We start from the raw sequence: 110,780 nt of genomic DNA, 5'->3' as shown, positions 1-110,780 counted from the left end.
GGCCCCGCCGCAACTGCGCTCAAAAGCGCTCGAGCAGCAGCTCGATCAAGGGAAGCTGGCTCGCCAGGATTTTAGTGCGCGCCTCGGCGATCGTGAACCACGCGGCCCGGTCGATCTCGGGATAGGATTGGAAGCGCCCGCTCTTCGGCGGCCATTCCAGCGTGAAGGCATTGCTGCGGATCGCCGCGGGATCGAGATCGCCTTCGAGTGCGAACGCCTCGACCCACTTGCCGCCCTTTTGGCGAATCCGGCCGAGCGGAACGAGCGTGCCCTCGGGGACGAATCCGAGCTCTTCCTCGAACTCGCGCCGGGCGCAGCTTTGCGCATCCTCGCCTTCCTCGATCAGGCCCTTGGGGATCGCCCAGGCCCCCGCGTCGCGCTTCGCCCACAGCGGGCCGCCGAAATGGCCGAGCAGCACTTCGAGGCCGCGGGCGCCCCGCCGCCACATCAGGATCCCCGCGCTCGACATTGCCATGGGCTTGAAATCGCTGCCCGAGCGATCTTCGTCAATGGAAGCCCGCGACGGGCTTGATTACCGGTCCGAAATGACGGACCTTCTTTTTCTCGCAGGAAGAGGGGGAAGCCGATGGAATATATGTTCATGCCGCTTAAGCGCTATTTCGATTTTTCGGGCCGCTCGCGCCGGAAGGAATATTGGATGTACGTGCTGCTGCTCGTCATTCTGATAATCGTCACCATCACGCTGGACTCGCAGCTTGGACTGGGCGGCAAGACCGAGAGCTATTCGGACTTTTCCGACGGCAACGCATCGGTCGGCTTCAACTCGACGGGCGGAATCCTCACGATGCTGCTTTGGCTGGCGACGTTCATCCCGAGCCTCGCTCTGTCGGTGCGGCGCGCCCACGACAACGACAAATCGGGCTGGTGGATACTGGTGCCGATCTACGGCTTCATCCTCACGGCCATCCTCCCTGGAACGGCAGGCCCGAACCGCTTCGGCCCCGATCCCAAGGGCGGCGCGGCCGACGCCGAGGTCTTCACCTGATCGCACGACGGCCGGCGGGCAGGCATTGCGGCCCGCCCGCCGCCGCACTAGAGAACCGCCTCCGATCCGTGCCCCTGTGGCGGAATTGGTAGACGCGCTCGACTCAAAATCGAGTTCCGCAAGGAGTGCCCGTTCGACTCGGGCCAGGGGCACCATTCCAGTTGTTATCGCTCTTCTCAGCGGGCTTCGGCTCGGGCATTGTCGCAGGCATGAGCGACAAGGACGTCACCGCCCAGGATATCGAAGAGCTCGAAATCGAAGTCGAGGCCGCGGCGTTCCGCAGGGACCGGCTGCTGGCGTCGGTCGCCCTGATGATCGGCGCCGCCCTGCTGCTCGCCTTGCCCTTCGCCTTGAGGGCGGGGGCTGAGTTCTTCCTGCCGGTGACCGCGGCGCTGGTCATCGCCATCGCGCTGGTGCCCGCGCTTGAATGGCTGGAACGCAGGCGAGTGCCTTCGCCGCTCGCCGCGTTCCTGTGCGTCGTCCTGTTCCTCGGGGTGGCCAATGCGGCGGTCGCCGCGATCCTCTTTCCCGCGAGCGAATGGGTCCGCCTGCTTCCCGAGCGGATCGGCCGGATCCGCGATACGCTGGGCCCGCTGTTCGACATCTATGCCGATCTCGAGGCGTTCATCGACGATGTCGCCCGCCAGCTCGGGCCCACGCCCGGCCTCGCCCACCGGACGGTGACCGTCGAGACTCCCAATTCGCTGCTTCAGATCATCGCCACGTCGGCGCCGTTCGCTGCGATCCAGATGTTCTTCGCGGTGCTGGTGATCTATTTCTTCCTCGCCGGCTGGACGCGAATGCGCAAGCGAACGATCGTCGGCCGGACCAGCTTCGACGGCGCGATGACCACGGCGCGCGTGATCCAGCAGGTGGTCGACGCGACCTCGCTCTACCTCGGAACGATCACAGTCGTGAATCTCGGCCTCGGCGCGGTGGTGGCGCTGATCCTCTATCTGATGGGGATGGAATCGCCGCTCATGTGGGGCGGCATCGTCGCGGTGCTCAACTATATCCCCTATCTCGGCCCGATCGCCTCGGCGCTGCTGCTCGCGGTCGGCGGGCTGATGCTGTTTCCCGATCCCTGGTACGCGATGCTTCCCTCGCTCGCCTTCGTCGGAGTCCACCTCGTCGAGGCGAACATCGTGACCCCGACGGTGGTCGGCCGCCGGCTTACGATCAACCCGCTGATGATCCTGCTCGCGCTCAGCTTCTGGGCCTGGGTGTGGGGCACGACAGGCGCCTTGCTCGCGGTGCCGCTGCTGATCATCTTCCGCACCGTCCTCGACGCCGCCGGCAAGCCCGACGTGGCCGGATTCCTGTTCGAGGAAGGGACCTTGATCCACGATCATCCGGACGAGCCTAAAGCGGCCGCGGCGAGCGGCTGACTGCCGATTCGAGGGGTCAAAAGCTGCGCGTCCCGCCTTGCTTGACAGCCCCCGGCCGCGCCACTAACTCGCCGCCTTCACCAATACGCGGGTGTAGCTCAGTTGGTTAGAGCGCCGGCCTGTCACGCCGGAGGTCGCGGGTTCGAGCCCCGTCACTCGCGCCATTTCCGAAGCGAGGCGCGCAGCGAGGCAGCGCGGCGATCCGGCGAAGCCGGACGCGAACGGCCGGCCAGCGCCGCCGGGCTGCCGCGACTGACGTCACGGGATTCACTCCCGCGACGCCCCCCGGAATCGCCCCGTTTCCATCCAGCGCAAGAGCGGCCGCAGCGGCAGGATCCAGGCGATTCCCGCGACGAGGTAGTAGAGCGCGTGGAGCCAGCCCGGGAGGCCGCCCAGCAGCGGCGCCGCGCTGACCACGAGCACCGCCCAGCCGGCGATCAGAAGCACGATCAGCGCCATCCCCGCGCCCTGACGCCAGCTCGGCTCTACGCGCATGAAATCCACTCCTTCGGGGTTGCGATCGCGTCGAGCCGCATGTCCCACGGATCGGCGGGGAGCGGCCCTTCGATCACCTGGTCCTGCCAGGCGAGGCCGATGGTGAAGACGGGCTGGCCGCCTTCGCGCAGGTGCGCCAGAGCGCGGTCGTAATGGCCCTTGCCGTGGCCGATCCTGACGCCCGTCCGGTCGGCCAGGACGATCGGCACCAGCACCACGTCCGGCGCGAGCGCTTCGGCCGAGGAAGGCGGCTGCAGCACGCCCCAGGGACTCGCCTCGCTCGCCGGCCCCTCGCGCCACAGGAAGCGGGAGTCGCGATCGGCGAACCACGGGATGCCGTGCCGCTGGCCCCGGCCGAGACCGTCAACGATCGCCAGGGGGCTGATCTCGTCCTTCAGGGGATGATAGGCTCCGACGATCCGCGCGCCGGCAAGGTGCGGCAGGACCAGCCGGGCGAGCGCGGCTTCGAGCTCCGCGCGCAATTCGGGGCTGAGGCTTTGCGCGAATTCGCGCCGCCGCCGCAGCCCTTCGGCGCGAAGCTCCGGCTTGGTAAGGGAAGTGGAGGGTGACGGGACCGCCATAGCCGTTTGCCTGGAATATCCTCTGACGCCTCAACGTCAGGTGGGGACCATATACGTCGGGCCAAGACCCGGGCAGGGACAGTCCCCTAGGATGCTTATGGCTCAGGGATGTTCGCTGAGGCTCGTACAGGGCAGTACCCGTCTCCCCTCATGTAGGCCCTCTATGCGATCCGCTCAAGGCTGTCGGCGAGCGATTCGACCCGCGAAGCGAGTCGCTCCAGCGCCTGGGCGACCGCTGGATCGGGCGGCAGCGGCGCCGGATCGGGAATGCCGCGGCCCGCGCGGATGTCCCTGATGTCGTCGGCGATCAGCAAGGCCGCGTACAGCAGCTGGCGAGTCTCGGTGAGGCCGCCCAGCGCCGCGGCCGCATCGCGCGCGCGCCGGTCGACCTCGGCCGCGACCGAGCGGAGATGATCCTCGTCGCCGTCGCGGCAGGCGACGTTGTAGCGCCGGCCGGCGACCTCGACGTCGATATTCGCCATCAGCCCGCCTCCGTTTCGAGCAGCCGGTCGATCTGGCCGATCGCGCTCTCCACCTTGGCGCGAAGCGAATGGTGGACGTCGCGCAGCTGGCGCAAATCCTGGGTATCGGCGGTCGATCCCCGGCTTCGGGTCGCGGCCGCCTCGATTCGCGCAAGCGCAGCCTCGATGCGATGAATGGCGGCAAGGGCGCGTTCGTCGGACATCGGCCAAAGGCATAGCATGACTGCCGGGCGCGGCAAGCCGCCAAGGTTGACGGGCGGCCCCCTGCCGATAAAGGAACCGCAGCGCCGCCGCGCGCGTCCGCCCCAACGGATTCACCGCAGGAGCCCCATGGCCACCGAGACCCGAACGCTCGCGAACGCGATCCGCGCCCTTGCGATGGACGCGGTCGAGGCCGCGAACAGCGGCCACCCGGGCATGCCGATGGGCATGGCAGACGCGGCCACCGTGCTGTGGACCGAATATCTGAGGCACGACCCCGCCGACCCGAGCTGGCCGGATCGCGACCGCTTCGTGCTTTCGGCCGGCCACGGCTCGATGCTGCTCTACGCGCTGCTTCACCTGACCGGCTACGAGCGGCCGACGATCGACGACATCAAGGGCTTCCGCAAGCTAGGCAGCCCTTGCGCCGGACATCCCGAGAATTTCCTGCTCGACGGAGTCGAGGCGACCACCGGGCCGCTGGGGCAGGGGCTGGCGATGGCGGTGGGCATGGCAATCGCCGAGCGGCACCTGAACGCCGAATATGGCGATGGCCTGGTCGATCACCGCACCTGGGCGATCGCCGGCGACGGCTGCCTGATGGAGGGCGTCAACCACGAGGCGGCCGGGCTCGCCGGGCATCTCGGCCTCGGGCGGCTGATCGTCCTGTGGGACGACAACCGGATCACCATCGACGGCGCGACCGGTCTTTCGACTTCCGAGGACGTCGAGGGGCGCTACGGCGCTTATGGCTGGCACGTCGTGCGCTGCGACGGCCTCGACGCGGCGGACGTGCGCCGGGCGATCGACGAGGCGCTGGCCGATCCGCGGCCCTCGCTGATCGCCTGCCGGACGATCATCGGCTTCGGCGCGCCCAACAAGCAGGGGACGGCCGCGACCCACGGCGCCGCCCTCGGTGCGGACGAGGTGGCCGCGGTCCGCACGACCCTCGGCTGGGATTCTCCGGCGTTTGAAATTCCCGCCGACATTCTGGCGTCATGGCGGCAGGCGGGGAGGGAAAGGCAGGCCGCCCACGCGGATTGGCGGGCGCGGCTCGACGCCAGCGAAAAGAAGGCGGAGTTCTCCCGGCGCATGGCCGGCGACTTGCCCGGGGATTTTTCGCTCGACGACTACGTCCAAAGCCTGATCGCCGACCCGCAAAAGGTCGCGACCCGCAAGGCGTCGGAGATGGCGCTCGGGGCGATCAACGCGCTTCTGCCCGAGACGATCGGAGGATCGGCCGACCTCACCGGTTCGAACAACACCAAAACAAAGGACCAGAAACCTCTGACGAAAGAGGATTATTCCGGCCGCTATCTCTATTACGGGATCCGCGAGTTCGGAATGGCCGCGGCGATGAACGGAATGGCGCTGCACGGCGGCGTGATCCCCTATGGCGGCACCTTCCTGGTCTTCGCGGATTATGCCCGCCCCGCGATCCGGCTCTCGGCGCTTCAGCAGGTCCGGGTGATCTACGTCATGACCCACGATTCGATCGGGCTCGGCGAGGACGGCCCGACCCACCAGCCGATCGAGCATCTGACGAGCCTTCGCGCGATGCCCAACCTCGCGGTGTTCCGCCCGGCCGACGCCGTGGAGACCGCCGAATGCTGGGCGCTTGCGCTGGGCCGCAAGGATCGCCCGTCAGTGCTCGCGCTCACCCGCCAGAACCTGCCCCAGCTTCGCTCGGACGGGGCGAACCGTTGCGCGAGAGGCGCCTACCGCCTACGCGCCGCCGTGGAGCCGCGAAAGGTCGTTCTGATCGCCACCGGATCCGAGGTCGAGGTGGCCGTCTCGGTGGCCGAAAGGCTCGAGGGGCGGGGAATCGGCGCGGACGTCGTCTCGATGCCCTGCTGGGAGCTGTTCGACGAGCAGGACGCCGCCTGGCGCGCCGACATTCTTCCGGACGATGCGCTGCTGGTTTCGATCGAGGCCGGCGCGACGCTCGGCTGGGAACGCTACACGGGCCGCTCCGGCCTCAATATCGGGCTCGACCGGTTCGGCGCCTCGGCCCCGGCGGGCGACCTTTTCACCCATTTCGGCTTCACCGCCGAGGCGATCGTGCCGCGCATCGTCGCGGCGCTCGAACATTAAGGAGATCAACGACATGGCGACCAGAGTTGCGATCAACGGTTTCGGGCGGATTGGCCGGCTCGTGGCCCGCGCGATCCTCGAAAACCCCGATTGCGGCCTCGAACTGGTGGCGATCAACGACCTCGCCGACGCCGAATCCAACGCTTTGCTGTTCAAGCGCGATTCGGTTCACGGCGCCTATCCGGGCGAGGTCCGCGCCGACGGCAACGACCTGATCGTCGACGGCAGGAGGATCAAGGTCACCGCCGAGCGCGACCCGGTCAAGCTGCCCCACGGCGAAGACGGAGTCGCGCTCGCGCTCGAATGCACCGGCTTCTTCACGGATCGCGACAAGGCCGGCGCGCATCTTGCTGCGGGCGCTAAGAAAGTCCTGATCTCGGCGCCCGCCAAGGGCGTCGATCTGACGGTCGTCTACGGCGTCAATCACGACAAGCTGACGGCCGAGCACAATATCGTCTCCAACGCCTCGTGCACGACCAACTGCCTGGCGCCGGTCGCCAAGGTGATGAACGACAGCGTCGGTATCGCCCGCGGCCTCATGACGACCGTCCACGCTTACACCAACGACCAGAAGATCCTCGACCAGATCCACTCCGACAAGCGCCGCGCGCGCGCCGCCGGCATGTCGATGATCCCGACCACCACCGGCGCCGCCCGAGCGGTCGGCGAGGTGCTTCCCGAGCTCAAGGGCAAGCTCGACGGCTCGGCGATCCGGGTTCCGACGCCCAACGTCAGCCTGATCGACCTGACCTTCACGCCGAACCGCGACACCAGCCTCGAAGAGGTGAACGGCCTGCTGAAGGCCGCCGCGGAGGGGCCGCTCAAGGGCATCCTCGCCTACAGCGAGGAGCCTTTGGTCTCGATCGACTACAACCACAATCCGGCCAGCTCGACGGTCGACAGCCTCGAGACCGCGGTGCTGGAGGGCAAGCTGGTGCGCGTGCTCTCCTGGTACGACAACGAATGGGGCTTCTCGAACCGGATGGTCGATACCGCGGCGGCGATGGCCCGGCTGATCTGAGGGCGGACCTGACGTCATGACGCCCGCCAAAGTGAGAGAAACCGTTCGTGTCGAGCGAAGTCGAGACACCCCTTCGAGCGCAGCCGAGAAAACCCTGCCTCGGCTTCGCTCGGCTGGGTCCCTCGACTTCGCTCGGGACGAACGGGATCAGATCGAGGTCGGATGATGCCTGACTTCCGCACCCTCGACGATCTCGGCGACGTGGCCGGCAAGCGGGTGCTGGTCCGCGAGGACCTCAACGCACCGATGGCCGGCGGTGAGGTCACCGACGACACGCGGCTCCGAGCCGCGGTTCCGACAATAGCCGAGCTCGCCGACAAGGGCGCGATCGTCCTCGTCCTGGCTCATATCGGCCGGCCGAAGGTGCCGGCGCCCGAATATTCGACGGCGCTGGTGACCCGGGCCTTCCAGGAGGTGCTCGGCCGGCCGGTCCGCTACATCGACTGGGAAGGCGCTGCGGCAGCGGTGGCGATGCTTCAGCCGGGCGACGTCGCCCTGCTGGAAAATACGCGCTTCTTCGGCGGCGAGGAGAGGAACGACCCGGCGGTCGTGCAGCGTTTCGCGGCGCTCGGCGATCTCTATGTCAACGATGCCTTCTCGGCGGCCCACCGCGCCCACGCCTCCACGGAAGGGCTGGCGCATGCGCTCCCGGCTTATGCCGGCCGCTCCATGGAGAAGGAGCTGAAAGCGCTGGAGAAGGCGCTGGGCAACCCCGAGCGGCCGGTTGCGGCGGTGGTCGGCGGGGCGAAAGTCTCGACCAAGCTCGACGTGCTGAGGCATCTCGTCGCCAGGGTCGATCATCTGATCATCGGCGGCGGCATGGCCAACACCTTCCTCGCCGCGCGCGGCGTGGCCGTCGGCAAGAGCCTGTGCGAGCACGATTTGACCGGAACGGCCGAGGAGATTTTCGAGGCCGCGGAACGGGCGAGCTGCACCGTCCATCTTCCCTATGACGTCGTCGTCGCCACCGAATTCGCCGCCAATCCGCCGAGCCTGCGCACCTGCAACGTGCACGAGGTCGCCGCGGACGAGATGATCCTCGATATCGGCCCCGCCGCGGTCGAGGCGCTGGCGGACGCGCTCAAGACCTGCCGCACTCTGGTCTGGAACGGCCCCCTCGGCGCGTTCGAGACTCCGCCCTTCGATGCCGCGACCGTCGCGCTCGCCCGAACCGCCGCGGCGCTGACGCAGGAGGGCAGCCTCGTATCGGTCGCCGGGGGCGGCGACACCGTCGCGGCGCTCAACCAGGCCGGCGTGGCCGACGACTTCACCTTCGTCTCCACCGCCGGCGGCGCTTTCCTCGAATGGATGGAAGGAAAGGAGCTGCCGGGAGTCGCCGCCCTGATGCGTTAGGGCGCGGGTTCGTTGAGCAACGGGATCAGCACCTGGTTGAGCTGATCGAGATTGAACGCGCCCGAGCTGGCGTAGCGAACGCGCCCCGAGCGATCGATGACGAAGTTGGTCGGCAGCCCCTCCAGCGTGCCGTAGGGCCCGCGGATCGTGCGCACCGAGGGAATGGCCATCGCCGCGAACAATGCGTGCAGGCGGTAGCGCGGAACCGACCCCTCGGTGGTCACCGCGAACACGCGAAGCCCCGCGTCGCGGCGTGCCCGGTAGTAGCGGTCGAGCAGCGGCAACTCCGTGCGGCAGGGCACGCACCACGTCGCCCAGAAATTGAGCACGACGACCTGGCCGCGCAGATCGGAAAGGCGGACCCGGCTTCCGTCCATCAAAGTCATCTGGAAATCCGGCGCCTCGCGGCCGACCGCCGGCGTGCTTCCCGGGGTCGCGGCAGCGAGAAGCAGTGCGCACAGCATCGATCCGAGCAGTCTTTTCATGAGCCTGGCCCCCTTCCCGGCAATGTCCGGTTGGTCGCGGAGGGCTCCGGCCAAGTCAAGCATTTGTGCCGCGCGCGGCGCTGCGATAGGAGGCGCGCCGAACCGCAACAGCCAGGACTAAGGACTCACAGATGCACGACCCCAAGGCGCAGATGGAAAACGGCAAGGGCTTCATCGCCGCGCTCGACCAGAGCGGCGGCTCGACGCCGAAGGCGCTGAAGGGCTACGGCATCGAGGAAGACGCTTACGCGAACGACGAGGAGATGTTCGGCCTGATCCACGAGATGCGCGCGCGGATCATCACCTCGCCCGCCTTCACCGGCGACAAGGTGATCGGCGCGATCCTGTTCGAGCGGACGATGGACGGGCAAATCGACGGGAAGCCGGTTCCGGAGGTCCTGAACGAGCGCGGAGTCGTGCCCTTCATCAAGATCGACAAGGGCCTCGAGGCCGAGGAGAACGGCGTCCAGCTGATGAAGCCGATGCCCGAGTTGGGCGCGCTGCTCGCCCGCGCGAAGGGGCTCGGCGTGTTCGGTACCAAGGAGCGCTCGGTCATCAACCTCGGCGACCGTGAAGGCATCGCCGCGATCGTCGCGCAGCAGTTCGAAGTCGCCCGGCAGGTGCTGGACGCGGGGCTCGTCCCGATCATCGAGCCCGAGGTCAACATCAAGAGCCCCGAGCGCGCCGAGGCGGACCGGATCCTGCTCGACGAGCTGACCAGGGCGCTCGATGCCATGCCCGGCGACGAGCGCGTGATGCTTAAGCTCTCGCTGCCGGTCGAGCCGGGCCTGTTCGGCCCGCTCGTCGATCATCCGCGCGTGCTTCGCGTGGTCGCGCTTTCGGGGGGCTACAGCCGCGGTGACGCCTGCGCCGAGCTGGCGAAGAATCGCGGCATGATCGCCAGCTTCAGCCGCGCCCTGCTCGAGGATCTGCGCCACGCAATGAGCGACGAGGAATTCGATCGCGCGCTCGGGACAGCGATCGACGAAATTTATCGCGCCTCGACCGAGAAGGTGAACCGGTAGGCGGCGGGATCGGCCTCGCGGCCGGCGATGCGATTCGGCTCCGCGGCCGCGAGGGTGAGGCGGCCGGCCTCCACATCGATCGGAACGCCGAGGGTCAGGTCGCGAGTCTCGCTTCGCCCGCGGCTTTGGACCTCGGCGCGAAGGACAAGCCGCCCCGCCCAGACGCAGTTCGCGTTGGCCGGACAGCGGCTGTCCTCGATCACCCGTAGCGGGCGGATTCGAATTCCCTCGACGCTGGCCACCTGGCCCAGGCCGGCGACGGGACCCGCCGCGGCGGGCGGTACGGTCGCGCAGGCGGCGAGCAAGGCAGCGGCGAGAAAGATCGGGCGTCTCATTGGCCCACGCCTGCCGCTCCGCTAATGAGCCGCCCATGAACGACGAACCGGACGACAAGCCGCTTTTCCAGCCGCCCGAGCGGCGCAATCCCTGCCAGCTCTATCTGGTCTCGCCGCTCGACGTGGGCGGCGCGTTTCCGGATCGGCTTGCAGGGGCGCTCGACGCCGGTGCGCTCGCCGCTTTCCAGTTTCGGGTGAAGGGAGTCGACCAGCACGAGGCGGCGCGGCTCGCCGAGCCGCTCCAGCGCCTGTGCGCCGAGCGCGACGTCGCCTTCATCGTCAACGACGACATGGGGCTGGCGAAGCGGCTGGGGGCGGACGGCGTTCATCTCGGCCGGGGCGACGGCGATCCGCGCGAGGCACGCGCCCTGCTCGGTCCGTCGGCGCAGATCGGAGTCACCTGCCACGACAGCCGCCACCTGGCGATGGAGGCGGGCGAGGCGGGCGCCGACTATGTCGCCTTCGGCGCCTTCTTCCCCACCGGGACCAAGGAAACGCGCCACCGGCCCGATCCCTCGATCCTCTCTTGGTGGTCGGCGATCTTCGAAATCCCTTGCGTCGCCATCGGCGGGATCACGCCGGCCAATGGCGGCGGGCTGGTCGCCGCCGGCGCCGACTTCCTCGCCGTGTGCAGCGCCGTGTGGGACCACTCTGAGGGTCCGGCCGCGGCCGTGAAGGCGTTCGAGAGCGTTTTGCGGTCCTAGCGCATCGCCTGGGCCACCATAGCCTTCAGCGTCTGCGCATCGTGGATGGCGTCTGCGCCGATGTCGTTGTTGAAATAGCACCAGACCGGCCGCCCAGCGCGCGCCTCGGCGACGATCCAGTCGGTCCATGAGAGCAAGGCCTCGTCGGAATAGCGGCCCCAATATTTCCCCGCGCCGCCGTGGAAGCGGACATAGGCGATGGGCCCCACGGCCGCGCGCTCGCAAGCCGATCCGGCCATGTCGTGGACGCAGAAAGAGGCGCCGTGGCGCTCCAGCAGCTCGAGCGTCTCGGAGACGTACCAGCTCCTGTCGCGAAACTCGAAGACGTTGGTCACGTCCCTGGGAGCGATCCTAAGGAAGCTTTCCAGGCGCTCGAGGTTGATCCTGAGGCTCGGCGGGAGCTGATAGAGGATCGGGCCGAGCCGGTCGCCCAGCGCCCGGAAGGGCGGCATCATCCGCTTCAGCGGCTCCTCGCAATCCTTGAGCTTCTTGGCCTGGGTGAGGAAGCGGTTGGCCTTGACCGCGTAGCAGAAGCCCGGCGGCGCCTGGTCCCGCCATTTCGCGAACGTCTCCGCGGTCGGCAGCCGGTAGAAGCTGTTGTTGATCTCCACCGTGTCGAAATGCTCGGCATAGAAGGCGAACCAGCGCTTTTGCGGCAGGCCCTTCGGGTAGAAGAGCGCGCGCCAGTGCCGGTAATTCCAGCCCGAGCAGCCGATCCGGATCCGCGCCGTCGTCATGAAGCGGGAACGATGCGGGGGCGAAACAGGTTTCCTGATCCATGCAAAGACTGGTGCTCGGCCTGCTTGTCCTTATCACTGCCGGAATGATCCTGTTCTTCGGCAGCATGATCTTCCTCTCCGCGCCGGTGCCGGAGGCGCCACGCGAGGCGGTCGTCCCTTTGCCGGTTGCGGCAGCGCAGGCGCCGGTCATCGCCCCCTCGGGCCTCGCCATCCCCGTAACCGGAGTGCGCGCAATCCAGCTCACGGACACCTATACTCAGGCCCGCGCGGGCGGCGCCCGGATCCACGACGCGATCGACATCATGGCCCCGCGCGGCACGCCGGTCGTCGCGGCGGCCGTCGCGGCGGCCGACGGCGTCGTGGAGAAACTGTTCTTCAGTCGCGGCGGCGGCGGGATCACCGTCTACGTCCGCTCGGCCGATCGGCAGTGGAGCTATTATTACGCCCATCTCGACGCCTATGCGCCGGGCCTCCACGAGGGCCAGGCTGTGCGCCGCGGCGATCCGGTCGGAACGGTCGGGAGCACCGGCAACGCGGATCCCGCGGGCCCGCACCTCCATTTCGCGGTCAACCGCATGGGGCCGGCCGACCGCTGGTGGCAGGGGACTGCGGTCAATCCCTACCCATTGCTTGCCGGGCGCGGCTCCCCCCGCTAAGGCGCCCGCTAAATCCTGACAGAGCAGCGAGCACCCCATGAAGATCAGCGGCGTGGACATTCGTCCCGGCAACATCATCGAATATGAAGGCGGCATCTGGCGCGCGGTGAAGATCCAGCACACCCAGCCCGGCAAGGGCGGCGCCTATATGCAGGTCGAGATGAAGAACCTCATCGACGGCCGCAAGAACAACGTCCGCTTCCGCTCGGCGGAGACGGTGGAGCGCGTCCGGCTCGACACCAAGGACTTCCAGTTCCTGTTCAAGGATGGCGACGCGCTGACCTTCATGGACAAGGACAATTACGAGCAGGTGACGCTCGATGCCGGCATCCTGGGCGACGCCGCCGCCTTCCTGCAGGACGGGATGGACGTGGTCATGGAGCTCTACAACGAGCGCCCGATCAGCGTTCAGCTTCCCGACACGATCGAGGCAGTGATCGTCGAGGCCGACGCCGTGGTGAAGGGCCAGACGGCCTCATCCAGCTACAAGCCCGCCGTCCTGGACAACGGCGTTCGCGTGATGGTGCCGCCGCACATTTCGAGCGGCACGCGGATCGTGGTGGACGTGTACGAGCAGACCTACGTCCGTAGGGCCGACTAAACCCCTCTCCCGTTCAGGGAGAGGGACAGGCGCGAAGCGCCAGGGTGAGGGCAGGGCTCTTGCCCTCACCCTCCCAAAGCTGACGCTTTGGGCCCCGCCCTCTCCCTGAACGGGAGAGGGGAGAAGGAGCGTTGAATTGGTATCCCATTCAGGCCTCATCACCGTCATGACCCGCGCCGCGCGCAAGGCGGCGCCGCGGCTCAGGCGCGACTTCAACGAGGTCGAGCAGCTGCAGGTCAGCCGCAAGGGGCCGGCCGACTTCGTTTCGATGGCCGACAAGCAGGCGGAAACGACGGTGGTCGAGGAGCTTCGCCACGCGCGCCCCGATTGGGGGCTACTGCTCGAGGAGGGCGGAGCGCGCGAGGGCGATCCGACGAAGCCGCGCTTCATCGTCGATCCCATCGACGGCACGTCCAACTTCCTCCACTCCATCCCCCATTTCGCCATCTCGATCGCGGTGCAGGAGCCGAAGCCCGGCGGGAAGGGCTGGGGCGAGATCACCCAGGGGCTGGTCTACAATCCGCTGACCGACGAGAGCTTCTGGGCCGAGAAGGGAAGGGGCGCCTGGCTCAACGAGCGGCGCCTGCGCGTTTCCGCGCGGCGTGACCTCAGCGAAAGCCTGATCGCCACCGGCATCCCCTACAAGGCGCATGGCGATCTGCCGCGCTTCGACCGGATCCTGAACGCCGTCTCGCCCGAGGTCGCCGGAATCCGCCGCTTCGGCTCGGCGGCGCTGGATCTCGCCTGGGTCGCCGCGGGGCGCTTCGACGGCTTCTGGGAGGAAGACCTCCAGCTCTGGGATATCGCCGCGGGAATCGTCCTGGTGCGCGAGGCGGGCGGCTTCGTCACCGATTTCCGCGGCGGCGAGGCGGGCGTGGCCAACGGCCAGATCCTGGCCGCCAACGACCAGCTCCACTCCAAGCTGCACAAGCTCGTCGCAACGGCGCTGCGCTGATCGCTTCCCTCGTCATTGCGAGGAGCGAAGCGACGAAGCAATCCAGCCGGCCTCGGAGACCGAACTGGATTGCTTCGCTACGCTCGCAATGACGGCGTTCCAAAGCCTTGCCACTAGAGTGGAGCGGTCCTAAAGCCGCGGCAATTCCTGGGTTTCCGGAGTCTCGCAATGGCGTCCGTCGCCGCCGATTATCTGCCGATCCTCATGTTCCTCGGAGTCGCGCTGGGCCTCAGCCTGGCCTTCGTCGTGCTGCCGATGATCGTCGCGAAGCTGACCGGCGCCAGCAATCCCTATCCGGACAAGCTGACCGAATATGAATGCGGCTTCCCCGCGTTCGAGGACAGCCGCGCTCAGTTCGACGTGCGCTTCTACCTCGTCGCGATCCTGTTCATCGTGTTCGACATCGAAGCCGCGTTCCTCTTTCCCTGGGCGGTCAGCGTGTTCACCGCCGGCTGGGCCGCCTGGTTCGCGATGATGATCTTCCTGGTCGAGCTTGCCCTCGGCTTCGCCTACGCCTGGAAGAAGGGAGCGCTCGAATGGGAGTGATCCTCGATCCCCGCGACGAGAATCCGCGCCCCGCCGATCTCCAGCAGCCCGATCCCTACATTTTCGGCCAGATCCAGTCCGAAGTCAGCGACAAGGGCTTCCTCGTCACCTCGACCGAGGACCTGTTCACATGGGCGCGGACCGGTAGCTTATGGTGGATGACCTTCGGCCTCGCCTGCTGCGCAGTCGAGATGATCCACGTGAACATGCCGCGCTACGACCTTGAAAGGTTCGGCGCCGCGCCGCGCGCCTCCCCGCGCCAGAGCGACGTGATGATCGTCGCCGGCACCTTGTGCAACAAGATGGCCCCGGCGTTGAGGCGGGTCTACGACCAGATGTCCGAGCCGCGCTACGTCATCTCGATGGGCAGCTGCGCCAATGGCGGCGGCTATTACCATTACAGCTATTCGGTGGTGCGCGGCTGCGACCGGATCGTTCCGGTCGACATCTACGTCCCCGGCTGCCCGCCGACCGCCGAGGCCCTGCTGTATGGCATCATGCAGCTCCAGCGGAAGATCCGCCGCGAAGGGACGATCGAGCGCTAGCATGGCGATGGACAAAACTCCGTTCGTCCCGAGCGAAGTCGAGGGACCCGGCCGAGCGAAGCCGAGGCTGATTTACTCGGCTGCGCTCGAAGGGGTGTCTCGACTTAGTTCATCCAGAGCGCCGCCGCAGGCGGCGTCGAAGGGCTCGACACGAACGGGCTGGGGAGCGGCAATTCGTGCCTAGCCCCGCACCTTTGGGTCAGCCCCGCCCCGGCATCATCGAGGCGGTGAAGGCCGCGATCGGCTCCGCCTTCCTGTCCGCCAAGGACGAGGTGGGCGAGGTGTCGATCGACGTCGCGCGCGAGAGCATCGCGGACGTGCTGCGGATGCTGCGCGACGCGCTCGACTACCAGCAGCTGATGGAGATCGCCGGCGTCGATTATCCCGAGCGCGCGGAGCGGTTCGAGGTCGTCTATCATCTGCTCTCCGTCACCAAGAACCACCGCATCCGAATCCGCGTCTCGACCGACGAGGAGCAGCCGGTGCCGACCGTGACCGACATCTTTCCCGTCGCCGGCTGGCTCGAGCGCGAGGTGTTCGACATGTACGGCGTGATCTTCGCCGGCAATCGGGACCTCAGGCGGATCCTCACCGATTACGGCTTCCGCGGCCATCCGCAGCGCAAGGATTTCCCGCTGACCGGCTTCGTCGAGCTTCGCTATTCCGAAGAGGCCAAGCGGGTCGTCTACGAGCCCGTCAGCCTCAGCCAGGACTTCCGCAATTTCGATTTCATGAGCCCCTGGGAAGGCGCGGAGTATATCATTCCGGGCGACGAGAAGGCGCAGGGCGAGGCGCCCGGCGCGCCGACTCCGCTGACCTCCGCCGAGATCAACAAGGCCGCGGCGCCCAAGGCCGAGCCTCCGGCGCCGACGCCGAAGACGACCGACGCCAAGGCCGAGACTGGCGCGGGCGAGCCCGCCGACAAGCAGGCGGCGAAGCACTCGCCGCGCAAGAAGGCCCCGCCGGCGCCGACCGAGCCTTCGGGAAAGACGCGATGAGCACGGCTCCATGCCGCTCCCCGGCGAAGGCCGGGGCCCAGGCCGGCGAAAGCCGGAGCCGCCCGTCGATTGTGTCTGACAGCGCCTTGCGGCGCTCCTGGACCCCGGCCTTCGCCGGGGAACGAGGCGCCCGATGAGCACGATTCCCGATCTGGACCGGACGGAGGAAGAAGTCGCCCGCACCGGCGCGACCGAATCCGACATCGCCAACTACACGATCAATTTCGGCCCGCAGCATCCCGCCGCTCACGGCGTGCTCCGGCTGATTCTCGAGCTCGATGGCGAGATCATCGAGCGCGTCGATCCGCATATCGGCCTGCTCCACCGCGGCACCGAGAAGCTGTGCGAGCACAAGACCTACCTCCAGGCTTTGCCCTATTTCGACCGGCTCGATTATTGCTCGCCGCTGTGCATGGAGCACAGCTACGTGCTGGCGATCGAGAAGCTGCTCGGCCTCGAAGTGCCGCTGCGCGCGCAATACCTCCGGGTCTTCTTCGCCGAGCTGACCCGAATCTCGAACCACATGCTGAACCTGGGGTCGCACGTCATGGACGTCGGCGCGATGACTCCGAACCTGTGGCTGTTCGAGATCCGCGAGGATTGCATGAATTTCTACGAGCGGGCCTCGGGCGCTCGGATGCACGCCGCCTGGTTCCGCCCGGGCGGAGTCCACCAGGACGTGCCGCTGAAACTCCTCACCGACATCGCCGACTGGCTCGACACCCGCGTCCCTCGCCTGTTCGAGGATTCGATCAGCCTCGTCGCCGACAACCGCATCTTCAAGCAGCGCAACGTCGATATCGCCACGGTCTCCAGGGAGGACGCGCTGGCCTGGGGCTTCTCCGGCCCGATGATCCGCGCCGCCGGAATGCCCTGGGACTTGCGCAAGTCCCAGCCCTACGACGTCTACGACCGGATGGAGTTCGACGTCCCCGTCGGCACGCGCGGCGATTGCTACGACCGCTTCATGGTCCGGGTCGAGGAGGTGCGGCAATCGATCCGAATCATGAAGCAGTGCCTCAGCGAGATGCCCGAGGGGCCGATCGCCAGCCTCGACCGCAAGGTCGTGCCCCCCAGGCGGGCCGAGATGAAGCAGTCCATGGAAGCGCTGATCCACCACTTCAAGCTCTACACCGAGGGCTTCCACGTTCCCGCCGGCGAGGTCTACGTCGCGACCGAAAGCCCCAAGGGGGAGTTCGGCGTCTATCTCGTCGCCGACGGATCGAACAAGCCTTACCGGGTCAAGATCCGCCCGACCGGCTTCTCCCACCTCCAGGCGATGGACTTCATGAGCCGCGGCCACATGCTGGCGGACGTGACGGCGATCCTCGGCGCGCTGGATATCGTGTTCGGCGAGGTGGACCGGTGAGCGCGCTGGGACTCGTCCGCGATAATAAGCAAGAATTTGTGCTGTTGGGTTACCAATTGGTGTGCCTCGGTACATTCGTGAAGCTCACATTTTTTGATGGATATGATTACAACTGGTGGAATTGGTTCATCGCAATTTCGGTCAATGTTTTTCTGAGCGAGATTTGGCCAATCTATTGGCTAATATTGCGTCCTCTGTTTGGTTATTAGAATGGCTGAGTCACGCCGCCTTGCTGCAACCCCGGAAATCCGCGAGCGCTGGGGCGCTTTCGCCTGGGCCAAGGAGAATGAAGCGCAGGCGAAGCTCCTTGTTTCCCGCTATCCGAAGGGCCGCCAGCAGAGCGCGATCATCCCCTTGCTCGATCTCGCCCAGCGCCAGATCGGCGCGGAGACGGGGACCCAGGGCTGGCTGCCGATTCCGGTGATCGAGTTCGTCGCCGCGCAATTGGGAATGCCCTACATCCGCGCCTACGAAGTCGCGACCTTCTACACGATGTTCAACCTCGCGCCGGTCGGCCGCCACCATGTCCAGGTCTGCGGCACCACGCCCTGCATGCTGCGCGGCTCGAACGACGTGCTCGCCGCCTGCTACGAGAAGGGGCTGAAGAAGGGGCACACGACCGCCGACGGCCTGTTCACGCTGAGCGAAGTCGAATGCCTCGGCGCCTGCGCCAACGCGCCGATGGTCCAGATCAACGACGACAATTACGAGGACCTGACGTTCGACAGCATGACCGCGATCCTCGACGCTTTGGGCAGGGGCGAAACTCCGAAGCCCGGGCCGCAGGTCGAGCGCCAGACGAGCTGCCCCGAGGGCGGTCCGACCACGCTTGCCGAAATGGCCGGCGAAAATCACGATTATCGGAGCCAGTGGTCATGAAGCAGGGTCTGTCCTCCCTCGGCGCGATCGTCGTCGGGATCATCGCCTTCATCCTCGCTCTGAAGCTGCTCGGCGCGGCGCTCAAGCTGGTAGCGATCGGCATCGGCCTCGCCATCGCAATCGCCATCTTCATGGCCCTCAAGAAGGGCGGCGGCCGTGCTTGAGGACAAGGACCGGATTTTCACCAACGTCTACGGCTTCCAGCACTTCGGGCTGAAGGCGGCGCAGAAGCGCGGGGACTGGGACAATACGAAGGCGCTGATGGCGGTGGGCCAGGACGCGATCATCGACGCGATCAAGGCCTCGGGCCTTCGCGGGCGCGGCGGCGCGGGCTTCCCCACGGGCATGAAGTGGAGCTTCATGCCCAAGGAGCCGGCGCCCGACCGGCCCAATTTCCTGGTCATCAACGCCGACGAATCCGAGCCGGGATCGTGCAAGGACCGCGAGATCATCCGCCACGATCCGCACAAGCTGATCGAGGGCGCGCTGATCGCGGGCTATGCCATGCGCGCTCGGGCCGGCTACATCTACATTCGCGGCGAGTTCATCCAGGAAGCCCGCGTGCTCGAGGCCGCGGTCGCCGAGGCCTATGCGGCGGGGCTGCTCGGACGCAACGCGGCCAAGTCCGGCTATGATTTCGAGCTTTTCGTCCACCGCGGCGCCGGCGCCTATATTTGCGGTGAAGAGACGGCGATGCTCGAAAGCCTCGAGGGCAAGAAGGGCCAGCCGCGGCTCAAGCCGCCCTTCCCGGCGGGCGCCGGCCTCTACGGCTGCCCGACCACGGTCAACAACGTCGAATCGATCGCCGTCGTGCCGACCATCCTCAGGCGCGGCGCCGCCTGGTTCGCCGGCATCGGCCGCGAGAAGAACGAGGGCACCAAGCTCTTTCAGATCTCCGGTCACGTGAACCGCCCGTGCGTCGTCGAGGAGGCGATGTCGGTTCCGTTCCGCGAGCTGATCGAGCGCCACGCCGGCGGAATCCGCGGCGGCTGGGACAATCTGCTCGCCGTCATTCCCGGCGGCTCGTCCGTTCCGCTCGTTCCCGCGGCGCAGATCATGGACGCCCCAATGGATTTCGACGGTCTCAAGGAACTCGGTTCCGGCCTCGGCACCGCCGCGGTGATCGTCATGGACAAGTCCACCGACGTGGTGAAGGCGATCAGCCGGATCTCCTATTTTTACAAGCACGAGAGCTGCGGCCAGTGCACGCCGTGCCGCGAGGGCACCGGCTGGATGTGGCGGGTGATGGAGCGCCTCGTCGAGGGCAATGCCGAGATCGGCGAGATCGACACGCTCTGGGACGTCACCAAGCAGGTCGAGGGCCACACCATCTGCGCCCTCGGCGACGCCGCGGCCTGGCCGATCCAGGGCCTGATCCGCCACTTCCGCCCCGAGCTCGAGCGGCGCATCGTCGAGCGGCGCGAGGGAACGCTCGAAGCGGCCGAATAGCAGCCGTCGCGCCTTGCAAGCTGCTGGAAGGGGTGCGAACCTGCCGCTCTTGGCAGGGCAGGGGGCGTGAGTGAATCTCGGAATCAGGATGATGGCGCTGGCCGCCGCGTGCCTCGCGTCCGCGTCGCCGATCGCGGCGCGCGAGCCGGCCGATCCGCGCCTTCCGACCTGGGCGCAATCGCATCTGGCGGAAGGGAGCATGGAGGACCGGATCCTGCGCGCTTTCGCTTATTGCAGCGTGAGGGTGCGCAGGGCCGAAGCCGAAGCGCTGCTTGAGACCAGCCCCGGCAGCGCGGAGGAAAATGCGGCTGCCCATGCGCTGACGTTGACCGGGCAGGTGAACGACTGCGCGACGCGCAGCGACATCCATTTCCGCGGCGCGGGGGGAATGATCCTGCTCCGCGGCCTGGCCGCCGAGTTCCTCCACAACCGCTCGATTCCGGAATCGCGCCATTACGAGGCGCGCCCTGAGCCCGCGGCCCCGCCCGAATACGTCCCGCTTCCCCACCGGGTCGCGACTTGCGCGGTCCATCGCGCACCCGATCAGGTTCACGCCATGATCCGCTTCGATCACGATTCGCCCGGCGAAACGCGTGTCCTGGCGCAGCTGCGCCCGATCCTGCTGGAATGCCTTCCGCCGGACGTTTCACTTCCCGCAACCCGGCACGTCATGCGGGCCCTGCTCGCCGAGGCGCTCTACCATTTTTCGCGCGAGGGCGAGGCGACCTCAGGGCGCTGACTCGGCCGGACTGCGGCCTTACCTGCCCCGGGTGCGATTGCCGCTATCTTGCATCTATCTGGAATTGATGCATAATCTGACGGCAATTGGGGGCAGCAGTGAAACTCAAATTTTTGATGATGTTGCTGGCGCTCGCCTGCGTCGGCACGGCGGAGGCTCAGCGGCGGATCCTACTCGGCAGGGAAGTCACGACCGCCGAGGCCGCGCGGACGCTGCATGATTTCGCCCGCTGCGTTATCATCCGGGCCCCCGGACGCGCCCGAGCGCTCCTCGCCATGGATTTCACCAGCGACGAATACCAGGACCGCATCCGGACTTTCGCCCAGAGCTATTGGCAGTGCGTGCCTCAGGGCCATCGGCTCGGCTTCAGCCGGCTGCCCTTCGCGGGCGATCTGGCGGAGCAATTGCTGCTTCTGGACGCCCACGGCGCCGACCTCGCCACGCAGGTCGCCTATGATCCTGCTCGCCCGCCGCTCGCGGCGCGGAGCGAGCAGGAAGCCATGGCGCTGTGCGCCGTGCGGGCAGCGCCGCAAAAGGTCTCCGCCCTGCTTGCGACCCGGCCGTTCAGCGCGGAGGAAGCCGGCGCTCTGCGCGCGCTCACGCCCGAGGCGCAATCCTGCCTCGCCGCGGGCGTCAGGCTCAGCCTCAACGGAATCGCGCTTCGGGCGATGCTGGGGCTCGCCGCGTATCGCCTAGCGGAGCATAATCGCGCGCCGGCAACGCGGTCCGCTGCTGCGGGGTCATAGATTGGGCGTGAACGCGGGTGCTTTACGGCTCCGCCGCAAAGTGAAATAGTGCGGGGATGATCCGCACGGCTCTCGCGCTTTCATTGGCGGTTTCGGCGCTCGGCACACCGGCTTATGCCGAGCCGGCCCAGCCGTCGATCGACAATGTCTACGCCGTGGTCGACTGCCTGATGCAGCGCGGCAGCCGGAACATGGAAAGAGTGCTCTCGACCGTGCCCGGCACGATAGACGCGGACGCGCCCTGGGTAGCCGGAGGAGTCTATGCCTGCCGCGCCACGGGCACGCAGGTTCCGGCCGCGTCCTTCTACAACCGGGGCGCGGTGGCCGAACGGCTGCTCTACCGCGATTTCGAAGCGATCGGCGCCCGTCCGCGCGGCCGTCCCGCACGGGTCTTCGAGCCGGTCAGCAGCTATTATGTCCGCTATGCCGACGAATCTGCGCGCGCCGCGTTGTCGATGCTGGGCATGGCATCGTGCGTGGTGAGGGCCGATCCGGAGCGAAGCTACGCCTTCTTCCGCACGCCGCGCGGCAGCGCCGCCGAGCGTGGGGCGATCGAAAGCCTGATGCCGGCCCTGTCGGCTTGCGTCGGCCAGGGCGAGAATATCGATCTCAGCCCGCAGGTCTTCCGCGCCTTCCTCGCGGAAGCGGCTTATCGCGCCGCCGCCGGCCGGCCGGAAGTGTTCCGAACTGAGTGACGCGCTCCATCGAGGGGGCATTTTTTGCGGAGCATGAAATGAAAAAGGCGCTGTCTTTGTCTCTTTGCGCGAGCCTGCTGGCCGCGCTTCCCATCACCGCCGCCGCCGCCCAATATGGAAGCGCGCCGCCGCCGCCTCCGCAGACGCCGCGCTCGAACCCGACCCCGGGCACTCCGGCGCCGGCGCAGACGCCGACATCGCCGGCCGACCTGCTCCGCGCCGCGGCCTGCGCCGCCGGGCAGAGCGCACCCCAAGTTTCCGCTCTCCTGTCGACGACGCCGCGTTCGACCGAGGAAAGAACCCAGGCCGCGGCCCTGTTGCGGACGGCTCAGCGCTGCCTGTCCATGCGCGAGCAGCTCTCGACCTCGGCCACCGGCGCGCGCGCGGCCTTCGCCGAAGCGCTCTATGAAGCGCAATTCGCCCAGCAGGCGGCGGTGAGGACGCCGCCGGTCGGCGCCGCGCCGCTGCCGCGGCCGGCCGATGCCGCCGATCCGATGTCGGTGGCGCTGGCGCCGATGTACGGCCTCGCCGATTGCGCGACTCCGCGCCATCCGGAACTGGCCCGAGCGGTATTGGCGACCGAGCCGCACTCGCCTGAGGAAACGGCCGCGCTGGCGGCGCTGCATCCCGATTTCCAGGCCTGCGCTCCGGCCGGCACGCCCCGGTTGAGCTACGATCCCCGTTTCATGCGCGGCTTCCTGGCCGAGGCGCTGTACCGCTGGTCCGTCGTCCAGCGCGACGGCCCGGGCTCGCCCTAGGCCGCGGCGGCCGCCGCGACAGCCGCCACGACCCCCCAACCCCATTAACGAAAACCCCCGCAGCCCCTTGAACGGCGGGGGGGTAAGCGTCTAACGGCACCGCAGGCTGCGGCCCCTCGGGGGCGCGTTTGAATCCCGAGTGCAATTCCTATGCCCAAGCTCAAGGTCGACGGTGTCGAGATCGAAGTGCCGCAGGGCGCGACGGTGCTTCAGGCGTGCGAGCTGGCGGGCAAGGAGATTCCGCGTTTCTGCTATCACGAACGGCTGGCCATCGCCGGCAATTGCCGGATGTGCCTTGTCGAGGTGAAGCCGGGGCCGCCGAAGCCGCAGGCGAGCTGCGCGCTGCCCGCGGCGGACAATCAGGAGATCTTCACCAACACCCCGGTGGTCCGCAAGGCCCGCGAAGGCGTGATGGAGTTCCTCCTCATCAACCATCCGCTCGATTGCCCGATCTGCGACCAGGGCGGCGAATGCGACCTTCAGGACCAGGCGCTCGCCTACGGCAAGGGCCACAGCCGCTACGACGAGAACAAGCGCGCGGTGACCGAGAAATATATGGGGCCGGTCGTGAAAACCTTCATGACCCGCTGCATCCACTGCACCCGCTGCGTTCGCTTCATGGAGCAGGTCGCCGGCGTCGAGGACATGGGCGCGATCGGCCGCGGCGAGGACATGCAGATCACCTCCTATCTGGAGACCGCTTTGGCCAGCGAGCTTTCGGGCAACGTCGTCGATCTCTGCCCGGTCGGAGCGCTCGTTTCCAAGCCCTACAGCTTCGAAGCGCGCCCGTGGGAGCTGCGCAAGATCCCGGCGATCGACGTGATGGACGCGGTCGGCACCAACATCCGCCTCGACGCGCGCCAGTGCGAGGTGATGCGGGCCTTGCCCCGCCTCAACGAAGATGTGAACGAGGAGTGGGCGTCGGACAAGACCCGGCACGCGGTGGACGGGTTGCTGCGCAACCGGCTCGACCGGCCCTGGGTGCGCGACGGCGGCAAGCTTCGCGCCGCGACATGGGACGAGGCGTTCGAGCGCATCGCCGGGGTGGCCAGGACGGCCAAATCGAGCGTCGCGGCCGTCGCCGGCGATCTGGTCGACGTCGAGACGATGTACGCGGCCAAGGCGCTGGTCGCAGCGCTAGGTTCGGACCTGATCGAGGGGCGCCAGACCGGCCTCGCCTACGACACGACCAGTCTCGGCGCGGTCAATTTCAACACGACCATCGCCCGCATCGAGACGGCGGACGCGATCCTCCTCGTCGGCACCAATCCGCGCTGGGAGGCGAGCCTCGTCAACACCCGGATCCGCAAGGCGGTGAGGGCGGGGGCGAAGGTGTTCGCGATCGGCCCCGAGGTCGATCTCACTTACCCCGTCGAATGGCTCGGCAACGACCTCTCGCTGCTCGGCGAGCTGCCCGAGGCGCTGGGGCAGGCGCAGCGCCCCGCGGTGATCGTCGGCGGCGCGGCGCTCAAGGTGCCCGGCGGGCAGGCTGCCGCGCTCTCGCTGGTCGACAGCCTGAACCTGGTCCGTGAGGGCTGGAACGGCTTCAATGTCCTCCATACCGCCGCTGCGCGGACCGGCGGGCTGATCCTCGGCTACGCGCAGCCTGGCGGCATGGCGTCACTTGTCGAAGCCGCGCCGAAGCTGCTTTTCGTGCTCGGCGCCGACGAGATGGACTTCGCCCCGTTCGAGAAGAGCTTCAAGGTCTATGTCGGCCATCACGGCGACAAGGGCGCGCACGCGGCGGACGTGATCCTGCCCGGCGCCGCCTATAGCGAGAAGCACGGCATACACGTCAACCTCGAGGGGAGGGTGCAGTATAGCGAGAAGGCGGTCGATCCGCCCGGCGACGCGCGCGCCGACTGGTCGATCTTCCGCGCGCTCTCCGACGTGCTCGGCCGGCCGCTGCCGTTCGACAGCTTCGCCGAGCTTCGCGGCCGCCTGTTCGCCGACCATCCGGAATTCGCCCGGCCGGGTCTCGTGACCTTCCCCTGGGCGCCGCCCAAGCTGGAGGCGGTCGAGATCGCCAAAGGCACCGCGGTCACCTACCCGATCCAGGATTTCTACCTGACCAACCCGATCGCCCGCTCCTCGCCGACGCTGCAACGCTGCTCGGCCGAGCTGCTCCACGGTCAGAGCTACGCCGAGGCTGCGGAATGAGCCATGGACCTGCAAGATCTCAACCGTTTCGAGCGTTGCGTACTCGGCTTGCCCCGACCGCTGCGCCGGTTCGTCATGGCGCTAATGCTGGTGCTCGCCGTCGCGCTGCTCACGCTGCCGATCTGGCGCCGTCTGGTGTGATGAGGACCGAATGACCGCCTGGATGCAATCCTGGATCGGCGAAGGCTGGGGATATTTCCTCGCAACTTTGAGCTTCATCCTGTTGATCGCGCTGCCTTTGATGCTCGCGGTGGCGATGATCATCTATGCCGATCGGAAAATCTGGGCGGCGATGGCGCTGAGGCGCGGGCCCAACGTGGTCGGCCCGTTCGGGCTGCTGCAGAGCTTTGCCGACGGGCTGAAGGTATTCCTCAAGGAAACCATCATCCCGACCTCGGCCAATCGCGGCCTGTTCATCATTGCGCCGATCATCACCTTCACCGTGGCTCTGGTCGCCTGGGCGGTGATCCCGTTCGCGGACGGCTGGGTGCTTGCGAACATCAATGTCGGCCTGCTCTATCTGCTCGCGGTCTCCTCGCTCGGCGTCTACGGGATCATCATCGCCGGGTGGTCGTCCAACTCGAAATATCCATTCTACAGTGCCTTGCGCGCCGCCGCTCAGATGGTGTCTTACGAGGTTTCGATCGGCTTCGTGCTGATCCCGGTGGTGCTGTGGGCCGGCAGCTTCAACCTCAGCGCCATCGTCCACGCCCAGCAGGGCCACATTCTCGGCCTGATCAACGGCTTCGGCTTCAATCCCTTGCTCTTCCCGCTTGCGGTGATCTTCCTGATCTCGTCCATGGCCGAGACCGCCCGAGCGCCGTTCGACCTGACCGAGGCCGAAAGCGAGCTCGTCGCCGGCTACCAGACCGAATACAGCTCGATGAGCTTCGCGCTCTTCTGGCTCGGCGAATATGGCAACGTGCTGCTGATGTGCGGCATGAACGCCGTGCTCTTCTGGGGCGGCTGGCTCCCGCCGCTCGACTGGGCGCCGCTCTACTGGATCCCCGGCATCGTCTGGTTCTTCGCCAAGATCCTGTTCTTCTTCTTCGTCTTCTCCTGGGTGAAGGCCACCGTCCCGCGCTACCGCTACGACCAGCTGATGCGCCTGGGGTGGAAGATATTCCTGCCCATCTCTCTGATCTGGGTGTTCCTCGTGTCCGGGTACCTGATGCTCCAGCGCGGGGGAATGCTGCCATGGTAGGGGCGCTCCTCCTCGCCGCCGCGGCGCCCACGAATGCCGTGCCGACCGGCCGGCATTTCGAGTGCGAGATGCGGCCCGGCAACATGCTTCACGGCGGCGAGGCCTCGGCCGACGATCGGCAATTTCTTCCCGGCGGCTGGCGGATCGAGATCGCCGTGCCCGTGGAGCATGGCGATCGGGTTCGATATGCCGATGGGGTGCTTGGCGCACCCATCGATGTCCTGGCCCTCTGGGGGTATCGGCAGCGCGATTTTTGGGGGAATGGGCGACTGGTCCGCTCCGAGTTCGACTGGTGGGACGTCGAATATTCGCTGACGTTTACCGAGGCAGGCGAAGCGACGATCCGGAACAAATACCTCCGGACGGAAATGCGCGACGGGCGGCCGCGCAGCCGTGAGCTCAACGGCGTCGGCGCCTGCCACGAGATCGTCACCTATCAGAGTGGGACGCCGTCATGATCGCCCATTACATCAAGACCTTCACCCTGTGGGAGTTCGTCAAGGCGCACGCCTTGACGCTGAAATATTTCTTCAAGCCCAAGGCGACGATCAACTACCCCTATGAGAAGAACCCGATCTCGCCCCGCTTCCGCGGAGAGCATGCGCTTCGCCGCTATCCGAACGGGGAAGAGCGCTGCATCGCCTGCAAATTGTGCGAGGCGGTCTGCCCCGCGCTGGCGATCACCATCGAGGCCGAACCGCGCGAGGACGGCAGCCGGCGCACCACGCGCTACGACATCGACATGACCAAGTGCATCTATTGCGGCCTGTGCCAGGAGGCCTGCCCGGTCGATGCCATCGTCGAGGGGCCGAACATGGATTTCTCGACCGAGACCCGCGAGGAGCTGATCTACGACAAGGCGAAGCTTCTCGAGAACGGCGACAAATGGGAGCGCGCGCTGGCGGCGAACCTTGCCGCCGATGCGCCGTATCGGTAGGCGGCGCGCAGTGATTCCCAATCCCACAAACCCGCTCATGTCGAGCGAAGTCGAGACACCCTGCCGAGCGCAGCCGAGGCTTTTCGTTCTCGGCTTCGCTCGAACCGGTCTCTCGAATTCGCTCGAGACGAACGTGAGGTTGGCTCCGGGGCTGCCGGAATGATCCCCGTTCTCGTCTTCTACCTTTTCGCAACGCTCGTCATCGCCTCGGGCGTGATGACGATCTCGTCGCGCAACCCGGTCCATTCGGTGCTCTGGCTGATCCTCGCCTTCTTCAACGCGGCAGGGCTGTTCCTGCTGATCGGGGCCGAGTTCCTCGCCTTCCTCCTGGTCATCGTCTACGTCGGCGCGGTCGCCGTGCTGTTCCTGTTCGTGGTGATGATGCTCGACGTGGATTTCGCCGAGCTTCGCGCCGGGGTTGCGCGCTATTGGCCGTTCGGCTTCGGCCTGGCGGGCGTGATCCTGGCCGAGATTTTCTTCGGAGCGATCGCCTGGAACGCGGGCGGAATCGCGATCGACGGCCGGCCTGCGCCTGCCGCCCGGCAATCGAACATCGTCGCGCTCGGCGAGCTGCTCTACACGCGCTATTTGTTCATCTTCGAGGCGGCGGGCATCGTCCTCCTCGTCGCCATGGTCGGAGCGATCGTGCTGACGCGGCGCAAGCGCTCGGATGTCCGGCCGCAAAACGTCTCGCGCCAAGTCCAGCGCCGCCCGAAGGACGCGGTCCGCAACATGCAGCCCGGCGTCGGGCAGGGGGTGGAGCTGTGATCGGCCTCGGCCATTACCTCACCGTCGGCGCGATCCTGTTCGTGCTCGGCGTGTTCGGCATCTTCCTCAACCGCAAGAACGTGATCGTCATCCTGATGGCGATCGAGCTGATCCTGCTCTCGGTGAACATCAACCTCGTCGCGTTCAGCGCCTTCATGGACGACATGGTGGGACAGGTGTTCGCGATGTTCGTGCTGACCGTCGCGGCCGCCGAAGCCGCCGTTGGCCTCGCGATCCTCGTCATCTACTTCCGCGGCCGCGGCACGATCGCGGTCGACGACATCAACCAGATGAAGGGCTGAGATGGTTCAGGCGATCGTCTTCCTGCCGCTTCTGGCCGCGATCGTCGCCGGGCTGGGCAACCGCATGCTCGGCAACACGATCGCCAAGCTGATCACCACCGGCGCCCTGTTCGCGTCGCTGGCGATGAGCTGGCCGATCTTCCTCGGCTTCCTCGCCGGGACCCAGGAGGCGGCCGTCTATCCGGTGCTGAGCTGGATCGATTCGGGCACGCTCCAGGTCGATTGGGCGCTTCGCGTCGACGCTCTGACCGCGGTGATGCTGGTGGTGGTGACGACCGTCTCGGCCCTCGTCCACCTCTATAGCTGGGGCTATATGGCCGAGGACGATAGCCAGCCGCGCTTCTTCGCCTATTTGAGCCTGTTCACCTTCGCCATGCTGATGCTGGTGACCGCCGACAACCTCGTCCAGATGTTCTTCGGCTGGGAGGGCGTCGGCCTCGCCTCGTACCTGCTGATCGGCTTCTGGTACCACAAGCCTTCGGCCAATGCCGCGGCACTGAAGGCGTTCGTCGTCAACCGGGTCGGCGATTTCGGCTTCTCGCTCGGCATTTTTGGGACCTTCCTGGTCTTCGGAACGGTCTCGATCCCGGCGATCCTCGCCGCCGCGCCGGGTATGACCGGCTCGACGATCGGCTTCCTTGGGCTCCGCGTCGATACGATGACGCTGCTCTGCATCCTCCTGTTCATCGGCGCGATGGGCAAGTCGGCGCAGTTCGGCCTCCACACCTGGCTTCCCGACGCGATGGAGGGCCCGACGCCGGTCTCGGCGCTGATCCACGCGGCGACGATGGTCACCGCGGGCGTGTTCATGGTCTGCCGCCTCTCGCCGATGTTCGAGACCAGCCCGACCGCGCTCGGCCTCGTCACGGTGATCGGCACCCTGACCTGCTTCTTCGCCGCCACCGTCGGCACGGCGCAGAACGACATCAAGCGCGTCGTCGCCTATTCGACCTGCTCGCAATTGGGCTACATGTTCTTCGCCGCCGGCGTCGGCGCCTATGGCGCGGCGATGTTCCACCTGTTCACCCACGCCTTCTTCAAGGCCCTGCTGTTCCTCGGCTCGGGCAGCGTCATCCACGCCATGCACCACGAGCAGGACATGCGCTTCTACGGCGGCCTTCGGAAGGAGATTCCGATCACCTTCTGGATGATGCTGATCGGAACGCTGGCGATCACCGGAGTCGGCATTCCCGGCTTGTGGGGCTTCGCCGGCTTCTATTCGAAGGACGCCGTGCTCGAGGCATCGTTCGCGTCGGGCGGAGCGGGGGCGATCGTCTTCCTGTTCGGGGCCTTCGCGGCTTTGCTCACGAGCTTCTATTCGTGGCGGCTGATGTTCTTGACCTTCTGGGGCAAGCCGCGCTGGGCGGCGTCGGAGCATATCCAACACGCGCTCCACGACTCGCACGGCCACGATCACGACGACCGGCCCGACGCCGAGGATGCCGGCCACGACACCCGCCCGCACGAAGCGAGCGCGGCCGAGGTGCCGTCCGGAAGCGGCGGCTACCATCCGCACGAGAGCCCGTGGACGATGCTCGTTCCGATCATCGTGCTTGCGGTCGGCGCAGTCTTCGCCGGCTTCGTCTTCCACGAACGGTTCGTCGGCGCCGAAGAGGCGGTCCATTTCTGGCGCGGCGCGATCGCTTTCGACGAGCACCTCGCGCACGGCATGCACGAGGTTCCCACCTGGGTGAAATGGACCCCGTTCGCGGTGATGGCGGCGGGCTTCCTGATCGCCTGGGGCGCCTATGTCCACAGCGAGACCTTCCCGCAGCGCTTCGTCGGCCAGTTTGGGGTGCTCTACCGCTTCGTGCTCAACAAATGGTATTTCGACGAGCTCTACGACATCCTGTTCGTCCGCCCGTCGCTCTGGCTCGGCCGCTTCTTCTGGAAGCGCGGCGACGAGGGGACGATCGACCGCTTCGGCCCCAACGGCGTCGCCGCGGCGGTGGTCGCCGGCACGCGGGTCACGGCGCGGGTCCAGACCGGCTATCTCTATACTTACGCGCTGGTCATGCTGCTCGGAGTCGCCGCGGCGATGACCTGGGTGATGGCGCGGTGATGCTTCAATCCTTCCCCATCCTCTCCGCGATCCTCGCTTTGCCTTTGCTCGGCGCGCTCGCCTGCCTCATGACCGGCGCGAACGGCGCCCGCTGGATCGCGCTCGGCACGACTCTGGCGACGCTTGCGCTCTGCATCGGCCTGTGGGCCGCCTACCGAATCGGCGGGCCGCAATGGCAGTTCCAGGAATATCACGCCATCTTCGGCCGCTTCGCCTGGGCGCTCGGGATCGACGGCATCGCATTGATGCTGATCGTGCTCACAGCCTTCCTGATGCCGATCTGCATCGCCGCTTCCTGGCAGGCGATCGACAAGCGCGTGCCCGAGTTCATGGCCTGCTTCCTGGCGATGGAAACGCTGATGATCGGCGTGTTCTGCGCTCAGGACCTGTTCCTGTTCTACATCTTCTTCGAGGCCGGCCTGATCCCTATGTACCTGATCATCGGCATCTGGGGCGGCAAGGACCGGATCTACGCCGCGTACAAATTCTTCCTCTATACCCTGCTCGGCTCGGTGTTGATGCTCGTCGCCATGCTGTGGATGGTCAATTACGCCCATACCACTTCGATCCCCGAGCTGATGGCGACCGAATTCCCGCCCGAGATCCAGACCTGGCTGTGGCTCGCCTTCTTCGCCAGCTTCGCGGTCAAGATGCCGATGTGGCCGGTCCATACCTGGCTTCCCGACGCTCACGTCCAGGCGCCGACCGCGGGCTCCGTAATCCTCGCCGGCGTTCTGCTGAAGATGGGCGGCTACGGCTTCATCCGCTTCTCGCTGCCGATGTTCCCCGAAGCCTCGGCGCAGCTCATCTGGATCGTCTTCGGCCTGTCGATGGTCGCCGTGGTCTACACGTCCCTGGTCGCCCTGGTGCAGCAGGACATGAAGAAGCTGATCGCTTACTCCTCGGTCGCGCACATGGCCTTCGTCACCATCGGCCTGTTCGCCTTCAACCGGCAGGGAATCGAGGGCGGGCTGGTCGTCATGCTCAGCCACGGCCTCGTCTCCGGGGCGCTCTTCCTGTGCGTCGGCGTGGTCTACGACCGGATGCACAGCCGCGAGATCGCGCTCTACGGCGGCCTTTCCAACAACATGCCGCGCTACGCCCTGCTGTTCATGGTCTTCACCATGGCCTCGGTCGGCCTGCCCGGCACGTCGGGCTTCGTCGGCGAGTTCCTCGCTCTGGTCGGGGCCTACGGCATCAATTCGTTCGTGGCGGCGGTGGCGACGACCGGAATCATCCTCGGCGCGGCCTACATGCTCTACCTCTACTGGCGGATGGCTTATGGTGTCGCGCGGACCGCCGAGGCGGCGGCCATGCCCGATCTTTCGCCGCGCGAGCTCATGATCCTCGCCCCGATCGCGGGGGCGGTGCTGTGGATGGGCGTCTATCCGGAAAGCTTCATCGCGCCGATGCGCGCCGACGTCGACAGCCTTCTGGCGCGGATCGAGCGCGCCGCGCCTCCGTCCGACGCGCAGCCGACGCCGGGTCGCCCGGCCGCCGCGCCGGCCCACGAGACTCAAGGGGCGCACCACTGATGCTGCAGGATTTCCTCCTGATCCTCCCCGAGGAGATTTTGAGCGTCGGCGCGCTTGCGCTGATGCTCGCCGCGGCCTGGGGCGGCGACCGCATCGGCCCGGTGCTGACCTGGCTATCCGTGCTTCTGCTCGCCGTCGCCGCCGCCTTCCTGCCCGGCGTGCGCGACTTGGGCGGCTCCGCCTTCGGCGGACTGTTCGTCGCCGACAGCTTCGCCGCTTTCTCCAAGATCGTGATCTACCTCGCGGCCGCCGTTTCCATGCTCGGGGCGATGAGCTGGTTCGGCCGCGACCGCGATTATCGCGCGGAATATCCGGTGCTGATCCTGTTCTCGGCGATCGGCATGGGAATGATGGCCTCGGCCGCCGACACGATGACGCTCTATGTCGGCCTGGAGCTGCAGAGCCTCGCCGCCTATGTTCTCGCCACCTTCCAGCGCAGCGATACGCGGTCGGCCGAAGCCGGCCTCAAATATTTCGTGCTCGGCGCGCTCGCCAGCGGAATCCTGCTCTACGGCATCTCCCTGCTCTACGGCTTCACCGGCACGACCTCGTTCGGCGGAATCGCGCAGAAGCTGGGCGACGGCGTCTCGGACGGCGAGCTGATCGGAATCGTCTTCGTCCTCGCGGGCCTCGCCTTCAAGATCAGCGCGGTGCCGTTCCACATGTGGACTCCCGACGTCTACGAAGGCGCCCCGACCCCGGTCACCGCCTTCTTCGCCTCGGCCCCCAAGGTCGCCGCGATGGCGCTGATCACCCGGGTCGCGGTCGAATCGATGGGACCGGCGACCGACGCTTGGCGGCAGATAATCATCTTCATGGCGCTCGCCTCGACCATCCTCGGCGGAGTCGCGGCGATCGGGCAGAGGAACATCAAGCGCCTGCTCGCTTACAGCTCGATCAACAATGTCGGCTTCGCCCTGGTCGGCCTCGCCGCCGCCGGCGTCTCAGGAGTCGCCTCCGTGCTGTTCTACATGGCGGTCTACGTGGTCATGACGCTCGGCGCGTTCCTCGTGGTCATGCGCATGCGTGGGCCCGACGGCCAGCCGGTCGAGACGATCGCCAGCCTCGCCGGTCTGTCGCGCAGCCGGCCGATGCTCGCTCTGGCGATGGCGATGTTCATGTTCAGCCTTGCCGGCATCCCGCCCTTGTTCGGCTTCTGGCCCAAATTCCTGGTGTTCAGCGCGGCGGTCGAGGCGAACCTCACCTGGCTCGCGGCGGTCGCCATCGCCACCTCCGTGATCGGTGCCTATTATTACATCATGATCGTCAAGCTGATGTATTTCGACGAGCCGGCGCCGGAGTTCGGCGAGACGAAGGAGCCCGTCGGCGGCGCTCTGATTCTCCTCGCCGCTTTGTTCGTCTCCCCGCTCGGCTATCTCACCATCCAGTTGCTCGACGCCGCGACCCGGAACGCCGCCCAGGCGTTGTTTTAATCGGGCTTCGGCAAGCGATTAGCCGTTGCAGTCCGCTAACACAGCGGATACCGAGAAAGCACGGTATGGGGGCGTGCCGGCTGTAGATCGAGACGCCCCGGGGGATTGCGTGCCGCTTATCCGTAACATCCATACTGTCGCCGAGACCGAATCCACCAATGACGATGTCGCCGAGCTGGCCCGGCAGGGCTGGCCCGAGGGGACATGGCTTCGGGCCGGCACCCAGACGGGCGGAAAGGGGCGGCTGGGGCGGGAATGGAAGTCCTCCCGCGGCAACCTCTACGCCTCGACCATCGTCCGCCTCGGGCCCGGCGATCCTCCGGCCCCGACGCTTGCATTGGTGGCTGCGGTCGCTCTGCAGGAGGTCGCGCGCCGCCATGCCCCCGAGGCGCGGATCAAATGGCCCAACGATCTGCTGGTCGAAGGCGCCAAGGTCGCCGGCATCCTGCTCGAGCGCCATGACGATGCGGTGATCGTCGGCTTCGGAGTCAATCTCGCCACTCATCCCGAGGATCTGGGGCGCCCGGCGACGAGCCTCGGGACTCCGGTCGCGCCCGATGCCTTCCTCGAGCGGCTCGCCAAATGCTTCGCCGAATGGCTGGATCGTTGGCGGCAACGCGGTTTCGCCGCCGTCCGGCCCGCCTGGCTGGCCGCGGCCCACCCCGTGGGCACGCCGCTCGCCACCGCCGGCGCGGAGGGGACGTTCGAAGGCCTCGACGAATCGGGCGCGCTGCGGCTGCGGCTGGCGGACGGGGCGATAAGGACCATTCACGCGGGCGACGTCTTCCTCCTATAAAGCGCCCATGTTCGGTTGGGCAGCCCGGAGCGCAGCGGCGCTCGTCTTCGCCGCGGCGCCGGCGGCTTCATTGGCCGCGGTCCCCGCTTATGTTGAGCGCGTGACCATCACCCGCGACGACTGGGGCATCGCCCACGTCCGCGGGCAATATGATTCGGACGCGGTATTCGGAGCGATCTACGCCCAGGCCGAGGACGATTTCCCGCGGGTCGAGACCAACCTGCTCACCGCGCTCGGGCGGCTCGCCGAGGCCGAGGGCGAATCGGCCGTCTGGCAGGATCTTCGCCAGAGGCTGTGGATCGATCCCGAAGCGCTCCGCGCCGATTATCGCCGAAGCCCGGCCTGGCTTCGCGCGCTGATGGACGCCTGGGCGAGCGGGCTGAACTATTATCTCGAGACCCACCCGGACGTTCATCCGCGCGCCATCACCCGGTTCGAGCCGTGGATGGCCCTGTCGTTCACCGAGGGCAGCATCGGCGGCGACATCGAGCGCGCCGATCTGGGGCAGCTCGAGGCTTTCTACGGCGGCAGACAGGTGGCGATGGCGGCCGGCCGGCCCGACGGGGAGCCGCGCGGCTCCAACGGCATCGCCATCGCCCCGAGCCTGACTCAGAGCGGCCACGCGCTGCTGCTGATCAACCCCCACACAAGCTTCTTCTTCCGCTCCGAGCTCGGCATGGAGAGCGGGGAGGGGCTCCACGCCTACGGTGCGTCGACCTGGGGCCAGTTCTTCATCTACCAGGGCTTCAACGAGCGGCTGGGCTGGATGCACACGTCGAGCGGCGTCGATTCGGTCGACGAGTTCGCGGAAGACATCGTCCGACGCGGCAACCGCATCTCCTATCGCTACGGCCGCGCGCTTCGCCCGGTGCGCACGCGTCAGGTAACGATCCGCTACCGAACGGCGGGCGGGACGCTGGCGAGCCGGGTGTTCACCACCTATGCGACCCATCACGGCCCGATCGTCCGCGCGACAAGCGGTCGCTGGATCGCGCTCGGCCTGATGAACCGGCCGATCCCGGCGCTCCAGCAGAGCTGGATGCGGATCAAGGCGCGCGATCTCGCCTCCTATCTCCACGTGGCGGCGCTTCAGGCGAATTCGTCCAACGACACGATCTACGCCGACGCCGACGGCCACATCGCCTATCTCCACCCCCAGTTCGTGCCCGTGCGCGACGACCGCTTCGACTATCGCGATCCGGTCGACGGCAGCGATCCGGCGACCGACTGGCGGGGCCTGACCCCGATGGAGGCGCTGCCGACGGTGCGCGATCCGCGGGGCGGCTGGCTCTACAATTCGAACGACTCGCCGTGGCGCGCGGCGGGGACGGACAGCCCGCGGCAGTCCGCCTTCCCGCGCTACATGGACATGGCCGGCGCCAATCCGCGCGGCGACCATGCGACGACGTTGCTCGACCGGGCCCGGGCGCTGACCCCCGAAGGCTTGAGGCGCATCGCCTACGATCCGTGGATGCCGTTCTTCCGCGACATCGTGCCCCAGCTTGCCGAGGCTCGCCGGGCGCTGCCGACCGGCGATCCGCTGCGCGCGCGGCTCGAAGGGCCGGTGGCGCTGCTGAGCGGCTGGGACCAAAACTGGTCCGCCGAATCGCAGCCGACCAGCCTCGCCAATTATTGGGGCGAGGAATTGTGGACGCTCGCCGGCAGGCTGCGCCCGGCGCATGGCAATATGTGGGAGGCGATGCTTGCCCTGTCCGGCCGGGACAAGCTGGACGCGCTGGTCCGCGCCGTCGAGCGTATGGAGCGCGAATGGGGAAGCTGGCGAGTCGCCTGGGGCGAGGTGAACCGCTTCCAGCGCAACGATTCGGCGATCGTCCAGACCTTCGACGACAGCCGCCCCTCGATCCCCGTGCCTTTCTCCTCGGCGCGCTGGGGCTCGCTCGCCTCGTTCGGCGCCCATGCCTGGCCGGGGACTCGGCGCTGGTACGGCACCAGCGGCAACAGCTTCGTCGCGGTGGTCGAGTTCGGGCCCCGAGTCCGCGCCTGGGCGGTCACCGCCGGCGGCGAGAGCGGCCATCCCGAATCCCCGCATTTCAACGACGAGGCGCAGCGTTACGCCTCAGGCGATCTGAGGCCGGTCTATTTCTACGCCGAGGATCTCGCCGGGCACGTCGAGCGGAGCTACCACCCCGGCGGCAGGTAGCCCTCCGGTGCCCCCGCGTTCGCCCGTCAGGTCGTGAGGCGCCGCGCCAGCGCCGATAGCTGCCCGCGGTAATTCGCGCCGCCATAGTCGCTGGGCGCGAGCGGGGCGGATTGGCTTCGGTTCGCGGTCGGGCCGGGGCCGGTCAGGTCGAGTCCGGCCTGGGGCGCGAGCAAGGCCGCTTCGGCCAGGCTCTTCACGTCCAGCTTGGTCATCAGGTGTGCGCGGTGCATCTCGACCGTCCTGACGCTGATTCCGAAATCGTGAGCGATCGCCTTGTTCGATCGGCCGCCGAGAAGGGCGAGCAGGACGTCCATTTCGCGCGCGGTGAGCCGGCCGAGCCGCTCCTGCGCCGCGCGCCGCGCCTCGCCGGCCTCGACGACCCGCTCGAGCGCTCGCCAGGCAGGGGCGAGCGCCAGCGCCAGCGTGTCGCGGCTGAACGGCAAATGCAGGAAATCGAGCGCGCCCAGCTTCATCGTCGTGATCGCGATCCGCAGGTCCTCGCGCGCGCTTACGGCGATCACCGGCCAGGCGATCTGGCGGGAGACCATTTCCGCGAGGATATCGATTCCCGCCACGTCCGAATCGTCCATGTCGAGCAGCACGCAGCCCGGCGCGAGATGATCCAGAATCTCGAGGAAATCGGCCCCGCTCGCGAAGGGCCACGCCTCCGCTCCAATCACGCCCACATATTGCGTTAGCAATCTGCGGACCTCCTGATCTCGGCCTACGACGTAGACCCTTCGTTGGTTCGACATAAGCACGACCCCTGTTCGGCCAGAGCACGCGGCCGGACGATGAATCCTCTGATTCGCTACGCAAGGCGGCAAGTTAGGAAAATTACGGTTAACCAATGCTTGGAGGTTCGTTCATCTTTGAGTCCGGCCAGCAGGAGAGCGTAAGGGCTTGAATCCCCAGCGCTCCCGTAGCCGCGAGATAATATATGTTAAGCTTTCGCGGGATTCACGGGCTGGTATTTGTCCGGTGCCGGGCGCGCGAAATCTTCCGGTCTTATGGCCGGCGATCGAGCGGCAAAAGCCGCATCGCATGAGCCGCGACGACGCCGGTAGAAGTCCGATCATGCGCGGCTCGCGCCCTATGGTTAACGTTATCCACAGGCACCGGCGGCGGGCTCGTCGGCCGGTGTGGGGATGGGAACCGACCCGGTAATGGATGCCGAAACTCTGTTCAGCGGAAATGCGCTTCTCGCGGTCGACGCGGACGGCACCACGGTGCTTCCGGGCTTCGTCCTGCGCGCGCTCGAGGGACGCGGGATCGACGCGACGCTGGTTTTCCGCGGGCACGAATCCGATCCCTGCATCAGCGGCTATGACGAAGGCTATCAGGCGGTGCTCCATGCCGAAATCGAGCGCCGCCGGCTGCGCGACGAGGCGCAAGGGGAAACGCCGGCCGCCCATCACCGGCGCACGCGGCGGACCTTCGGAATGGTGGAAAGGGCGCGTTTCGACGCCGGCGGCCGGGTCACGCTGCCGGCGCGGATAAGGCGCAAGGGCCGGATCGGCGACCGCGCGCTGTTGATCGGCACGGGCGGGAGCTTCGAGGTGTGGAGCCCGGAGGTCGCCCGCGAGGCGGCCGACGACGATCTGCGCGAGCTCGCCCTGTTCGCCCTTTCCGAGGATTCCAGCAAAGAGAGCGAGGCAGAGCAATGAAAGTGGGATGCACGATCGCGGGCCACGAGGCGGACCGCGGGCAGGTCTACAATTCCGGTTATTATTTCAGCGCCTGCAGGCGCTGCGGCGGCCCCTTGGTGCGTTCGGCCCATGGCGAGTGGGGCCCCGTGCCGCGGGGCCACCGGGTGGTGTGGAAGGCCGGCCGGGGCTGCCATTCGCTCGAAGCCGATTATTCCGGCGTGCTCCCGATCCCCCTGGAGGCGCCGGTACCCTTCAGGCAGCGCCGCGCCACCGGCCGGGCGCTGATCCGCTCGGCGCCGCGCCGCGCCGCCGCGACCGGCCTGGCGGAGGCGATCGAGGGTGAGGGCCACGATTACCAGCATCCGCGGCTGCTGCTCGCCGCGGTGATCGTCGGCGCCGGACTCAAGCTGCTGCTGGGATTCGCCTTCGGCCGCTGAGCCGCCCGCCCGTCAACCCGAACAAGGAGAGTTGGATCGTGATAGAAATGGCCTCGGAGCTGGAGGAGCTTCGTCCCCGAATCAGCGTCGTCGGAGTCGGGGGCGCCGGCGGCAACGCGGTCGCCAGCATGATCCGCGGCGGCGTGCGGGGCGTGGACTTCGTCGCCGCCAACACCGATGCCCAGGCGCTTCGCAGCTCGCCCGCCGAGCGGGTGCTCCAGCTCGGCCGACGCACCACCCAGGGTCTCGGCGCCGGCTCCTGCGCCGCTTTGGGCCGGACGGCCGCGGAGGAATCGCTCGGCGACATCGAACGGATGCTGGACGGCGCCCATATGTGCTTCATCGCCGCCGGGCTCGGCGGAGGCACCGGGACCGGCGCCGCGCCGGTGATCGCCAAAGCGGCGCGGGGCAGGGGCATACTCACCATCGCCGTCGTCACCACGCCTTTCACCTTCGAGGGGAGCCGGCGCGCCCGAATCGCCGACGCCGGGCTCGAGGCGCTGAGGGACGAAGTCGACACGTTGATCGTGATCCCCAACCAGAACCTGTTCCGGGTCGCCAACCCCGACACCAGCTTTCGCGACGCCTTCGATCTCGCCGACGAGGTGCTTCAGCAGGGCGTTCGAAGCATCACCGATCTGATGGTCATGCCGGGCCTCATCAACCTCGATTTCGCCGACCTTCGAACGATCATGGCGGGAATGGGCAAGGCGACGATGGGGACCGGCGAGGCGAGCGGGGCGGACCGCGCCCTGCGCGCGGTCGAGGCGGCGATCTCCAACCCCCTGCTCGACGACGCGGTGAACGGCGCGCGTGGGCTGGTCATTTCGATCACCGGCGGCGAGGATCTCGGGCTGATGGAGGTGGACGAGGCGGCCGGCCTGCTCAAATCGCTGGTCGATCCCGATGCCGACATCATCTGGGGCTCGGCCTTCGATGCCGGTCTCGACGGCAGCATTCGAGTCTCGCTGGTCGCCACGGGGATCGAACCGCCGGCTGTTCCGGCGACGGAAACGGCCCCGGTCGAGGAGGCGGTGGCCGAGATGTCGGAGGTCCAGGCCGAGCTCGTCCTGCCGATGCCCGAGCCGGAATTGGTTCTGTGCGAGCCGGCGCCCTTCGTGCCCCGCGTAGAGCCGCCGATCGTCCTTCCGCCCTACCACGACGAGCCGATCCGAGGCCCCAGCCTGTTCGAGCGCATGGCCGGCGCCGTCGCCCGCCGCAAGGTCGATCAAACCGCCACGCTGATCGCCGCCGAGTGATCGCTCGCTCGCCGCCCTCGCCAAGGCGCCGATCGCGCCTTAAGGGAAGGCGATGCTTCTCGCGGTCGACGCCGGCAACACCAATCTGGTCTTCGCGCTGGTCGAGGATGGAGTCATTCGCGCCCGCTGGAGGATCGCCACCGATCCCCGGCGCACCGCCGATCAATATGCGGTCTGGCTGCACCAGTTGCTCGAGCTGGAAGGCTTCACCCGCGCCGACGTGAGCGCGGTGATCATCGGCACGGTGGTGCCGCGCGCGCTTCACAATCTGGAGGTGCTGGCGTCCAAATATTTCGGGGTCGAGCCGCTGATCGCGGGGCAGGGGAGCGCCGAATGGGGCGTGGCGCTCGACGTCGCCGATCCCAAGACGGTCGGCGCGGACCGCGTGCTCAACGTCATCGCCGCGCATGCGCTGCACGAGGGCGACCTGATCGTGGTCGATTTCGGCACCGCGGCCACCTTCGACGTCGTCGACTATTCCGGCGCCTATAAAGGCGGGATCATCGCGCCGGGAATCAACCTGTCGCTCGACGCCCTCGTCGCCGCTGCCGCCAAGCTCCCGCGGGTGGCGATCGAGGCTCCCGAAAGCACCAGCGTCATCGGCCGCACGACCGAGGAGCAGATGCACATCGGCATCTACTGGGGCTATGTGGCGATGATGGAGGGGCTGGTCGCCCGTTTGCGGGGTGAGATCGGGCGCCCGGTCAAGGTCATCGCCACCGGCGGCCTCGCCACCCTGTTCGACGCCCACACCGACATTTTCGACGCGATCGAGGGCGATTTGACCATCCAGGGCCTCGCGATGCTGTTTGCGCGGAGCCGGAACATCTGAATTTTCCCGTCATTCCCGCGGAAGCGGGAATCCAGCTTCCTTCCCGGCGGCCAGCGTTTAAAGGCAGCTGGACCCCCGCTTTCGCGAGGGTGACGGATCGGTGGATGCGATAGTGGTGAAACCCGGCAAAGAACTCCTCTTCCTCGCGCTCGGCGGCTCGGGCGAGATCGGCATGAACGTCAATCTCTACGGCTGCGAGGGCAAATGGGTGATGGTCGATCTCGGCCTGACCTTCGCCGACCCGGCCTATCCGGGCGTCGAGCTGGTCCTGCCCGATCTCGCCTTCATCGAGGAGCGCAAGGCGGATCTGCTCGGAATCGTCCTCACCCACGGGCACGAGGACCATATCGGGGCGATCCCCTATCTCGCCCACGATCTCGGCGTGCCGCTCTACGCGACTCCGTTCACCGCCGGCCTGATCGCCGGCAAACTCGAGGAGGAGGGGCTGACCGGCCAGGTCGAATTGAAGACCGTCGAGATGGAAGGCGAGTTCAAGCTCGGCCCGTTCGGCTTCCGCTATATCCCGCTCGCCCATTCGATTCCGGAGGGCAACGCGCTGCTGATCTCGACGCCTTACGGGCGAATCTTCCACACCGGCGACTGGAAGCTCGACGACACGCCGCAGCTCGGCGATCCCTCGACCGAGGCCGAGCTTCGAGCGATCGGCGACGAGGGCGTGCTCGCCCTGGTCTGCGATTCGACCAACGTCTTCCAGGAGGCACCGTCGGGTTCGGAGCTGGGCGTTCGGCAGGGGCTCGACGAAGTAATCAAGGATGCCGATTGCCGGGTCCTCGTCACCACCTTCGCCTCCAACGCCGCCCGGCTCAAGACTCTGGGCCACGTCGCGCAGGACACCGGGCGCAAGGTCTGCGTCGCCGGCCGAAGCCTCGACCGTATCATAAGTGTTTCGAAGAGCGTTGGCTATCTCACTGATTTTCCTGAAGTGATCGATTTCGACGCGGCGATGGCTTTGCCGCGCCGCGAGGTGATGATCATCGCCACCGGCGGTCAGGGCGAGAGCCGCGCCGCGCTCGCCCGGATCGCCTTCGGCCAGCACAAGCTCGCGCTCGATCCCGGCGACCTCGTCATCTTCTCCTCCAAGCAGATCCCCGGCAACGAGATCGCGATCGGCCGGATCCAGAACGAGCTCGCCGCGCGGGGCATCGAGATGATCACCGACCGCCAGGCGCCGGTCCACGTCTCCGGCCACCCCGGCCGCCCCGAGCTCGCCGCGATGTACGACTGGATCCGGCCCGAGATCATCGTCCCCGTGCACGGCGAGATGCGCCACATGACGGAGCAGGCGCGCTTCGCCAAAGCGCGCGGAATTCCCCACGGCATCGTCCAGAAGAACGGCGATCTCGTCCGCCTCGCGCCGAACGGTCCGCAAAAGCTCTCCGAGGAGCGGGTCGGCCGCCTCATCCTCGACGGCGACGTCATCCTCCCCGCCGACGGGCCGACGATGAACGAGCGTCGCCGCACCGCGATATCGGGCCTGATCTCGGTCGCCGTCGCGCTCGATTCCGAGGACCGGGTTCAGGGGGGAGTCGAGATCGAGCTTCAGGGCATTCCGGTCGAGCAGGACCGCGCCGCCTTCCTCGACGAAGCCTGCGAAGCGGCGGCGGAAGCGGTGCGCAAGAACAGCGGCAAGGAGGACAAGCTTCGCGAGGCCGTCCGCCTCGCGGTTCGCCGCTGCGCCGCCGACTGGACGGGCAAGAAGCCGGTCGTCTCGGTGCTGATCGTCCGGATCTGATGCGCTGGACCTCGGTTCTCGCCATCTTCGTCCTGTTCTGGACGATGAGTCTGTTCCTGGTCCTGCCCTTCGGCGTTCGAACCGCCGAGGAAGCCGGCGAGAAGAGCGCTCCGGGCCACGCGGAGAGCGCGCCCCACAGCTTCAGCTTGGGGCGGGTCATGCTGCGTGCGGCGATCGTCGGGGCGGTGTTCACCGCGGCCTATGTGGCCAACTACGTTTACGGCTGGATCACGGTGGACCAGCTCGACTGGGCGCACTGACCGCCAAGGCCGTCATTGCGAGGAGCGTAGCGACGAAGCAATCCAGCGGGCCTCGGAATCCGCGCTGGATTGCTTCCCCCGGCTTTCGCCGGGGTCGCAATGACGGAAAGAGCCTACTTCCTCAGCCGCTCGATCGCCTGGGCCAGGGCCACGTAGAGCTTGCCCATGTCTGAGGAGAGCAGGGTGATCCCGAGCGACGAGCCGTCGGTCTCCGAAAGCACGCGCCGCAGAAGCGCCTCGAAATCGGCGATGTAGCGGTTCACCTGGTCGCGGAACTCGGGCTCCTCCTCATAGTGGCGCAAGATCTCGCGCGCCTCGCCCGAATCGAGCAGCCTTACGGCCCGGCGGGTGAAGGCGCCGCGGTCGCCCTTGAGATAGGCCGCCCAGGCGGCGTCGCCGGCGTCGTTGGAGAGGATCTTGGAAACGTCGATCGCGGTCGAGTTGAGCGCGTCGATCAGCAGGCTCACGCGCCGCGAAAGCTCTTGGGCGTCGCGCTCCTCGCGCTCGGCGCGGTCGTCGTTGATCCGCCCCTCGATCGCCGCTGCGGTCTCGCCGATGGTCAGCAACTGCCGGGTCAGCCGCTCGCTCGCGGCCTTGGCCGTCGAAAGCGCCAAGTGCGAGGCGTTGGCGATCTCGGCGAGCTGGTCGCGGACCGGCTCGGCCATCGCCTCTGAAACCGCGCTTCGGCTCGCCTCGACGAGCGCCTCGACGCTCGCGGGAATGACGGCGGCGATGGCCTCGCGGGCATGGCTCGCCGCCTGGTTGGCCGAATCGCGCACCCGCACCAAAGTCTCGACCAGCTCGGGCGCGGTCTCGCGCACCAATTTGGCGGTCGCCTCGTCGGCCTCGCCGACCAGAGCGCCGAGCGCGCGCAATTTCTCCTCGGCCTCGCGCGCTCCGCCCTCCAGGGTCGCGAGCAACGCGGCAAGCGCCTCGCGCTGCCGCTCGATGCTCCGTTCGGTCTCCTCGGTGCGCCGGGCCGCGGCGCCGGCCTCCTCGTGCATGGCCTTCATCTGGCCGGTCACGCCGGCCGCCGCGGCGGCGGTCCGCTCGGCCTGGATCTCGACCCCGGCCATCGCCGGCGGCATTTCGTCGCGGAGTTGCCGGGTGACCTCGCCGAGCGCTTCGGAAAGCGCGCCGGTCCGCCCGATCAGCTCGCCGGACTGGGCGTGGCCGGCCTCGACCTCGCGCTGAAGCTCCTGCGCCGCCGATCGAAGCGCGCCCATCGACTGGGTCAGCCGCGCATTCTGCTCGTCGCCGCTGGCGCCGACATGGGCGATCTGGGCGCCGACCTCCTCGATCTGGCGGGCGATGTTGGCGAGCAAAGTTCGGCTCGCCTGGTCCTGGGTCGCCAGCCGCCCGGCAAGCATCTCGATCTTCGCTCCGGCGAGGTCGAGCCGCTCGGCGAGGCCCTTGGTCGTGTCCGCCCCGGCCCGCTCGAAGGCGACCCGGCTCTGCTCGATCATCGCCAGCATCGTCTGGCCCTGCGCTTCCAGCCCGGCGCGGGTCTGGTCGACCGCCTCGGCCGCCCGGCTCATCGCCCCATCGATCGTGCCCTGCATCTCGGCCGACGCCGCGTTCATCCGCGCGGCGGCCGCCTCGGCGCCGCTCTCGATCCGCGCGATATGAGCGCCGAGCCTCTGCGCCGCGCCGCCCGTTCCCTCGTCGGCCTCGCGCGCCTTGGCGCTCAAAGCCGCGAGCTGGCTCTCGAGCGCCGCCGCCTGCTCGTGGGCGCCGAGCCCGGCCTCCTTCATTGCCGCCGCGACGGCGCGGGCCTGCTCCTCGGCCCGGGGCAGGTCGCCCATCAGCACGCCGATATCGACCCGCGCCGCGGCCGCTGCGACGTCCAGCGCCTGCGCCTTGCGGTCGAGGTCGGCGGTTTCGCGCGACAGATGCTGGGTGACTCGGCCGAGCCGGTCCGATGCCTCTTCGCCGAGCCCCATCAGCCGCGCCGTTTCCTCGGCCAGCGCCGAGCGGTTGTCCGCCAGGCGCTGCGCCGTCGCGGCCAAAACCGCCTCGAGCGCGGCGCTTTCGCTGCGCATCGCCCGGACCGCGGCGGTGAAGCGCTTCGTCTCGCGCCGCGAGCTTCGCCCGAAGATCAGCCAGGCGAGGCCGATCAGGATCAAGGGCGCGCTGATCGTCGCCGTCCATTGGGTCCATAGCGACAGGCTCGGCCCCGGCCAGGCCTGGCTAAGCGCGTAACCCGAAGCGCCGATCCAGCCGAGCGCGAGCAGGATCAGGAAGCCGGCGAAGATGCGCACGCCGATTCCGCGCCGCGGCGCCTCTTCGGTATGTTCGGGCCAGGCGCCGGGATCGGCGGCGGCCTCCCACGGCTGCTCTTCAGCCCGTTCGGGTTGCGTTTCGTGCGGCTGCGCCTCGGCGCCCTGAACCCCCATGCTCATTCGGGCAGTGTATCACTTTGGGCCGGTTATGAAACGGCTCCTTAACTCGGTTCGCCGTATCGCCCGCACATGGTCTACGATCCCGGAGCTCTCAACGCCTCGCTCGCCGCCGCCGTGGGCGCCGACGGCGCTTTGATGGCCGAGCTCAAGACCGCTTTCGTGGAGAGCGCGGCGCGCCAGCTCGATCTCCTCGGACGCTCGCGCTGCGACGCCAATTGGGCGATCGCCGCCGCCCGGCTCAAGAGCGTCGCAGCCAGTTTCGGAGTCACCGGCCTCGTCGGCCTCGCCGACGAAGCGCTGAAGGGCGCGCCGGGCGACCCCGTGATCCTGCGTCGAATCGCCGCCGCCCTCGACGAATTCGCTTCCGGCTAGGAGCTCGGCTCAGAGTCATCCCGGCGAAGGCCGGGGCCCATGAAAACGGTCTTCGAGGAAGAGGCGAATACGCCGAGTCAGGCCTAAAACACTTCGGTTCATGGGCCCCGGCCTTCGCCGGGGTGACTCCATTGGAGGAATTCCTCTCCAAAGCGCTTTGCAACCGCCACCCCGCGCGCTTACCGTCCACGCTCCTGGCGGGAGAGGTTTCGTGGCGCTGGCGGCGCTCATTGCGGCGTATCATGAATCCGGCGAGCCGGGGCACCTGCGCGCGACCCTGCCGCTCGCCGGAAGGACGGTGATCGAGCGCCAGGCGCGCCTCGCCGCCTCCGCCGGAGCCTCGCCCGTCCTCATTCTCGTCGAGCGGGTGCCGGCGGCCCTTTCGGCGGCCATCGCCCGCCTGCGCCGCGACCGCATTCCCGTCCAGATCGTCCGAAGCGCCGAGGAGGCCGCCGAGGCGGTCGATCCCTACGACCGCGTGCTGCTCGTCGCCGACGGAGCGATCGCCGGCCGCTCGCAGCTTGCCCGGGTCGCCGCCGCCGAGGGCAATGCGGTGCTGACGGTCAAGGACGGCGCCCAAAGCGAGCCTTACGAGCGGATCGACGCCGCCGAGCGCTGGGCGGGAATCGCCGGGATCGACGGCGCCCTTCTGCGCGAGACGGCGGCGATGCTTCGCGACTGGGATCTGCAATCGACCCTTCTTCGCCGGGCGCTCCAGTCCGGCGCGGAGCATCTGCCCGCCGAGGGAGCGGTCGCCATCCTCGACCGCGAGGCGGACCTCGAGCGGCTCGAGCGCCAGATCGTCGCCGGTGCCGACCAGGCGGGCGAGGGCTGGCTCGGCCGCCTCCTCGCGCCCCTCGAGCGGGTGGGAACCACCTTCCTCCTCGGAAGCTCCGCCTCGCCGCAAATCGTCGGCCTGGGCGCCGCAGCGCTCACCGGGCTCGGCGCGGCTGCCTTCTACGGTCGCTGGTACGGGACAGGCCTCGTCATGATAATCGCAGCGACCCCCCTCGAAGGAATCGCCCGGCGCCTCGCCAGGCTCCGAATGCAGGACGGCATCGGCCAGGGCTGGTGGCACCATGTGCTCGAACTGCTCGCAGCCATCGCCCTGATCGTCCTCGCCTACGATCTTGCCCCCGAATGGGGTTGGGGCATGATCCTCGCCGCCTTCGTCGCGCTCGCCTTCCTTCACGCCTTGGAGGGGGAGACGAAGCGCTCGCCCGTTCGCGGCGCCCCGTTCCTCGCCGAGCGCAAGGGCATGATCTGGCTGATGCTGCCCTTCGCGCTTTTCGGCCTGTGGCATGTCGGCATCGGCGCTTTGGCGGCCTATGCGGCTCTGTCTTTTTTCTGGGCTCAGCGCGAAGCGCACGGCGTTCCCGCGTCCCGTCAGGATTAAAGCGGGTTTAACCCTGTCGGCTTAAAGGGAAATCCATGGCCGAAGCCGGATCGAACGGGCGGGGGACTGAAAACGACGCTGCGCGCCTGATGCTGGCCGCGGCGCGGGAGCGCTTCGCCGTCGCCGCGACCGAGCTTCTTCTGCCCGATGCCGCCCGCCTCACCGAATGGCAGCGGCTCACCGCCAACCAGCTTCTCTCCCGCCTGTTGAGCGGGATCGAGGAGGATATGCGCCTCAGGCTGCTCAGGCATTTCCCGCCTGAAGGCGCGCTCCACGCCGCGCTCTCCTCGGCCCACGTCGCGATCGCCGTCCCGATACTCGAGCGCGCCGGCGCCGTCAGCCAGACCGATCTGATGATGTTCCTCGTCCGCCGGGTCGAGGAGCACCGCTTCTGGCGCCGCCACGAAATCGGGCGGGAGGAATATCTCCACGAATTGCTGACCGACGCCGACGAGGAGATCGCGGCCGAGACCATGTCCTATGTGATCGCGCGCGGCCGCCGCTTCGATCGCTTCCAGGAGCCGACTCTCGTCGACGTCGAGCTTCCCGCCGAGCTTCAGCACCGGCTGATCTGGATGACGGCCGCCGCGCTTCGCCATTACATGGTCGAGCATCACGGAGCGGCCTCGGTCGACGCGGCGATCGAGGCCGCGGCCGGAGAGATGATCGCCGGCTACGACGAATCCGAGCGGATCGAGGCGCGGGCCGAGGCGCTGGTCCGCCGCCTGCACAGGAAGGGGCGGATCGACGGCCACGCGCTCGAATGCTTCGTCGGCGGCGGCCTTCCGACCCTGTTCATCGCCGCGCTCGGCCTGTTGTGCGGCCTCACCCAGGACGCGGTGTGGGAGCTGGTCGCCGATCCCCGCCGCCGCGGCTTGGTGACGATGCTTCGCGCCGCCGACATCGCCCGCTCCTGCGCCGCGGCGATCATCCACGACATCGCCTCGGCAAGCACCCGCTTCTCTCCGACCGAGGGCGACGACGCCGCCGAGCAGCTCGAATTCTACGATACGCTCGACGTCGATTCGGCGCGCGACGTCCTTCGCCTGTGGCGCGCCGATCCCGCCTACCGCGCCTATGTCGCGCAATTGTCGACGCGCGGGCGTCCGGCGGCGAGCGCATGAGCACCGCCCTCGATGATACCGATCGGCCCGTCACCGGCCGGGTGGACGCCGAGGGACGGCTGGTCGAGGCCGATCCGCCGCTCGCCGCGCTCAACGCCAGCGCCGGGGGCGAGCGGGGCGGAATGCTCTCGGTGCCCCAGATCGCCGCTCTGGCGCGGCTCGCGCGGCGCCTCGGAATCAGCATCTCCCGCGCGGCGGTCGCCGCCGACGGAGACCGCGACCTGGACCTGTGGGTGCGCGCAAGCCCCGAAGGCGAGGACGTCGCGCTGTCGATCACCGGCTGGGGCAGCCGCCCGGCCAGCGCCCAGTCGCCGGCCTTTCCCGCCGAACGCGAGGCCGATTTCGTCCGCGCCACCGCCGACTGGACGTGGGAAACGGACGAGACCCTGACCCTGACGGCGCTCGCGCCCGGCGCGAGCGCGGCGGTCCGGCGCAACCCGCGCGACTTCATCGGCAAGCAGCTCACCAGCCTGCTGCGTTTCCGCGAGCGCGAGGATGGCGGCTTTCCGATCCTCACCGCGCTCGCCGAGCACAAAGCGTTCGACGGCCAGCTCGCCGAGACTCGCGACGAGAAGCGGACCGTCTATCTTCTTTCGGCCGTGCCGCTGATCGACGGCAACGGCCGATTCGCCGGCTTTCGCGGCGCCGCCGCCTCGGCGCCCGACGCGCCCGCGCGAACCGACTCGCGCGCCAAGGCGGAGAGCTCGGCCTTCGGCGAGCGCCTCGATCAGGCGCTTCGCGGTCCGCTCGCCCACATCATCGACAGCGCCGAACGGCTCCGCTCGCAGCCCGAAGGCCCGTTGCGGCGCGATTATGCGACCTATGCCGGGGACATCGCCTCGGCCGGCCGCCACCTGCTCGCCTTGGTCGACGATCTCGTCGACTTGCAGGCGATCGAGCGGGCGGATTTCCGGCCCGAGGCGGAGCCGATCGACCTCGCCGACATCGCCCGGCGCGCCACCGGCCTGCTCGCGGTCCGTGCCGCCGACCGCGGCGTGCGCATCGACGGGCCGGGCCTCGCCGAAACGCTTCCCGCGACCGGGGATTTCACGCGCTCGCTTCAGGTCATGATGAACCTTCTCACCAACGCCATTCGCTATACCCCCGAAGGCGGGCAGATTTGGCTTCGCGCCGAGCAGGAGGGCGATCTCGCCACGCTCATCGTCGCCGATCAGGGCAAGGGGATCGCGCCTGAGGACCAGGACAGGATCTTCGAACGCTTCGGCCGCGTCGATCCTCTGGAGCCGGGCGGAACGGGCCTCGGCCTCTACATCGCCCGCCGCCTCGCCCGGGCGATGAACGGGGACATCTCGGTCGACAGCGCACCGGGGCAGGGCGCGCGCTTCGCCTTCACATTGCCTTTGAGGAGAGGCTCCTAACCGTCTTGATCCGAATCGCGGTCCACGCCAATCTCGCTCCGCCTTCTTGGGGGAGCGGGAAATGATCGAGTTCACCGACGAGCATTATCGCGACCTGTGCCGCGCCGGCCGGGTCGCCATCGAGATCAGCGGGATTGAGGAAAAGAGGCGCGCCGCGGTTCGCCGTTTCTGGATGGTGATGGCCATCCTCGTCCTGGTCTCGGCCGTGATCATCTGGGCGCTCTCGGGCGGGGACGGCGTCGGCGTCGGCGTTGTTATCGCGTTCGTCGTTCTGCTCGTCGGCGGGATCGTTGCCGCAATACCGCTCACCCGGGCCGGGCGGTCGTTGAAGATCCCGGTGCTCGAAACGATCGCCGAGAAGGGCGCTCTGACCTACATGGAGAACGGCTTCGATCCGCCCGTCTATCCGGAGGCGCGGCCCGCCTTGTTCGGCAATTGGCTCAACGGCCAGACCTTCACCGATCTGTTTCACGGCGAGGATCAGGACGGCCGCCGCTTCGCCGTCTACGAAGGCACGCTCACCCGCCGTTCGGGCAAGAGCACGCATACCGTATTCTCCGGCCAGATGTACGCCTGGCAGCGCCGCTCCAAGGGAAGCGGCGAGATCGTCATCGTCCCCGACCGCGGCCTGTTCAATTTCTTCAAGCCCGTCAGCGGCATGCAACGCGTCCGGTTCGAAGGCGACGACGAGTTCGAAAAGAAGTTCGAGGTCTACGCCTACGAGCCGCAGCAGGCGCAGATGGCCATCGGCGCAGACGTGCGCCGCGTGCTGCTCGATCTGCGCCAGCAGGGCAAGGTCTTCGGCTATCTCGGCTCCGAGGACGCGTTCGTCGCCGCGACCGGCGGCAACAAGTTCGAGGCCGGCTCGATGTTCCGCTCGATCACCGGCGAGCAGCGCGTCCGCGCGATGTTCGACGACGTCTGCGGCTCGCTCGGGGTGCTGAAGCGGCTTCGGGCAGCGCTGGATTAAAGCCCCTCATCATTGCGAGCGTGGCGAAGCAATCCAACACGGCTTCGTCGCCCGCTGGATTGCTTCGTCGCTTCCGCTCCTCGCAACGACGAAACGATCAGGTGAACGGGCCTTACCGCTGCCCCACCGGCACGTAATCGCGCTGGGGCGAGCCGGTGTAGAGCTGGCGCGGGCGGCCGATCTTCTGGTCGGGATCGGAGATCATCTCGTTCCATTGCGCGACCCAGCCGACGGTGCGGGCGAGCGCGAAGAGGGCGGTGAACATGTCGGTCGGGAAGCCGATCGCGTTGAGGATCACGCCCGAGTAGAAATCGACGTTCGGATAGAGCTTCTTCTCGACGAAATAATCGTCGCTGAGAGCGATTTGCTCGAGCTCCTTGGCGACGTCGAGCACCGGATCGGAGATGTTGAGCTCCTTCAGCACCTCGTCGGCGGTGGCCTTCATCACCTTCGCGCGCGGGTCGAAATTCTTGTAGACCCGGTGGCCGAAGCCCATCAGCCGGAACGGATCGTCCTTGTCCTTGGCGCGGGCGATATATTCCGGGATTCGCTTCACGCTGCCGATCTCGCGAAGCATGTTGAGCGCCGCCTCGTTGGCGCCGCCATGCGCCGGGCCCCACAGGCAGGCGATCCCCGCAGCGATGCAGGCGAACGGGTTGGCGCCCGAGGAGCCGGCGAGGCGCACGGTCGAGGTCGAGGCGTTCTGCTCGTGATCGGCGTGGAGGATGAAGATCCGCCGCATCGCATTCTCGATCACCGGATTGACCTCGTAGGGCTCGGCCGGGACTCCGAAGGTCATGCGCAGGAAGTTGCCGGTGTAGCTGAGGCTGTTGTCGGGATAGAGGAAGGGCTGGCCGATCGAATATTTGTAGGCCATCGCCGCGATCGTCGGCATCTTGGCGATCAGCCGGTGGGAGGCGATCATCCGCTGCGTGGGATCGGTGATGTCGGTCGAATCGTGGTAGAAGGCGCTGAGCGCCCCGACCACGCCGCACATGATCGCCATCGGGTGCGCGTCGCGCCGGAAGCCGCGGTAGAAGGTCGCCAGCTGCTCGTGAAGCATCGTGTGGCGCGAGATCGTGTAGGAGAATCTGTCGAGCTCCTCCTTCTTCGGCAGTTCGCCGTTCAGAAGCAAATAGGCAACCTCCATGAAGGTCGATTGCTCGGCCAGCTGGTCGATCGGGTAGCCGCGGTGGAGGAGGATGCCCGCGTCGCCGTCGATATAGGTGATGTCGCTCTGGCACGACGCTGTCGAGGTGAAGCCGGGATCGTAAGTAAAGGCCCCGGTCTCGCCGTAGAGCTTGCGGATATCGATCACCTCGGGGCCGACGCTCCCTTTCAGCGTCGGATAATCGAAGCTCTGGTCTCCGATGGTGAGGCTGGCCGTGTCCGCCATTTCAATCGTCCTTCTTGGTCATCGCATCGGCCACCCGCGCGAGGCTTTCCTCGCGGCCGAGCAGCGCCAGCACGTCGAATATTCCCGGCGATGTCGCCCGTCCGGTGAGCGCCGCCCGAAGCGGCTGCGCGACCATTCCAAGCTTCACGCCTTCGGCCTCAGCCACCTCTCGCACCGCCTGCTCTGTCGCCTCGGCGCTCCACTCGGCAACGGCCGAAAGGGCTGCGTGAACGAGGGCGAGCAGGTCGGTCGCGCGGCCTTCTAGCAGCGCCTCCGCCTTCTCGTCCATGTCCAGCGGGCGCCGCTTGAACAGGAAGGCCGCGCCCTCGGCCAATTCATTGATATCCTTGGCCCTGGGGGTGAGGAACGGCATCGCCCGCGCGAGCAGGTCCACCTCGGCGCCCGGGATCTTCGGCGCGACCAAGGCGGCGATCCGCGCGGAATCCGCCTCGCGCAGATAATGGCCGTTGAGGCTCTCCAGCTTCCTGATGTCGAAGCGCGACGGGGATCGGCCGACATTGGCGAGATCGAACCAGCGCGTCGCATCCTCGCGGCTTATGATCTCCTCGTCGCCGTGCCCCCAGCCGAGCCGAAGCAGATAGTTGGACAGGGCCTCGGGAAGGATTCCGAGCTCGTCGCGATAGGCCTCGACTCCGAGCGCACCGTGCCGCTTGGAAAGCTTCGCCCCGTCCTGGCCGTGGATCAGGGGCACATGGCCATAGACCGGCTCCGGCCAGCCCATCGCCTTGATGATCGCAAGCTGGCGGAAGGCGTTGTTGAGGTGGTCGTCGCCGCGGATGACGTGGGTCACGCCCATGTCGTGATCGTCGACCACCACCGCCAGCATGTAGGTCGGCGAGCCGTCCGAGCGAAGCAGCACGAAATCGTCGAGCTCGGCATTCTGGACCGTGACCGTGCCCTGCACGCGGTCGTCGATCGCCGTCTCGCCCTCCTGCGGGGCCTTGAGGCGAACGACGAAGGGGCCTTCGCCTTCCTCGCCGCAATCGCGCCAGCCGCTGCGGATCCGGAAGGGGCGCCGTTCGGCCTGCGCGGTCTCGCGCTGCGCTGCCAGCTCCTCCTGGCTCATCCAGCATTTGTAGGCATGGCCGTTCGCCAGCAGTGCGTGCGCGACCTCGGCGTGCCGCTCGGCGAATTGCGACTGGAAATATGCCTCGCCGTCCCAGTCGAGGCCGAGCCACTTCATCCCCTCGAGGATCGCGTCGATCGCCGCCTGGGTCGACCGCGCCTTGTCGGTGTCCTCGATCCGAAGCAGGAACCTGCCGCCGTGCCGACGCGCGTAGAGCCAGTTGAACAGGGCCGTGCGGGCGCCGCCGATGTGAAGGAAGCCGGTGGGCGAGGGCGCGAAGCGCGTGACGACCTTGGAAGGCTCTGGGCTTGCGCTCACGCGCGATTTCTCCAACGATGAGGGTCATGGCGACCCGTGACGCGAGCGCCCCTAGCATAGGCGGTCATCCAGGCGGAAGCCGGGGATCGCTTCCCGGGAGCCATCCCGACGAAAGTCGGGACCCATGAACACCGAAGCTCGTGAATTTGCTGAGGAACCCGGTGTTCATGGATCCCGGATCAAGTCCGGGATGACTCGGTTTTTCCCCCGCTTCAGCGGTCGCCTGGAAGCGATCGCCGAGGCCGAGCGGGATCAACTTCCGCTCTGGCTTCCGGTCGGCCTCATCCTCGGTATCGGCGCCTGGTTCTACCTGCCCGATGCGAACGCGTGGACCGCCTTCCTGCTGATCGCCGCCACCGGGGCGCTTGCCGGCCTCGCCGCGGCGCCCGGCGCGCGCTGGGGCAGGGCGGCGATGCTCTTCAGCCTGGCTGCGGGGCTTGGCTGCGGCCTCGCCTGGTGGAAGGCCGAGCGCGCGGCCGCGCCGCGCCTGGCGCGCGAGCGGATGATGGAGCTGACGGCCACGGTCGAGAGCGTCCAGAGCCTCGTCGCCCAGGGCGCGGTGCGCCTCGTCGTCCATCCCGTCGGCGAAGGCTTGCCGGTGCGGCTTCGCATCACCGTCCGGCAGGAGAAGGCCGTCCCCGGCCTCGAGCCCGGAGCGACGATAAGATTGCGCGCCTGGCTGATGCCGCCGGCGCCGATGGCCGTGCCCGGCGCTTACGATTTCGCGCGCGCCGCCTGGTTCCAGCAGATCGGCGGCACCGGGCGCGCACTCGATTTGACGCTCGTGAGCCCCGCATCGGGCCAGGGGTTCGCCGCCCGGATCGCGAGCTGGCGGCAGCGGCTTTCCGCGCACATCCGCGCCCGGCTCGGCGGCGGGGAGGGCGGAATCGCCGCGGCGCTCGCCACCGGCGACCAATATGGCATTCCCGACGCTGACGCCGAGGCGATGCGGCGCTCGGGCCTCGCCCACTTGCTCTCGGTGAGCGGGCTCCACCTGACCGCGGTGGTCGGCGCGGTGATGCTTCTGACGCTCAGGCTGCTGGCGCTCAGCCCGGCGCTTGCGCTGCGCTACCGCCTGGTCCTCGCCGCCGCCGCCGCGGGCGCGCTGGCCGGAATCGCCTACACCTTGCTCACCGGCGCCGAGGTGCCGACCGTTCGCTCGTGCATCGCCGCCTTGCTGGTCCTCGCCGGAATCGCCCTCGGCCGCGAGGCGCTGACCCTGCGTCTCGTCGCGGTCGGCGCTCTGGTCGTGCTCTTGCTCTGGCCCGAATCGCTGCCCGGCGCGAGCTTTCAGATGAGCTTTGCGGCGATCGTCGCCATCGTCGCGCTTCACGAGCACCCGCGCATGCGCGCCCTGTTCGCCCGGCGCGACGAAGGCTGGCCGGCCAAGGCGGGAAGGGGCCTGCTGGCGCTGGTCCTGACCGGCCTTGCCGTCGAAATCGCGCTGGCGCCGATCGCCCTGTTCCATTTCCACAAGGCGGGGCTCTATGGCGCGCTGGCCAACGTCGTCGCCATCCCGCTCACCACTTTCGTCATCATGCCGCTGGAGGCGGTCGCGCTGCTCTTCGATCTCGTGGGCCTGGGCGCGCCCTTCTGGTGGCTGGCCGGCCAGGCGCTTTCGCTGCTGCTCTGGCTGGCGCACAGCGCCGCCGCTGCCCCCGGCGCGGTGGCCATGCTCCCCGCCATGCCGCCCGCGGCATTCGCGCTGATCGCGGCCGGCGGCCTGTGGATCTGCCTGTGGCGGACGAAGCTGCGCCGGTGGGGCCTCGCCTTTGTCGCTATCGGCTCGCTCTGGGCGCTCGCCACGCCGGCGCCCGATCTCGTCGTCACCGGCGACGGCCGCCATCTCGCCTTGCGTGCGTCGGACGGAAGCCTCGCTTTGCTCAGGCCGCGCGCTGGCGACTATGTCCGCGACACCCTGGCCGAGGCGAACGGCGCCGAGGCCGAGTTTCTCGAGCTCGAATCCCTCCCGTTGGCCTCGTGCAGCCCGGACCTGTGCGTCGCCGAGGTCGAGCGCGACGGCCGCCGCTGGCGAATCCTCGCCACGCGGACGCCCAACCGCGTGCGCTGGGAGGAGATGATCCGCGCCTGCGCCGAGGCCGACGTCGTCGTCTCGGATCGGCCCTTGCCGCGCGCCTGCGCCCCGCGCTGGCTTCGCGCCGACCTCTTCTTCCTTCGGCGAACGGGCGGGCTCTCCATTACCTTCGGCGAGCGGCCGATCGTGGCCAGCGTGGCCGAGCGGGTGGGCCGCCATCCCTGGGCCGCCGGAAGGTAGAGAAGCCCCGGGCCGCAGGCTAGGCTGGTCCCCACGAATCGTCCGGGAAAGATCATGCACCGCCTGCTCGCCGCCGCCCTCATCCTCTTCGCCGTCCCTGCCTTCGGCCAGAACAGCTTCGCCGAGCAACGCGCCGAATGGAATCGGCCGCTCGCGCCCTTTCGGGTGATCGGCAACGTCTATTATGTCGGCACCGCGGCGATCGGCGCCTATCTCGTCACCGGGCCGGCCGGGCATGTGCTGATCGACGGCGCGATGGAGGAAAGCGCGGCCCAGATCGCCGGCAACATCCGCCGCCTCGGCTTGCGCATCGAGGATGTGCGCTACATCCTGATCAACCACGCCCATTGGGATCATGCCGGCGGGCTGGCCGAGCTTCAGCGCCTGTCCGGCGCCCGGATCGTCGCCGGCGCGGCCGACACGCCGGACCTCGAGGCCGGCTTCAACCACGACCGCGACGATACGGCGCATTTCCCGCCGGTCCGCGTGGCGCGCCAGGTGCGGGAGGGCGAAGCGCTCGAGCTCGGCCCCGTTCGCTTGGTCGCGCACCTGACGCCCGGCCACACGCGGGGCTGCACGAGCTGGACCGCCCGGGTGCGTGAAGGCCGGCGGGCCTATGACGTGATCTTCGCGTGCAGCCTCAGCGTGGCAGGCCAGCGCCTGGTCGATAATCCGCGCGCGCCCGATATTGTCGCCGAGTTCGAAAGCACCTTCGCGCGGCTGCGCGCGATGCGCGCCGACATCTTCCTCACCTTCCACGACAACCAGTTCGATCTGATGGCCCGGCGTGCGCGGCTGGAGGGTGGAGACCCGCTCGCCTTCGTCGATCCCGCCGAGCTTGGGCGTCGCGCCGCCGACGCCGAAGCCGCCTTCCGCGCGGAGCTCGCCCGACAGCGCTCGCTTCCGGCGGAGCGCTAGGGTTCGGACCCAATCAGAATTGAGATGCGGTGGTCTGACCCAAGAGTCATCCCGGCGAAAGCCGGGACCCATGAACTCGGACGGGCAAATGCGGGCCCGAAGCTGAGCGTCTCCTCGATGATCTGTGTTCATAGGTCCCGGCTTTCGCCGGGATGACTCCGAAAATCGGACGCAAGTCCGTCGAAGCCAATTGAGCCCGCCCCTAATCCCCCTTGACGCAGGCCAGCTCGTTGCCAGCGGGATCGGTGAACTGGAAACGGCGGCCGCCCGGAAAGGCGAAGATCGGCCGGACGATCGTCCCGCCCGCCGCCGTCACCGCCTCGAGCGCCGCCTCGAGATCGTCGACGTCGATCACCGCCAGTGGCGCTTTGGTCGCTTCGGCGGCGTCCGCCTGAAGCCCGATGTCCGTGTCACCGCTCAGCGTCGCCGCGTAGGTCGGCCCGAAACCGGTCAGCGCCCAGCCGAACGCGCGCTCATAGAACGCCTTGGCCGGCCCGATCTCGCCGACCGGCAGCTCGACATAATTGAGACGGGCCATCGGCAATTGCCTCCGAAAAGCCCTCCCCATCAAGGGGAGGGGAATCACGTTCAGTAGCGCCGCAATAATCCCGCCAGCCGGCCCTGGATCACCACCTGCTCGGGCCGGTAGCGCTGCGGATCGTATTGGCGGTTGGCCGGATCGAGCCGGATCATCTGTCCCTCGTGCCGCAGAGTCTTGAGCGTCGCTTCCTCCTGGTTGACCAGGGCGACGACGATCTCGCCGTCGCGGGCCTGGTCGGTCTTGCGGATCAGCGCATAGTCGCCATCGAGGATTCCGAGATCGACCATCGAATCGCCGGCCACTTCGAGCGCATAATGCTCGCCCGGCCCGAGCAGGGCGGCGGGAACGGGCAGGGTGTCGGTGCCCTGCAGCGCCTCGATCGGCGTGCCGGCCGCGATCCGCCCGTGCAGCGGCAGCTCGACGACCGAATCGTTGGCCGCCTGCGGCACCTGGACCGGCGCCTTGGGCGCGGCCGCGGCGCGAGTCTCCGGCATCTTCAGCACTTCGAGCGCTCGGGCCCGGTTCGCGAGGCGGCGGATGAAGCCGCGCTCCTCCAGCGCCGAGATCAGCCGGTGGACTCCGCTCTTCGATTTGAGGTCGAGCGCCTCCTTCATCTCCTCGAACGAGGGCGACACGCCGGTCTCGCCGAGCCGGGCGTCGATGTAGAGAAGAAGCTCGTGTTGCTTGCGCGTCAGCATATCCAGGTTCCTCCCGCTGGAACGTACGCCGAACAGTTACGGAACGTTTCGGCCGCTGTCAAGCGCCGGCCGAAATGCCGTCCCTGGCCAGTTCGAGAAAGTTGACGAGCAACGCGTGGCCGTGCGCGCTGGCGATGCTTTCCGGATGGAACTGAACGCCGTGGATCGGCAGGTCCCGGTGGCGCACCCCCTGCGCCGTTCCGTCCTCGGCCCGGGCGTTGACGATCAGGCATTCGGGCACCGGATCGACGCACAGCGAATGATAGCGGGTCGCGTCGAACGGCGAGGGCAGGCCGGCGAAGACCCCGCTGCCGTCATGCTCGATCGCCGAGACCTTGCCGTGCATGATCGTCGGCGCGCGCACGATCCGGCCGCCGAAATGCCGCCCGATCGCCTGATGGCCGAGGCACACGCCGAGCAGCGGCATCCGGGCCTCCGCGCAGGCGGCGACGAGATCGAGCGAGATTCCGGCCTCGTCGGGCCTGCCGGGTCCGGGAGAGATGAGCATCGCGTCCGGGGCAAGCGCCAGAGCCTCTGCGGCGCTCAGCGAATCGTTGCGCTCGACCCTGACCTCGGCGCCGACCTCGCGCAGATAATGGACCAGGTTCCAGGTGAAGCTGTCGTAATTGTCGACGACGAGGATCAAGGGGCCTCTCCGCCGCCGCCTTACTCCGCCCCGGCCGCGGCGCCTCCGCCGAGCGCCTGCCGGGCGCGGCGGATGGCTTCGGCGTTGCGGCTCACCTCGCCGCGCGCCTGCGCCGCCCGGGCGAATTGCTGGGCGAGCTCCTCGCTCGCGCTGCTCGTGAACTCCGTGCGCGTGGACTGGATCAGCTGCGGCGTGCCCGAGGCGTCGCCGGCGGTGCGCTGCTCGTGGACGACGATGTACCAGCCGGCGCCGTTCTCGCCGGGGATCACCCGCGCCCGGCCCTGCGGGATCGAGAAGAGGGTGATCAGGGGCGCCGGCACCTGCTGGCCCTGGCGGCTGATGTCGAGCCGGCGGATCTCGATCGGCCTCACGGTTGCGATTCGCGGCTGCGCCTGGGCGAAGGCCTGGGCCGCCGGGGTGCCCGAATTGATCGCCGCGGCGATCCGGTCCGCAAGCTGGCGGGCGAGCTGGGTCGCGCGCTGGGCGATGAAGGCGCTTCGCACTTGGTCGCGGATCTGGGCGAGCGGCGGCGGAGCGGCGGGAAGGACGCGGTCGACGGCGAGCAAGGCGAAGCGCTCGTTGGGCGCGATCTGCTCGACCGCCGGCTCGGGCTGCTCGGGATCGATCTCGAAGGCCGGGGTCAGCAGCGGCTGCAAATCGGGGGAGGCGGTGAAGGGCTCGCCCCCCGCGGCCTGGCCGACCGCGGTCACCGGCGGGGTGGTGACGACGGTCAGATTGTGCGCCCGCGCCGTCTCCTCGAAGCTGGCGCCGTCGGTGAGCTGCTCCTCGATGCGCGAGACGAGGTCGGACAGCGCCTCCATCCGCTTGCGCGCGTTGATCGCCGCGGCGATCTCCCCGCGCACGGCTTCGAGCGGGCGTCCGGCGATCTGGTTGATCGCCTCGACCCTGACGACGTGGAAGCCGAGCTCGGAGCGGATCGGTCCGGCGACCGCGCCGCGCGCGGCGGAGAAGGCCGCGGCCGCGACCTGGGCGTTGGCCACGCTCTCGAATTGCTGGCGGGTCTGGCTGGCGAAGGTCACGTCTCCGGCGGCGAAGCCCGCCGCGGCCGCCGCCTCGACGAAGCTCGTGCCTGAGCGGACCCGGGCGGCGAAGGCGTCGGCGGCCTGCTTGGTCGGAAGCACGATCGCCTGGATGGTCCGGGTCTCGCGCGCGCCGTAGCTGCGCGGGCTATTGCGGTAGACCGCGGCGATCTCGGCCTCGGTCGCCTGCCCCGCCTGGCCCGTCTGCTCCGGCCCGATCACCGCATATTTGATCACCCGGCGCTCGGGCACGGTGAACATCAGCCGGTGCGAATTGTAGAAGGCGGCGATCTCCGCCTCGGACGGGTTGATCCCCTGCGCCAGCGCCGCGCTCGGAATGGCGGCGACCTGGCCGCGGCGCCGCTCGACCAGCAGATTGGCATATTCGCGGGCGACCCCTTCAGGCGCCCGGGCGCCGAGCGCGATCGGGCCGAGCAGCTGGCGCTGCATCAGCGATTGCGCAACGTCCTGGCGGAAGCGCGCCTCGCTCAGATTCTGGGTCTGCAGCTGCTGGCGCATGACGTTCTGGTCGAACTGGCCGGTGAGGTTGCGGAAGGCCGGGATGTTGACGATCTCGCGGTCGATCATCCGGTCGGAGACCCGAATTCCCTGGCTCTCGCCGAACGCCTGGATCGATCGCGCCATGATCAGCTGGTCGAGCACCTGCTCGTAGGTGCCCTGCGAAAGGAAGGTGGCCATGTCCAGGGTCGGCTGCTGCTGGCGCGCGCGCTCGTAGGCGCGGTTGACCATGTCGTTGACTTCATTAACCGTCAGCGGCTGGCCGTTGACGCTCGCCAGCGCATCGCCCGCGGCGGCTCCGTTGCCGCCGCCGCTCAGGCTGCCGAGCCCGCCGAAGCCGCCGGTGCCGAAGCCGGTGATCACCATCGCGATCAGGATGAAGCCGAGCAGGACGATGCCGAGCCACTTGGCGAGCTTCTTGCGGGCGAAAGCGAGCATGCGTGCGATGATCCTGACGTGACGTTTGCGCGGGTCATAGAAGCGCGCTAGGCGCCCGGCAACTGCCCCGGTGAGGAACCAACCGATGCACCTGCGCCGCAAGCTCGTCGCCGGCAACTGGAAGATGAACGGCTCGATCGCCGCGCTGTCCGAGCTCGCGCCGATCGCCCAGGGCGCGCGCGAGACGGGCGGTGTCGACGTCGCCATCTGCCCGCCCTTCACCCTGATCGCCCCCGCTTTGACCCGCTCGGGCGGGCTGACCATCGGCGCCCAGGATTGTCACGCCGGCGAGAGCGGCGCGCATACGGGCTGCGTCTCCGTCGCGATGATCAAGGAAGCGGGCGCGAGGCTGGTCATCGTCGGCCACAGCGAGCGCCGCGCCGAGAGCCATGAAAGCGACTCGGCAGTCCGCGCCAAGGCCGAGGCCGCGCTCAAGGGCGGCCTCGTCACCATCGTGTGCGTCGGCGAATCGGAAGCCGAGCGCGCCGCCGGAGGCCATCTGGACCGGGTCGCGGCGCAACTGGCCGGCTCGCTTCCCGACCGGTGGGAGGAGGGCGAGCTGGTCGTCGCCTACGAGCCGATCTGGGCGATCGGCACCGGCAAGGTCGCCACCGCAGCCGACGTGGCGGACATGCACGCGGCGATCCGCTCGGCCCTCGTCCAGCGCTACGGCGATAAGGGCCACCGGATCCGGATCCTCTACGGCGGCTCGGTCAAGGCCGACAATGCCGTCGAGCTCTTCGCCGTCCCCGACGTCGACGGGGCGCTGGTCGGCGGCGCCAGCCTCACCGCCGCGCAGTTCGTCCCGATCGTCGCCGCCGCCGCCTCGCGCGGTTGAACCCGCACGCCCGATCGCCTAAGTCGCGCGCACACCTTTTTCCGAAAGATCGTAAAGAGCCATGGGCCTGTTCACCTTCCTCCTCGTCGTCCAGTCGATCGTCGCCACCTTGCTGATCATCCTCATCCTGATGCAGCGCTCGGAGGGCGGCGGGCTGGCCGGAGGCGGCAGCCCGGCGGGGATGATGAGCGCCCGCGGTGCGTCGGACTTCCTCACCCGCGGCACGGCGATCCTCGCTACCGCCTTCATCGCCATGTCGATCCTTCTCGCGGCGCTCGCCGCCGGAGCGCGCGGCCCGCGCGAGATCGACGCCAGCCTCGCCCGGCCGACGCCGGCCAGCACGGTTCCGGGCACGGCCCCCGCGACGACCCCGGCTCCCGCCCAGCCGGCACAGAGCAACGGCTCGGTCCCACTCGCCCAATAACGAGAGCCCGAGCCTGATCGATGCTCCCAGCCAAATGACCGAAGCCTTTATCTGCGACGCCGCGCGCACGCCGATCGGACGCTATGGCGGAAGCCTCGCCCAGGTCCGCGCCGACGATCTCGCCGCCATTCCGATCAAGGCGCTCAAGGATCGCAATCCGGCCGTCGATTGGGCCGAGCTCGACGACGTCATCCTCGGCTGCGCCAACCAGGCCGGGGAGGACAATCGCAACCTGGCCCGGATGGCGGGGCTGCTCGCCGGGCTTCCCGACACATCGGGCGGGGTGACCCTCAACCGCCTGTGCGGTTCGGGCATGGACGCGGTGGCGATGGCGGCGCGGGTGATCCGCGGCTCCGAGGCCGACTTGGTTGTGGCCGGCGGCTCGGAGAGCATGAGCCGCGCGCCGTTCGTCATGGCCAAGGCGAATTCGGCCTTCGATCGCAACGCCGAGATGTACGACACGACGATCGGCTGGCGCTTCGTCAATCCCAAGATGCGCGATGCCTATGGCGACGACACGATGCCCTCGACGGCCGAGAACGTCGCGCAGGACTTCCAGATCAGCCGCGCCGACCAGGACGCCTTCGCCGTACGGAGCCAGGCCAAGGCGGCGGCGGCGCAGGCCGGCGGCCGCTTCGACGCGGAGATCGTCGCCGTCGAGATCCCCCAGCGCAAGGGCGATCCGGTGGTCGTCGACCGCGACGAGCATCCGCGCGAGACCAGCGTCGAGGCTTTGGCCAAATTGCGGCCGATCGTCCGCGCCGACGGCACCGTGACGGCGGGCAACGCGTCCGGCGTCAACGACGGCGCGGCGGCGATCATCGTCGCCACCGAGGAGGCGGCCAAGCGCAACGGCCTCAACCCTCGCGCCCGCTTCGTCGGCGGCGCCGTCGCCGGCGTGCCGCCGCGGATCATGGGCATCGGCCCGGCGCCGGCGAGCGAGAAATTGCTCAAGCGGCTTGGCCTGACCATCGCCGACATGGACGTGATCGAATTGAACGAGGCCTTCGCCGCCCAGGGCCTCGCGGTGATGCGCCAGCTCGGCCTGGCCGACGACGATCCGCGCGTGAACCCCAATGGCGGAGCGATCGCGCTCGGTCACCCGCTCGGCATGTCCGGCGCCCGCCTTATCCTCACCGCCGTCGAGGAGCTTCACCGCACCGGCGGCCGCTATGCGCTGTGCACGATGTGCATCGGCGTCGGGCAGGGCATCGCGACGGTGGTGGAGAGGGTCTGACCGTAAAGAGGGACAGTCCCTATTTATAGTTTGGCCCTGATACCAGCGAGCTGCTTCGGAGTGACCATCAGCCCCTGGTCCGGCCCGGCGAACAGGAGCAGGCCGCGGTCGTAGGCCAGGTTCCTGATCAGCCAGGTCGAATCGACCGTGAGCAGATAGGGCGCGAGCTCGAGATAGGAGTTTCCGATCCGCGCGTTGTTGGTGAAGGCGAGGACCAGCTCGACGCCCTGGCGCCACTGGGTAAGCGGCGCGAAGCCGCTGCCGTCGGGCTTCACCTCGGTGACGGTCGGGATGACGATCTGCGCGGCGGTCAGCGCGTCGAAGAAGCCGGTCATCGTCGTTTCGCCCTCAAGGGCGCCGAAGAGCGCGGCCTCGAGCGCGTTCAGTGGCTTGGACATGGAAGCGATCGCTCTCTCGTTTCGATTCGCGCGACCCTTAGCGCGGTTCGCGCGTTGTTGTCGCGGGAAGGCGGATTCGTTGACCGATCGGTCGATTAATGGTAGGTGAGAGCGATGTACACCACCGAGATGCAGAAGACGGCCAAAATCGTCTCGACCGAGGATCCGGAGAAGCTCGCCGCGTTCGAGGCGCGGGTGGCGGCGGACGAGTTCATCGAGCCCAAGGACTGGATGCCGGAGGCCTATCGGCGCACGCTCACGCGGCAGATCTCGCAGCACGCGCACAGCGAGATCGTCGGCATGCTGCCGGAGGGCAACTGGATCACGCGGGCGCCGTCGCTGCGGCGCAAGGCGATCCTGCTGGCGAAGGTGCAGGACGAGGCGGGGCACGGCCTCTATCTCTACAGCGCCGCCGAGACTCTGGGCACGAGCCGCGAGGAGATGATCGAGGCGCTCCACTCGGGCAAGGCCAAGTACAGCACGATCTTCAACTATCCGACGCTCACCTGGGCGGACATCGGCGCGATCGGCTGGCTGGTCGACGGCGCGGCGATCATGAACCAGGTGCCGCTGCAGCGCACCTCCTACGGGCCCTATGCGCGGGCGATGGTCCGTGTGTGCAAGGAGGAGAGCTTCCACCAGCGCCAGGGCTACGAGATCATGATGCATCTCGCCGCGGGCACCGAGGCGCAGAAGCGCATGGCGCAGGACGCGCTCAACCGCTGGTGGTGGCCCTCGCTGATGATGTTCGGGCCGACCGACGACAACTCGCCCAACACCGCCCAGTCGATGCGCTGGCGGATCAAGCGCGACACCAATGACGAGTTGAGGCAGAAGTTCGTCGACATCACCAAGCCGCAGGCGGACGCGCTGGGGCTGACCGTGCCTGACCCCGATCTCGCGTGGAACGAGGCCAAGGGCGGCTACGATTTCGGCGCGGTCGACTGGGAGGAATTCTACGCCGTGGTCCGCGGCGAGGGCCCGGTCGCCAGGGAGCGGATCAAGGCCCGCCGCGACGCCTGGGAGGATGGCGCCTGGGTGCGCGAGGCCGCGGCCGCTTATGCGGAGAAACGGACGGCGAAGAAGGTGGCGGCCTAGACGCTTTCTTCGTCATTCCCGCGAAAGCGGGAATCCAGCTTTGACATGGAGCTGGAAGAAAAGAAGCTGGATCCCCGCTTTCGCGGGGATGACGGCTTAAGGGGAAACGAGAGGTTGGATGAGCAAGGATTGGCCGCTCTGGGAAGTCTTCGTCCGGGCGCGCGGCGGGATGTCGCACCGCCATGTCGGCAGCGTCCATGCGCCGGACTCGGAGATCGCGCTGCGCCACGCGCGCGACACCTATACCCGGCGGATGGAAGGGGTGAGCCTGTGGGTCGTGCCCTCGGCCTCGATCACCGCCTCGGACCCGCAGGACGACGCGGCGATGTTCGATCCCGCCGAGGACAAGATCTACCGCCACCCGACCTTCTACGACATCCCGGACGACGTGAAGCACATCTGATGGCTGGTACCGAACCCGAAATTCCTCCCCGGAACGGGGAGGGGGACCGCGGCGCGAAGCGACGTGGTGGTGGGGCCGATCAGCCTCCCCGGCCCCTCCACCATGCTTCGCATGGTCCCCCTCCCCGTTCCGGGGAGGATCTGGTGCTCTTCGAAACCCTTCTCCGCCTCGGCGACGACAGCCTGATCCTCGGGCAAAGGCTCGGCGAATGGTGCGGCCACGCGCCGAGCGTCGAGGTCGACCTCAGCCTTGCGAACATGGGGCTCGACCTGATCGGGCAGGCGACTCATTTTTTGAACTATGCAGGCGAGGCCGAAGGGCAGGGCCGCGACGGCGATGCGCTCGCCTTCCACCGCGACGTGCTCGATTTCCGCAATTGCTGGCTGGTCGAGCAGCCGAACGGCGATTTCGCGCAGACCATGGCGCGGCAGTTCCTGTTTTCGACCTGGCAGGAGATGCTGTTCGGGCACCTCCAGGCGTCGAAGGACGAGACGATCGCCGCGATCGCCGCCAAGGCGGTCAAGGAGGTGCGCTACCATGCCGAGCTCAGCGCCGAATGGGTGATCCGGCTCGGCGACGGGACCGAGGAGAGCCGGCGGCGGATGGCGGGCGGGCTGGAGTGGATGTGGCGCTTCATCCCCGAATTGTTCGAGATGGACGCGATCGCCACCGAGGCGGCGCGCCTGGGCATCGGTGCGGACGTCGCGGCCTTCCGCGAAGATTATGACGCGCGCATCCGCGCCGTGCTCGCCGAGGGGACGCTCGAGGCGCCGGCCGACCAGCGCCCGATCCTCGGCGGCCGCCGCGGCCACCACGGCGAGCATCTCGGCCATCTGCTGGCGGTGATGCAGTATCTGCCGCGCACCTATCCCGACGCGGCATGGTAGCCACCGAATCTCCTGCCAAGCTCCGTTCGTCCCGGACGAAGTCGAGGGATCCTGCCGAGCGAAGTCGAGGCCCCGTTCTCGACTGCGCTCGAAGGGGTGTCTCGACTGCGCTCGACACGAACGGGATTTGGGATGTCTTGCGGGATGTGCCCGATCCGGAAATCCCGGTCGTCTCGGTGGTCGATCTTGGTATCGTCCGCACGGTAACGGCGGACCGGGTGACGATCACGCCCACCTATACCGGCTGTCCCGCCACCCAGGTGATTGAGCGCGACATCCGCGCCGCGCTCGACGCGGCAGGCTACCGTGGCGTAGCGATCGAAACCGTGCTGTCGCCGCCCTGGACGACCGACTGGATCGGCCCGGCCGGGCGGGCCAAGCTGCACGCCTACGGCATCGCTCCGCCCAGCACGGCGGCGACCGCGACTTGCCCGCAATGCGGTTCATCGGACACCGAGGAGGTCAGCCGGTTCGGCTCGACCCCGTGCAAGGCCTTGTGGCGCTGCCGGGCCTGCGCCGAGCCGTTCGACCGGTTCAAGTGTCACTGAACCGATCCTCTTGTGCCCCGGCGAAGGCCGGGGTCCAGGGCGAAGCCTTTGCGGGAACCCTGGCTTGCGCCAAGGCCTGGGCCCCGGCCTTCGCCGGGGAACGGAAGGGCTACTGATGAGCGCGGGCTTTCACAGGCTGATTGTCGCCGAGGTGATGGACGAGACGGCCGAAGCGCGCTCGATCCGCTTCGCCGTGCCCGAAGAGCTACGCGAGACCTTTTTATTCAAGCCGGGCCAGCATTTGACGCTCAAGGCTGAGATTGCGGGCGAGGAGCTTCGGCGCAATTATTCGCTCTGCGCGGCGCCGCAGGACGGAGCGGTGACGGTCACCGTCAAGCGCATCGCCGGCGGCGTCTTCTCGAACTGGGCCAACGACGCGCTGAAGCCGGGCGTGGCGGTTGACGTCATGCCGCCGCACGGCAGCTTCACTTGGGATTTCGATCCGGCGCAGGCCAATCATTATGTCGGCTTCGCCGGCGGATCGGGCATCACTCCGGTCATGTCCCTGCTGAGGACCGCCTTGCTGAGCGAGCCGCAAAGCCGCTTCACCCTCTTCTACGGCAACCGCGACAGCCTCTCGATCATCTTCCTCGAAGAGCTTGCGCGGCTCAAAAACCGTTTCATGGACCGGCTCGAAGTCCATCATTTCCTTGCCGAAGAGGCCGAGGAGTTCGACCTGTTCAACGGCATGCTCGACCGCGCGAAGTGCGACGAGATCCTCGACACTTTGATCGATCCTGCCGAGGTCGCCGCCTTCTTCATCTGCGGCCCGGGGCCGATGATGGACGCGGCGGAAGAGGCTTTGCTCGCGCGCGGCGTTCCCAGGGATCATATCCATCTCGAACGATTCACGGCCGATCGCCCGCCCGAAATGCTTCAGGCCCAGCTCGCCGAGATGTCGCGCGAGGCCGCGGGGGCGACGATGCTGGTCACGCTCGACGGCAGGAAGCGACGGGTGCCGTTCGACGCCGCGGCGGGCAACATCCTCGATAGCGCGCGCGCCGCCGGCCTTCCCGCGCCCTTCGCCTGCAAGGCCGGGGTCTGCGCCACCTGCCGCGCGCGGGTCGTCTCCGGCGAGGTCGAGATGGCGGCGCGCTACGGGCTGACCGACGAGGAGGTGGCGGCGGGCTACGTGCTGACCTGCCAGTCGGTGCCCAGGGGCGACGGCGTCGAGCTCGATTACGACGCCTGAACAGCGACAGTCCCCATTTGGATTAAATGGGGACTGTCCCTATTTTTCCGAGGCCGCCGAGCATGACCTCCACCGCCAGCTCGGCGAGATTGTCCGCCGAGACGCGCCCCTCGCCGCGGAACCAGGTGTGGGTCCAGTTGATCATTCCGAAGAACAGCATCGTCAGCGGCAGCGCGAGCGGGCCGGATTGCGGGCGCAGGGCGCGGATCAGTTCCTCGACCATCGCGATGATTCGGCGCTGCTTGGCGATGACCTCGGAGCGCGAGGCGGGGGCGAGATTGTCCAGCTCGTTGAGCAGCACCTTGTGGCGGTCCTGAGCGCCGACATAGAGGCGCATGAAGGCGTGGGTCAGCGCGCGCAGGCGCTCCTCGCCGGAGCCGCTGCGCGTCGCCTCGGTCGCCGCGGCGACGAGCGCGTCGAGATGGCTCGCCATGACCTCGTAGAGAATGTCCTCCTTGGCCGGGAAATAGTGGTAGATCAGCGATTTGCTGGTCTTGCACGCCTTCGCCAGGTCGGCCAGTGAGGCGCCGCGAAAGCCACGCCGCGCATAGAGCCGCGCGGCCGCGGCGACGATCGCCTCGCGCCGGCGGTCGTAATCGGGGGATTGGGGCCGCGCCATCGGCCCTTCTTATGAGGCCAGGCGCGGCTTCGCCAGCCTAGCGGGTGCCGCGCGCCAACCAGAGGAGGAGTCATCCCGGCGAAAGCCGGGATCCAAGCACTCGGACAGCGCAAAATCGCTCCAGCGGCATCGGCTCTTTTCGAAGCCTGGTGTTCATGGGTCCCGGCCTCCGCCGGGATGACTCGACTGGAGGCTAGCGGGTGCCGCGCGCGTCCCTGGTCGCCTCGTGATAGGCGATCGCCGCCCGGACGACGTCCTGCATCAGCTCCATCCGCGCGGGCAGCGGCGTGCTCGTTCGGCCGATCATCACCGCCAGCGCATAATGGTGGCCGTCGGGGGCGTGGAGGATGCCGATGTCGTTATAGCCGGCCTGCTCGGCGCCGAGCACCTGCCCCGTTCCGGTCTTGTGCGAGATCGTCCAGCCCGCCGCGAGGCCGCCGCGCAGCCGGTTGGGGCCGGTATGGGTCTGCGACATGATGGTGAGCAGGCGGCGCGTCGATTCCGCCGAAAGCAGCTCGCCGCGCTGGAGCCGCGCCAGGCCGTTGGTGATTCCGTTGGGGGTCGCTCCGTCGACGGGGTCCTCGACATAGCGTTCGAACGCCGCCCGCCGCCGGTCGATTGGGACGGCGTCGCGCGCCGTGAAAAAGGCATTGCCGCGCGAGAAGGCCGGCTGCCAGTTGAGGCCGGCGATGCCGGACTGGAGCAGCCGCTCGCCCGGGCCGAAGCGGATTCCGTCGAGCCGGTTGCGGGTCAGCATCTCGCGAACCGCGGCGGGGCCGCCGGCGTGGCGAAGGACGATGTCGTTGCAGGTGTTGTCGCTCTGCGTCAGGGCGCGGAACATGAGGTCGTTGAGCGTGGTCGTGTAGCCGTTGGCGCCGACCTGCTGGGCGATCGGCTGGTGGAACAGGGTCAGGTCGTTGCGGGTCACGGTGACGCGCCTGTCGAGATCGAGATCGCCGGCATCGGCGCGCTGGAGCGCGGTCAGCGCGACCCAGAATTTGCTGACGCTCTGTTGCGGGTAGAAGCGGTCCCCCTGCCAGTCGGCCACCCAGCCGGTATCGACGTCGCGCACGGCGATGCCCACTCGGCCCTCGAAGGCGCGGCCGAGCTCGCGGATCCGTGCCGTGAGCAAGCGCTGCGCGGGGGTGGCGGCGGGAACGGGGGCCGCGACGCGCGGCTGCGGCTGGACCTGGGCCGGGCGCGGGCCTCGCGGCGGTTGGCGAAGCTGGGCGGACTGCGCCTGCGGGATGCACCCGGCCAAGGCGACCGCCGCCACACCCAGGATCCGAACCGCGCGCCTCTTCGCCCCACTCGTCACGACCACGCTCCCAACGCCTTTTGCTGCCCTTGCCTATCTCCTTACGGAATCGCGCCTTTCTGTCAGCCGAACGAGGCCGCGGCGGGGACGAGCCGTGCGCCCGGCGCGCCGGACCGAATCAAAAGGCGAAGCGGGCGGTGACGCGCAGGTCGCGGCCGGCGAGCGGGGCGTAGTCCTTGAGGAAGCTGGCGTGGCGGCGGGCGACGACATCGAAGATGTTGTTCGCCGCGAGCGTGACGCTGCTTCGGTTGCGCGCGCCGAACGGATGGAAGGCGAGCGATGCGTTGACCATCGTATAGCCCTCGGTCGGAGTCTCCAGGTCCGCGATGCGCTCCTGATCGTCGACCCATTCGACCTCGAGCCGGCCGTTCACGGCTTCGGACTGCGCCTCGACGCCGGCGAGAAGACGAAGCGGCGGGATTCGCGGCGCCGGGCCGACGTCGTCGATCGTCGCTCGGACATAGTCGGCGACTCCGTCGAGATTGAGCGCGACCTCGCCGATCGTCGCCAGCCGGGCCGAGGCCTCGAGCTCGACTCCGTAATAGCGGGCGTCGCCCTGGCTGGTCCGGAACACGGGCAGGCCGTCCTGCACGGCGCCGGTCGCTTGGTCGTAGATGTAGCCGTCGAACCAGCTGTGGAAGAGCGAGGCCGAGAAGCTGAAAGCGTCGCCGGTGCGGTGCAGGGTCGCCTCGAGGCCCCAGCTCTTCTCGGTGGAAAGGCCGGGGTCGCCGATCTCGAAGGCCTGCGTTCCCGCGTGCGGCCCGTTGGCGAACAATTCCTCGGCCGAGGGCGCGCGCTCGCTACGGGAGAGGTTGAGGCCGAGGCGAAGCGCGCTTGCCAAAGCGTAGCTCGCGCCGAGCGAGCCGGTGAAGACGTCGAAATGGCGCTCCAGCGCCGGATTGCCGAGGTCGGCGTCCGCGTCGGCCTGCGCGCTGCTATGCTCGTAGCGGGCGCCGGCCTCGGCCTTGAACGCGCCGCGGTCGAGCGTCTCCAGGGCGAAGATTCCGAGCTGGCTCGATCGGCTCGGCGGCAGGAACTTCTCCGCGCCCTCCACATCGAGGTCGGCGCTGTAATATTGCAGGCCGAAGCCTCCGCCCCAGCCGTTGCGGACGGACTGCTGCGCCTCGAGCCGGCCTTCGAAGCCGGTGCTGTAGAAGGCGGTGCCGATCGCGCCCGTCTCCTCGAGCTCGAAATGGCGATAGTCGGACCAGCCGGCGCGCGCCCGCACCGAGTCGACGAAGCCCGAACCGGTGTCGAGCTCGGCGCGGCCGTCGATGCGGGTCTGGGCGATATCGATCCGCGGCGCCTCGGCCTCGACCGCCGGGTCGAGCGAGTAGCGGATCGGAATGCCGTAGAGGCTGTCATAATGGTTGATCGACATGCCGGCGCTGTTGTCGGCATCGATCCAGGCGAAGCCGCCGGCGACGTCCCAGGTCTCGCCCGCGCTGTTGGGCAGCCGGCCGCGCAGATTGGCGAGGTCGCGGATGGCGGGATCGGGGCTGGCCGCCGCCTGGGCGCGAAGTTCCGGCGTCAGCGCATAGCCGCCGATGCGAAGATCGCCGGTCTTGCTGTAATTGCCGTCGGCGTGGAGCACGAAATGGCCGCCGATGGGCACGTCGGCGGACGCGTTGGCGGAGCGCTCGTCGGCGGCCGAGCCGTAGGTCAGGATGCCGTCAAGATGGACCGGCTCGGTCGGCACGCGGCGGGGGATGCGCGCGTCGACGACGTTGACGACTCCGCCGATCGCCGAGGAGCCGAACATCAGGGCCGCCGGGCCGCGCAGAACCTCGATCCGGTCGGCCGTCAACGGATTGATCGCCACCGCATGGTCGGCGCTGGTGCTGGAGACGTCGAGGCTGCCAATGCCGTCGGTCAGGATTCGCACCCGGTCGCCCTGGAAGCCGCGCAATACGGGGCGCGAGGCGTTGGGGCCGAAGGACGTCGCCGAAACGCCGGGCTGGCGCGCCAGGGTCTCGCCGAGCGTTGTGCGCATGTCCCGGTTGAGCGATTCGCCGCTCAGCACCGACGTGCCGGAAAGGACGTCCGCGCGCCGCCGGGCGACGCCGGTGACGACGATCTCCTGCGATTCCGGCGCGTGATAGTCGCCCGCCTGGTCCGGGACCGGAGCCGTAGCGGGAGACGCCGGCGCGGCCTCGGGCGCGGCTGGCTGGGCGAGGGCGATCTGGGGGAGACCGACGCACGCGACGCCGGCCAGAAGGAGATTGCGCAGCAAGAGATAGTCCTCCGGGGGTGGGAGGCCTGTAGCAGGACGTAATGTTATATCAATCGTGCTCGTCGCGGATGCGGTGCGGCTCGCCGCGCGATCATGCTACAATTCGAGACAAAATTCGGCCGCCTCCGACAAAATTGGGGGACAGCTCGGCCCCAAACCGGCCCGATCGAATCGTCCGTGTAGAGGAGCACGCAATGAACAAGTTCACCATCCTGGCCGGCACGGCCCTGCTCGCAGCCGCTGGAGTCGCGCTGGCGCAGGGCGGACCGGGCCAGCGCCCGGATCGCAACGCCGACGTTACCCGCCAGCAGGTCATCGAGCGGGTCGACCAGCGCTTCGCGCGGCTCGACGCCAACAATGACGGCCGCTTCACGCCCGAGGAGATGCGCGCCGCCGGCGAGCGCCGCCGCGCCGAGATGCAGACTCGCATGTTCGACCGCATGGACCTCGACCATAACGGCTCGATCACCCGCGAGGAGATGACCCAGGCCCATGCGCAGATGCGCGAGCATCGCGGCGAGGGCCGAGGCGAGGGCATGGGCCATCGCCGCGGCATGCGCCACATGCGCGGGCCGCACGGCCCCGGCGGTCCCGAGGGCGCGCGCGGTCCGGATGGCCCCGGCGGCCCCGGCGCTCCCGGCATGCGCGGCGAGCGCATGTTCGGCACCCAAGGCTTCATCACCCGTGACCAGATGCGCGAGCGCGCGCTGGCCCGGTTCGACCAGGCCGACGCCAATCACGACGGCACGGTGACGGCGGCGGAGCGCCAGGCGGCGCGCGGCGCGATGCGCCAGCGTTTCCGCGAGCGTCGTCCGGGCTGATTTCGAGAAGATCTTCGGGACCGGAATATTGGGGGGCGGATCGAAAGGTCCGCCCTCTTTTATTTGCCCGGTTCAGCAAGACTATTGATCTGGCTTAAGGAAGTGCCGCGCGGTTCGTGGCAGAATTTGCCCACCTTCCGAGTCGGGAGGGGGGGACATATGGCTTATTACCGGCTCTATCTGGTCCAAAGCGGCCGGTTCGTCGGCTTTGAGGAAATCGACGCGGTCGACGACATCGAAGCCCTGCGCAAGGCCGAGCGTCGCAACCTCACCCATGCCGTCGAGCTGTGGTGCGGCAAGCGCAAGGTGAAGAGCCTGGCCGTCCAGGCGGCGGCGCGGGCGGAGGGATAGGCTTCGGACCCAAACGGGAGTCATCCCGGCGAAAGCCGGGACCCATGAACCGAAGTTCGCGAGGTGAAGCGATAACGGTTCGTGATCACTGGCAAAGGCCGGTCTTCATGGGTCCCGGCTTGCGCCGGGATGACTCGAAAGGGCGGACAAAACCTAGCTCCCCTTCGGCAGAACGATCCGCGCCAGCAGGCCGCCTTCGGCCCGGTTCTCAAGCTCCAGCCTCCCGCCATGTGCCACCGCGGCGCCCCGCGCCAAGGCGAGGCCGAGGCCCGATCCGCCGGTCTGGCGGCTGCGCGATTGCTCAAGGCGCACGAAGGCCTCCTGAACCTTGCCGATCGACGCCTCGGGGATGCCGGGCCCGGAGTCCGCGACCTCGATGGCGATGCCGCCTGAGGCGGCGCGCACCGAAACCGCCGCCGACCCGCCATATTTGACGGCATTGTCGACCAGGTTGCGCACCGCGCGGCGAAGGAGGTTGGGCTGCACCTGGGCGGTCAGCCTGTTGCCCTCCTCGAACTGCACGTCCTGGCCGAGGGCGCGGAATTCCTCGACAACGGCGTCGGCGAGCGCGCCCAGGTCCACGTCGCGAATCTCCTCGGTCGCCCGGCCGGAGCGGGCCAAGGCGAGCGCGTCGTCCAGCTGCGCCGTCATCTCCTCGATCGTGGCGATCATCTTCGCCCGCTCATCGGCCGGCTCGACGCTCTCGAGGCGAATGCGAAGCGAGGCCAGCGGCGTGCGCAGATCGTGGCCGATCGCGCCCAGCATCCGGTCCTTCTCGTCGAGCATGGTCGAAACCCGCGCGCTCATCGCGTTGAAGGCGAGGATCGCTCGGCGCACGTCGGCCGGGCCCTGCGGCTCGACCTGCGGCGCCTCGCCGCGCCCTTCGAAGCTTTGCGCGGCGGCCGTCAGCGCCCGCAGCGGCCGGGCGAGGCGCGAGACGATCCAGATGATCGCTCCGAGAATGAGCAGGTAGATCAAAAGGGTCGATCCCGCGAGGCGCGCGGCGAGCCAGGGGTTGGGCTTGGGCGTCAGCATTCTGGCATTGACCCATGCGCCGTCCTGAAGCTGGGCCGACAGAACCAGCACCTGCATCCGTTGCATGCGCTCGCGCGCGCGCTCCTGCTCGGCCGGAGTCATCCGGCCGCGCATCCGGCGGGGCAGGTCGCTCGCCTCGCGCACCGCCGCGCGCGCGTCGCGCAGGGAGACTCCGTTTTCGGCGGCGTGCTCGCGAAGCCGCTGCGCGATCCGCGCGTCGTTGCTATCGGGCGCCACTGCGCTTGCCACCTCGATCGCGAAGCGGCCGCGCCGGCCCCGCTCGGCGATCAGCGCCGCGCGCTCGCCGCCGTCGAGCGGGCTGAGCCTCTGAAGCATCATGACGAAGCGGCCGATCGGCGGCGCCTCGATCTGCGTGTGGGTGGCACGCTGGCGCTCGTTGAAGATCACGCCGAAGTTGATCGCCTGCGCGACCAGCAGGGCCAGCGCCATGACCAAAGCGATCTGGCCGATCAGGCTCCTGGGCAGGAGCCGTCTCACGGGGCGGGCCTCACAGCCGCTTCACGTCCGCCGCGAGCATGTAGCCGCCGCCCCACACGGTCTTGATCAGCTTCGGATTGGCCGGATCTTCCTCGATCTTCTTCCTGAGGCGGCTGATATGGTTATCGATGCTGCGCTCGAACGCGGCGAGCTCGCGGCCCTGGCTGAGGTCGAGCAATTGGTCGCGGCTGAGCACTCGGCGCGGGTGGGTCGCGAAGGCGTGGAGGAGGTTGTACTCGCCGGTGGAAAGCGGGATGGCGACATTGTCCTCGCCGATCAGCTCGCGCTCGCCGCTCTTCAGGAGCCAGGGGCCGAAGCCGTAGGTGTCGGCGTCCGGGGCGCGCACGCGGGTCTCGCCGGCGCGGCGCAGCACCGCCTTCACCCGGGCGAGCAGCTCGCGCGGGGAGAAGGGCTTGGTGACGTAATCGTCCGCGCCGATCTCCAGGCCGACCACGCGGTCCATCTCCTCCGCCTTGGCGGTGAGCAGGATGACTGGGATCGCGGTCGTCGCGCGGATGAATCCGGCCAGCGCCAGCCCGTCCTCGCCCGGCATCATGATGTCCAGCAGGACGAGGTCGATCGCATAGGCGCTCAGCATCTGTCGCGCCGCGGCGGCATTCTCCGCCTTGGTCACCCGAACGCCGTTGCGCGAGAGATAGGCGGCGAGCGGCTCGCGGATCTCGCGCTCGTCGTCGACCAGCAGGATATGCGGTTCTTCGGCCATGGCTGCGCCTATTTGGTCTGTGCCGGCGGCGAGCGCCAGCGCAAGAATGTCGCGCTTTGTCGTCGATTGTGTCGGTCTATGTCAGGAAGCGGCGCGCGAGCCGGAAGAATGGTGAGCCCTGCTGGATTCGAACCACGCCGGATCGGCTTGGCGATCCGGCCGCAAGGACTCTCGCTGGTCGGCACGGCGAATGGTGAGCCCTGCTGGATTCGAACCAGCGACCTACTGATTAAAAGTCAGTTGCTCTACCGACTGAGCTAAGGGCCCGTTCCGGGCTCAGCCCCTATGCGCGGGGCGCGGTGCGGTCAACCGCGCGAGGAGGTGACGGACGGCGAGGCCGGTGACGGGATCGCGCCAATCGGGGGCGAGCTCGGCGAGCGGCGAGAGCACGAAGCTGCGGCCGCGAAACGCGGGGTGGGGGACGATCGGCCCCGGTCCGCCCCAGGGACCCTCCGACCAAAGGATGATATCCAGATCGAGCACGCGCGGTCCCCAGGCCTTGCCCGGGCGGCGGCCGAAGGCGCGCTCCATGCCTTTGAAGACCGCGAGCAGCGCGTCCGGCAGAAGGTCGCTTTCGACGATCGCCACTGCGTTGGCGAAGCTTCGTCCCGCGGGGCCGAGGGCAGGCGTGGCCCGGATCGTGGAAACGGCGACCGGCTCAAGCTCGCCCAGCGCCGCGCGCAGAGTCTCGGCGGGGGAGCCGTGGCGGCTGCGCCGGTTGGAGCCGAGCGCGATCGCGTAGTTTGTCGTGGCCATGGCTCGACCTAGCACAACGTCACTCCCGCGAAAGCGGGAGCCCAGCTTTCTTCTTTGGGAACGGCTGGCTAGCGAGGAAGCTGGATTCCCGCTTTCGCGGGATGACGAGGATTGGCATTTTGATGGATGAAAGCCCCGTCCCCGAAGCGGAAGCGCCGCGCGATTGCCCGCTCTGCCCGCGCCTCGTCGCGCTGCGCGAGGATCTGCGGGAGAAGCACGCGGACTGGTGGAACGCGCCGGTGCCGGCGTTCGGCGACCGCGGGGCATGGCTCGCCATTGTCGGCCTGGCGCCGGGCATGTGGGGGGCGAACCGGACCGGGCGGCCGTTCACCGGCGATCATTCGGGCATCCTGTTCTACGCCACTCTGATGAAGTTCGGCCTTGCCGAGGGTGTCTACAAGGAGCGGCCCGACGATGGCGTGCGGCTGAACGGCTGCGTCATCCTCAATTCGGTGAAGTGCCTGCCGCCGCAGAATAAGCCGCTGCCCGCCGAAGTCGCGAACTGCAGGCGCTATTACGAAGCCTCGCTCGCCCTGCTCCCCAATGTGCGGGTGATGGTCGCGCTCGGCCGCATCGCGCACGACAACGCCCTGCGGACGGCCGGAGAACGGCTGGCGGACCATTCCTTCGCCCACCTCGCCGAGCATCGGCTGCCGGACGGGCGGATCCTGATCGATAGCTACCACTGCTCGCGCTACAACCAGAATACCGGACGGCTGACCGCGGCGATGTTCGAGGCCGTCTTCGCCCGGGCGATTGCGGTCAGCGGCCCCTAGCCGCGCCCGCGTCCGCGGCGGCGTTCAAGTCGTTCGCCGCATCGGTCATTTCCGGCGATCTCGTCTGCTCCGCCTCGCGCGCGACATCGGCCGCGTGCGCCGTGAGGCGCGCCGGCGCGGCCGCGCCCGACCAGGGGTTCGTCCGAATGCAGTAACCGCTCAGATTGCCGCATTGGCGGACCTCGCCGGTGCTGCTGTCGACGACGACGATGACCTGTTCGTCGTCGGCGATCGTCGCGGAGGCCGGGTCGCGCGATCGATCGGCCTGCTGTCGCGACCACAAAGTTCCCGCTGGATAGGTTCCGATACCCTGATAGCGCCCGCCATGACGTGGCCCCGATCCGGAATCAGGGCGACCGTCGCAGCCGGCAAGCGGAGTGAGGAGCAGAAGCAAGACGATAGATCGCATGGAAGCACCTCCGTCGAGGCGCTTTTACCACTCTATCGGTAGAGAAACTAGACGTCCTCGACCAAACGCCCGTAAAGGTCCGGCCGGCGGTCGCGGAAGAAGCCGAAGGCGGCGCGGTGGCGGCGCGCTGCTTCGAGGTCGAGCGTGGCGGTGATGACTCCGGTCTCGCTCGCGCCGAATTCGGCAAGGATGTCGCCGCGCTCGTCGCAGATGAAGGAGTGGCCGTAGAAACGCTGGCCGCATTCCTCGCCGATCCGATTGGAAGCGACGACCGGGACGACGTTGGACACCGCATGGCCGATCATCGCGCGGCGCCAGAGCCGCGACGTGTCGAGGTCCGGATCGTGCGGCTCGGTGCCGATCGCGGTGGGGTAAAAGAGGATTTCGGCGCCCTCGAGCATCAGCGCCCGGGCGGTCTCCGGATACCATTGGTCCCAGCAGATGCCGACTCCGAGCGTGCCCTGCGCCGTCGGCCAGGCGCGAAAGCCGGTATTGCCGGGGCGGAAGTAGAATTTCTCCGAATAGCCGGGCCCGTCGGGGATGTGGCTCTTGCGATAGAGGCCCATCACCGCGCCCTTGGGATCGATCATCGCCAGGCTGTTGTAATGGTGGGGCCCGTCCAATTCGAAGAAGCTGGTCGGGATGGTGATTTCGAGCTCGGCGGCGAGCTTCCGCATCGCCAGCACGGCGGGATGGGAATCGACAGGGCGCGCGGTGGCGAACAACGCCTCGTCCTGGGTCTTGCAGAAATAAGGACCTTCGAAGAGCTCGGGCGGAAGGACGACCTTCGCGCCCTTGCCCGCGCCCTCGCGGACGAGCGCGGAGACGTTGGCGATATTCTCGTCGATATCGTCCGTGAAGGCGAGCTGGAGAGCGGCGACGGTGAGCTTGGTCATCGCTGCCCCATATCCGTTCGTGTCGAGCGAAGTCGAGACACCCCTTCGAGCGAAGCGAGAACTCTTGCCTCGGCTACGCCCTCGTCCCTCGACTTCGCTCGGGAGGGTCCCTCGACTTCGCTCGGGACGAACGGTGGGGGGACAGGTCAGTGTTAGCCCGGCACCTGCTGGCTGATGCAGTGGAAGCTGCCGCCGCCGGTCAGGATATGGTCGGCCCGAAGGCCCACGGCCACCCTGCCTGGAAACAGCGCCTGGATCGCCGCCACCGCCGCCGCGTCGTTCGGCGCGCCATATTGCGGCACGACCACCGCGGCGTTGCCGATGTAGAAGTTCATGTAGGAGGCGGGAATGGTCTCGCCCCCGCGCAGTACGCGGCCGGGCGAGGGCAGGGGGACGACTTCCAGCCCGAAGGCGCGGGCGCGGCTGGCGGCGTCGCGATAGACCGCCTCGTTGGGGTCGCTTTCGGCAGGCTCGGGAATGGCGAGCGTTCCGGGCGCGACGAAGCGGGCGAGATTGTCGACATGCCCGTCGGTATGGTCGTTCATCAGGCCGCTGCCCAGCCAGAGCACGCGGTCGAGCCCGAGGTCGGCCGCGAGCTTCGCCTCGATCTCGCCGCGCGAGAGGAAGGCGTTGCGGTTGGGGTTCATCAAACATTGCTCGGTGGTGACGACGAGGCCGGTGCCGTCGACGTCGATCGCCCCGCCTTCGAGGATCCACTCGGCGCGGCGGACGTGGAGGCCGATTCCCTCGGCCAGCCGCCGGCCGATCAGATCGTCACCCGGAAGGTCGTATTTCCCGCCCCAGCCGTTGAACGGGAAGCTCATCGCCCGCGCCGGGCCGGGGCCCCTGACCACGATCGGCCCCGTGTCGCGAAGCCAGATGTCGCCGAATTTTTGCTCCACGATCGTCGCGAAGGGTGCCAGCGCCCGAGCCGCCGCAGCGGCCTCGGCGTCGGCGGCGACGAGATGGACCTGCTCGCCTTTGCCGTCCTGCCAGACCGCGCGGGCGAAGGCCGCGACCTCCTCGCGGGCGGGTTCGAGATCGTCCTCCCACAGGTCCGGATGGCTCGGAAAGCCGATCCAGACGAAGGCGTGCGGCGCCCATTCGGGGGGCTGGCGGTAGGTCATTACTGCCCGGCGCGGGAGCGGTCGCGGATGGCGCGGAATTCGTCGCCGGGGAGCCAGTTGGGCCAGTCGCGGCTGGTCGCGAGTTCGCGGCCGACCCGGTAATAGACCTGGACGTCGGCGAGCGCGCCCCGCCAATCCCAATTGGGATCATATTCGTCGTCGACGCCGTGATAGCGGTGCGCTCGATAATCCTCGGACGCGGCGCGCCCCGCGGCGGGGCCGCCGTTGACCAGGTCCTCGCCGCCGCGGCCGTAGAGCATCGGCACGCCCATCTTGGCGAAGCTGAACTGGTCCGAGCGGAAATAATAGCCCGCCTGGGGCGTCGGCTCGGGCGAGACCCGAAGGCCTCCGGCGGCGGCGGCCCGCTGGAGATAGGCATCGAGCTCGGACTTGCCGCCGCCGATCGAGACGAAGTCGCGCGCCGCTCCGGCGAGGTTCAGCGAATCCATGTTGAAGCCGCCCGCGGTGCGCGCCAGCGGGTAGATGGGGTGCGCGGCGTAATAAGCCGAGCCGAGCAGCCCGGATTCCTCGCCGGTGACCGCAAGGAAGATGATCGTCCGGTCGGCGGGGCCGGCGCGGGCGTGAGCCTCGGCGAGCGCGATCAGGGCCGCGGTGCCGCTGGCATTGTCGACCGCTCCGTTGCAGATCCGGTCCTCGCCGGTCTCGGTGCACAGGCCGAGATGATCCCAATGGGCGGTGTAGATGACATATTCGTCGGGATGGGTTCGGCCCGGCAGAACGCCGATCACGTTGCGCGAATTGGCGCGGCGAATCTGGTTGTCGAGGCTGACGGATGCCTTCAGGCCCAGCGGCACCGCGCGGAAGCCGCGCTGCTGGGCGGCGCGGGTGAGGGCGTCGAGATCCTGGCCGGAGGCCGAGAGCAGCCGGCGCGCGGCGGCGTTGGTCAGCCAGCCGTTGACCGCGGTCTGGTCGGCGCCGTTGTTGTCGGACTGCATGTAGAGCTGCGAGCCCGACCAGCTGTTCTCGACCACGTTCCAGCCGTAGGAGGCCGGAGCGGTGTCGTGGACGATGAAGGCGGCGGCGGCGCCCTGGCGGGCGGCTTCCTCGAACTTGTAGGTCCAGCGGCCGTAATAGGTCATCGCCCGGCCGCCAAACGTGCCCTCGAGACCCGGCGACTGCCAGTCGGGGTCGTTGACGAGGATGATCACCGTCTTGCCGCGCACGTCGAGCCCGGCATAATCGTTCCAGCCGCGCTCGGGCGCGTTGATTCCGTAGCCGACGAAGACGATGTCGCTATCGTCGACCGAGACGTGCGGCTGGGCGCGATAGGAGGCGCCGATATAGTCGGTGCGGAAGGCGAAATTCAGCTCGCTCGTGCCGCCCGCGATGCGCAGCCGGGGCGCTCCTTGCGCCGTGATCTCGACCAGCGGCACGTCCTGGAACCAGCCGCCGTCGTTTCCGGGCCTGAGGCCGGCGCGCTGGAACTCCTGCGAAATGAACTCGGTGGCCCGGGTCTCGCCCTCGGTGCCGGGCGCACGGCCCTGGAACTCGTCGCTCGACAGCGTGCGCGTCGCGCGCTGGATGGTCTCGACGGAGATGGGCGGGGCGGCCGAAGGTGCCGCGGCGGCAGCGGCGCCCAGGCCGGCGAGCAGAAGGGCTGGAAGAAGGCGCATGGCTGGCTCCTCGGATCGGTCGGCGACGCGGCCGCTATAGGGTGGGCCGGGCGGAGCCCGCAAGGCACGGGGAGAACACGGTAATGCCACGCGGTCTCTTGCCACGAGGCGCCCGGCCTGCTGAGGATGGCGCCTTACAGGGGGCATTCATGATCACCAGGATTTCTGTTTTGGCGGCGTGCGTCGCCGCGTCTGCCACGTCCGCCGCGTCGGCGCAGCCGGCGGCGAGCCCCGCGGCGCTCTACGGCGTCAGGGAAAGCGTCGAGGCGATCGACATTTCGCCCGACGGCACCCACGTCGTCTACCTCCAGCCCGGTCCGGGGCGAACGACGGTCGTCTTCTATGCCACCCTTTCGGAAGGCGGCGAGCCGCAGGCGATCCTGCGCTCCGGCGGCGATCCCGAGCGGCTGCGCTGGTGCAATTTCGTCACCAACGAGCGGCTGATCTGCAAGGTGACCGGCATGAACGACAGCGCCGGAATCCTGATCCCTTTCTCGCGGCTGATCTCGATCGACACGGCCGGCCGCAACCTGACGATGCTCGGCCAGCGGCAATCCTTCTACGACGCGAATCTTCGCCAGTTCGACGGATCGATCCTCGATTGGCTCGGCGGGCAGGAGAGCGCGGTGCTGATGGCCCGCGAATATGTTCCCGAGGCCGGCCGCCAGGGCACCCGGATGGTGCGGACCGCGAACGGCCTCGGCGTCGACCGGATCGACCTCGCCAGCGGCCGATCGACCCAAATCGAGGCGCCGAACCCCCATGCCGGCTACTATATCAGCGACGGCAGGGGCCACGTGCGGATCATGGCCTCGCCGGCGAGCACCAGCGCGGGCCAGGTCGCCTCGCAGATCAACTATTATTACCGCGCCAGCGGCAGCCGCGACTGGCAGCGCCTCGGCAGCTCGGGCACCCGCACCGAGGCGGACATGGTTCCGCTGGCCGTCGATTCGGGGCTCGATTCGGCTTATTTCCTGCGCAAGCTGAACGGCCGCCAGGCGCTCTATCGGATCAAGCTCGACGGCTCGATGGCCACCGAGCTGGTCTACGCCAACGAGCGCGTCGACGTGGACGACGTCGTCTCCGCCAACCGCGGCTCGAAGATCATCGGCGTGACCTTCGCGGAGGAGCAGCGCCGGGTGATCTATTTCGATCACGACTACGAGGTGCTTGCCCGAGCGCTCGCCCGCGCCATACCCAATCTCAGCCAGATCAATTTCGGGACGACCAGCGCCGACGGCAACCGGGTGATCATCCACGCCGGCAGCGACACGGACGCGGGGCGCTACTACGTCTACGATCGTTCGGCGCGGGCGCTGAACGAGGTGCTGATGGTCCGGCCCCAGCTCGAGGGCGTCGCCACCGCCCAGGTCCGCGCGGTCTCCTATCCCGCCGCCGACGGCGTGATGGTGCCCGCCTATCTCACGCTTCCGCCGGGCTCGGACGGGCGCGGCCTGCCGGCGGTGATCCTGCCGCATGGCGGCCCCGAGGCGCGCGACGAATGGGGGTTCGACTGGATCGCCCAATATCTCGCCCGCCTGGGCTATGCCGTCCTCCAGCCCAATTTCCGGGGCTCGGCGGGCTATGGCGACGCCTGGCTGCAGCGCAACGGCTTCCAGGGCTGGCGCACCTCGATCGGCGATATCAGCGCCGGCGCCCGCTGGCTGGCGGCGCAGGGCATAGCCGACGCCAATCGGATGGCGATCGTCGGCTGGTCCTATGGCGGCTACGCGGCGCTCCAGTCGGGAGTCGCCGAGCCCGGCCTCTATCGGGCGATCGTGGCGATCGCGCCGGTCACCGATCTCCAGCAGCTCAAGCACGATTTCGACGATTATTCGAGCGCCCGCAGCGTCGCGGCGTTCGTCGGCGACGGGCCCCATGTGCGCGAGGGTTCGCCGCTCCAGAACGTCTCGGCGATCCGGGCTCCGGTGCTGCTGTTCCACGGCGACCGCGATCTCAATGTGCCCGTGTCCCACAGCCGCAGGATGGACGACGCCCTGCGCGACGCGGGCAAATCGAGCGAGCTTTCGCTCTTCCCGGGGCTCGAGCACGACCTCGCGGATTCGGCCGTCCGGACGCAGATGCTCGAGCGGATCGGAACCTTCCTCGCCGCCAATACGGCGGCCCGTTAGCAGGCAAAAAAAGGGCGGCTCCAGTGGAGCCGCCCGTTCCTTCCGGCAGAGGCCGATCGATCAGCGCGAGTAGAACTCGACGACCAGGTTCGGCTCCATCCGGACGGGGTAGGGAACCTCGTCCAGCGTCGGGATCCGGTTGAAGACGACCTTCGTCGTTCCGTCCTGGACGATATATTCGGGGATGTCGCGCTCGGGCAGGCCCTGAGCCTCGATCACCAGCGCCATCTCCTGCGCCTTCGCCCCGAGCTCGATGACGTCGCCGACCGAGACCTTGGCCGAGGCGATGTTGAGCTTCTTGCCGTTGACCCGGATGTGGCCGTGGTTGACGATCTGGCGCGCGGCCCAGATGGTCGGAGCGAACTTGGCGCGGTAGACGACCGCGTCGAGACGCCGCTCGAGCAGGCCGATCAGATTCTGGCCGGTGTCGCCCTTCATCTTGGCGGCTTCGGTATAGGCGCGCTTGAACTGCTTCTCGGTCACGTCGCCATAATAGCCCTTGAGCTTCTGCTTGGCGCGCAGCTGGATTCCGAAATCGGAAACCTTGCCCTTGCGGCGCTGGCCGTGCTGGCCGGGGCCGTATTCGCGGCGGTTGACCGGGCTCTTGGGCCGTCCGAAGACGTTCTCGCCCATGCGGCGGTCGAGCTTGTACTTGGCGCTGGTGCGCTTAGACATGTCTTACTCCAATTTGCTTCTGTCAGGTTCCCTGGGCCGCACCGCCGGACCTTGTTGTCCGGCGCGGCCGCCGCTTCACCAGGGGTGCGGGGCCAATTGCGAAGGCGGGCACATGCGGGCCGAGGCCCGCTAAGTCAAGCCGAAACGCCGCCCGGACGGACGGCGCAGGCTTCGACGCGGGGTTTCGGCAATCAGAACTGGCGCGCGCCGCGGTTGTTCTGCGTGCGCTCGGTATTCTCGCGCGTGAGGCGGCGGGAATCCACCCATTGCTGGCGGGTCATGCAAATGCGCTGGCGCCCGAGGCGCGAGCCCGTATCGTCCACGGTGCGGCAGACCAGCTCGTTCGGATCGAAGCCGGATTCATTGGCCTGGCCGGAACTCGGCGCCTGGGCCCAGGCGGCGCCGGAGGCCAGAAGCGCACTGACAAACACAATCTTCTTCATCGTCCACCCACTCTTTGTCTTGGAGCCGCGTGAAATGGTGTTGGGGGCCGGCGAAAGTCAAGTCCGGCTCAACGGCCAAGTGCAATCCGGAAGCTGAACCGAGCCTTGCTAGCGGCGGCGGGGCTCGGCGAGGGCGCGCACGATTCCCCGCACCGCCTGGATCTCGCGGGTGGACCAGGGGGCCTTGGTGAGGATCGTGCGAATCGTGTGCTTGGTCGCCTGGGTGCGATCTGGCGGATGGAAATAATCCGCCGCCGCGAGCGCGTCGAACAGCTGGTTGATCAGGCCTTCGAGGTGCGCCTGGGGCGCGCGCGGCTCCTCGATCCCGCCTTCGGTCGGGACGGCGAGCGCGACATGCCCCTCGTCGCCGCGCGGGATGAATTTCGACCATTCGTAGGCGACGAGGATCACCGCCTGGGCGAGGTTCAGCGATCGGAAATCGGGATTGACGGGGACCGTGACGATCTTCCCCGCGAGCGCCACCTCGTCGGTCTCGAGCCCCGAGCGCTCGGCGCCGAACAGGATCGCCGAGGGGCCGTCATTGCCGTGGATCTCGCGCCCCGCATCCTCGGGCGACACCACGGGCATGACCAGCCCCCGCTTCCTCACCGTCGTCGCATAGACGTGGGCGCAATCCGCGACCGCGTCGGCCACGCTGCCGAACACCCGCGCCCGCTCCAGAACCACGTCCGCGCCCGAAGCCGCGGGGCCTGCGGAGGGGTTGGGCCAGCCGTCGCGCGGGGCGACGAGGCGCAGGTCCGTGAGCCCGAAATTGAGCATCGCCCGAGCCGCCTTGCCGATATTCTCGCCGAGCTGGGGGCGGACGAGGATTATGGCGGGGGGTGGGGGGTGACCATTCTCGGCTGCGCCTATTGCCTCGGCTTCGCTCGGCGGGGTGTCTCGACTTCGCTCGACACGAACGGGGGGAGGGGGAGGGATAGGAGAAGGGGAAGAGGAAACCACAACAGATTCCGTTCGTCCCGAGCGAAGTCGAGGGACCCTCCCGAGCGAAGCCGAGGGACGAACCGTCGAGGCCCGTGCCGCACGCTCGCTCGGCGGTATGGCGGCCCAGCTCACCTCCCCCCAATCACCGCGGATCAGCGCCTCTTTCTTGGCCCGGGACCAGCTCTTCACCCGAAGCTCCGCCTCCAGCGCCTCGGCCCGCGTGGGAAATTCGTCGGCCCACATCAGTTCGACCGGGCGCTTGTCGTGCGTGTAGCCCCGGATCGCGCCGCTCTGGTGCTCGGCGATCCGGCGGTCGAGATCGTCGGTGTGCCCGGTATAATATATCCCGTTCGAGAGACGCAAAATGTAGGTCCAGAAGCTCATCGGTTCATCTCGGCTTCGCTCGATAGGTGTCTCGACGGAGTTTATCCAGAGCGTCGCCGCAGGTGGCGTCGATGGGCTCGACACGAACGGAATTGGGATCGGCTGGCGGAGCCTTACTCCCCCACCGTGCCCGCGAAATCCTCGAAATCCTTGGCTTCGCGGAAGTCCTTATAGACGCTGGCGAAGCGGATATAGGCGACGGGATCGAGCGCCTTCAGGCCCTCCATCACCAGCGCGCCGATCCGCGCCGAGGGCGTCTCGCTCTCGCCGCTGGTCTCGATCTGGCGCTGGATCGAGGAGGCGAGGCGCTCGATCCGCTCCACGGGCACGGGGCGCTTGCGGCAGGCGGTGGCGATCGAGCGCTCCAGCTTGGTGCGGTCGAACGGCTCGCGCCTCTCGCCCGACTTGACGATGGTCAGCTCGCGCAGCTGGACCCGCTCGAACGTGGTGAAGCGCGCCCCGCAATCCTCGCACTGGCGGCGGCGGCGGATCGACGAGCCGTCCTCGGTCGGACGGCTGTCCTTCACCTGGCTGTTCTCATGGGCGCAGAACGGGCATCTCATGACCCCTCTCCCCTCCGGGGAGAGGGAAGAGCCGCGAAGCGGCGAAGGGAGAGGGGGAGTCCGAGCGAGCCGCTCAAGACTCCCCCTCTCCCCGGCCCTCTCCCCCGAGGGGAGAGGGAGAATAGATCGGAAACCGGGCGCAAAGCTCGCGCACCCGCGCCTTCACCTCGGCCTCGACCGCCGGATCGCCGTCCTCGCCTTTGGCCCTGAGCCCTTCGAGCACGTCGGCGACCATGTCGGCGATGTCGCGGAACTCAGGCACTCCGAAGCCGCGGGTCGTGCCCGCGGGCGAGCCGACCCGGATTCCGCTGGTCTTGACCGGGGGAAGGGGATCGAACGGGATGCCGTTCTTGTTGCAGGTGATCGACGCGCGCTCGAGCGCCTCGTCGGCGTCCTTGCCGGTGATCCCGAGCGGGCGAAGGTCGACCAAAGCGAGGTGGGTGTCGGTGCCTCCGGCGACGAGATCGGCGCCGCGCTCCTTGAGGCGGCCGGCGAGCGCTTTGGCGTTGGCGATCACCGCCTTGGCATAATCCTTGAAATCGGGCCTCAGCGCCTCGCCGAACGCGACCGCCTTGGCGGCGATGACGTGCATCAGCGGGCCGCCCTGAAGGCCGGGGAAGACCGCCGAGTTGATCTTCTTGGCGATCACCTCGTCGTCGGTCAGCACCATGCCGCCGCGCGGGCCCCGAAGCGTCTTGTGGGTGGTGGTGGTGACGACATGGGCGTGGCCGAAGGGCGTCGGATGCTCGCCCGCCGCGACCAGGCCGGCGAAATGGGCCATGTCGCACATGAAGAGCGCTCCGACCTCGTCGGCGATGGCGCGGAAGCGGGCGAAATCGATGTGGCGCGGATAGGCGGAGCCGCCGGCGATGATCAGCGTCGGCCTGTGCTCCTTCGCCAGCGCCTCGACCTGATCGAAATCGATCAGATGGTCGTCGGGCCTCACCCCGTACTGGACGGCGTTGAACCACTTGCCGGACATGGCCGGCCGGGCGCCGTGGGTGAGGTGGCCGCCGGCGTCGAGCGACATGCCGAGGATCGTGTCGCCGGGCTTGGTCAGCGCCAGCATGACGGCCCCGTTCGCCTGCGCGCCCGAATGCGGCTGCACGTTGGCGAAACCGCAATCAAACAATTGCTTGGCGCGCTCTATTGCCAGCGTTTCTACGCTGTCCGACGGCCCGCAGCCCTGGTAGTAGCGCCGGCCCGGATAGCCTTCGGCATATTTGTTGGTGAGCACCGATCCCTGCGCCTCGAGCACCGCCCGGGAGACGATGTTCTCCGACGCGATCAGCTCGATCTGGTTCTGCTGCCGGTCGAGCTCGGCGCACACCGCGTCGGCGACCGCAGAATCCGCCTGGCGCAGCGTGTCGGTGAAGAAGCCGCCCGGCTGCAGGTCCCCCGACTCCGCATCTCGACTTCGCTCGATGCTCGCTCGGGATGAGCGGTCCATGGTGTCGCTGCTCATGCGGATTCCTCGGCGAAACGGGGGTGGGTCAGCTTCTCGACTCGATTATGGTGGCGGCCGCCCGCGAAGGGCGTGGCGATGAAGGTCTCGATGCACGCCTTGGCCATCTCGATGCCGACGAGGCGGGCGCCCATGGCGACGACGTTGGCGTCGTTATGCTCGCGCGCCAGGCGGGCGGAGAGCGGCTCGGAGACCAAAGCGCAGCGGCAGGCCGGGTGGCGGTTGGCGGCGATCGAGATGCCGATTCCGGAGCCGCACAGCGCGACTCCGAGATCGGCGCGTCCGGCGGCGATCTCGTCGGCCAGCTTGTAGCCGTAATCGGGATAGTCGACCGATTCGATTCCCTCCGGGCCGAGGTCCGCCACCGAGTGGCCGATCTCGCCGAGCCACCGGACGAGCTGCGCCTTCAGCTCGACCGCGGCATGATCGGAGGCGATGGCGATGCGCATGAGGCAAGCCCCTAGGCAATCGCGCGCGGATTCGCCACCGGATATTGGCTCCCTAGCGTCCGGTGAAGCGCGGTTTGCGCTTTTCCATGAAGGCGGCGACCCCCTCGCGATAATCGTCCGAAAAACCGAGCTCGCGCATCGCGTCGCGCTGCCGGTCGAGCTCGGAGCCGAGGCTCTGGCCCCAGCTTTCGCGGAGCATCGCCTTGATCCGGGCAAGGCCGAGCGTCGGACCGGCGGCGAAGCGCCCGGCCAGCGCGTCCACCTCGGAGTCGAGCGCCTCGTCCTCCACCGCCTTCCAGATCAGCCCCCATTCGGCCGCCCGCTCGGCCTCGAGCGGCTCGCCGGTCAGCGCCAGGCCGAGCGCCCGCGCCTGGCCGACCAGCCGCGGAAGCACCCAGGTGCCGCCGCTGTCGGGGATCAGGCCGATCGCGGCGAACGACTGGATGAACTTCGCGCTCTTCGCCGCGACCACGACATCGCAGGCCAAGGCGATATTGGCCCCCGCGCCGGCCGCGACTCCGTTGACTCGGGCGATCACCGGCATCGGCAAGGCGGTGAGCGTGCGGATCAGCGGGTTGTACCGGCGCTCTACCGACTCGCCGAGGTCGACCGCCTCGCCCGGCGCCACCGCGCGGTCGTTCAGGTCCTGGCCGGCGCAAAAGCCGCGCCCCGCGCCGGTGAGGATCAGGGTCCGCGCGCCCTCGAGCCGGTTCAGCGCGTCGGCCACCTCCTCGTGCATCTCGACGGTGAAGCTGTTGAGGCGGTCGGGACGGTTGAGCGTCAGCCGGGCGATCCCGCCTTCGATGGCGAAGAGGATGGTTCGATAGGGCATTACCGGCCCCTAGCGCTCGCCGCCGCGCAAATAAATTCGATTCTCCCGCTTGCCCTTTCGCGCGCCGTGCCCTTAAGCCTCGACTCCCATGGCGCGGTTCATTTTCATCACCGGCGGCGTGGTCTCATCGCTTGGCAAGGGCCTGATGGCGGCGTCGCTCGCGGCGCTTCTCCAGGCCCGCGGCTATACGGTCCGCCTGAGGAAGCTCGATCCCTATCTCAACGTCGATCCCGGCACGATGAGCCCCTACCAGCACGGCGAAGTCTACGTCACCGACGACGGCGCCGAGACCGACCTCGATCTCGGCCATTACGAGCGCTTCACCGGAGTCCCCGCGCGCCAGAGCGACAACGTCACCTCGGGGCGAATCTACCAGGGAATCATCCAGCGCGAGCGGCGCGGCGACTATCTCGGCGCCACCGTCCAGGTCATCCCGCACGTCACCAACGCGATCAAGGACTTCATCCGCGCCGACATCGACCCGGAATGCGACTTCATCATCTGCGAGGTCGGCGGAACGGTCGGCGACATCGAATCCCTGCCCTTCGTCGAGGCGATCCGCCAGTTCCGCAACGAAAGCGAGCGCGGCTCCACCCTCTCGATCCACACCACTTTAGTCCCCTACATCGCCGCCGCCGGCGAGCTGAAGACCAAGCCGACCCAGCACTCGGTCCGCGAGCTGACCAGCCTCGGAATCCAGCCCGAGATCATCGTCACCCGCCTCGAACACCCCTTGCCCGACAACGAGCGGGCCAAGATCGCGCTCTTCTGCAACGTGCGCAAGGAAGCGGTCATCCCCGCGCTCGACGCGAAGAGCATCTACGCCGTCCCCGCCCAATATCACGAGGCCGGCCTCGACGCCGAGGTGCTGCGCGCCTTCGGCATCGCGGACGCGCGCGAGCCCGAAATGGCCCGCTGGAGCGACGTCACCGACCGCCTGTTCAACCCCGAGGGCGAGGTGACGATCGGCGTGGTCGGCAAATATGTCGGCCTCCAGGATGCCTATAAGAGCCTCACCGAAGCGCTCGTCCACGGCGGCCTCGCCAACCGGGTCAAGGTCAACATCCAGTGGCTCGACGCGGAATTGTTCGAGCATCCCGAGGCCGAGATCGCCGCCTCGCTCGAGCCGATGCACGCCATCCTCGTCCCCGGCGGCTTCGGCGAGCGCGGCAGCGAGGGCAAGATCGCCGCCGTCCACTTCGCCCGCGAACGCGCCGTCCCCTTCTTCGGCATCTGCCTCGGAATGCAGATGGCCTGCATCGAGGCGGCGCGGAACACCGCGGGGCTGGCGGGGGCGGGGAGCAGCGAGTTCGGCGAGGCGGAGGAGCCGATCATCGGCCTGATCACCGAATGGATGAGCGAGGAGGGCCTGCAGAAGAGGGCGGAGGGCGGCGATCTCGGCGGCACGATGCGGCTCGGGGCCTATGAAGCGGTGCTCGGCGGCAACAGCGTGGTCCGAAGCGTCTACGGCGCCGAACGCATCAGCGAACGCCACCGCCACCGCTACGAGGTCAACGTCCACTACAAGGAAGCGCTGGAGCAGGGCGGGCTGGTCTTCTCAGGAATGAGCCCGGACGGGGAATTGCCGGAGATCGTCGAGCGGCCGGATCATCCCTGGTTTATCGGGGTTCAGTTCCACCCGGAGCTGAAGTCCAAGCCGTTTGAACCTCACCCCTTATTCGCCAGCTTCATAGAAGCCGCCGTCAAACAATCTCGTCTTGTTTGAGGGCTCCACCCTCCGATCGTCCTGAGCCTGTCGAAGGATTATCGAGGCGGCCATGAAACAATCACGGCTCGTTTGAGGGGGTGAGCTTCAAACTCCGCTGATGTCCGATCGAGCGGAGACGAGAGCGGACCCCCCGCTCATCCTGAGCCGGTCCTGACCGAAGGGAATGGCCGAGTCGAAGGAACCCTCTCTTCGCAAGCTTCATCGAGGCTGCGGTCAAGCAGTCTCGCCTCGTTTGACGGGGCTGAAACTCCGCTGAAACCCGCTCATCCTGAGCGCAGCCCGACCGAAGGGAGTGGTGCAGTCGAAGGAAGCCACTGTTCGCGAGCTTCATTGAGGCCCGCCGTCAAGCAATCGCGGCTGGTCTAGCCGTGGCGTTCGGGATCGAAGGGTTTGCCGCTGATGTTGGATCGAGCGAAGCCGAGAGCCGACACCCCGAATGTCCTGAGCCCGTCCCGAGCGCAGCGAGTGGCGGAGTCGAAGGAACCGCATCCTCTCTTCGCAAGCTTCATCGAGGCTGCGGTCAAGCAATCTCGGCTCGTTTGAATTGCTGAGTTTACGCCAGCCAAACGCCATGTTACTGCTTTGTTCTACTGAATTGGAGCGGGCGATTGGTGCCGACAACTGACCTTATTTCTGAGCGAACGAGCTGACCGGTGGCCAGTGCCGTATATAAACGCGTTCTTCAAGAAACCGGCTATTTGGCGCCCGATGGTTCGCCTGCGAGGGGGCTAGTAGCATCAGGCGACTCTAGGGCTCGACAATATCGGGCGGTTTTCTCGCCGGAAATCGGTCTCGAAGCGGACGATCTTTTCTTTGCGCAGAATTCCGCGACAAGTGTCTTCAAAGACTCGGGTGAGGAAGACCCGACGCCCGATCAGCTAAAGCACTGGCACGAGACCGCGTGGAATATCGGCTTTGCGCCGTTACTGTGGATCATCACACCCGTTGAGGTCCGCCTGTATGATTGTTATGCAGCACCTCGCATATGGAACGAGAAGAGTGGTACTAAGCCACTTCAAGTGTTCGCACTTGGCGTGGATGGATTGAAATCTCTCAATGCGATCTGTGGACGTGTTGCAACAGAGACGGGCGCTTTCTGGAGCAGTTCGCTTGGATCATCAATCAATCGCAACTGTCGTATTGACCGTGAGCTACTGGCTGAGATTGATGCTTTAGAAAACGAATTGGCTTTCGCTCCTTCGGGTTTGAGTGAAGCAGCGGTTGTGGATCGGCCTGCAGTTATCCGCGATTTATCTCAACGCTTTATTGGTCGATGCATATTCACTTGGTATTTGATCGATCGGGGCATCGCTCAGAGATTTTTACCCGACGACATACCGGCAGACCTCGGAAAAATCTTCCAGGAGAAGAGGACAACCTTTGCGCTGTTTGCATGGCTCCGGTCGACGTTCGACGGGGACCTGTTTCCCATGGAAGACCAAGGGCTTGAAGAGGAGCATCTTACCGACGCGCACCTGGTATTGCTTCGCGACTTTGTAGACAGCCGAAGCTTAGTTCCCGAAAAAAGGGGTCAAGGAAGATTATTCAAGTTTCGGTTCAATGCGATCCCTGTTGACCTAATTAGTTCTATATATCAACAGTTCGCTCGATCGTCCGCAGCCGAGGAGGCTGCGGCGCAAGGACTCCATTACACTCCCATCGAACTCGTGCATTTGACCCTCGATCCCGTATTTGAGGATTTGGATAGCGAAGCGCGGATTGTAGATCCCACCTGTGGTTCAGGGGCATTTCTCGTAGAAGCTTTCCGCCGTTTGGTTTGGAAAGCGACTAAAGGGGCGCCATCCACTCGGAACATAGTTCGCAGAATCCTATACACACAGCTCTTTGGGATCGATGTTAATAAATCTGCACTCGGGATTGCGGCATTCAGTCTATACCTCGCCGCCCTCGAATTCGACGAAGAAAGCATCAACGATATCTCGGATTTGAGGTTCGAACACCTCTTAGGAACAACATTATTTCATGCAGATTCCTTGGCAGATGAGCTCCCGGCTACCCTTAATCAAGTCCCATTCGACGCCGTGGTTGGCAACCCACCCTGGACCTACGTCAAGCTAGACGGAGGATATCCGACGCGTAACCTACAGGATGAGAAAACGCTTCGTCCGCGCCGTAGCCCGGATCAGCAATTTCTAACAGTTGCAGCGTCCCTGGCAGGGGCTTCCGGCAGAGTCGGCATGATCATGAAAGCCACTCCATTCTTTTCGGGCGACGACTTTGCGATTCAATCGCGTTCGTCGCTTATGGAGCGACTTGCGCCAACCGCTCTGATAAATTTGTCGTTTCTGAGAAAGGAGGATCTCTTTCCTGACGCATCGGGGCCCGCGCTACTGTTTTTTGCGCGATGTGCACTGACGACAGTAAAGGAGCGAGTGCTCGTCGGATCAATTCCTTGGGCCCCTCATTTCAAGGGTAGTGGGATTTTCCAGATTGGCCCTGCCGAGATTAAGTCAGTGCCACTGGCCGATATCAAAGCGGCTCCTACCTTTCTGAAAGCCGCCACGTTCGGCACCATTCGTGACGGATGGCTCATTCGCCGTCTCTGGGAGAATTTTCCGACGCTCGAACATCAACTTAATTGCCTTGACGTTGATCCGGAGCAGGGGCGGGGGCAAGGCTACATTGTGGGAGGATCCCCACAGAGGTCTGTTCCCCCGTCGTACTACAAACTTCCGGTTGTCACCCCCATGGAATTTCGGCCGCTTCGTATCGCGACCGAAGGGTTAGACCATCTTGAGCGGGCCACCCTTCACCGACCACGTAAGCGTTCGATATTTTCAGGCCCTCTCGTTCTCTGCCCGAAAGGGGCCTACTCATTCGGTATTGAGAGAGGCCGTTATGCAGCATCCATAGTATTGGACGACGCTCTTTATACCCAGAATCTTTATGGCATATCATTTTCTGGACTAGACGGAAGGTATCCGTTCGTCTTGTCGGCAATTTTAAATTCTGCGATTACTACTTTTCAATTGGCATTTGGGGGCCCGACATGGGGGTTGGAGCGGCCCACAGTGACGCCAGAGGATATACTATCCTTAAGAGTCCCTGATCTGGCGAGATGCCCAGAACATTTATTGAAACAAGCCGTTGATCGAGAAAGGGCACTTGCAGACTCGCCGCACTCGCAAGAGGCCCTCAGGGCTCTAGATAAAGCGGTTTTTGATCTTTACGAATTGGAGGATCAAGAACGTGTAATAGTTGAGGATAGTGTCGAGAGAGCACGGTTCTTGATATTTGAAGGGCGAAGCGAACGCTGTCGCGCGGTGAAGAGACCCAATGTCGGAGACTTAGAGACCTATGCCCTCGCAGCCGTGGCAACTGTAAACGGTTATCTTAGGGCACGAGGCGAGCGACATTTGAGAGCTTCGTTATACGATGCGCAGGTTGAAGGTGGTGATCTGTCCAAAGGCATTCCCGGGATTACAGCGGTCAGATTCAGCATGGCCCCTGGAAGCCCCGATGGTTCGTGCTCCGTTGGCATGGGCGATGCGAAAGACCTTGCAAATCTAGCCACTCTGCTTGGCGGAAAGTCTGAGACTCATGCGCCCCCATATCTCAACGAGCGTAGACACTTGCGGTTTTACATTCAAAACAGCCTATTTATTCTCAAGCCGTCTGAACAACGGTACTGGACGGCGACTGCTGGCTTGAATGACGGGGATGTTGTGTTAGCGGATCATTGGCTCCAGACTCAGCATGCCGCTGCTTAGCTCCGACGACCCTATCGGCAATCCGGCTTTCGGACTTGGTGCTGATCAAGTTGCGACAGTAGTGGATTTGATATGCCGTGGGGCTGAGGAAGCAAGGCCGCATATCGAAGCGAAGATGCTGGAAGTCCCTATAACAATGGTCGTTCGGAAAGCTGTGCGCCGGGTTAAAGTGGCGTTGGGCCTTACAAATCTCGAAATTCGCGGCGAGCATGAGCTGGAGGACATGTCAACAATGGGCCCCGAGATCCTAGGTAGAATAGATATCACGATGAAATTCACGCATCAGTTTGGATTTGAAGATGCGTACGTTCCGGTGGAGTGTAAGAGGGTGGCAGCGGGAGATTCCACGCTGAATGCAAATTATGTGGTGAAAGGTGTCCAACGGTACGTAGCGGGGCAATACGGCTCGGGTTTGGAGTGGGGCTTTATGCTTGGGTATGTTCTGAAGCCTCCTGTGAATGACGTGGTAGAAGCGATAGATGCATCCATCTGCCACCACTACGGAACTCCCGCCAAGCTTGCTACGTGCGAAGGGCATCCACTCGCATTAGCCCTACTGGAGGGGACGGTATTGCAAAATGGCGCGCATCCATTGCGCCTTAAGCACGTCTTTGTAGAGATGAGCGCTGCGGCGTGACCTCGTAATCTGTGCTCAGCGACGGTCGGTGACGGACTTCCTTGGTGTAATACGATAGACCTCGAATTGATCTGGAAATGTTCCTGCCACGTTCTTGCGAGCTCGAGCTCTGTCTGCTAAATTAGTGCGACTCGGCGCTCGCCCGCCGGGCGGCTGATTCTCAGTTGGGAAAAGGTGCGCGCCTACCGATCCGGGCTTGGCCGTCGCATTGCTCATGGCCACCGCGAACATTGGGACCATTCGCGCGGAAACGCACCTGAGCAGCGCGCAGCGCAGCGACGGAGAGGTTGAACGCCCGGCCGACAGGTGGGCGAAGCCCAGCTTGATCGTAATCTGCTCCCGCACGCTCCCGCCCCGGCCGAACAAATCCCGGAAGGTTCAGGTTTTTCTCTCCCTAAGGAAGCGGAAACTTCGGAAACTTCCGCCTGTGCCGAGCCTGCCGAAAGGGCCTGTCCTGAGCGTGTCGAAGGGCCCCTCAGGGCTTCGGCGCGGCGGCCACGATATAGCTCACGACGCGCCCGACATGAGCGCGCGGGCCGCCGGTTTCGCTGATGATGATCTCAAGATCGCCCAGGCGGAAGCGGGCCTCGCGGCGCGTCTCGGCGGGCAAAGCGGCCGCTTCGGGAAGGCAGGCCCTGGTCAGCGCGGTCAGCCGCTCGGCGCTGAGATGGTCGGGCGCGAGGCTCTGGTGGCAGTGCCAGTAGCTCCGCCGTGCGTCGCCGGCGCGGAAGCAATGGGTGAAGCCCAGGCGGGGCGGGGCCGCGGCGCTCCGCTCCAGGCTGTAGAAGGGCTCGGGCGTCTCCGCCGCCGCGGCGATGATCCGGCCGAGATCGTGGCAGAACTGCGCCTCGGCGCTCGGCACCTGCGCCGCCGCCCCGCTCGTCATCGCCAGCCCGGCCAGCACCGCCGTCGCTCCCCGCATCGCATCCTCCCTCGTCGAGCCTCGAAGGTCGCGCCCGCGACATGAGCGGCGCCTGAACTGCCTCACGGCACCAAAGCGGACCAGCCGCGTTTTGCAACACAGGTAAGCGCGAACCTCCGTCCCCTTCGGCGGCCGCGCCAGTAAAAGTGGAGTATCCTATGTCCGGTGGTGCCCCCCGGCTGCGGCGCGCGCTCGCGCTCGGCCTTCTTTCCCTCAGCCTTTCCGCAACGATCCCGGCCGCCGCTTATGCCGCGACAGACCCCGAAATCCCGGCCGCCGCCGAGGGCGCCGATCTCGCCTCCGACGGTCTTCGCCCCGGCCAGTATCGCTGGCACCCGGCGGCCGCGCCCGGTGACGGCCCGGTGGCCATCGTCGTCAGCCTGCCGCTCCAGCGCGCCTTCGTCTTCCGCTCCGGCGCCCTGATCGGCGTCTCCACCATCTCCAGCGGCCAGCCGGGCTACGACACGCCCACCGGCACCTTCCCGATCCTGCAGAAGGAGGTCGACCACCATTCCAACCTCTACGACGACGCGCCGATGCCCTTCATGCAGCGGCTTACGTGGGACGGAGTCGCGCTCCACGCCGGCCAGATCCCCGGCCATCCCGCCTCGCACGGCTGCGTCCGCCTGCCGCGCGCCTTCGCCCAGCGGCTCTACGGAGTGACCGCGCTCGGCAGCCAGGTGGTGGTGACCGACGAGGCGCCCTCCAGCCCGGAGGAAGCGCTGGCGCTGGCCGCGCCCCTGCCGGTCGCCACCCAGCTCGCCGCGGATTGAGCGAAGGGGCGAGGCCTGCCATGGTGACGGCCTCACCGCCGTCCGGAGCACATGCTTGGCCCTTCCCGAAATCCTCGGCTTCCTGCTCCTCGCCGCGGCGCAGGGGCCGGCGCATCCGCCGCCGCCGCCGGGAAGCGCGCTCGAGCGCTTCTTCGTCGGCCGCACCGAGGGCTCGGGCATTGTGCACATCATCATGTCCGGCCGCCACGCCGTTCGCGATCGTGCCACCGGGCGCATGCAGGGGGGCACGCTGGTGCTCGATCAGGTCGTCGAGGAGGAGGGCAAGCCGGCGCGGCGCCGGGTCTGGCGGCTGACCCGCGGCGCTGCCAACGCGGTGACCGGGACGATCAGCGACGCGCGCGGCGCGGTCGCCGGCGAAGTGTCCGGCGCCACCCTCCACCTGCGCTACCGCCTTGCCGAGGGGCCCTCGGTCGAGCAGTGGATCACGCTCCAGCCGGGCGGCCGCGCCGCCTCGAACCGGATGACCATCCGCCGCTTCGGCTTCAACGTCGCCACCGTCGAAACGACCGTCCGCCGCGTCGATTAGGGCCGTCGACTAGCAGCTGCCGATGTCGACCCAGCGCCCGTTCCAGCATTTGAAGCGCTGGTGGTTGTCGCAAACGGTCGCGCCGTCCGAATATTTCTTGTCGTTCCAATAGCATTCGGCGGCGGCCAGGCCTTGCAGATCGTCGCCGGCCTCGTCCTCGCTCGCTTTTGGCGAGCTCCTCAGCGAAGCGTCCTGCGGATCGACATGTTCGTCTTCCTGCATCGTTTTCCTCCTTGCTGCCGGAGCCGAACCTATCATCGCCGCGGAGCGAGCACCACTCGGCTCGGACGGCGGACTGGGAGGAGACGGGGCCCAAACGACAAGTGCCCGGGCCTTGCGGACCGGGCACCCGTGAGACGGCTCGCGCCGTCTACCCCCTTGTGATGCCCCGGCCCGCGCGCTTTCTCACCTCGCCAGAGAAAACGGGACCGGAGCTTCCCCGAACCAGGGCGTTAAGTCCTTGGTTGCGTGGCCCGGTACCTATGCCCGCCCACCGGCCTTGTCATCGCCCGATCGCCAATCGTGGCGACTTTGCGGCGAAACTGTTGCCGACCCGCAACAGAAGCTGCGAACGATCCGCAACAGGCGCCTTAATCAGGCGCTCGTCCTGATCTGGCTTTGCGTTGCGTTGCGCTGGCGGCATCCGTAAGGCGTCGCCATGCGCCTGTCCCGTTACTTCCTCCCCGTCGTCAAGGAGACGCCCGCCGACGCCCAGATCGTCAGCCACAAGCTGATGCTCCGCGCCGGCCTCATCCGCCAGACCGCCGCCGGAATCTACGCCTGGCTTCCGCTCGGCCACCGGGTGCTCAAGAGGATCGAGCAGGTCGTTCGCGAGGAGCAGGACAAGGCCGGCGCGGTCGAGCTGCTGATGCCGACCATCCAGTCGGCCGAGCTGTGGCGCCAGTCGGGCCGCTACGACGCCTACGGTCCCGAAATGCTTCGCTTCCCGGACCGCAAGGGCAGCGAGATGCTCTACGGGCCGACCAACGAGGAAATGATCACCCAGATCTTCCTCGGCAGCGTCAAGAGCTACCGCGATCTTCCGCGCACGCTCTACCACATCCAGTGGAAGTTCCGCGACGAGATCCGCCCGCGCTTCGGGATCATGCGCGGCCGCGAGTTCCTGATGAAGGACGCCTACAGCTTCGATCTCGACGAGGCGGGTTTGAAGGCGAGCTACGAGGCGATGTTCGTCGCTTACCTTCGCACCTTCGCCCGGCTCGGCCTCCAGGCGGTTCCGGTGCGCGCCCCGACCGGGCCGATCGGCGGCGATCTCAGCCACGAATTCCACATCCTCGCTGAGACCGGCGAGAGCGCGATCTTCTACGACGCGGCGATCGAGGAGGTCACTCGGGAGGACCTGCTCGGCGCCGATGCCGCGACCATCGCCCGCCTCACCGGCCTCTACGCGATGGAGGAAGAGGAGCACGCCAAGGTTCCCGACTGCCCCGTGCCCGCCGATCGCCTGCGGCAGCGGCGCGGAATCGAGGTCGGCCACATCTTCGCCTTCGGCACCAAATACAGCGAGTCCATGGGCCTCAGCGTGCAGACGGCGGACGGCGCTCAGGTTCACCCGCAAATGGGCAGCTACGGCATCGGCGTGTCGCGCCTGATGGGCGCGATCATCGAGGCGAGCCACGATGAGGGCGGCATCGTCTGGCCGGAGGCGGTCGCGCCGTTCCGCGTCGGCCTCGTCAACATGCGCGCCGACGACGGCAGCGTCACCAGCGCCGCCGACGAGATCTACGGCCGGCTGCAAGAGGCCGGCGTCGACACCCTTTACGACGACCGCGACGAGCGCGGCGGCGCCAAGTTCGCGACGATGGACCTGATCGGCCTGCCCTGGCAGCTGATCGTCGGCCCCAAGGGGCTGGAGAAGGGCGTCGTCGAGCTGAAGCGCCGCTCCACCGGCGAACGCGAGGAGCTGAGCATCGAAAGCGCGCTTGCGAGGCTGACCGCGTGAAGATCGCCACTCCGTCCGTTCGTGTCGAGCGAAGTCGAGACACCCTCCCGAGCGAAGTCGAGGGACGAAGCGAAGCCGAGGCCTGTTCTCGCTCCGCTCGAAAGGGTCCCTCGACTTCGCTCGGGACGAACGGGGGACAGCGGCTCCGATGATCCTCACCCGCTACGAGCGCATGATCGCCCGGCGCTATCTCCTGCCGGGCAAGGGCGAGGGCTTCATCTTCCTCGTCGCCGGGATCAGCCTGGCCGCGGTGATGCTCGGAGTCGCCGCTTTGATCATCGTCATGAGCGTGATGAACGGCTTTCGCGCCGAGCTGTTCGACAAGGTGGTGGGCCTGAACGGCCATGCCGTGATCCAGGGCTATGGCGGCCGGCTCGACGATTGGCGCCCGGTGCTCGATGCGGCGCGGCGCACGCCGGGGGTCACCTCCGCCCACGCGCTGATCGAGCAGCCGTTGATGGCCACGCACGAAGGGCGGGTCGAGGCGATCCTTCTGCGTGGCATGCCGGCGCCGGACATCGCCGCCAACAGGGCGATCAACGCGAACGTGATCGCCGGTTCCATGGCCTCGCTTCGCCCCGGCAGCAACAATGTCGCGATCGGCTCGCGCCTCGCCCAATTGCTCGGCATCAGCGTCGGCGGCTCGATCACCATCATCTCGCCGCAGGGGCGGGCGACCCCCTTCGGAACCGTGCCGCGGATCGTCGACTACAACGTCACCGCGATCTTCGAGGTCGGCCTCTACGATTTCGACAAGGCCTTCGTGATCATGCCGCTGGAGGAAGCGCAGAACTTCCTTCTGATGGGCGATTCGATCGGCATGGTCGAGGTCGACACCGCCGACGCCGACCGGGTCGAGGACATCCTGGCGCCGCTTTCCGGGCAGCTCGCCAACCGGGCGATCGTCAGCGACTGGCGCTCGATGAATTCGGCCCTGTTCGAGGCGCTGCAGGTCGAGCGGGTGGTGATGTTCGTGGTCCTTTCGATCATCATCCTCGTCGCCGCGTTCAACATCCTTTCCTCGCTGATCATGCTGGTCCGCGCCAAGCATCGCGACATCGCCATCCTTCGGACGATGGGCGCCACCCGCGCGGGCGTGATGAGGATCTTCATGACGGTCGGCCTGACGATCGGCGTGCTCGGAATCCTCGCCGGCTTCGTCCTCGGCACGCTCGGCCTCTATTTCCGCCAGCCGGTCGTCGATTTCTTCCAGCGGCTCACCGGCCAAAATCTTTGGGATCCCTCGGTCCGCTTCCTCACCGAGCTTCCGGCCAAGCCCGATCCCGTAGAGGTGATGGCGATCGTCCTGATGGCGCTGGTGCTGAGCTTCATCGCCACCGTCATTCCGGCCTGGCGCGCGTCGAAGACCGATCCGGTTCAGGTGCTTCGCTATGAGTGAGGTGCTCGAAACCGCCGGACTCAGGCGCAGCTTCGTCCAGGGGGACGTCACCATCCAGGTGCTGCGCGGAATCGACCTGACGGTGCGCGCCGGCGAGATCGTGGCGCTTCTCGGCCCCTCCGGCTCGGGCAAGTCGACCTTGCTCCAGGCGGTCGGGTTGCTCGAGGGCGGCTTTGAGGGCTCGATCCGGATCGCCGGCGAGGAAGCCGCGGCGCTCGACGATTCGAACCGCACCCGGGTGCGCCGCGACACGCTCGGCTTCGTCTACCAGTTCCACCATCTGCTGCCCGATTTCAGCGCCGAGGAAAATGTCGTCATCCCGCAGCTCGTCCACGGCGCGACGACGGCCGCGGCCCGCGAGCGCGCCCGCTCGCTGCTCGGAGCGCTCGGCCTTTCCGAGCGGCTGACCCATCCGCCGAGCAAGCTTTCGGGCGGCGAGCAGCAGCGAGTCGCCGTCGCCCGGGCGCTCGCCAACCGGCCCGCTCTGGTGCTCGCCGACGAGCCCACCGGCAACCTCGACGAAGCCACCGCCGACATCGTCTTCGCCGAATTCCTCAGCCTCGTCCGCGAGGAAGGCAGCGCCGCCCTCGTCGCCACCCACAACGAGCGCATAGCGGCGAAGATGGACCGGGTGCTGAGGCTGCACGAGGGCGTGATCGAGTGAGAAACGTCCGGACGGCCCATGCCGTCCGGGTCCGTCTCGCGATCAAACCTCCTGCCAGTTGGTGCAATTGACCTGCTCCTTGATGCCGACCGACAGCTGTTCGAGGAGCTTCACGCCCTTCTGCTGCAGGCAGTTGACGAGCACGATCCGGAGCACGTTCAGGAACACGTCGAATTTCTTCTGGATCAGCAGGGCGAGGAGCGCCTCGCTGAGCGACTTTTTGAGGCAGTCGAGGATGGCGGCCATGATCTCGCCGATGGTCGGATGACAGATCTGCAGATAGTAGCTGCGCGTGCAGACCCGCTTGTAGATGTAGGGCCAGGGGATGCACACCGTCCACCATTTGACCTTGTAGCAGCGCTTGCCCCAGACCGTCTTGAATTCGGGCCAGCTGACCAGGTTCAGGAGGTGGACCTGCTGGCATGCGATCGAGACTTTCGCGGCCTCGTTGGTGTCGGCCTGGAGCGAGAAGAAATTCTCGTCGAAAAGCTCGGCTTCGGCCAGTTCGCGCGGAAGCTCGCGCGGCCGCTCGACGGCGTGCTTCTCGAAATCGATCGTGAACAGCGGGCCTTCGACTTCACCCCGTATGCCGCCGGGTCCGCCGGGTTGCTTGCTGGCCATGGAAACCTCCGTTCGATGAGTAGTGCGGCGCGAGTGGCGCCGCATAGCCAAACAGGCGCTTTCGTGAGCCGCGCTGAAGTCAGGCGGCGTCGATGGAGCGCATGTGTAGCTAGTCACGGAACATTTTTAGAGTCTAGATTGGAATCGTCCGATTCAGGTTGGAATCTCCTGAAGTAAATAGCTAGGTAATCTACAGTCAAACTGTCTGAGGTGTCCATTTCGGCGCAATCTTTCAATTCGCCAAATGCTATCCTGATTTATCGCGCTGCTTTCCGTCCCGGCTGCCAACGGCTCCGGATTCTGCCTTAACGAAAGATAGAAGCTTCGATTCGATCATGCTGTTTGGGCGGATCGGGCGGCAGGCCGGGTGAGCCGGATTCCTGTGGGCGAATCGCCGCAGGAGGCTTTCGCGCCGCCGATGAAGGCACCATAGTCGCCTCATGTCGGCCGCGCCCTACGTCCCGCTTCGAATCTTCTCCTGCTACACGATGCTCGAGGGCGCGATCGAGCCGAAGGCGATCGCCAGGCAGGCCAAAAGGCTCGATTTCCCCGCGGTGGCGCTGACCGACCGCAACGGGCTCTACGCCGCCATGCCGTTCACCGATGCCTGCATCGAGGCGGGCGTGCAGCCGATCGTCGGCGCCTTGCTCGGGGTCGCCCGGCCCGGCGCCGAGGGACGGGCGCCGCTGATCGACTGGCTCGCGCTCTACGCGCAGGACGAGACGGGCTACGTCAACCTTTGCGCGCTGGTCTCCGAAGCGCATCTCGGCCGCCCGGTCGAGGAGGAGGCCCACGTCACGTTCGACGCGCTCGAAGGGCGCACCGCGGGGCTGATCGCGCTGACCGGGGGCGGGGAGGGCGCGCTCGCCCGGCTGATCGCCGAGGAGCAGCCGTTCAACGACGTGGCCAACCGCCTGGAGCGCCTGTTCCCCGGCCGGCTCTACGTCGAGCTCAGCCGGCGCGGCGATCCGGTCGAGCAGGCCGCCGAGGCCGGGCTGATCGCGCTCGCTTATGCGCGGAACCTTCCGCTGGTGGCGACCAATCCGGCGTCTTACGCCGACGCCGACTTCCATCGCGCCCACGACGCGATGCTGTGCATCGCCCAGTCGAGCCAGATCGACCGCGACGACCGCGTTCGCTCTTCGCCCGAGGCATGGATGAAGCCTGCCGCCGACATGCGCGCCTTGTTCGCCGACCTTCCGGAGGCGATCGACAACAGCTCGGTCATCGCGCGGCGCTGCGCGGTCGGAGCGCCCAAGCGCAAGCCCATCCTCCCGTCCATCGCCGGCGATCTGGAGGCCGAGGCAAGCCAGCTCCGGGCGGACGCGAAGGCCGGCCTCGATGCGCGCCTCGCGCTCTACGACGATCTCTCGGATGAGGACCGCAAGGCCTATTTCGACCGGCTCGCCTTCGAGACCGAGATCATCATCGACATGGGCTTCGCGGCCTATTTCCTGATCGTCGCCGACTTCATCAAATGGGCCAAGGACCAGGACATTCCGGTCGGCCCGGGCCGCGGCTCCGGGGCCGGCTCGGTGGTCGCCTGGGCGCTGACCATCACCGATCTCGATCCGATCCGCCTCGGCCTGCTGTTCGAGCGCTTCCTCAACCCCGAACGCGTGTCGATGCCGGATTTCGACATCGACTTTTGCGAGACCCGGCGCGGCGAGGTGATCCGCTACGTCCAGGAGCGCTACGGGTCGGACAAGGTCGCCCAGATCATCACCTTCGGGAAATTGAAGGCGCGCGCGGTGCTCAAGGATACCGGCCGCGTCCTGCAAATGCCCTACGGCCAGGTCGACCGGCTGGCCAAGCTCATCCCCAACCATCCGACCGATCCCTGGACCTTGGAGCGGGCGCTCAACGGCGTCACCGAGCTCGCCGCCGAATATCGCAACGACGCCCAGGTCCGCCGCCTGTTCGATCTGGCGATGAAGCTCGAGGGCCTTCCCCGCCACGCCTCGACCCACGCCGCGGGCGTCGTCATCGGCGACCGCCGCCTCGACGCGCTCGTGCCGCTCTACCGCGATCCGCGCTCGGACATGCCGGTGACCCAGTTCGACATGAAATATGTCGAGGCCGCGGGGCTGGTGAAGTTCGACTTCCTCGGCCTCAAGACGCTCTCCGTGCTGCGCAAGGCAGTCGCTTTGCTCGCCAGGCGCGGAGTCGAGGTCGATCTCGACCGGCTGATGCCGTGGGACGATCCGGACGTCTACGCGCTGCTCCAGAAGGGCGACACGGTCGGCGTGTTCCAGCTCGAATCGGAAGGCATGCGCCGAACGCTGGCGGCCGTCCGCCCGTCCAATTTCGGCGACATCATCGCGCTCGTCTCGCTCTACCGGCCGGGCCCGATGGACAATATCCCGATGTTCGGCGACCGCAAGAACGGCCGCGCGCGAATCGAATATCCGCACCCTTTGCTCGAAGACGTGCTCAAGGAAACCTACGGCATCTTCGTCTACCAGGAGCAGGTGATGGAGGCGGCCAAGGTGCTTGCCGGCTACAGCCTCGGCGAGGCGGACCTGCTGCGCCGCGCCATGGGCAAGAAGATCAAGTCGGAGATGGACGCGCAGCGCGAGCGCTTCATCACCGGCTGCGCGGTCAATGCCATCGCCCGGCCGAAGGCCAACGAGCTGTTCGACCTGATCGACAAGTTCGCCGGCTACGGCTTCAACAAGAGCCACGCCGCCGCCTACGCGCTGGTCGCCTACCAGACGGCGTGGCTCAAGGCCCATTACCCGGTCGAATTCTACGCCGCCTCGATGGCTTTCGACATCCACCTCACCGACAAGCTGGCGATCTTCGTCGACGACATGCGCCGGCGCGGAGACTCGATCCTGCCCCCCTCGATCAACGCCAGCGAAGCCGACTTTTCGGTCGAGCCCCACGGCGAGGGCCACGCGGTGCGCTACGCCCTGGGCGCGCTCAAGGGGGTCGGGGAGAAGGCGATGGAGGTGCTGGTCGAGGAGCGCGATCGCGGAGGCGCCTTCCGGACGCTCGACGATTTCGCCGCCCGGATCGATCCGCGGCAGCTCAACCGCCGCCAGCTCGAAAGCCTCGCCGCCGCCGGCGCGTTCGACGGGATCGCCGAGCGCTGGGCGGCGTTCGGCGCGGCCGAGACGATCCTCTCCGCGGCATCGAGCGCGGCCGATGCGCGGGTCAGCGGGCAGGGCGGTCTGTTCGGCGAGGGCGCCGCCAATGTCGTCCCTATCCGAATGCCCGCGGCGGAGAACTGGACTCTCGCCCAGCGGATGGCCGCCGAGAAGGAGGCCTTCGGCTTCTATTTCTCCGCCCACCCGGTCGACAATTACCGCCACCTCGCGGCCGCCCACGGCGCGCGCCGCTTCGGCGACCTTTCGGCGCTCGCCGCTCCCGCCGACGGCGGCCGGACAGGCGCGGTGATGGCCGGAATGATCGAGGACGTGCGCTGGCGAACCTCGGCCAAGGGCCGCCGCTACATGATCGCCACCTTGTCCGATTCCTCCGGTCAGTTCGAAGCGACGATCTTCGACGACGCCGTGGCCGATCAGGTCGCCGCTTTCGCCAAGGACGGCCAGTGCGCCCTGCTCAGCGTCGAGCTCGACCGGCGCCCGGGCGAGGAGACGCCGCGCCTCGCCATCCGCTCGCTTCAGGGCTTCGAGGGGCTGTCGCGCCGGACTCGCCTCCAGCTCGAGGTCGAGGTCGACGATCCGGCCGCGCTCGGCGAACTGGCAGCGATCGTCCTTGCGGAGCGCGGCGGCAACGGCCAGCTCACCTGCCGCGCGGCGTGGAGCGGCGGCGAGGCGGAAATGGTGCTCGGCCGGGACTATAAGGTCGACGCCGAGCTGGCCGCGCGAATCGAACGCGTCGGCGGGATCCGCGCCGTGCGCCTGTCGGTCGCCGAGGCGCCCAGGCTTGCGCTCGTTTCGTAAGCGAATAGACTCCCGCGCATAGACGGAGCGGGAGAGTTCGAATGCTGGGCGGGATGCAGGATTTCGAGCTGCGCGTGCCGCGGCTCATCGACCATGCCGAGCGCGAGCACGGCGCTCGCGAAATCGTCACCGGCTGGGCCGACGGCAGGGTCGAGCGCACCAGCTGGGCCGGCATCGCACGCGATTCGAGGAAGCTCGCGCAAGCGCTTGAGAAGATGGGCCTGAAGCGCGGCGACCGGGTCGGCACCTTGGCCATGAACCACCATTATCACCTGATCGCCTGGTACGGCGCGATCGGCATGGGCGGCGTCATCCACACGATCAATCCGCGCCTGTTCGACGAGCAGCTCGTCTACATCGCCAACCATGCCGAGGATAAGGTCCTCTTCTACGACAAATTGTTCCAGCCGATCGTCGACCGCCTCAAGGACCAGTGGACCTCCATCGACCATTACGTCTGCTTCGACGACGGCGCGTTCCAGGCCCTGCTCGACGCCGAGGACGGCGATTATTCCTGGGTCGAGGGCTCGGAGCGCGAGCCCTGCATGCTCTGCTATACCTCGGGGACGACCGGCAATCCCAAGGGCGTTCTCTACGAGCATCGCTCCTCGGTGATCCACGCCATGGCCGAGGTCGCGCCGTCCTGCTTCGATCTTTCGCCGAGCACGGTGGCGCTGCCGATCGTGCCGATGTTCCACGCCGCGGCCTGGGGTCTTCCCTTCTCCGGAGCGATGGCCGGGATCAAGATGGTCTACGCGGCGGTCAATGATCCGGTCTTGCTCTGCCGCCTGATGAACGAGGAGAAGGTGACCCACAGCGCGGGAGTCCCGACGGTCTGGCTCTCCATGTTCCAGCATATCGACAAGACCGGCGAGATGCCGAAGCATCTTCGGATCGTCACCATCGGCGGCTCGGCGGCGCCGCGCTCGATGGTCGAGCGGCTGATGAAGACCGGTATCCGAGTCGGCCACGCCTGGGGGATGACCGAGACCTCGCCCATCGGCACGATCGGCTCGCCGCCCGCCAATTGGGAGGAATTGAGCTTCGACGAGCAGGTCGATCTCGTCTGCAAGCAGGGCCGGGTGCCCTTCGGAGTCGAGCTCCGGGTCGTCGACGACGAGGAGAAGGAACAGCCGCGCGACGGCCAGAGCTCGGGCCGCCTCCAGATTCGCGGCCCCTGGGTGATCCGCCGCTATTTTCAGGACCAGGCGGGCGATTGCGCGGGCGAGGGCAGCTGGTTCGACACCGGGGACGTCGCCGTCCTCCACCCCTGCGGCACGCTCCAGATCACCGACCGTTCCAAGGACGTGATCAAATCCGGCGGCGAATGGATCAGCTCGGTCGAGCTGGAGAATGCGGCGGTCGGCTGCCCGGGCGTCGCCGAGGCGGCGGCGATCGGCGCGCGGCATCCCAAATGGGACGAGCGGCCGCTGTTGCTGGTCGTCCGCAAGGAAGGCTCGGAGGTCGGCGCCGACGCGATCCTCGCCCATCTCGGCACGCGAGTCGCCAAATGGTGGCTTCCGGACGAAATCCTGTTCGTCGACAGCCTTCCGCACACGGCCACCGGCAAACTGCTCAAGACGGCCCTGCGCGATCGCTATCGCGACCATCTTCTCCAGACGGCATGAGCTTCTCTCCGCACCATTAATTTACCTCTGTCGGCTATCGCGCGCCGATGAGTTCGATGGGCCGGATCGAGACGTCGGCGGAGCGCCGCGCCGCCTCGCGGGCGCCGCTCGCCGCCATGTCGGCGGCAGGGGTCCGCGCGCGGCTTCGTCCCGCCCGCCTCGCGCTTGCCGATCTGGCCGGCGAATGGGACGATCTGGTCCTGCGCGCCGCCGAGCCAAACCCCTTTCACGAGCGCTGGTTCGTCGCCGCTTCGCTCGCCCATCTCGCCGGGGATCGCGACATCCGCCTGGCCGAGGTCCGCCGCGGCGCGCGCCTGATCGGCCTGCTGCCGCTGACGATCGAGCGGGGTTATGCGCATTTGCCGGTCCGCTTCGTCCAGAACTGGTATCACGACCACGCCTTTCTGGGCTCGCCGCTCGTCGCCGCGGGCGAGGAGGCCGCCTTCTGGGAGGCTCTTCTCGGCCTGCTCGACCGCGACGATTGGGCCGGTGCTTTCCTTCACCTGCGCGGATTGGCGGAGGACGGCCCCCTGTTCCGGGCGCTCGGCCGCGGCGAGGTCGTTCACCGCCGCCGCCGTGCGATGCTCGACACCCGGCTCGACCCCGGCGCCTATTTCGAGCTCGCCGTCCGCGGCAAGAAGCGCAAGGAGCTGCGCCGCCAGCGCAGCCGCCTCGGCGAGCTCGGCGATCTCGGCTTTCGCCGCCTGGCGGAAGGGTCCGAGCTCTCCGCCTGGTGCGACGATTATCTCGCTTTGGAGCGCAAGGGCTGGAAGGGCAAGGCGGGCACCGGGCTCGCGGTGGACGCCGCGGCCGAAGCCTTCTTCCGCGCCGCCGCCGCCGGGGCGTGGGAAGCGGGCCGCCTCCAGTTCCTGCGCCTCGATCTCGACGGCCGCGCCATCGCCATGCTCGCCAATTTCCTGACGCCGCCGGGCGGCTTTTCGTTCAAGACCGCGTTCGACGAGGATTATGGCCGTTTCTCGCCCGGAGTCCTCCTCCAGATCGAAAATCTGCGCATCCTCGAGGATCCCGACATAGAATGGGTCGACAGCTGCGCGATGGACCATCATTCGATGATCGACGGTCTCTGGCGCGAGCGGCGCTCCGTCGTCCGGGTCACGATTCCGCTGAAGGGCGCGCGCCGCCGCGCCGTCCATGCGCTCTGCCGCGGGCTCGAGCGCGCGTCGGCGCTGGTCAAGGGACAGCGGCCGTGACGCCCGAGCTGCTGATCGTCGTCGACACCGAGGAGGAGTTCGACTGGACGGCGCCGTTCTCGCGCGACAGCCGCGCGACCCGCTCGATCCCGGCCCAGGCGCTCGCTCACGAAATCTACCACCGTCTCGGGATCGTGCCGACCTACGCCGTCGATTACCCGGTCGCGACCGATCCGGAGGCGGTCGCGTTTCTCTCGAGCCTGCGCGACGCCGGCAGGGCCGGGATCGCCGCGCACCTCCATCCGTGGGTCACTCCGCCCTATGAGGAGGAGGTCAACGCCCGCAATTCCTATCACTGCAACCTGCCGCCGTGGCTGGAACGCGCCAAGATCGAGGCGCTGACCGGAGCGATCGAGAAGAATTTCGGCGAGGCTCCGGGCGCGTTCAAGGCCGGCCGCTACGGCTACGGGCCGAATACCGGCCGAATCCTCGCCGATCTCGGCTACCGGATCGATTGCAGCTTCGTGCCGCACAGCGATTTCTCCGGCGATGGCGGCCCCGATTTCCGCGGCCGCCCGGATCGGCCGCATTGGCTGCCGGAAGGCCTGCTCGAAATACCGCTGAGCGTCGGCTTCCTCGGCGCGATGCCCGCGCTGGGGGAACGCGCCGGCTGGCTGTTCGACAGTCCCGGCGCCGGTCGTCTGCGCCTGCCCGGCGTGCTGGCGCGCTCGGGAATCGTCGCCCGCTCGCGGCTCACGCCCGAGGGAACGCCCCCGCACGAGCAGTGCCGGCTGATCGAGGCGATGGCGGCGCGCGGCCACCGCCTTTTCAGCCTCACCTATCACAGCCCCAGCCTCGCGCCGGGCCACACGCCCTACGTCCGCGACGAGGCGGACCTCGCCGCCTTCCTCGCCGGCATCGAGCAGGTGCTGACCTTCTTCCGAGACCACATGGGCGGGCGCTTCACTACGCTCGACGGCGTCTACCGCGCCGCGCTGGAGGGCCGCGAGGCCGCCTGAGGCGGCTGCGGCGCGCGCGCCTGCTGGCCGCCGAAGGCGTCGCCGAAGAAGCTTCCCGCATACCAGCGCGGCGCTTCGGCCCCGTCGGCGATTTCCCGCGCGATCAGATAGTTGAGCTGGGCGAAGCGCGCGCCTGCCTGCCAGTTGAACGGCAAGGTCACCTCGTCGCGCGGGCTGTGATATTGATGCTCGAGGAAGTCGGTGAAATGTTCGCGCCCGCCATTGGCGAAGCCGGTCATCAGGAACACCGAAGGCACGCCCTGCTGGACGAAGCGGTAATGGTCCGATCGGGTGAACAGCCCTTCCTCGGGCAGCGGATCGGGGGACAGGCCGACATGCATCCGCGCCGCTGCGCGCTGGACGATCGCCCCCATCGTCGAATGCTCGGCGCCGAAGGCCGTCACGTCCTGGAAGTCGTAGGTCAGCACCGGCATGTCGAGATTGACGACCGAGATCACGCGTCCCTGGCCGACCACCGGATGGCGCGAGAGATATTGGGCGCCGAGCAGGCCCTTCTCCTCTGCGGTCACCGCGGCGATCAGGATCGGGCGGCGCGGGCGGTTGCCGGGCCGGCTGAACTGCCGCGCGACCTCGATCAGGGTGGCGATTCCGGTGGCGTTGTCCATCGCTCCGTTGTTGATCCGGTCGCCCTCGCCGCTGGTGCGCACGCCGATATGGTCGAGATGGGCCATCAGCAGCACATATTCATTGGCGACGCTGGGGTCGGTCCCCGGCAGGACGGCGATCACGTTCGGGCTGGAGAAGCGCGTCGTCTCGGCTGCCTCGCGAGCGAAATGAGCGGTCTGCGTGAGCGCGAAGCCGTGCGGGCGGGCGCCGGTCCGGGCGGCCTCGTCGAGCACCTGCGCGGTCGTGCGCCGCGCCCCGCGGAACAGCGCCTCGGCCGCGGCGTCGCTCATCGTGGCGCTGAACCTGAGGCCGCTGCCGTCGACGAACGGGGTTCCGTCCGCTTCGAGCCAGGTGGTGCCGGGCCGGTCGGCGAAGCGCAATGTCCGCTCCCACGGCGTCTCCGCGATATCGTGGCGGGTACGGATGGAGATCATGCCGACGGCGCCGCGCGCGGCCGCCATCCGCCTCTTGTCGCCGTTCATATGGGCGGAAACGTCGCTTGGGATACCCTCGGGAACGCCGCTCAGCACGACGACGATCTTCCCGCGCGCGTCGATGCCCTGATAGTCGTTAAAGCCGTGGCTCGGCATGTCGAGCCCGTAGCCGGCGAAGACCAAAGGCGCGTCGAGCGTCAGCGGGGCCGCCTCGGGGCTGGCCCTCACGATCATCTCGCGCCCGTGGGTGTAGGTCTGGCCGGCGACGGTCAGCGTCGGCTGGCCGTGGGTGCTGTAGCGGACGAACTCGACCGGCTGGAACCAGCCGTTGGCGGTTCCGGGCCTCAGGCCCAGCGCCTCGAACTGGGTGGCGACATAGCGCGCCGCGATGTCGTAGCCGCGAGTCCCCGCCTCGCGTCCCTCGAGCAGATCGTCGGCGAGGAACGTCACATGGGCGCGAAAGGCGTCGGCGCTGAAATCGCCGGCATTTGCCGCCGGCGCCTGCGCCATCCCGGACGCCGACAGGGAAAGCGCGGCGAGGCCGGCGAGCAACGGCTTGAACTGCATGAAAACCACCTTGGAGAGGAGAAGACTGTGCCGCTCGACTAGAACAGTTCCCCGCGCGTGGCAATGAAGCGGGGAGGGCGGCGACTTGGCTTGCCCTCGCGCCCCTCGCTGCTATAGACGCCGCCTTGCCGTGGCCGAAGCGGGCGTGGCGGAACTGGTAGACGCGCCAGGTTTAGGTCCTGGTATCGAAAGATGTGGGGGTTCGAGCCCCTCCGCCCGCACCAGCGGCCGCCCGAATCCTTGCTGACATGAAGGTTTGAAATGCAGACTGTCGAGACGTTGAACGAGGGCCTGAAGCGCGCCTTCCGGATCACCATTCCCGCCAAGGACATCGACGCCCGGGTCGATCAGGAGCTGAAGAAGGTCGCGCCTCAGGTGCGCATGCCCGGCTTCCGTCCCGGCAAGGTTCCGGCCAATCTGGTGCGCAAGATGCA

The 110,780-nt window shown here is 67.5% G+C and carries 106 protein-coding genes, 4 tRNA genes and 1 pseudogene (1 of these 111 only partly in view); 73 read left to right on the top strand and 38 right to left on the bottom strand.

Going from position 1 to position 110,780, the window contains the following annotated elements; translation table 11 throughout:
- Positions 1 to 19: 19 nt before the first annotated feature.
- Entirely contained in the window at positions 20 to 475 is a 456-nt protein-coding gene (locus tag E6G92_05795; protein ID TMJ19306.1) for an NUDIX domain-containing protein, read from the bottom strand.
- Positions 476 to 586: 111 nt separating this feature from the next.
- Between E6G92_05795 and E6G92_05790 the strand changes: the two genes are divergently transcribed.
- The 4 genes from E6G92_05790 to E6G92_05775 all read left to right on the top strand — a co-directional run bounded on the left by E6G92_05790 (position 587) and on the right by E6G92_05775 (position 2,558).
- Positions 587 to 1,006, top strand: coding sequence for a DUF805 domain-containing protein (locus tag E6G92_05790; GenBank protein ID TMJ19305.1), 420 nt, complete (start codon positions 587 to 589; stop codon positions 1,004 to 1,006).
- A gap of 70 nt (positions 1,007 to 1,076) precedes the next feature.
- A tRNA-Leu gene (locus tag E6G92_05785) sits at positions 1,077 to 1,161 on the top strand.
- A 54-nt stretch (positions 1,162 to 1,215) separates the two neighbouring features.
- On the top strand, positions 1,216 to 2,394 hold the full coding sequence (locus tag E6G92_05780) for an AI-2E family transporter (GenBank protein ID TMJ19304.1): 1,179 nt from the start codon (positions 1,216 to 1,218) through the stop codon (positions 2,392 to 2,394).
- An 87-nt stretch (positions 2,395 to 2,481) separates the two neighbouring features.
- Positions 2,482 to 2,558: transfer RNA gene (locus E6G92_05775), tRNA-Asp, on the top strand.
- 103 nt (positions 2,559 to 2,661) lie between these two features.
- Here E6G92_05775 and E6G92_05770 read toward each other — a convergent pair.
- From E6G92_05770 to E6G92_05755, 4 genes are all read right to left on the bottom strand, one after another.
- Positions 2,662 to 2,889, bottom strand: coding sequence for a DUF2842 domain-containing protein (locus E6G92_05770; GenBank protein TMJ19303.1), 228 nt, complete (start codon positions 2,887 to 2,889; stop codon positions 2,662 to 2,664).
- Positions 2,880 to 3,470 (bottom strand): 5-formyltetrahydrofolate cyclo-ligase, encoded by a 591-nt coding sequence (locus tag E6G92_05765; protein TMJ19302.1) that lies wholly within the window; start codon positions 3,468 to 3,470, stop codon positions 2,880 to 2,882. The genes E6G92_05770 and E6G92_05765 overlap by 10 nt, the downstream gene beginning before the upstream one ends.
- A gap of 161 nt (positions 3,471 to 3,631) precedes the next feature.
- Entirely contained in the window at positions 3,632 to 3,952 is a 321-nt protein-coding gene (locus E6G92_05760; GenBank protein ID TMJ19301.1) for a cell division protein ZapA, read from the bottom strand.
- Positions 3,952 to 4,155 carry a hypothetical protein gene (locus tag E6G92_05755; protein TMJ19300.1) on the bottom strand — a complete coding sequence of 68 codons (204 nt, stop codon included), beginning with the start codon at positions 4,153 to 4,155 and terminating at the stop codon, positions 3,952 to 3,954. The genes E6G92_05760 and E6G92_05755 overlap by 1 nt, the downstream gene beginning before the upstream one ends.
- A 127-nt stretch (positions 4,156 to 4,282) precedes the next feature.
- On the opposite strand from E6G92_05755, the gene tkt reads away from it, so the two are divergent.
- The 3 genes from tkt (at position 4,283) to E6G92_05740 (ending at position 8,621) form a co-directional block, all read left to right on the top strand.
- Complete coding sequence (tkt, locus tag E6G92_05750) at positions 4,283 to 6,247, top strand: transketolase (protein ID TMJ19299.1); 1,965 nt, start codon at positions 4,283 to 4,285, stop codon at positions 6,245 to 6,247.
- A 13-nt stretch (positions 6,248 to 6,260) separates the two neighbouring features.
- Entirely contained in the window at positions 6,261 to 7,268 is a 1,008-nt protein-coding gene (gene gap / locus E6G92_05745) for a type I glyceraldehyde-3-phosphate dehydrogenase (protein ID TMJ19298.1), read from the top strand.
- Positions 7,269 to 7,430: 162 nt separating this feature from the next.
- Positions 7,431 to 8,621 (top strand): phosphoglycerate kinase, encoded by a 1,191-nt coding sequence (locus tag E6G92_05740; protein ID TMJ19297.1) that lies wholly within the window; start codon positions 7,431 to 7,433, stop codon positions 8,619 to 8,621.
- On the opposite strand, the gene E6G92_05735 is transcribed toward E6G92_05740, so the two are convergent.
- A complete protein-coding gene (locus E6G92_05735) occupies positions 8,618 to 9,106 on the bottom strand; it encodes a TlpA family protein disulfide reductase (GenBank protein TMJ19296.1) in 489 nt (162 codons plus the stop codon). The two genes, E6G92_05740 and E6G92_05735, sit on opposite strands and share 4 nt — an antisense overlap.
- A 131-nt stretch (positions 9,107 to 9,237) precedes the next feature.
- Between E6G92_05735 and E6G92_05730 the strand changes: the two genes are divergently transcribed.
- Positions 9,238 to 10,131, top strand: coding sequence for a fructose bisphosphate aldolase (locus tag E6G92_05730; protein ID TMJ19295.1), 894 nt, complete (start codon positions 9,238 to 9,240; stop codon positions 10,129 to 10,131).
- Here E6G92_05730 and E6G92_05725 read toward each other — a convergent pair.
- Complete coding sequence (locus E6G92_05725) at positions 10,098 to 10,466, bottom strand: hypothetical protein (GenBank protein ID TMJ19294.1); 369 nt, start codon at positions 10,464 to 10,466, stop codon at positions 10,098 to 10,100. The genes E6G92_05730 and E6G92_05725 overlap by 34 nt on opposite strands.
- Before the next feature lie 35 nt (positions 10,467 to 10,501).
- Between E6G92_05725 and thiE the strand changes: the two genes are divergently transcribed.
- Positions 10,502 to 11,170, top strand: coding sequence for a thiamine phosphate synthase (thiE, locus tag E6G92_05720; GenBank protein ID TMJ19293.1), 669 nt, complete (start codon positions 10,502 to 10,504; stop codon positions 11,168 to 11,170).
- On the opposite strand, the gene E6G92_05715 is transcribed toward thiE, so the two are convergent.
- A complete protein-coding gene (locus tag E6G92_05715; GenBank protein TMJ19292.1) occupies positions 11,167 to 11,907 on the bottom strand; it encodes a DUF72 domain-containing protein in 741 nt (246 codons plus the stop codon). The two genes, thiE and E6G92_05715, sit on opposite strands and share 4 nt — an antisense overlap.
- 41 nt (positions 11,908 to 11,948) lie before the next feature.
- Here E6G92_05715 and E6G92_05710 point away from each other — a divergent pair, with 41 nt between their 5' ends.
- From E6G92_05710 to E6G92_05595, 24 genes are all read left to right on the top strand, one after another.
- Positions 11,949 to 12,566 (top strand): M23 family metallopeptidase, encoded by a 618-nt coding sequence (locus tag E6G92_05710; protein ID TMJ19291.1) that lies wholly within the window; start codon positions 11,949 to 11,951, stop codon positions 12,564 to 12,566.
- 37 nt (positions 12,567 to 12,603) lie between these two features.
- Positions 12,604 to 13,167, top strand: a complete 564-nt coding sequence (gene efp / locus E6G92_05705; protein ID TMJ19290.1) for an elongation factor P — start codon at positions 12,604 to 12,606, stop codon at positions 13,165 to 13,167.
- Between the two features lie 136 nt (positions 13,168 to 13,303).
- On the top strand, positions 13,304 to 14,122 hold the full coding sequence (locus E6G92_05700; protein TMJ19289.1) for an inositol monophosphatase: 819 nt from the start codon (positions 13,304 to 13,306) through the stop codon (positions 14,120 to 14,122).
- Positions 14,123 to 14,290: 168 nt separating this feature from the next.
- Positions 14,291 to 14,668: an NADH-quinone oxidoreductase subunit A gene (locus tag E6G92_05695; GenBank protein ID TMJ19288.1), complete on the top strand. Its 378-nt coding sequence runs from the start codon at positions 14,291 to 14,293 to the stop codon at positions 14,666 to 14,668.
- 59 nt (positions 14,669 to 14,727) lie between these two features.
- A complete protein-coding gene (locus tag E6G92_05690; protein ID TMJ20726.1) occupies positions 14,728 to 15,213 on the top strand; it encodes an NADH-quinone oxidoreductase subunit B in 486 nt (161 codons plus the stop codon).
- A 176-nt stretch (positions 15,214 to 15,389) separates the two neighbouring features.
- Entirely contained in the window at positions 15,390 to 16,211 is an 822-nt protein-coding gene (locus E6G92_05685; GenBank protein TMJ19287.1) for an NADH-quinone oxidoreductase subunit C, read from the top strand.
- A gap of 133 nt (positions 16,212 to 16,344) precedes the next feature.
- Complete coding sequence (locus E6G92_05680) at positions 16,345 to 17,580, top strand: NADH-quinone oxidoreductase subunit D (protein ID TMJ19286.1); 1,236 nt, start codon at positions 16,345 to 16,347, stop codon at positions 17,578 to 17,580.
- Between the two features lie 210 nt (positions 17,581 to 17,790).
- Complete coding sequence (nuoE, locus tag E6G92_05675) at positions 17,791 to 18,459, top strand: NADH-quinone oxidoreductase subunit NuoE (protein TMJ19285.1); 669 nt, start codon at positions 17,791 to 17,793, stop codon at positions 18,457 to 18,459.
- A gap of 156 nt (positions 18,460 to 18,615) precedes the next feature.
- Complete coding sequence (gene nuoF / locus E6G92_05670) at positions 18,616 to 19,908, top strand: NADH-quinone oxidoreductase subunit NuoF (GenBank protein TMJ19284.1); 1,293 nt, start codon at positions 18,616 to 18,618, stop codon at positions 19,906 to 19,908.
- A gap of 70 nt (positions 19,909 to 19,978) precedes the next feature.
- Positions 19,979 to 20,647 carry a hypothetical protein gene (locus E6G92_05665; protein TMJ19283.1) on the top strand — a complete coding sequence of 223 codons (669 nt, stop codon included), beginning with the start codon at positions 19,979 to 19,981 and terminating at the stop codon, positions 20,645 to 20,647.
- A 98-nt stretch (positions 20,648 to 20,745) separates the two neighbouring features.
- Positions 20,746 to 21,393 carry a hypothetical protein gene (locus E6G92_05660; protein TMJ19282.1) on the top strand — a complete coding sequence of 216 codons (648 nt, stop codon included), beginning with the start codon at positions 20,746 to 20,748 and terminating at the stop codon, positions 21,391 to 21,393.
- A 56-nt stretch (positions 21,394 to 21,449) separates the two neighbouring features.
- Complete coding sequence (locus tag E6G92_05655; GenBank protein TMJ19281.1) at positions 21,450 to 22,088, top strand: hypothetical protein; 639 nt, start codon at positions 21,450 to 21,452, stop codon at positions 22,086 to 22,088.
- Positions 22,089 to 22,126: 38 nt separating this feature from the next.
- Complete coding sequence (locus E6G92_05650; GenBank protein TMJ19280.1) at positions 22,127 to 22,846, top strand: hypothetical protein; 720 nt, start codon at positions 22,127 to 22,129, stop codon at positions 22,844 to 22,846.
- Positions 22,847 to 22,996: 150 nt separating this feature from the next.
- Complete coding sequence (locus E6G92_05645; protein TMJ19279.1) at positions 22,997 to 25,006, top strand: NADH-quinone oxidoreductase subunit G; 2,010 nt, start codon at positions 22,997 to 22,999, stop codon at positions 25,004 to 25,006.
- A gap of 151 nt (positions 25,007 to 25,157) precedes the next feature.
- Positions 25,158 to 26,210 (top strand): NADH-quinone oxidoreductase subunit NuoH, encoded by a 1,053-nt coding sequence (nuoH, locus tag E6G92_05640; protein TMJ19278.1) that lies wholly within the window; start codon positions 25,158 to 25,160, stop codon positions 26,208 to 26,210.
- The gene (locus tag E6G92_05635; GenBank protein TMJ19277.1) at positions 26,204 to 26,668 is read left to right on the top strand and encodes a hypothetical protein; all 465 of its coding nucleotides are present in this window, start codon (positions 26,204 to 26,206) and stop codon (positions 26,666 to 26,668) included. Before nuoH ends, E6G92_05635 begins: the two co-directional genes overlap by 7 nt.
- Complete coding sequence (gene nuoI, locus E6G92_05630; protein ID TMJ19276.1) at positions 26,665 to 27,147, top strand: NADH-quinone oxidoreductase subunit NuoI; 483 nt, start codon at positions 26,665 to 26,667, stop codon at positions 27,145 to 27,147. Before E6G92_05635 ends, nuoI begins: the two co-directional genes overlap by 4 nt.
- A 159-nt stretch (positions 27,148 to 27,306) precedes the next feature.
- Positions 27,307 to 27,915: an NADH-quinone oxidoreductase subunit J gene (locus E6G92_05625; protein ID TMJ19275.1), complete on the top strand. Its 609-nt coding sequence runs from the start codon at positions 27,307 to 27,309 to the stop codon at positions 27,913 to 27,915.
- Positions 27,912 to 28,217: an NADH-quinone oxidoreductase subunit NuoK gene (nuoK, locus tag E6G92_05620; protein ID TMJ19274.1), complete on the top strand. Its 306-nt coding sequence runs from the start codon at positions 27,912 to 27,914 to the stop codon at positions 28,215 to 28,217. The genes E6G92_05625 and nuoK overlap by 4 nt, the downstream gene beginning before the upstream one ends.
- Position 28,218: 1 nt before the next feature.
- The gene (nuoL, locus tag E6G92_05615; protein ID TMJ19273.1) at positions 28,219 to 30,279 is read left to right on the top strand and encodes an NADH-quinone oxidoreductase subunit L; all 2,061 of its coding nucleotides are present in this window, start codon (positions 28,219 to 28,221) and stop codon (positions 30,277 to 30,279) included.
- Positions 30,279 to 31,814, top strand: coding sequence for an NADH-quinone oxidoreductase subunit M (locus E6G92_05610; protein ID TMJ19272.1), 1,536 nt, complete (start codon positions 30,279 to 30,281; stop codon positions 31,812 to 31,814). The genes nuoL and E6G92_05610 overlap by 1 nt, the downstream gene beginning before the upstream one ends.
- The gene (gene nuoN / locus E6G92_05605) at positions 31,814 to 33,247 is read left to right on the top strand and encodes an NADH-quinone oxidoreductase subunit NuoN (protein TMJ19271.1); all 1,434 of its coding nucleotides are present in this window, start codon (positions 31,814 to 31,816) and stop codon (positions 33,245 to 33,247) included. Before E6G92_05610 ends, nuoN begins: the two co-directional genes overlap by 1 nt.
- A gap of 127 nt (positions 33,248 to 33,374) precedes the next feature.
- Positions 33,375 to 34,043 carry a biotin--[acetyl-CoA-carboxylase] ligase gene (locus tag E6G92_05600; protein TMJ20725.1) on the top strand — a complete coding sequence of 223 codons (669 nt, stop codon included), beginning with the start codon at positions 33,375 to 33,377 and terminating at the stop codon, positions 34,041 to 34,043.
- Between the two features lie 7 nt (positions 34,044 to 34,050).
- Positions 34,051 to 36,204 carry a penicillin acylase family protein gene (locus E6G92_05595; protein ID TMJ19270.1) on the top strand — a complete coding sequence of 718 codons (2,154 nt, stop codon included), beginning with the start codon at positions 34,051 to 34,053 and terminating at the stop codon, positions 36,202 to 36,204.
- Between the two features lie 26 nt (positions 36,205 to 36,230).
- On the opposite strand, the gene E6G92_05590 is transcribed toward E6G92_05595, so the two are convergent.
- Positions 36,231 to 36,959, bottom strand: a complete 729-nt coding sequence (locus E6G92_05590; GenBank protein ID TMJ19269.1) for a response regulator transcription factor — start codon at positions 36,957 to 36,959, stop codon at positions 36,231 to 36,233.
- Between the two features lie 411 nt (positions 36,960 to 37,370).
- Between E6G92_05590 and E6G92_05585 the strand changes: the two genes are divergently transcribed.
- The 6 genes from E6G92_05585 to E6G92_05560 all read left to right on the top strand — a co-directional run bounded on the left by E6G92_05585 (position 37,371) and on the right by E6G92_05560 (position 42,394).
- A complete protein-coding gene (locus tag E6G92_05585) occupies positions 37,371 to 37,871 on the top strand; it encodes a hypothetical protein (GenBank protein TMJ19268.1) in 501 nt (166 codons plus the stop codon).
- Complete coding sequence (locus E6G92_05580; GenBank protein ID TMJ19267.1) at positions 37,868 to 38,290, top strand: hypothetical protein; 423 nt, start codon at positions 37,868 to 37,870, stop codon at positions 38,288 to 38,290. The genes E6G92_05585 and E6G92_05580 overlap by 4 nt, the downstream gene beginning before the upstream one ends.
- A gap of 35 nt (positions 38,291 to 38,325) precedes the next feature.
- Positions 38,326 to 39,549, top strand: a complete 1,224-nt coding sequence (ftsZ, locus tag E6G92_05575) for a cell division protein FtsZ (protein TMJ19266.1) — start codon at positions 38,326 to 38,328, stop codon at positions 39,547 to 39,549.
- Between the two features lie 52 nt (positions 39,550 to 39,601).
- Positions 39,602 to 40,381: a type III pantothenate kinase gene (locus E6G92_05570; protein ID TMJ19265.1), complete on the top strand. Its 780-nt coding sequence runs from the start codon at positions 39,602 to 39,604 to the stop codon at positions 40,379 to 40,381.
- Between the two features lie 115 nt (positions 40,382 to 40,496).
- Complete coding sequence (locus E6G92_05565; protein TMJ19264.1) at positions 40,497 to 42,134, top strand: ribonuclease J; 1,638 nt, start codon at positions 40,497 to 40,499, stop codon at positions 42,132 to 42,134.
- Complete coding sequence (locus tag E6G92_05560; protein TMJ19263.1) at positions 42,134 to 42,394, top strand: DUF1467 family protein; 261 nt, start codon at positions 42,134 to 42,136, stop codon at positions 42,392 to 42,394. The genes E6G92_05565 and E6G92_05560 overlap by 1 nt, the downstream gene beginning before the upstream one ends.
- A 113-nt stretch (positions 42,395 to 42,507) precedes the next feature.
- On the opposite strand, the gene E6G92_05555 is transcribed toward E6G92_05560, so the two are convergent.
- Entirely contained in the window at positions 42,508 to 44,796 is a 2,289-nt protein-coding gene (locus E6G92_05555) for a hypothetical protein (GenBank protein ID TMJ19262.1), read from the bottom strand.
- Positions 44,797 to 44,865: 69 nt separating this feature from the next.
- Here E6G92_05555 and E6G92_05550 point away from each other — a divergent pair, with 69 nt between their 5' ends.
- The 5 genes from E6G92_05550 to E6G92_05530 all read left to right on the top strand — a co-directional run bounded on the left by E6G92_05550 (position 44,866) and on the right by E6G92_05530 (position 50,037).
- Positions 44,866 to 45,168, top strand: coding sequence for an Hpt domain-containing protein (locus E6G92_05550; protein ID TMJ19261.1), 303 nt, complete (start codon positions 44,866 to 44,868; stop codon positions 45,166 to 45,168).
- A 211-nt stretch (positions 45,169 to 45,379) separates the two neighbouring features.
- Complete coding sequence (locus tag E6G92_05545; protein TMJ19260.1) at positions 45,380 to 46,564, top strand: hypothetical protein; 1,185 nt, start codon at positions 45,380 to 45,382, stop codon at positions 46,562 to 46,564.
- A 35-nt stretch (positions 46,565 to 46,599) separates the two neighbouring features.
- Positions 46,600 to 47,688: a DUF2336 domain-containing protein gene (locus tag E6G92_05540; protein TMJ19259.1), complete on the top strand. Its 1,089-nt coding sequence runs from the start codon at positions 46,600 to 46,602 to the stop codon at positions 47,686 to 47,688.
- Complete coding sequence (locus tag E6G92_05535; protein ID TMJ19258.1) at positions 47,685 to 49,067, top strand: HAMP domain-containing histidine kinase; 1,383 nt, start codon at positions 47,685 to 47,687, stop codon at positions 49,065 to 49,067. The genes E6G92_05540 and E6G92_05535 overlap by 4 nt, the downstream gene beginning before the upstream one ends.
- A gap of 61 nt (positions 49,068 to 49,128) precedes the next feature.
- Positions 49,129 to 50,037, top strand: coding sequence for a DUF3137 domain-containing protein (locus E6G92_05530; GenBank protein TMJ19257.1), 909 nt, complete (start codon positions 49,129 to 49,131; stop codon positions 50,035 to 50,037).
- A 112-nt stretch (positions 50,038 to 50,149) separates the two neighbouring features.
- On the opposite strand, the gene E6G92_05525 is transcribed toward E6G92_05530, so the two are convergent.
- The gene (locus E6G92_05525) at positions 50,150 to 51,433 is read right to left on the bottom strand and encodes a citrate synthase (GenBank protein ID TMJ19256.1); all 1,284 of its coding nucleotides are present in this window, start codon (positions 51,431 to 51,433) and stop codon (positions 50,150 to 50,152) included.
- A gap of 1 nt (position 51,434) precedes the next feature.
- Complete coding sequence (locus E6G92_05520) at positions 51,435 to 52,853, bottom strand: glutamate--tRNA ligase (GenBank protein TMJ19255.1); 1,419 nt, start codon at positions 52,851 to 52,853, stop codon at positions 51,435 to 51,437.
- A 175-nt stretch (positions 52,854 to 53,028) separates the two neighbouring features.
- Here E6G92_05520 and E6G92_05515 point away from each other — a divergent pair, with 175 nt between their 5' ends.
- The gene (locus tag E6G92_05515; GenBank protein ID TMJ19254.1) at positions 53,029 to 55,113 is read left to right on the top strand and encodes a ComEC family competence protein; all 2,085 of its coding nucleotides are present in this window, start codon (positions 53,029 to 53,031) and stop codon (positions 55,111 to 55,113) included.
- A gap of 51 nt (positions 55,114 to 55,164) precedes the next feature.
- Positions 55,165 to 56,031, top strand: coding sequence for a subclass B3 metallo-beta-lactamase (gene bla / locus E6G92_05510; GenBank protein TMJ19253.1), 867 nt, complete (start codon positions 55,165 to 55,167; stop codon positions 56,029 to 56,031).
- A 202-nt stretch (positions 56,032 to 56,233) separates the two neighbouring features.
- On the opposite strand, the gene E6G92_05505 is transcribed toward bla (E6G92_05510), so the two are convergent.
- From E6G92_05505 to E6G92_05490, 4 genes are read right to left on the bottom strand one after another with little or no spacing between them, the layout of a single operon-like run.
- On the bottom strand, positions 56,234 to 56,569 hold the full coding sequence (locus E6G92_05505; GenBank protein ID TMJ19252.1) for a VOC family protein: 336 nt from the start codon (positions 56,567 to 56,569) through the stop codon (positions 56,234 to 56,236).
- Positions 56,570 to 56,619: 50 nt separating this feature from the next.
- On the bottom strand, positions 56,620 to 57,270 hold the full coding sequence (gene lexA, locus E6G92_05500) for a transcriptional repressor LexA (GenBank protein ID TMJ19251.1): 651 nt from the start codon (positions 57,268 to 57,270) through the stop codon (positions 56,620 to 56,622).
- Between the two features lie 58 nt (positions 57,271 to 57,328).
- Positions 57,329 to 57,916 carry an aminodeoxychorismate/anthranilate synthase component II gene (locus E6G92_05495; GenBank protein TMJ19250.1) on the bottom strand — a complete coding sequence of 196 codons (588 nt, stop codon included), beginning with the start codon at positions 57,914 to 57,916 and terminating at the stop codon, positions 57,329 to 57,331.
- Positions 57,917 to 57,936: 20 nt separating this feature from the next.
- A complete protein-coding gene (locus E6G92_05490; protein ID TMJ19249.1) occupies positions 57,937 to 59,913 on the bottom strand; it encodes a hypothetical protein in 1,977 nt (658 codons plus the stop codon).
- An 85-nt stretch (positions 59,914 to 59,998) separates the two neighbouring features.
- Between E6G92_05490 and E6G92_05485 the strand changes: the two genes are divergently transcribed.
- The 3 genes from E6G92_05485 to pcaF all read left to right on the top strand — a co-directional run bounded on the left by E6G92_05485 (position 59,999) and on the right by pcaF (position 62,412).
- Complete coding sequence (locus E6G92_05485; protein TMJ19248.1) at positions 59,999 to 60,751, top strand: triose-phosphate isomerase; 753 nt, start codon at positions 59,999 to 60,001, stop codon at positions 60,749 to 60,751.
- Positions 60,752 to 60,818: 67 nt separating this feature from the next.
- A complete protein-coding gene (gene secG / locus E6G92_05480; protein TMJ20724.1) occupies positions 60,819 to 61,175 on the top strand; it encodes a preprotein translocase subunit SecG in 357 nt (118 codons plus the stop codon).
- A gap of 34 nt (positions 61,176 to 61,209) precedes the next feature.
- Complete coding sequence (gene pcaF / locus E6G92_05475; protein ID TMJ19247.1) at positions 61,210 to 62,412, top strand: 3-oxoadipyl-CoA thiolase; 1,203 nt, start codon at positions 61,210 to 61,212, stop codon at positions 62,410 to 62,412.
- Between the two features lie 23 nt (positions 62,413 to 62,435).
- On the opposite strand, the gene E6G92_05470 is transcribed toward pcaF, so the two are convergent.
- On the bottom strand, positions 62,436 to 62,810 hold the full coding sequence (locus tag E6G92_05470) for a hypothetical protein (GenBank protein ID TMJ19246.1): 375 nt from the start codon (positions 62,808 to 62,810) through the stop codon (positions 62,436 to 62,438).
- 114 nt (positions 62,811 to 62,924) lie between these two features.
- On the opposite strand from E6G92_05470, the gene paaA reads away from it, so the two are divergent.
- The 5 genes from paaA (at position 62,925) to E6G92_05445 (ending at position 66,938) form a co-directional block, all read left to right on the top strand.
- Positions 62,925 to 63,908, top strand: coding sequence for a 1,2-phenylacetyl-CoA epoxidase subunit A (gene paaA, locus E6G92_05465; GenBank protein TMJ20723.1), 984 nt, complete (start codon positions 62,925 to 62,927; stop codon positions 63,906 to 63,908).
- 118 nt (positions 63,909 to 64,026) lie between these two features.
- Complete coding sequence (locus E6G92_05460; protein TMJ19245.1) at positions 64,027 to 64,311, top strand: 1,2-phenylacetyl-CoA epoxidase subunit B; 285 nt, start codon at positions 64,027 to 64,029, stop codon at positions 64,309 to 64,311.
- Complete coding sequence (gene paaC, locus E6G92_05455; GenBank protein TMJ19244.1) at positions 64,311 to 65,198, top strand: phenylacetate-CoA oxygenase subunit PaaC; 888 nt, start codon at positions 64,311 to 64,313, stop codon at positions 65,196 to 65,198. Before E6G92_05460 ends, paaC begins: the two co-directional genes overlap by 1 nt.
- Complete coding sequence (gene paaJ / locus E6G92_05450) at positions 65,192 to 65,746, top strand: phenylacetate-CoA oxygenase subunit PaaJ (GenBank protein ID TMJ19243.1); 555 nt, start codon at positions 65,192 to 65,194, stop codon at positions 65,744 to 65,746. Before paaC ends, paaJ begins: the two co-directional genes overlap by 7 nt.
- Positions 65,747 to 65,861: 115 nt before the next feature.
- The gene (locus E6G92_05445; GenBank protein TMJ19242.1) at positions 65,862 to 66,938 is read left to right on the top strand and encodes a 2Fe-2S iron-sulfur cluster binding domain-containing protein; all 1,077 of its coding nucleotides are present in this window, start codon (positions 65,862 to 65,864) and stop codon (positions 66,936 to 66,938) included.
- Positions 66,939 to 66,960: 22 nt separating this feature from the next.
- On the opposite strand, the gene E6G92_05440 is transcribed toward E6G92_05445, so the two are convergent.
- From E6G92_05440 to E6G92_05430, 3 genes are all read right to left on the bottom strand, one after another.
- Entirely contained in the window at positions 66,961 to 67,557 is a 597-nt protein-coding gene (locus E6G92_05440; GenBank protein ID TMJ19241.1) for a TetR/AcrR family transcriptional regulator, read from the bottom strand.
- A 193-nt stretch (positions 67,558 to 67,750) separates the two neighbouring features.
- Positions 67,751 to 68,875: a class A beta-lactamase gene (gene bla, locus E6G92_05435; protein ID TMJ20722.1), complete on the bottom strand. Its 1,125-nt coding sequence runs from the start codon at positions 68,873 to 68,875 to the stop codon at positions 67,751 to 67,753.
- Between the two features lie 118 nt (positions 68,876 to 68,993).
- Positions 68,994 to 71,105 (bottom strand): TonB-dependent receptor, encoded by a 2,112-nt coding sequence (locus E6G92_05430; protein ID TMJ20721.1) that lies wholly within the window; start codon positions 71,103 to 71,105, stop codon positions 68,994 to 68,996.
- 44 nt (positions 71,106 to 71,149) lie between these two features.
- Between E6G92_05430 and E6G92_05425 the strand changes: the two genes are divergently transcribed.
- Both E6G92_05425 and E6G92_05420 read left to right on the top strand, forming a co-directional pair.
- Positions 71,150 to 71,929, top strand: a complete 780-nt coding sequence (locus E6G92_05425) for an EF-hand domain-containing protein (GenBank protein ID TMJ20720.1) — start codon at positions 71,150 to 71,152, stop codon at positions 71,927 to 71,929.
- Between the two features lie 159 nt (positions 71,930 to 72,088).
- Positions 72,089 to 72,280, top strand: coding sequence for a hypothetical protein (locus E6G92_05420; GenBank protein ID TMJ19240.1), 192 nt, complete (start codon positions 72,089 to 72,091; stop codon positions 72,278 to 72,280).
- A gap of 153 nt (positions 72,281 to 72,433) precedes the next feature.
- Here E6G92_05420 and E6G92_05415 read toward each other — a convergent pair whose 3' ends face one another.
- The 4 genes from E6G92_05415 to folK form a co-directional block, all read right to left on the bottom strand.
- Entirely contained in the window at positions 72,434 to 73,813 is a 1,380-nt protein-coding gene (locus E6G92_05415; protein ID TMJ19239.1) for a HAMP domain-containing protein, read from the bottom strand.
- A gap of 10 nt (positions 73,814 to 73,823) precedes the next feature.
- A complete protein-coding gene (locus tag E6G92_05410) occupies positions 73,824 to 74,537 on the bottom strand; it encodes a response regulator (protein ID TMJ19238.1) in 714 nt (237 codons plus the stop codon).
- Between the two features lie 191 nt (positions 74,538 to 74,728).
- A tRNA-Lys gene (locus E6G92_05405) sits at positions 74,729 to 74,804 on the bottom strand.
- Between the two features lie 9 nt (positions 74,805 to 74,813).
- The gene (gene folK, locus E6G92_05400; GenBank protein TMJ19237.1) at positions 74,814 to 75,293 is read right to left on the bottom strand and encodes a 2-amino-4-hydroxy-6-hydroxymethyldihydropteridine diphosphokinase; all 480 of its coding nucleotides are present in this window, start codon (positions 75,291 to 75,293) and stop codon (positions 74,814 to 74,816) included.
- A gap of 101 nt (positions 75,294 to 75,394) precedes the next feature.
- Here folK and E6G92_05395 point away from each other — a divergent pair, with 101 nt between their 5' ends.
- Positions 75,395 to 76,069 (top strand): uracil-DNA glycosylase, encoded by a 675-nt coding sequence (locus E6G92_05395; GenBank protein TMJ19236.1) that lies wholly within the window; start codon positions 75,395 to 75,397, stop codon positions 76,067 to 76,069.
- Here the strand turns inward: E6G92_05395 and E6G92_05390 are convergent.
- The 4 genes from E6G92_05390 to E6G92_05375 all read right to left on the bottom strand — a co-directional run bounded on the left by E6G92_05390 (position 76,056) and on the right by E6G92_05375 (position 80,135).
- The gene (locus E6G92_05390) at positions 76,056 to 76,478 is read right to left on the bottom strand and encodes a hypothetical protein (protein ID TMJ19235.1); all 423 of its coding nucleotides are present in this window, start codon (positions 76,476 to 76,478) and stop codon (positions 76,056 to 76,058) included. The genes E6G92_05395 and E6G92_05390 overlap by 14 nt on opposite strands.
- 47 nt (positions 76,479 to 76,525) lie before the next feature.
- Positions 76,526 to 77,374 carry an N-carbamoylputrescine amidase gene (aguB, locus tag E6G92_05385; protein ID TMJ19234.1) on the bottom strand — a complete coding sequence of 283 codons (849 nt, stop codon included), beginning with the start codon at positions 77,372 to 77,374 and terminating at the stop codon, positions 76,526 to 76,528.
- 152 nt (positions 77,375 to 77,526) lie between these two features.
- Positions 77,527 to 78,501, bottom strand: coding sequence for an agmatine deiminase family protein (locus tag E6G92_05380; GenBank protein TMJ19233.1), 975 nt, complete (start codon positions 78,499 to 78,501; stop codon positions 77,527 to 77,529).
- A complete protein-coding gene (locus E6G92_05375; protein ID TMJ19232.1) occupies positions 78,501 to 80,135 on the bottom strand; it encodes a M28 family peptidase in 1,635 nt (544 codons plus the stop codon). Before E6G92_05375 ends, E6G92_05380 begins: the two co-directional genes overlap by 1 nt.
- Before the next feature lie 83 nt (positions 80,136 to 80,218).
- On the opposite strand from E6G92_05375, the gene E6G92_05370 reads away from it, so the two are divergent.
- Positions 80,219 to 82,267, top strand: a complete 2,049-nt coding sequence (locus E6G92_05370) for a S9 family peptidase (GenBank protein TMJ19231.1) — start codon at positions 80,219 to 80,221, stop codon at positions 82,265 to 82,267.
- Between the two features lie 60 nt (positions 82,268 to 82,327).
- Here E6G92_05370 and rpsD read toward each other — a convergent pair whose 3' ends face one another.
- The 7 genes from rpsD to E6G92_05335 all read right to left on the bottom strand — a co-directional run bounded on the left by rpsD (position 82,328) and on the right by E6G92_05335 (position 88,023).
- On the bottom strand, positions 82,328 to 82,942 hold the full coding sequence (gene rpsD / locus E6G92_05365; GenBank protein TMJ19230.1) for a 30S ribosomal protein S4: 615 nt from the start codon (positions 82,940 to 82,942) through the stop codon (positions 82,328 to 82,330).
- 191 nt (positions 82,943 to 83,133) lie between these two features.
- Positions 83,134 to 83,385 carry a hypothetical protein gene (locus E6G92_05360; protein TMJ19229.1) on the bottom strand — a complete coding sequence of 84 codons (252 nt, stop codon included), beginning with the start codon at positions 83,383 to 83,385 and terminating at the stop codon, positions 83,134 to 83,136.
- A 108-nt stretch (positions 83,386 to 83,493) separates the two neighbouring features.
- Positions 83,494 to 84,714 carry an rRNA methyltransferase gene (locus E6G92_05355; GenBank protein ID TMJ19228.1) on the bottom strand — a complete coding sequence of 407 codons (1,221 nt, stop codon included), beginning with the start codon at positions 84,712 to 84,714 and terminating at the stop codon, positions 83,494 to 83,496.
- A 113-nt stretch (positions 84,715 to 84,827) separates the two neighbouring features.
- Positions 84,828 to 85,277 carry a transcriptional repressor NrdR gene (nrdR, locus tag E6G92_05350; protein ID TMJ19227.1) on the bottom strand — a complete coding sequence of 150 codons (450 nt, stop codon included), beginning with the start codon at positions 85,275 to 85,277 and terminating at the stop codon, positions 84,828 to 84,830.
- A 73-nt stretch (positions 85,278 to 85,350) separates the two neighbouring features.
- On the bottom strand, positions 85,351 to 86,727 hold the full coding sequence (locus E6G92_05345) for a serine hydroxymethyltransferase (protein ID TMJ20719.1): 1,377 nt from the start codon (positions 86,725 to 86,727) through the stop codon (positions 85,351 to 85,353).
- Between the two features lie 11 nt (positions 86,728 to 86,738).
- On the bottom strand, positions 86,739 to 87,191 hold the full coding sequence (gene rpiB / locus E6G92_05340) for a ribose 5-phosphate isomerase B (protein ID TMJ19226.1): 453 nt from the start codon (positions 87,189 to 87,191) through the stop codon (positions 86,739 to 86,741).
- Positions 87,192 to 87,243: 52 nt separating this feature from the next.
- Entirely contained in the window at positions 87,244 to 88,023 is a 780-nt protein-coding gene (locus tag E6G92_05335; GenBank protein TMJ19225.1) for a 2-(1,2-epoxy-1,2-dihydrophenyl)acetyl-CoA isomerase, read from the bottom strand.
- An 88-nt stretch (positions 88,024 to 88,111) separates the two neighbouring features.
- On the opposite strand from E6G92_05335, the gene E6G92_05330 reads away from it, so the two are divergent.
- From E6G92_05330 to E6G92_05305, 6 genes and pseudogenes are all read left to right on the top strand, one after another.
- Entirely contained in the window at positions 88,112 to 89,749 is a 1,638-nt protein-coding gene (locus tag E6G92_05330) for a CTP synthase (protein TMJ19224.1), read from the top strand.
- A 656-nt stretch (positions 89,750 to 90,405) separates the two neighbouring features.
- A complete protein-coding gene (locus tag E6G92_05325; protein TMJ19223.1) occupies positions 90,406 to 93,483 on the top strand; it encodes an SAM-dependent DNA methyltransferase in 3,078 nt (1,025 codons plus the stop codon).
- Complete coding sequence (locus E6G92_05320; protein TMJ19222.1) at positions 93,470 to 94,120, top strand: hypothetical protein; 651 nt, start codon at positions 93,470 to 93,472, stop codon at positions 94,118 to 94,120. The genes E6G92_05325 and E6G92_05320 overlap by 14 nt, the downstream gene beginning before the upstream one ends.
- Before the next feature lie 861 nt (positions 94,121 to 94,981).
- Positions 94,982 to 95,077: pseudogene (locus E6G92_05315) on the top strand (DUF4390 domain-containing protein).
- 123 nt (positions 95,078 to 95,200) lie between these two features.
- Positions 95,201 to 95,815, top strand: a complete 615-nt coding sequence (locus E6G92_05310; GenBank protein ID TMJ19221.1) for a hypothetical protein — start codon at positions 95,201 to 95,203, stop codon at positions 95,813 to 95,815.
- Positions 95,811 to 96,362, top strand: a complete 552-nt coding sequence (locus tag E6G92_05305; protein ID TMJ19220.1) for a DUF3833 domain-containing protein — start codon at positions 95,811 to 95,813, stop codon at positions 96,360 to 96,362. The genes E6G92_05310 and E6G92_05305 overlap by 5 nt, the downstream gene beginning before the upstream one ends.
- Positions 96,363 to 96,371: 9 nt before the next feature.
- On the opposite strand, the gene E6G92_05300 is transcribed toward E6G92_05305, so the two are convergent.
- Entirely contained in the window at positions 96,372 to 96,584 is a 213-nt protein-coding gene (locus E6G92_05300) for a hypothetical protein (GenBank protein TMJ19219.1), read from the bottom strand.
- 436 nt (positions 96,585 to 97,020) lie between these two features.
- Between E6G92_05300 and E6G92_05295 the strand changes: the two genes are divergently transcribed.
- From E6G92_05295 to E6G92_05285, 3 genes are all read left to right on the top strand, one after another.
- Entirely contained in the window at positions 97,021 to 98,325 is a 1,305-nt protein-coding gene (locus E6G92_05295; GenBank protein TMJ19218.1) for a proline--tRNA ligase, read from the top strand.
- A gap of 148 nt (positions 98,326 to 98,473) precedes the next feature.
- Positions 98,474 to 99,724: a lipoprotein-releasing ABC transporter permease subunit gene (locus E6G92_05290; GenBank protein TMJ19217.1), complete on the top strand. Its 1,251-nt coding sequence runs from the start codon at positions 98,474 to 98,476 to the stop codon at positions 99,722 to 99,724.
- Positions 99,717 to 100,388, top strand: coding sequence for an ABC transporter ATP-binding protein (locus E6G92_05285; protein TMJ19216.1), 672 nt, complete (start codon positions 99,717 to 99,719; stop codon positions 100,386 to 100,388). Before E6G92_05290 ends, E6G92_05285 begins: the two co-directional genes overlap by 8 nt.
- A gap of 42 nt (positions 100,389 to 100,430) precedes the next feature.
- Here the strand turns inward: E6G92_05285 and E6G92_05280 are convergent, their stop codons facing one another.
- Entirely contained in the window at positions 100,431 to 101,009 is a 579-nt protein-coding gene (locus tag E6G92_05280) for a hypothetical protein (protein ID TMJ19215.1), read from the bottom strand.
- Positions 101,010 to 101,449: 440 nt separating this feature from the next.
- Here E6G92_05280 and dnaE point away from each other — a divergent pair, with 440 nt between their 5' ends.
- The 4 genes from dnaE to E6G92_05260 are packed head-to-tail and all read left to right on the top strand — an operon-like array spanning position 101,450 to position 108,718.
- Complete coding sequence (gene dnaE / locus E6G92_05275; GenBank protein ID TMJ19214.1) at positions 101,450 to 104,920, top strand: DNA polymerase III subunit alpha; 3,471 nt, start codon at positions 101,450 to 101,452, stop codon at positions 104,918 to 104,920.
- A gap of 41 nt (positions 104,921 to 104,961) precedes the next feature.
- Complete coding sequence (locus E6G92_05270) at positions 104,962 to 106,548, top strand: long-chain fatty acid--CoA ligase (protein TMJ19213.1); 1,587 nt, start codon at positions 104,962 to 104,964, stop codon at positions 106,546 to 106,548.
- A gap of 47 nt (positions 106,549 to 106,595) precedes the next feature.
- Complete coding sequence (locus E6G92_05265; GenBank protein TMJ19212.1) at positions 106,596 to 107,759, top strand: GNAT family N-acetyltransferase; 1,164 nt, start codon at positions 106,596 to 106,598, stop codon at positions 107,757 to 107,759.
- Positions 107,756 to 108,718: a glycosyltransferase gene (locus E6G92_05260; GenBank protein TMJ19211.1), complete on the top strand. Its 963-nt coding sequence runs from the start codon at positions 107,756 to 107,758 to the stop codon at positions 108,716 to 108,718. Before E6G92_05265 ends, E6G92_05260 begins: the two co-directional genes overlap by 4 nt.
- On the opposite strand, the gene E6G92_05255 is transcribed toward E6G92_05260, so the two are convergent.
- A complete protein-coding gene (locus E6G92_05255) occupies positions 108,682 to 110,346 on the bottom strand; it encodes a M20/M25/M40 family metallo-hydrolase (protein ID TMJ19210.1) in 1,665 nt (554 codons plus the stop codon). The genes E6G92_05260 and E6G92_05255 overlap by 37 nt on opposite strands.
- 139 nt (positions 110,347 to 110,485) lie before the next feature.
- Between E6G92_05255 and E6G92_05250 the strand changes: the two genes are divergently transcribed.
- Together E6G92_05250 and E6G92_05245 are read left to right on the top strand one after the other, a co-directional pair.
- Positions 110,486 to 110,570 (top strand) — tRNA-Leu (locus tag E6G92_05250).
- A gap of 37 nt (positions 110,571 to 110,607) precedes the next feature.
- Positions 110,608 to 110,780, top strand: partial view of a trigger factor gene (locus E6G92_05245; protein ID TMJ19209.1) — the 5' portion only. Its footprint extends 1,375 nt past the window's final position; only the first 173 of its 1,548 coding nucleotides appear in the window; it begins with the start codon at positions 110,608 to 110,610; the stop codon falls past the right edge of the window.

It is taken from the genome of Alphaproteobacteria bacterium (genome assembly GCA_005883305.1).
Taxonomy (GTDB): domain Bacteria; phylum Pseudomonadota; class Alphaproteobacteria; order Sphingomonadales; family Sphingomonadaceae; genus Allosphingosinicella.
The sequence above is the reverse complement of the archived record's forward strand: the minus strand, read 5'-3'. Positions and strand labels throughout refer to the sequence as shown.

What these genes read in the sequence shown, in the direction of transcription:
- E6G92_05795 (TMJ19306.1), bottom strand. Translation starts at nt 475, where the DNA reads ATGGCAATGTCGAGCGCGGGGATCCTGATGTGGCGGCGGGGCGCCCGC.
- E6G92_05790 (TMJ19305.1), top strand. Translation starts at nt 587, where the DNA reads ATGGAATATATGTTCATGCCGCTTAAGCGCTATTTCGATTTTTCGGGC.
- E6G92_05780 (TMJ19304.1), top strand. Translation starts at nt 1,216, where the DNA reads ATGAGCGACAAGGACGTCACCGCCCAGGATATCGAAGAGCTCGAAATC.
- E6G92_05770 (TMJ19303.1), bottom strand. Translation starts at nt 2,889, where the DNA reads ATGCGCGTAGAGCCGAGCTGGCGTCAGGGCGCGGGGATGGCGCTGATC.
- E6G92_05765 (TMJ19302.1), bottom strand. Translation starts at nt 3,470, where the DNA reads ATGGCGGTCCCGTCACCCTCCACTTCCCTTACCAAGCCGGAGCTTCGC.
- E6G92_05760 (TMJ19301.1), bottom strand. Translation starts at nt 3,952, where the DNA reads ATGGCGAATATCGACGTCGAGGTCGCCGGCCGGCGCTACAACGTCGCC.
- E6G92_05755 (TMJ19300.1), bottom strand. Translation starts at nt 4,155, where the DNA reads ATGTCCGACGAACGCGCCCTTGCCGCCATTCATCGCATCGAGGCTGCG.
- tkt (TMJ19299.1), top strand. Translation starts at nt 4,283, where the DNA reads ATGGCCACCGAGACCCGAACGCTCGCGAACGCGATCCGCGCCCTTGCG.
- gap (TMJ19298.1), top strand. Translation starts at nt 6,261, where the DNA reads ATGGCGACCAGAGTTGCGATCAACGGTTTCGGGCGGATTGGCCGGCTC.
- E6G92_05740 (TMJ19297.1), top strand. Translation starts at nt 7,431, where the DNA reads ATGATGCCTGACTTCCGCACCCTCGACGATCTCGGCGACGTGGCCGGC.
- E6G92_05735 (TMJ19296.1), bottom strand. Translation starts at nt 9,106, where the DNA reads ATGAAAAGACTGCTCGGATCGATGCTGTGCGCACTGCTTCTCGCTGCC.
- E6G92_05730 (TMJ19295.1), top strand. Translation starts at nt 9,238, where the DNA reads ATGCACGACCCCAAGGCGCAGATGGAAAACGGCAAGGGCTTCATCGCC.
- E6G92_05725 (TMJ19294.1), bottom strand. Translation starts at nt 10,466, where the DNA reads ATGAGACGCCCGATCTTTCTCGCCGCTGCCTTGCTCGCCGCCTGCGCG.
- thiE (TMJ19293.1), top strand. Translation starts at nt 10,502, where the DNA reads ATGAACGACGAACCGGACGACAAGCCGCTTTTCCAGCCGCCCGAGCGG.
- E6G92_05715 (TMJ19292.1), bottom strand. Translation starts at nt 11,907, where the DNA reads ATGACGACGGCGCGGATCCGGATCGGCTGCTCGGGCTGGAATTACCGG.
- E6G92_05710 (TMJ19291.1), top strand. Translation starts at nt 11,949, where the DNA reads ATGCAAAGACTGGTGCTCGGCCTGCTTGTCCTTATCACTGCCGGAATG.
- efp (TMJ19290.1), top strand. Translation starts at nt 12,604, where the DNA reads ATGAAGATCAGCGGCGTGGACATTCGTCCCGGCAACATCATCGAATAT.
- E6G92_05695 (TMJ19288.1), top strand. Translation starts at nt 14,291, where the DNA reads ATGGCGTCCGTCGCCGCCGATTATCTGCCGATCCTCATGTTCCTCGGA.
- E6G92_05680 (TMJ19286.1), top strand. Translation starts at nt 16,345, where the DNA reads ATGAGCACGATTCCCGATCTGGACCGGACGGAGGAAGAAGTCGCCCGC.
- nuoE (TMJ19285.1), top strand. Translation starts at nt 17,791, where the DNA reads ATGGCTGAGTCACGCCGCCTTGCTGCAACCCCGGAAATCCGCGAGCGC.
- E6G92_05655 (TMJ19281.1), top strand. Translation starts at nt 21,450, where the DNA reads ATGATCCGCACGGCTCTCGCGCTTTCATTGGCGGTTTCGGCGCTCGGC.
- E6G92_05650 (TMJ19280.1), top strand. Translation starts at nt 22,127, where the DNA reads ATGAAAAAGGCGCTGTCTTTGTCTCTTTGCGCGAGCCTGCTGGCCGCG.
- E6G92_05645 (TMJ19279.1), top strand. Translation starts at nt 22,997, where the DNA reads ATGCCCAAGCTCAAGGTCGACGGTGTCGAGATCGAAGTGCCGCAGGGC.
- nuoH (TMJ19278.1), top strand. Translation starts at nt 25,158, where the DNA reads ATGACCGCCTGGATGCAATCCTGGATCGGCGAAGGCTGGGGATATTTC.
- E6G92_05635 (TMJ19277.1), top strand. Translation starts at nt 26,204, where the DNA reads ATGGTAGGGGCGCTCCTCCTCGCCGCCGCGGCGCCCACGAATGCCGTG.
- nuoI (TMJ19276.1), top strand. Translation starts at nt 26,665, where the DNA reads ATGATCGCCCATTACATCAAGACCTTCACCCTGTGGGAGTTCGTCAAG.
- E6G92_05625 (TMJ19275.1), top strand. Translation starts at nt 27,307, where the DNA reads ATGATCCCCGTTCTCGTCTTCTACCTTTTCGCAACGCTCGTCATCGCC.
- nuoL (TMJ19273.1), top strand. Translation starts at nt 28,219, where the DNA reads ATGGTTCAGGCGATCGTCTTCCTGCCGCTTCTGGCCGCGATCGTCGCC.
- E6G92_05610 (TMJ19272.1), top strand. Translation starts at nt 30,279, where the DNA reads ATGCTTCAATCCTTCCCCATCCTCTCCGCGATCCTCGCTTTGCCTTTG.
- nuoN (TMJ19271.1), top strand. Translation starts at nt 31,814, where the DNA reads ATGCTGCAGGATTTCCTCCTGATCCTCCCCGAGGAGATTTTGAGCGTC.
- E6G92_05595 (TMJ19270.1), top strand. Translation starts at nt 34,051, where the DNA reads ATGTTCGGTTGGGCAGCCCGGAGCGCAGCGGCGCTCGTCTTCGCCGCG.
- E6G92_05590 (TMJ19269.1), bottom strand. Translation starts at nt 36,959, where the DNA reads ATGTCGAACCAACGAAGGGTCTACGTCGTAGGCCGAGATCAGGAGGTC.
- E6G92_05585 (TMJ19268.1), top strand. Translation starts at nt 37,371, where the DNA reads ATGGATGCCGAAACTCTGTTCAGCGGAAATGCGCTTCTCGCGGTCGAC.
- E6G92_05580 (TMJ19267.1), top strand. Translation starts at nt 37,868, where the DNA reads ATGAAAGTGGGATGCACGATCGCGGGCCACGAGGCGGACCGCGGGCAG.
- E6G92_05570 (TMJ19265.1), top strand. Translation starts at nt 39,602, where the DNA reads ATGCTTCTCGCGGTCGACGCCGGCAACACCAATCTGGTCTTCGCGCTG.
- E6G92_05560 (TMJ19263.1), top strand. Translation starts at nt 42,134, where the DNA reads ATGCGCTGGACCTCGGTTCTCGCCATCTTCGTCCTGTTCTGGACGATG.
- E6G92_05555 (TMJ19262.1), bottom strand. Translation starts at nt 44,796, where the DNA reads ATGAGCATGGGGGTTCAGGGCGCCGAGGCGCAGCCGCACGAAACGCAA.
- E6G92_05550 (TMJ19261.1), top strand. Translation starts at nt 44,866, where the DNA reads ATGGTCTACGATCCCGGAGCTCTCAACGCCTCGCTCGCCGCCGCCGTG.
- E6G92_05540 (TMJ19259.1), top strand. Translation starts at nt 46,600, where the DNA reads ATGGCCGAAGCCGGATCGAACGGGCGGGGGACTGAAAACGACGCTGCG.
- E6G92_05535 (TMJ19258.1), top strand. Translation starts at nt 47,685, where the DNA reads ATGAGCACCGCCCTCGATGATACCGATCGGCCCGTCACCGGCCGGGTG.
- E6G92_05530 (TMJ19257.1), top strand. Translation starts at nt 49,129, where the DNA reads ATGATCGAGTTCACCGACGAGCATTATCGCGACCTGTGCCGCGCCGGC.
- E6G92_05525 (TMJ19256.1), bottom strand. Translation starts at nt 51,433, where the DNA reads ATGGCGGACACGGCCAGCCTCACCATCGGAGACCAGAGCTTCGATTAT.
- E6G92_05515 (TMJ19254.1), top strand. Translation starts at nt 53,029, where the DNA reads ATGACTCGGTTTTTCCCCCGCTTCAGCGGTCGCCTGGAAGCGATCGCC.
- E6G92_05505 (TMJ19252.1), bottom strand. Translation starts at nt 56,569, where the DNA reads ATGGCCCGTCTCAATTATGTCGAGCTGCCGGTCGGCGAGATCGGGCCG.
- lexA (TMJ19251.1), bottom strand. Translation starts at nt 57,270, where the DNA reads ATGCTGACGCGCAAGCAACACGAGCTTCTTCTCTACATCGACGCCCGG.
- E6G92_05490 (TMJ19249.1), bottom strand. Translation starts at nt 59,913, where the DNA reads ATGCTCGCTTTCGCCCGCAAGAAGCTCGCCAAGTGGCTCGGCATCGTC.
- E6G92_05485 (TMJ19248.1), top strand. Translation starts at nt 59,999, where the DNA reads ATGCACCTGCGCCGCAAGCTCGTCGCCGGCAACTGGAAGATGAACGGC.
- pcaF (TMJ19247.1), top strand. Translation starts at nt 61,210, where the DNA reads ATGACCGAAGCCTTTATCTGCGACGCCGCGCGCACGCCGATCGGACGC.
- E6G92_05470 (TMJ19246.1), bottom strand. Translation starts at nt 62,810, where the DNA reads ATGTCCAAGCCACTGAACGCGCTCGAGGCCGCGCTCTTCGGCGCCCTT.
- paaA (TMJ20723.1), top strand. Translation starts at nt 62,925, where the DNA reads ATGTACACCACCGAGATGCAGAAGACGGCCAAAATCGTCTCGACCGAG.
- E6G92_05460 (TMJ19245.1), top strand. Translation starts at nt 64,027, where the DNA reads ATGAGCAAGGATTGGCCGCTCTGGGAAGTCTTCGTCCGGGCGCGCGGC.
- paaC (TMJ19244.1), top strand. Translation starts at nt 64,311, where the DNA reads ATGGCTGGTACCGAACCCGAAATTCCTCCCCGGAACGGGGAGGGGGAC.
- paaJ (TMJ19243.1), top strand. Translation starts at nt 65,192, where the DNA reads ATGGTAGCCACCGAATCTCCTGCCAAGCTCCGTTCGTCCCGGACGAAG.
- E6G92_05445 (TMJ19242.1), top strand. Translation starts at nt 65,862, where the DNA reads ATGAGCGCGGGCTTTCACAGGCTGATTGTCGCCGAGGTGATGGACGAG.
- E6G92_05440 (TMJ19241.1), bottom strand. Translation starts at nt 67,557, where the DNA reads ATGGCGCGGCCCCAATCCCCCGATTACGACCGCCGGCGCGAGGCGATC.
- E6G92_05425 (TMJ20720.1), top strand. Translation starts at nt 71,150, where the DNA reads ATGTTATATCAATCGTGCTCGTCGCGGATGCGGTGCGGCTCGCCGCGC.
- E6G92_05420 (TMJ19240.1), top strand. Translation starts at nt 72,089, where the DNA reads ATGGCTTATTACCGGCTCTATCTGGTCCAAAGCGGCCGGTTCGTCGGC.
- E6G92_05410 (TMJ19238.1), bottom strand. Translation starts at nt 74,537, where the DNA reads ATGGCCGAAGAACCGCATATCCTGCTGGTCGACGACGAGCGCGAGATC.
- folK (TMJ19237.1), bottom strand. Translation starts at nt 75,293, where the DNA reads ATGGCCACGACAAACTACGCGATCGCGCTCGGCTCCAACCGGCGCAGC.
- E6G92_05395 (TMJ19236.1), top strand. Translation starts at nt 75,395, where the DNA reads ATGACGAGGATTGGCATTTTGATGGATGAAAGCCCCGTCCCCGAAGCG.
- E6G92_05390 (TMJ19235.1), bottom strand. Translation starts at nt 76,478, where the DNA reads ATGCGATCTATCGTCTTGCTTCTGCTCCTCACTCCGCTTGCCGGCTGC.
- aguB (TMJ19234.1), bottom strand. Translation starts at nt 77,374, where the DNA reads ATGACCAAGCTCACCGTCGCCGCTCTCCAGCTCGCCTTCACGGACGAT.
- E6G92_05380 (TMJ19233.1), bottom strand. Translation starts at nt 78,501, where the DNA reads ATGACCTACCGCCAGCCCCCCGAATGGGCGCCGCACGCCTTCGTCTGG.
- E6G92_05375 (TMJ19232.1), bottom strand. Translation starts at nt 80,135, where the DNA reads ATGCGCCTTCTTCCAGCCCTTCTGCTCGCCGGCCTGGGCGCCGCTGCC.
- E6G92_05370 (TMJ19231.1), top strand. Translation starts at nt 80,219, where the DNA reads ATGCCACGCGGTCTCTTGCCACGAGGCGCCCGGCCTGCTGAGGATGGC.
- rpsD (TMJ19230.1), bottom strand. Translation starts at nt 82,942, where the DNA reads ATGTCTAAGCGCACCAGCGCCAAGTACAAGCTCGACCGCCGCATGGGC.
- E6G92_05360 (TMJ19229.1), bottom strand. Translation starts at nt 83,385, where the DNA reads ATGAAGAAGATTGTGTTTGTCAGTGCGCTTCTGGCCTCCGGCGCCGCC.
- E6G92_05355 (TMJ19228.1), bottom strand. Translation starts at nt 84,714, where the DNA reads ATGAGCTTCTGGACCTACATTTTGCGTCTCTCGAACGGGATATATTAT.
- nrdR (TMJ19227.1), bottom strand. Translation starts at nt 85,277, where the DNA reads ATGAGATGCCCGTTCTGCGCCCATGAGAACAGCCAGGTGAAGGACAGC.
- E6G92_05345 (TMJ20719.1), bottom strand. Translation starts at nt 86,727, where the DNA reads ATGGACCGCTCATCCCGAGCGAGCATCGAGCGAAGTCGAGATGCGGAG.
- rpiB (TMJ19226.1), bottom strand. Translation starts at nt 87,191, where the DNA reads ATGCGCATCGCCATCGCCTCCGATCATGCCGCGGTCGAGCTGAAGGCG.
- E6G92_05335 (TMJ19225.1), bottom strand. Translation starts at nt 88,023, where the DNA reads ATGCCCTATCGAACCATCCTCTTCGCCATCGAAGGCGGGATCGCCCGG.
- E6G92_05330 (TMJ19224.1), top strand. Translation starts at nt 88,112, where the DNA reads ATGGCGCGGTTCATTTTCATCACCGGCGGCGTGGTCTCATCGCTTGGC.
- E6G92_05320 (TMJ19222.1), top strand. Translation starts at nt 93,470, where the DNA reads ATGCCGCTGCTTAGCTCCGACGACCCTATCGGCAATCCGGCTTTCGGA.
- E6G92_05310 (TMJ19221.1), top strand. Translation starts at nt 95,201, where the DNA reads ATGTCCGGTGGTGCCCCCCGGCTGCGGCGCGCGCTCGCGCTCGGCCTT.
- E6G92_05300 (TMJ19219.1), bottom strand. Translation starts at nt 96,584, where the DNA reads ATGCAGGAAGACGAACATGTCGATCCGCAGGACGCTTCGCTGAGGAGC.
- E6G92_05295 (TMJ19218.1), top strand. Translation starts at nt 97,021, where the DNA reads ATGCGCCTGTCCCGTTACTTCCTCCCCGTCGTCAAGGAGACGCCCGCC.
- E6G92_05290 (TMJ19217.1), top strand. Translation starts at nt 98,474, where the DNA reads ATGATCCTCACCCGCTACGAGCGCATGATCGCCCGGCGCTATCTCCTG.
- E6G92_05285 (TMJ19216.1), top strand. Translation starts at nt 99,717, where the DNA reads ATGAGTGAGGTGCTCGAAACCGCCGGACTCAGGCGCAGCTTCGTCCAG.
- E6G92_05280 (TMJ19215.1), bottom strand. Translation starts at nt 101,009, where the DNA reads ATGGCCAGCAAGCAACCCGGCGGACCCGGCGGCATACGGGGTGAAGTC.
- dnaE (TMJ19214.1), top strand. Translation starts at nt 101,450, where the DNA reads ATGTCGGCCGCGCCCTACGTCCCGCTTCGAATCTTCTCCTGCTACACG.
- E6G92_05270 (TMJ19213.1), top strand. Translation starts at nt 104,962, where the DNA reads ATGCTGGGCGGGATGCAGGATTTCGAGCTGCGCGTGCCGCGGCTCATC.
- E6G92_05265 (TMJ19212.1), top strand. Translation starts at nt 106,596, where the DNA reads ATGAGTTCGATGGGCCGGATCGAGACGTCGGCGGAGCGCCGCGCCGCC.
- E6G92_05255 (TMJ19210.1), bottom strand. Translation starts at nt 110,346, where the DNA reads ATGCAGTTCAAGCCGTTGCTCGCCGGCCTCGCCGCGCTTTCCCTGTCG.